This is a genomic window from Chryseobacterium gallinarum (assembly GCF_001021975.1).
GTDB classification, from domain to species: domain Bacteria; phylum Bacteroidota; class Bacteroidia; order Flavobacteriales; family Weeksellaceae; genus Chryseobacterium; species Chryseobacterium gallinarum.
Map to the genome: position 1 here is coordinate 2,590,687 of NZ_CP009928.1, position 115,343 is coordinate 2,706,029.

The following is a 115,343-nucleotide window of genomic DNA, read 5'->3' on the forward strand; positions in this document are numbered from 1 at the left end:
CATTTTATTATAGGTTGGACAAATATAAGAAAAAGGCATACTTATAGGCATACTTTAATTATTAATAAGTTAGTAATTAATCTGTATTGTGAATTTAATCAGTTGGTTAGAGCACCTGACTCATAATCAGGTGGGTCCCTGGTTCGAGCCCAGGTGGGACCACGGTTTTGAAGATAGATAATTCTTCGAAAATTTTAAAAAACCCTATTTTTAGGGGTTTTTTATGTTTTTAAGTTATTATTTGTAGACAAAAATAGTCATCGTTCCCAAGATGACTTTCCCCTATCGTTTCCCCCTCAGATTAAACAGCAGTAGTTTCAAAAGATACTATTACCTGATTCTGGTATAATATGACCTACAGTCAATTTAGGCTGAAAATAAAAGTAAAAACATAAAATATTGATTATTAGCAAATTAAATTTTAATATTTGAAATATTATACCTAATTAGCTGATTTTTCTTCTTCAAAATCTCTATTATAGTTATTGAGAATATAAACAAACAAATATTTTCGTTATGAATAACTATTCAATCAAAATTGTCAGAAGAATTAAAAGTATTACACCAAATGTTTTTTTCGAGGAATTGTTGCCTCAGATGAAGAAGGAAAAACAATCAAAGTTTAAAAAAGAATACAGAGACTTTTATAATGATTATGAGCGAAAATTCAGACATGGTTTCAAGGAAGAATTTCGAGCTAAATTAGACGAGAAAATTGAGTCATTACTCAGAAGCTCTTAGTATAAAGAGTAATATAATACCTAAATTAAGTATAAATATATATAGGGTAAGGGTATAAGGAAGCAAGGAAAATTTCTTGTTTAATTAAATAAAATAATATTAGACTGTCGTGTAAAGAATAAGATAGAGAATTTGCAATAGCTCATTAAGCGGTTTGCTTTACAAGCTGTGTTAAAATTAATAAACACGAGGAGGTTAATTAATAAGGCAAATTTCGATGTTCTTTTTCCGGTAATATATTTTCCTATTATTATGCTTAAAAGAGAATTTTTACCCTTTAAATATTGATGATAAAATTTGCTAAATGCCCATTAAGCATTAAAATAAAAAAAGTAATATTATTAAATTTCATAAATATACATTCTGTATTATAAATAAGTAAGGGAATGCTTGCACATTCCCTTTACCAATCATTACTTTTTAGGGCAACTTTTGGGTTTACTTCTGTAAAAGTATTTTCTTCCATCTTTCGTAGGTTGATGAACTTTTACAAATTTGTTTGGTTTACTATTCGTAGCCATTTCAAATTGTATTTTTGATTAAACAATATGACAACTTTAGCTGTGTCATCTCTCAGCCATTTCAGATGTCTGATGATAACATGATTAATAAACCATTGCAATTATACAACTTATATTGTAAATTATGGTAAAAACAAATATAATTATAGAAAATAAATACCCACTGATTTAAAAGATTGTATATATTTGTCAAAATGAGTACGAGAGTAGAAAATATTAACAGCGAGATAATTGAATGGGCTATTATGAGAAATGGTAATAGCTTAGATGAATTTTTCATAAAAAATCCGGAAGTCAGAATGTGGATCGAAGGAGAGAAATATCCTACTGTTAAACAACTCGAAAAATTTACTCATAAAGTGCATGTTCCTTTTGGTTATATGTTTTTACCTAATCCTCCTGAAGAAACAGTTCCATTACCTTTTTTTAGGACACTAAATGAAGGAGGTGATAATACTATAAGTTTAAATGTTTTTCATACTGTTCAAATAATCCAAGAAAGGCAAAATTGGCTAACAGAATATTTAGATGATTTAGAGCTTCCTGATTTAGATTTTGTTGGCAAATTTAATGTACATGATGATTATAGAGAAATTGTTCATGACATAAAAAGTACTTTAGGACTAGCTGATGATTGGGCATCGTATCATAAGAACTGGGAAGATTGTTTAGAATTTCTAACAAATAAAATCGAAGAGTTAGGAATTATCGTAACATTTAATGGTATTGTTGGTTTAAATACTCATAGACCTCTTGCTGTAAAAGAATGTAGAGGTTTCGTTTTGGTAGATAGAAAAGCACCGTTTTTATTCATTAATTCTGCTGACGCAAAATCGGCACAGATGTTTACTTTGATACATGAATTAGCTCATGTTTGGTTGGGAGAAAGTGCTGGATTTGATAATCAAAACCTTCTACCTGCTGATCATCCACTAGAGATTTTGTGTGATAAAATTGCAGCAGAATTTTTAGTCCCAGAAACTATTTTTAAAGTATTTTGGCATAAGAATAAAGATTTAAGATCTTTAAGTAATAGATTTAAAGTTAGTCAAATAGTTATTGCTAGGAGGGCATTGGATTTAAAGCTAATTTCAAGAAAAGATTTTTTAGATTTCTATAATATACAAATGCAGGAGTTTAGAAATTACAGAGAAAAATTAAAAGATTCAGATGGAGGAAACTTTTATGCTACTGCTAAAAAAAGAGTGAGTTTGAGATTTGCTTCGTTTGTAGAATATGCTTTGAAGCAGAATAAACTCTTATATAGAGATGCATATAAATTGACTAGTTTGAAAGGGGATACCTATAATAGATTTGTAAACGAATATTTGTATAAGTGAAAAAATATTTATTAGATAGTAACATTTTAATTCAGGCTCATCGAATGCATTATCCATTTGATGTGTTTCCATCATTTTGGAGTAAACTAATAAATTTATCTGAAAACAATTTTATTCTAAGTATTGATAAAGTAAAGAAGGAGATATGTGAAATTTCAAATCCAGATAATTTATCAAATTGGTGTATGAATGATATTCATGATACATTTTTTGTTGATACGAGTTCTTGTGTTGATGCATATTCTCAAATAGCTATTTGGGCTAACGCAAATACACAATATACCCAAAATGCGAAAGATGAGTTTTTACAAACTGATTTAGCTGATCCATGGCTAATAGCTTATGCATTGAAGAATAATTGTAAAATTGTTACTTATGAGAATAGTGATCCATACGCTAAAAGAAAAATAAAAATTCCAGAGCCTTGTAATCATTTTGGAGTTGAGTTTACAACTCCAATTCAAATGATGAGAGAATTAGGTGATACATTTTAATTAATCTAATGTTATTTAATATACAACATTAGTAAAGATGTAGCGTTTATAGTTTTCCATAGTTTTAATATAGGTATTCATTAAAGTTTAAATTTATTATTTACATGGTTTAAAGAAAATATTTCCCCTATAATTTCCCCTTTGTAAATACAATTGCTTGAAATATCAATAAATAAAGGGAAAAATAAAAAATATTCGGGCCCAGGTGGGACCACTACAAAAACTCGACAAGCCCCTATGTATGGGGCTTTTTTATTTCCAAAAATCACAACGCTGAAATATACGCTTAAACTTCTCCGCAAAAGCTTTGCTGGATTGACTGAACCTTCAAAACAATTCCGCTAACATTTATGATGATTTTTATATTACTCTTGAAGGCTTCACAGGATAAAAACAATACTTCAATTACTTTACGTTTAGTTGATGTAGATTGCTCAGAGAGGGGACAGTCTTTTGGGAAAAATCATTAAAGCAGTTCCTGGATGGTGATATTTTAAATTCTCTGATAATACAAAGTTAGAAAGTTACAGGAAATTGTAGAAATACAAAATTGGATTTTGGTTCTGATGCAAAAGTTGTAAGCCCTTGGGAATAGAGAAAACAGAAAAGTCTAAAGCTAAATTCTGATAATTCAACATAAAAAATCCCTTAATGGTGATTAATTTTCTATATTTGACTTAGATTTATTAAAATAATCATCAACAATAAATATGGCAATTGATCTGTATAAGGCAACAACTAAATCTTTAGTAGGAAATAAAGCATTTAATTTAATGAAAGTCGCTAAGGCGGGAATTGCTGTTCCACCAGGATTTGTCGTTAATAGTGCTGAAAATCTTTCAGATAAAAAACTTATAAAATTGTATGATAAATTTATATCTCATGGAAAAGCTTCAGTTAGGTCAAGCTCTGATAAAGAAGATGGAGAAAAGAAATCAGCAGCAGGTATTTATAAAACATTGCTAGATGTTTCTTCTGCTGAAATAGGGATATCTCTTCAGGCAGTAAGAGAATATTCTAGAAAAAGTAAAAATATCCCCGTGATTGTACAAAAGCAGATTGATCCAAAGATGTCTGGAGTGGCTTTTTCAATAAATCCAGTTAATGGAGACAATGATATTTACATTGAATATAACAAAGGACGATGCGAGAATATAGTGTCTGGAAGCATCATCCCCAAAACGGTTTCCTTAAAAAAGAAATCTTACGAAGATAATGGAGACATCCCTTTAACATTGTATGAATACATAATTCGTCTTGAGATGATTTTTAAAGAGCCAGTGGATATTGAGTGGTGTATAGACCATGACGAAAAAGTATGGATATTACAGTGCAGAGCTATAACTGTGATCCCATCTGATTCTTTTCGATATGCATGGTCAACACACGAACCACTTTGGGCAATGGAGCAGGCTTTTAAAACAAGATGTGAAGATGAGGAAAATGAGAGTAGTGAACTTTATCTTCATAGGGAAATTATTTATAGCAGAGATTCAAGCGGAGCGTTTGATTGCTACATTGGGTTGAATGACCACATTTCAGCATTAAAATATTCAATGAAAGTACTTTCTAAACAATATGATGATATTGATCCCATTGAATGTATTGAACGTCCAAAATCATTTTCAAAAGATACTGCTATTGATTATTTCAAACTGCTATCATCACATTACTGCAAATATATCCGGTATTATATGCGTTCAGAACCTATTGTAACTGATATCATTGAAAGGAAGTTGTTATTAAGGTGGTCTCATAATGAAATTGCAGAACTGTTATCAGCTGGTAACGATGACTTAATGTTTCGTGAGCAAGAAGACTTTTCATCTTTAAATGACAATAGTGATTGCAGTATACTTAACCACATAAATAAATACCCTTACCTTGCTATTAACTACAAAACTAAAAAAGAAATGATAGAAGGAGTGAGAGGACAGTATAAAATAAAGGATAAGAATAAGAATAAGAATAAGAAGGATAATTTTCAATTGAATCTGGATAGTGATTTAATTTTTTTAAAAAAATTGTCAATTGAAAGAATGAATGTAAAGAAAGGTTGGGCTGGAGTTTATTTTTACATGTTGGAACTAATGGAGTGGATTTATGAAAACTACAATGTATCTCAGAGTGATTTATATCAATATTACCTTACTGATGACATCGTGGCATTAATCAAAAACAATATTAAGCTGTCACAGGCAGAGAAAAATAAAAGGAACCTCGGTGTGTTAATGAAAAGAAAGAAAAATAAACAAATGACACCGCGCATTTACTTTGGTAAATCATTTGAGAGTAACTATTCACCCACACCATTATTAAACAGCATCCTTTTTGGAATACCATCTCTAAACAGAAATGTTCATGGTATTGTGAAGGTAATTAATTATAAATCAATAGTGGATCCTCAGGATTACATTGATAAAATAATTGTCACGGAAATGACGCAACCTAATATGGTAGCCCTGTTCAGAAAATGCAAAGGGATCATTACAGATGAAGGAGGGATATTGTCACACGTTTGTATACTATCAAGAGAATATAATATTCCTTGTATTGTCGGAACATCAAATTCGACTAAGATTCTCCAAGATGGGGATGAAATTATCATGTGGGCGGATGGCCATATTTCTTATGAATAGACCCCTGAATTCATAGAGTCAGAGCAGCGATTGAAAAAATGGGTAATGCTTGTAAGACGGAACCCTATCCAATTCAATATGGCATAGAAGCAGATAAAGTAAAGCCATTATTTATATTTTGTGAAACTATTTCTAATTACTTATCAAAAGATATTTATATTTTTTGTGAAGTGACAAATAATTATTCTCTATTTTATAATTCAAATAGTAATGTTTGAAAACAGAGATAATGAACTAAAAAGAAATGCTGCAATTTGAACATCAAGAGTATTTATTGGATTTAGGGTGAAGACTGATCAGTAAAAATAAAGCTACTATCTTTTTTGAGACAAGAAGCGTATACTTCTTTATTATATCACTTTAATATTTCACAAAGCAGAGGTCTAAAAAGGCACTTTCTTTGGCTTTCGGTGTATTAGCAAGTCCACAAGGCATTTTTGAAATATACTTATTCAGTATTTCCGTAACTTTGTTATACAGTTGATATTTAAGAATTTTAAATCCATAAAAAACAATACGATGTCTATCACCAACGAATCTGAATTAGCCGGAATGCAAAAAATAAGTGAAGCAGTTGCTTATACTTTGAGGGAAATGACTCAATATGCCCGTCCGGGTATGACAACGAAAGAGCTTGACGAATATGGTGGAAAAATACTCGCTGATTTCGGAGCGAAATCAGCACCCTATCTGACCTATGGATTTCCCGGGTGGACCTGCATTAGTGTAGATAACGAATTCTGTCATGGTATTCCTACGGATAACAGGATTCTGAAAGAAGGAGATCTGATCAATATAGATGTATCAGCCGAGCTCGATGGATATTGGGCAGACAATGGAGGTTCTTTTGTAATTGGAAAAGACATCAATCAACACCAAAAACTGGTAGATGCTTCAAAGGAAATCCTGGAAAAAGCAATCAGTAACATCAGAGGTGGTGTAAAAATAGCGGATATCGGTTTCTTAATGGAAAATGAGGCAAAAAAAAGAGGCTATAAAGTGATTAAGAATCTTGGTGGCCATGGAGTAGGAAGAAGTCTGCACGAAGAACCTGATGAGTTGCTGAATTATAAAAACCGCTTTGATACAAGACGCTTTAAAAAGAATTCCGTTGTAGCCATTGAAACATTTATTTCAACATCCTCAAATCTGGCAGTAGAGCTTAAAGACGGCTGGACTATGGTAGGAAATAAAGGTGGCTACATGGCCCAGCACGAACATACCATTGTTGTAACAGACGGAAAACCTGTTATCTTAACAGAAATGAATGGTATATTGAATTGATAATATATTGTGTCGGCTTAACAATCTACAATTGACAAAAACATTTACATTTTTGTAAGTGTTTTTTTATTTACATTAATTGTATTAAATTTAAAAAGCTAACCTCAAAAAACACATTTATGAAAACTTTTGATGAAGATTTTAATGACTTCAGACAAACCTGTACATTTGAAAAATTATTTCTTAAAGAAACATTTTCACCGAGAAAAAAAGATCAGCTATTATTAATTCCCTTCGTTTTTGCTATAGCAGGCTGTATTTTACTGTATTTTAATTGCTGGATATGGGGAATTCTGTTGGCAATACCCGGCTTTTTAATCTTATTTTATTATATCATCCTTGTACAAACCAAACAAGCTAAGAGAGAATTAAAGAAGAATAATTTACCTTTCTCTACGTCATTTTATAAATGGAAAGTTCCTGTGCATGATGGAATGAGAATCAGGGAAGTGGCCAAACTTTATAAGGATACCAGCGATGATGTTATTGTAAAAAGAATCAATATGGCGAAGGAAAAAATCAAAACTGACAAAAGTGAAATATTTATAGACATTCAAAACATTATAAGCTTTTTTGGAAAAAATTTCATAACCCTTTTTCTAGGTTTTTTCATGGGATTGTATAGTAAATCTGACCTTTCTGATGAAAATTTTGAAGCGTTAATGTCAGCCGTTAAGTTATTGTTTTTCTACGGCTTAATAGTAGCTCTGATGTGGGTGTTTTTTATTAAAAAGAACTTCACGGATATGAATAAGAATAAGAATGAGCAGTATTCCGATTATATTTTCGTATTGGAAAATGTATTGCTGCTGAGAATGTAAGGATGTATCAGATTCTTCATTTGAAGGTATTGAACACCCGATTAATGGCCATGTCTTATTTTCAATTTTGTAGCAAAGAGCTCCTGTGTAATGCTGCTGCTATTTTTTATTTGTATTATTTTGATGTTTATAGATAGTGATACTACCAAGGTTCTATTTAATGAAACAGATCCGGGCTTTTCCTATTACACAAAAAATAGAAGGGCTTTGAGAGCGAAATTTATTGAAGGAATTGCGTACTTCAGGCCGGATTTGAAAATAGACCCTTTTGTATTTGAAGAACTCTCTATACATCCGGAAAAGTTTACATTGGATGTGAAAAGGTATATGAAACATATCCTCCAATATGCGGTTATGGCGGGCATCTTCTTATTCGTATGCTTGATGCTCATGTTGGCTATAGTAAAAACCTGATAAAAATAAACTGTAAATATCTTCGCTTTCCTGAGATAAAGAAGAATATTTCTCAAAAAATTTTTAATTTGGTTTAAAATTAATTGAAAAAACAGATGGTGGAAAACTTTATTTATTACCTGGGATTGGTTCTGGTCATTATTGGGGCTATTATGCTGGCCAATCGTTTAAAAGTAGCGTATCCTATTATATTGGTTATTGCAGGGCTGCTGATCAGTTTTATCCCCGGACTGCCGGTTATTAAAATTGACCCCGAGCTGATATTCATTATTTTTCTGCCTCCGCTTTTATATGAAGCTGCCTTTGCCGTATCCTGGAAGGAAATATGGAAGCTAAGGAGAATCATTACCAGTTTTGCTTTCATTGTGGTATTTCTTACGGCAATATCGGTAGCATTTGTTGCCAATTCATACATTCCCGGATTTTCACTTGCATTAGGCTTTGTATTAGGAGGAATAGTATCACCACCGGATGCAGTAAGTGCAGGAGCTATTTTAAAATTCGTAAAAGTTCCTAAAAATGTTTCTACTGTCTTGGAGGGGGAAAGTTTATTCAATGATGCTTCCTCACTGATTATTTTCAGATTTGCAATGGTGGCCGTAGCTACAGGGCAGTTTGTATGGCAGGAAGCAGCTTTGAGCTTTGGCTGGATGGTATTCGGCGGGCTGGGAATAGGCGTGATGTTGGCTTATATTTTCCTGAAAATTGAAAAAATATTTCCTACAGATGTCAATATGGATGCCATTCTCAGTCTGGTAGCGCCTTATGTTATGTATATTGCGGCAGAAGAAGTTCATGCTTCCGGAGTGCTGGCAGTTGTAAGCGGAGGTTTATTTCTTTCCGTAAGGAGACATGAAATTTTCCGCACCTCAGAATCGAGGTTAAGAGGCTCTAATGTCTGGGAAAGCTTTGTATTTCTGATCAATGGAATTGTATTTTTGCTGATCGGATTAGATCTGCCGGAAATTATGATAGGATTGGATAAAGAGGGAATCGGCTTATCTGAAGCGGTAGGCTATGGGTTGTTGGTAACCGCAGTGCTGGTCATAGTCCGTTTCCTGGCTTCCTTCGGAGCTGTTCTTATCACTCTGATTATGCGGAATTTTATTAACGTGGCAGACAGGGATCCGGGGATGAAAGCACCGGTACTGATGAGTTGGACCGGAATGCGTGGGGTGGTTTCCTTAGCTGCAGCATTATCCATTCCTGTTGTGATGGAAAACGGACAGCCATTCCCACATCGGGATTTTATTCTCTTTATCACTTTTATTGTGATTCTTGCTACTCTGATTATTCAGGGACTCACATTACCGGCACTGATCAGGAAACTCAATCTATCCGATACCAATGGAGGATATATGTCTGAAGAAGAATCGGAATATTTTCTGCGGAAGGAAATGCGCCGCATAGCCTTGAAATACCTGAATGAAAATTACAAAGATAGGCGAAATGAAAATGAATATTTCAACAGGCTGATGGACCGGTGGGAACAGGAAGATAAAGAAAACTCTGTGCACAAGCTTTCAGATGAGGCTAAAGAAATCTATTTCGAAACCCTTGAACAACAACGGATCTGGCTCCGGGAAGAAAACAGACGCAACCCGAATATTGATGAAGAATACATAAGACATTATTTAACAAGACTGGACCTTGAAGAAGAAAGGCTCAGAATGTAAAAATAAATGGAATGAAAAATTTAAAAAAACAGTTCGGGCAGTTTCCCGATGAAAAAAGAAAAGAATATTTTAATACACTTCCCAATTATCTGAACGGGAGATTTCAGAATATATTGACAACACCTCCTCTATTGGAAGGAGAAAGTATGACAAAAGTACTGCTTCATACCCTGTGTAAGGTGGAAAATACATCACCTAAAAAGGCACTTCCGTTTGTAATAACAGATCTGAAAAACCTTCAGCCTGACGAAAATGTTTTGGTTTGGTTCGGGCACAGCTCGTATTTTATACAGGCAGATGGCAAAAAATTCCTGATAGATCCCGTTTTCAGTGGGAACGCTTCCCCGATGCCGGGTTCCGTAAAAGCTTTCCAGGGAGCCGATTACTATAAGCCGGAACATATGCCGGATATAGATTTTCTGCTTATTTCACATGACCACTGGGATCATCTTGATTATAAAACCGTTCAGGAAATAAAAGATAAGGTCGGTAAAGTTATCTGTGGCTTAGGTACCGGCCAGCATTTTGAATACTGGGGTTGGGATTTTGACAAAATCATTGAAAAAAACTGGTGGGAAAGTATAGATCTTGCAGAGGATTTCAGAATCACCCTTACACCGGCACGGCATTTTTCCGGCAGATTGCTGAACCGTAACATCTCACTCTGGACTTCCTTTGTTTTAAAAACTCCCACAAAAAACCTGTTTTTAGGAGGTGACAGCGGATATGGAAACCATTTTGTAGAAATTGGAAACAAGTACGGTCCTTTTGATCTTGCTGTTATGGAAAACGGACAGTATAATGAAAAGTGGCCTTATATTCATACTTTACCGGAACAGCTTATGACAGAATTACAGGAGCTTAAGGCCAAAAACTTTATTCCGGTACATCATTCAAAATTCAAACTTGCGCAGCATGTATGGTATGAGCCCCTGGAACTGGCTGCCAGATATGCCGGAGAAAACAATATTAAAATCACACTTCCAAAAATCGGAGAGAAAGTTGATCTGAACCGCCTGGACGATACTACATGGTTAAATTGGTGGGAAGAATATAGGTAAGAAAATAGTAGGCTCCGGTGTTGTATAAAAATAAAACCCGCCCATCAGGACAGGTTTCTCCTTATTATCAAAAAATTAGATTACTGAGGCTCCTTATGGTTTACCTTAGTATGAATGATGTCGTAAAATACAGCAGGATTGCTAGCATCAGGTGTAATTCTGTAAGTGAATGTCGTTTCGTTAAGCACCAGAATATCCACTACACGGGTGAAAGTTGCTGTTGTAATGGTTCTCTTTTTTCCGTCCGGCGATATGGACCATGTTCCTTCAGATCTCAAAACATCGTTCAGTCCGAAAATTTTGAAGGTTCCGTTAGCCTTAAAATAAGAATATCCTACATAACCAGCCACACTATTATTATCTAGCGCTACGTTGTTCCCGTCTTTATCTTTAGCCCCTGTAGTTTCCCATGGGGTAGAAGCCAAAGTAAGCTGTCCGTTGCTTGGCTCAGCGTGAGAAGTTCTTGTATGGATGATATCATAATAGATAGTCTGATCATTGGCATTAGGACGAATTCTGTAGGTGAATTCATTTTTATTTAAAACCAGAATCTCAACATCGCGGGTAAAGATAGTCGTTCCGTCCGGGTTTAATGACGCAATGGTTCTTGTTTTTCCCTGGGCATCTACAGACCATGTTCCCATTGATCTCAAAACATCATTCAGGTTGTAGATGGCAAAATTTCCGTTTGTCCTGAAGTAAGCAAAACCAACATATCCGGCAACACTGGCATCCGTTAACGCCACATTATTTCCATTTTTATCTTTAGCTCCCGTAGTTTCCCATGGAGTAGAAGACAAAACCTGTGAAGGAGTTTGCTGTTCTACAGTAATCTCGTCATCATGATCAGAACATGCTACGAAAGATGCAGACAGAAATGCCGCTGCCAATAAATAAGATAATTTTTTCAGTGTATTCATACATGGATTTTTAAGTCTTTGCAAACTTATCCTTAATAAATAGTATAACGTTGTATAAAATATCTCTTTTGTTGTCGAAAATATAACAAATAGGAAATGACACCGTTAAAATAATATTGACATCCGGTTACCCAAAGTCTCTTCCAGCTTTTGTACCTTTTCCAAAAACTCTATTTTTGGATATGAATAACAGAAACCGTGGAAAAAATACAGGAGATGACACTTTATTTGCTTCCGAAAAGCAAATCAGTAAACTAAAATCTGCTGTTCAGGATATGCAATACCTGCTCACGAGAGGGTATCCTGAAAAAGCTTCAGCTGAGCTGGCAGGAAACCGGTATAGATTTAAATCGCGCCAGATACAGGCTTTAAGAGGAGCTTCAGCATCAGAAATGCAGATTAAGAACCGGAAACTAAAACGGTTAGAAGCTGCAGACCTGAAAGAAAAGAACGTGTATCTTGATGGGTTCAATGTTTTGATTTTGCTGGAAAGCTTATTTTCCGGAGCTTATATTTTCGAAGGAGCAGACGGCTGTTTCCGTGATTTGTCCGGCGTTCATGGAACATATAAAAGAGTAAACCAGACAATGAGTGCAATGGATGCTGTGGCCTTATTTTTCAGAAAAAATCAGCTTAAGAAGCTGGTGTGGATCTTTGACCAGCCGGTTTCCAACAGTGGAAGAATCAAACAGCTCATTCTTGATTTTGCGGTAGAAAATAATCTTAACTGGGAAGCAGAATTACAATATAATCCGGATAAATTCCTGGCAGAAAGCTCTGAAATAATCATTTCCTCCGATGCCTGGATTCTGGATCATTGTAAAAAATGGTTTAACCTCATCGGATACCTGATCGAAGAGGAAAACCTTTCTGTGAATCTAATCAGAATGCTGTAAAATGAATGAGATTGAAAAATATATTCCTCTGATTTCAGATTCCTGGAAAGAAAAATACCAGGCTATCCTGAATAATGAATATCTAAAAAACATAGAACAGAATATCCGTAAATTTCAGGTAAACACCCTGGAATGGAATCTGCCTTATTTTAATGAAGAATTAAGAGTAAACAGAAAAGAAAGCTTTGAAAAATTCATTACTGTATTGGAAACCAACACTACTGATGAGGTAAAAGCCCAACTTTTAGAAGAAATTCCTTTTGAAGACTGGCTTATAGCACTGGGACAAAGACTGACTTCAGCAAGCATCCGGGATGAACGTGCAGTTCCGCCGCTTAAAAATATATTGGTTAAAGCCTGTGAGGAACCTTTCAATAATGAAATCACTATTGCCCAGAGAGCCTGGGAAAAACACACCGGAAGAATGGATGATGGTTTCTGGGGAGAAATCAAAGGAAATAATCAGCAGAAACAGCAAAATGTAATGGCAAAGGTTCATTATATCCTGGCTCATACAACCTGGTGGAATGTATTTTTCCATTACAAACACGGACTTGTTTTTGAAGTAAGGGAAAAAGAAGGTCATGGAATACGTTGGGGACACGGAGGTACAAAGCTGATAGGATTTCTGGAGCCATTTATTAATGAATAAAGTATATCCACATCTCTTTCTTAACTGTGCAAAAAGATTGCGTACTATGAATCTAATTTTGATGCCCGCAAAACATTAACAAATGAATACATACATTGATATTGGCATTAATCTGACCAATAAACAGTTCCATAAAGAACATGACGAAATTATCAACCGTGCCCTGGGTCATGGTGTTGAACAGATGATTCTCACAGGAACAAGTGTGAAAGGAAGTAAAGAAGCTGCCGGAATAGCAGAAGAATATCCTGATATTCTATTTTCAACAGCAGGAATTCATCCTCATGATGCTAAATCTTTTAATCAGGAGAGCATCAGTGAACTCAAAAAATTACTGAGACAGGATCAGGTAATTTCAGTAGGAGAGTGCGGGCTGGATTTCGATCGTGATTTCTCACCAAGGCCTGTACAGGAAAAATGCTATAAAGCTCAGCTGGAACTGGCAATAGAAGTTAATAAACCTCTTTTTCTCCACGAAAGATCGGCATTCAGAAGATTTAATGAGATAACGGATACGTATCTTTCAGAGTTGCCTGAGGCTGTAGTACATTGTTTTACCGGGACATTGGGAGAAGCAAAAATTTATCTGGATAAAGGATATTATTTAGGATTTACCGGAGCAATCAGTGATGAAAAGAGATTTAAACACCTGGAAGAGGTGATACGGTATGTCCTTTTGGATAGAATAATGATTGAAACAGATGCTCCATTCTTGCTACCGAAAAATATGCCCAGAATTCAGAACAGACGCAATGAACCCTCTTTTTTACCTTATGTAGCACAGACCATTGCACATCTGAAAAAAATCAGCATTTCCGAAGTAGCAGATGAAACCACAGAAACCGCCAGAAATTTTTTCAGGCTATAAAAAAGAGCTCTACCTAAATAAGTACAGCTCTTTTTTATTACAATACTGCAATGTTTTTTTTATAAACTTTTAATTGCCGATTCCAAAGCCAGTTTCATCATAGGATTCAAGGCTGTTTCTCTTTCATCAGCAGAAATTTTTTCATGTGTCGGGATAATGTCTGTAACCGTAAGAATGGTTGCAGCATTTTTTCCTAAGTGCTGTGCATTTGCAAACAATCCAAAAGCTTCCATTTCTACTGCCGGGCAGTTGTATTGGGTAGCAATAGCTGGAATAGCAGGATCTTTTCTGTAGAAAATATCACTACTATGAATATTAATCGCTTTAGCATTCAATGATAATTCTTTAGAGGTCTCATTGATGGTATTAAAGATATTCCCCTGGTGGGAAATAATTTCATCTTCAATTCCCCATGCATATTTAGCATAGGTACTTTCGCTCGCTGCATTCTCAATATTTAAAATATCAAAAAGTTTAAGATCAGTGTTATAGGCACCACAGGTTCCGATCCTGATGATGGTATCTACCTCATATTCTGTAAATAGCTCAAAAGAATAGATCCCAATACTTGGGAAACCCATTCCACTGGCTCCTACAGTGATTTCTTTACCCTTGTAAAGACCTGTATAATAAAATATACCTCTGGTCTTGCTTACCAGTTTCGCATTTTCTAAATAGTTTTCTGCAATATACTGTGCTCGAAGCGGATCCCCCGGCTGTAATACTACTTTGGCAATTTCTCCTTTTTTTGCACTGATGTGAATACTCATAATGTTATTTTGAATGGACAAAGATAATAACTTTTAGATTGTCTTTATCATTAGAGGAAGTAAAGCTACGGGTGATTTCAAATTGGCATAATGCATAAAATGGTATCAATAAGTATCTTAAATGGGATAGCAACGTATGTATTTTGAAAATACCATATTTTGTTTGCTGAAATTGCAGAATGTAAATAGAGAACAATAATCGAATAATACTGAGCAAGTATAGTGATGAAGAGCCGCTTATTTTTGCAGCATTCAATCCATTAAAAATATAAAATGAGAATAGAACATATTGCTATCTGGGTTAAAGACCTTGAAAAAATCAGAGCATTTTATGAGAAGTATTTTGGAGCTGTCTCCAATGAAAAATATCATAATCCTGTCAAAAATTTTCAATCCTATTTCTTACGTTTTGATAATGGGTGCCGGCTTGAAATCATGACCAGGCCGGATATTAAAGAAAACGAAAACACTTACGGGTCACAGCAGTTTGGATTCATCCATCTGGCATTTTCTGCTGAAAGTAAGGAGAAAGTGGATGAACTTACGGAAACTTTAAGAAAAGATGGCTACACTATAGCCGGTGAACCGCGTATTACAGGAGATGGTTACTACGAAAGTGTGATCCTGGACCCGGAAAGCAACATCATTGAAATCGTTGCCTGAAAACTCTTATCATGCTCAAACTATCATAATAAAAACGCCAAAATCGCGTATTGTAGCCTTATATACATTCATCAATTTTATCTGCGACAAAAATCCTGGCGTATTAAAACATGCTGAAGTAAAGACTCGTGCCTTTGCGGTTTTCAATTTTAACGAAGCCTTCTCATATAAATTAACGCATTCACAGCCTTACAAATCAAATTTTTACACCCACAGTATAATTTAACATCAATCTCCTCCTAAAAATTTTATTCTCAACGAAATAATTTTATTTTTGTTAGATGATGAAATCCGGATCACCATTTTTAGACACCATTTTTTTGCTCAGAAAGAATGAATGTATTACCCTTTTCTCAAGCTTGCAGGAGATTTCTGAAAAAGAGGAAATGGAAGCGGAAGAATATTTCGAAGCAGAATTTGAAAAAGAAAGGCTGGAATTTTTGTCTGACCGGATAACCTGTGATCCAAAAACAGCGGTCTGGGCAGCAAAGATTGTATATCATAGTGCCCAGCTCTATCTGATCCGGGACAATACTGAAAAGAATCTTGAAAAACTTATTCCGGAATTTAAAGGAACAAGAGGAGTTACTTCCATCATATCCGCAGACTTATCCTTAAGGTTTTTACCTCAGATTATACTGGCTTTGAATGCAATAGATCCGGAAGATAGTTTAATTAAAATGCTGGAAGATATTCTGACAGTCTTTCATTATTCCGGAGTCGGGTATGATCTTGATTTAAAATATGTAAATTGGGAAAAAGAACTGGAAGATAAAACATACCGGAAGTTATATCTGGAAAGAATCGTTGAAAAAAAAGATTACAAACTGGCGGAAATCCCGTTCATTAATAAATTGCTTATTGCAGAATTCGGAATGCATAAAGAAGCATTCTGGAGAGAATTAAAAATAACAACTGAAGACCACCAATGACTCAGAATATCATTAAACTTAATGCAGCCCTTAGCTACGTAAAAGATACTTTCGTAGGTAAAAATGATGTAGTAGACCTGCTGGGAATCTGTCTTTTGGCAAGAGAAAATGCTTTTTTATACGGACCACCGGGAACTGCAAAATCGGCTATTGTAAGAACCCTGTCAAAGACCATTAAAGACGGTAAAAACTTTGAATATTTATTGACCCGTTTCACCGAGCCCAATGAAATTTTCGGTCCTTTCGATATCCGGAAACTTAAAGAAGGAGAGCTTTTAACCAATACGGAAGGAATGATGCCCGAAGCTTCCCTGGTGTTTCTGGATGAAATCTTTAACGCCAATTCTGCCATTCTGAACTCACTTCTGATGGCTCTTAATGAGAAAATTTTTAAAAGAGGAAAAGAAACAAAACATCTGCCGGCATTAATGTTCGTAGGAGCAAGTAACGTTCTTCCCGAAGATGAAGCATTGAACGCTTTGTTTGACCGTTTTCTGATTAGAATCAATGTAGACTATGTGAATCCCGAGCTTCTGCAGCAGGTACTTTTAGCCGGAAGAAAGCTGGAAAATGAAGAACCAACCGAAGTTCCGGAAATTCATGCCAATGAGATTAAAGAGCTTCAGACTATATGCAAAACAATTGATCTCAGACCAATTTACGAAGTCTATCTCAATACGATTATGAACCTGAGAAACACGGGAATCAGTATCTCAGACCGTAGAGCGGTGAAACTGCAGAATTTAATTGCTGCAAGTGCATTGATCTGTGGAAGAAATGAAGCCGTTCTCTCTGACCTTTGGGTGTTGAAGCATATCTGGGATACCGAAGAACAAATTGAAATTCTGGAAGGAATCATCAACAGGACTATAGAAAAAGATGACCATCCTCAATCCCATCCACAAGCCATGCAAAACAAAACACCCAATCCTGAGGAAGTAATGAAAGATGTAAAGATTCTCGCGGATAAATGGAACGAAGGGACGCTGAGTTTTGAGGAACAAAATGTAATTAAAGATAAATTGAGATACCTTCAGACCCGTTGCGACTGGATCAGAAACCCGGAACAGAAACAATATATTCAGCAGGAAATTGAAAATTTATGGCAGAAAATCCTTCAAAGCATATAAAAGAATTCTGGGCCGAAATTCCTCGTACTGATGAAGAATTTTTGGGCTCAATAAGAGATTGGAAAAATATCCTCCTTGCGGTGGATGAGGATACTCTTTGGCTTAAAGGATTTACAGATGAGCAGACTGAGGCTCCGGAGATGCATCAGTTGCCCGGTTTTTTACTGTACGAGCTTCGCAATGGGCTCTTATTCAGGAAAGGCGCATTGGTTCCCAGTAAAAAAATGAGAACAGCATTGCTGTGGACGCCGATAGACAAGGCATTGCAGCTGACTTTCCCTGCTTCCAATCAAAACTATTTCGGAATCAGTGAAAAGATCACGGTTAATATAAAACAAAGTGCGGAAGAACAACCGGTAATTGCATTGCTAAGCAGCATTGTCGGAATTAAAGAAAATATGGCTGCAGTACCGGGGTTCAAATTTGAAAACATACAATGGGCCGTTGTTGGTGATAAAGCTTTGTTTATAGGGACACCATTATTAAGCTTCCCGGGAAAAGCATACTGGATGAAAGACGGACATCTCCTGCCCGCCGGCTTTGATTTTGAATTTAAGAATCTGAGCCTATTCTTGCAGCAGAAATTTAACAAAGAATCAAACGGATGGCTTTTATGGAATGAGGAAGGAGAATTTCTTTCAATAAAGAATACTGATCTCCGTCCATTGTCCTTAAGCTCTTTCCGCCTTACGGAAAAATCAAAAGAATGGAACTAAAGACGTATTTTCAAGCCTACGAAAATTACTTCTGGGAATGGAAAACCGATGAAGACGTTCCCGGAGATTCCGGATACCATGAGAATAACCTCCTATCCATACCGGGAGTAGGAGCTATTGCCTACAGACCCTATGTGATGGAGGTCCTGAAGGAGCTTCAGCCACAGGGATGGCCTCCGTTTGGTGCACTGCTGATGGTTTTATATGCAATGCAGGAAGGGTATACGGACTTTGCCGGTCCCCTGAGGAAAACTTCTGATTTATATACCATTGGAAATTTTGAGTTTAATGCTGAAAAAGAAATTGAATTTCTTGAAAAAATAAAACAGCTTCCCCCGGTCTATAAACAAAAGCAAAACAGGATTATCCTGTTGCAGACGCTTTTTAAAAATGTGCACAACAGACTATCTTCGGTCAATGCTGAAAATTATTTGAGAATTTATTATAAAAGACCACAGGAACTGGCTGTTTGTGCGGAAAAGCAACATGCCGGCCCCACTATACTAAACAGAGACCTGAATGCGTTGGATCTTAACGAAAAATTTCCTACAGTTCAATCTATTATCGATGCGATGAAAGGTCTTGTTGAAGAACCTGAACTGAACGATGAGCTGATACAGGAAGAAACAACAGCAAATCCAGACCAGGATTTTATCAGGGAACTGACAGAAGAGCCTAAAACATTTCAGGTAGGAAGTCTTATCAAGAGAATCTGGAGCGGACTTAAAATTCCCATGCGTCACCTTTCTCCGGGAGAACAGCCCATTGGTGGAATTTCGGATATGACTAACAAAGGCGATTTTAACAGGATGCTGCTCTCCGAGTTTGCCAATGAAGATGAGGTATTCATAAATCGTGTGGCTAATAATGAGGCCCTTTATATCCAAAGGGAAATCCCGCCGGAAGAGAACCTATTTGAAAGAATTATTCTGATTGATACGTCCCTTAGGAACTGGGGTACACCGAAAGTGTTGGCTTTCGCCTCTGCTATAGCAGTTATTAAACACCCAAAAGCCCATTCTGAATGTAAAGTATTTGCATTGGGACAAGCAGCCCTTCCGGTTTCTCTCAACAGGGTACAAGAGGTTATTGAAAATCTCAACCAGGTGAGTCCCGTGCTTGAGGTTTCCGAAGCTCTGGAAAAATTTTTTAATGAAGACCATCCTGAAAAAGATCTGGAAATCTTCTTTATCACCCATCAGGAAAATATTGTTGATGAGAAGGTTCAAAAAGTCATTCATCAGAACCGGGACCGGCTTAAATTTCTGGTAACCACCACATCAGATGGGGAAATTAATTTCTATAAACATCATAAAGGAGCAAGAAAACATATCCAGAAAATCAAATTACCCCTTCAGGAATTATGGGCAAATCCGCCGAAACAAAAGCTGAAGCCGGAGATTTATAACGGAAAGAAAACAGATCTTCCACAAAATTATCCGATTTTGTTCCCGGTTCCCGTTAATAAAATAGACCAGTTTCTGTACGAAGGAGAGTTTTTTATTTTGAGTTCAAAAAAACAGCTCCTAAAAACCTATCTCTCAGATAATTATTACGACCGGCATTCTTACGATTATTATAAAACCTATCATGGATGTGAAGTGTTATTTGAAGAGATCTCAATAAAGCCAAAAGGACGGTTTGCCCTGGCAAAAAACAGGCAGCAGCATTTTATTGTGTGCCAGTATCAGCCTGATAAGAAACTCATTTCAAAACTGAACATCAATACAAAAGAGTATTTTGAACAAAATGTTACAGGACTGAATATTCCGGCTTCTTATGATTTGATTTATTTTGGAAAAAGCTTTTATCTGCATGACCCCGAAAATCCTATATTGTACAAAATTAATATAGAAGGAAACATCGCTGTAGAAACAATAGCCGATAAAGATCCGGAAATTGAAAAAAATAATGCCAAGGCTGAAGCGGAAGTAGCCAAACTGCATAAAAGTGGGCTGAAGATAATCAATAATTTTAATAAAATCGGGATTAATGAGAATCATAACCTGGTCATTTCCGGAAACGAATTGAGCAATATATATGAAAATGCCCTTAATTTTTACAAAAACAGAGCCGGGATGAAAATCTTTGCAGAACAGAACAAAAATAAATTTACCTTCCCTGATGGAAGCGAAATTATTACAGATTCAAGGGGAATGCTGACATTCAGGAGTAGTAACAAAAGCATAGAAGAATTTTATATCCCTTCTACAGCCTATGGATTCCTTTGCTTGTCTACTTCCACAGAATTTGGCGGTTCAGAATATTATCTTCCTGAACATACCTTATTGAAAGTGAAAACCATGGATGAGATGTATTCACGGTTTTTAAAAGCATTTATCGGGCAGATTTTGGATTATGGAGCTTAGAATACAACCTTTTCCTAAAAATAATTATCCTAAAAAAGCGCTTTTGATTAAAGGCTCTTCACCCCTTGTATGGCTTCAGGAAATGGAAACCCTTGGAATTGATTTACACCAGGTAAAATCATACGCTGTTCCTGCCAATATCCCCAATATACTCTATGGATGCTTTCTTATTTTTAATGATCATGCACCGCAGGAAATAGGGCGGAATGCTTATTTTCAATGTATAGACAACCGGCTTTTCATTCCTGAAAATACAATATTTTATCCTAAAATTAATGCCGAAGACTGGTATCAGCTTGATGTGCCTTTTCTGGTCATGCATCCTGAATTTGGATTGGTGAAATTATCTGAGCAGGTAGATTGGCTATCACTTATCAAAGATCCCGGAAACATCAATGAAACAGTAAGAAAACCATTGAACGGAGTCAGGATCCCCAGAAAGATAGAAAGCTATACAGTTGAAATGGATGATGAGAAAATTCTGGAAGCACTACAGAAGAGGCAGACCGAAGAAGAATGGATGAAAAACCTGCCGTTTGACCTGAAAAAAGTAATGGCAGGGAATAAAAAAGAAATTGAGAAATATTTAAAATATATTGAAAAATATCCTGAGAGGGCGATTGAACTGGGCGTTCCGCTGGATATTATGGGGACATCAAGAGGAGATGGATTTGGCAAATTTACCTGGTTAGAGGGACTGTTTGGGAAAAATCCTGACGGCAAACCGGAGAGCAAAGAATCCAGGAATTTCCGCAGGGTTTTCTGGGCTGTGATTGTAGTGGCTATTCTTTTAAGAATTGTATTACCATCAGAAAAAAATAAACCTGTAGAAGAAACGGGAGCCTCTTCTGGTACTATTGTAGATAATGCTGTGAAAGCCCCGTCAGATATGATCGCTTTTCAATCCGGAATCTCTGAAATTGACCAGAAAATAGACTCAATGTATTTTGATAGGCGAAAAGCTTTATCCAATGAACTTCTGAAGGCGGGAATGGTGGAAGCCAGAGATAGCAATGAAAAAGAAAAATATAAGAAATCCGGAGGCCGGAGTGTGAATGAGATAGGTCGCGATATTGAAAAACTCAGCAGCAAAGAACAGCAAACCCGCGATTCTCTTAAAACAATTTATACCAAAAGAATTAAAAAGCATGTTGAAGGAAAAACAGAAAGTTTAAAACGAAGAATCTCCGATTCCCTGAAGCAATATACCAAAGGAAAACCTGTCAACGGGGAAGTGGTAAAATATCTTTTAAAGAAGAAAAAGGCTCTTATGGAGGATTCTTTGGGAAGACTTTATGGAACAATAGATTTTTCTGACCTTTCCCGGTCACAGGCCAGAAACTCAAAAGTGAAAGGAATTGATGCAGGAAATGGGCTGCAGGAAAAAGAGGCTCCTCTATCAGATGTTCTATACCTTGTTATACTCATGATAGCCGGAGTGGGACTTTATTCTTTTATTTTTAAACGAAAACCCCTTAATCTGGGAGGTGATAATGTTCCGGTCTGGATAAAACTGCTTTTGACCGGGATCCTTGTAGCTATGCTGGTATATTTATTTTATCCGCTGGTAAAAATGTTTGGCTACAATTGGTTTGTGTGGGTGCTTGTTATTAGTGTCATGCTGCTTCTATACCGCCTGTTCAGGGAAGATAAAACTATTTTAAATTCCGAAGATGATGAATAAACAGAAATTTATAGACAAATTCATGGCAGCCTTTGTATTGCTGGCTATGTTTAAAATCATCGGGATTGTTGCACAGCTTTTTCATGAGAGTTTCTGGAGTGTTGTAGGCACATTGGTCCTTTTCTTAATCATTGCTTTCATTATTCTTATGGTGATTGCTTCTTTAAAAGATAAAGAACAAAACGAACGGAATGCGAAAAGAAAGGCTGCTTCAGGAGGGAATTTTTATCTTGAAACTTCTTTATTTGACAGAATCCGGAGCAAATATGAAGAACTTGCCGAAAAATATATTGCTGAAAAGGATTATAAAAAAGCGGCCAGGGTATATATAAACCTGTTACAGGATTATTACAGGGGAGCAAAAACACTTGAAGAAGGAGGATTTTATAATGAAGCTGCTGTCATTTATCTTAAAAAACTTAAAAATAAATCTGATGCTGCGGTCTGTTATGAAAAAGCTAAACAATATAAAAAAGCGATAGAACTTTATAAGGAAATGGAACAAAAAGAAAAGGTGGGAGATCTTTATAAAGAAATCAATGACCTTACTAATGCCCATACCTATTATCAGATGGTAGCCAACGATTATATCAGCAATTACCAGATGGTGAAGGCTTCCCTGGTTTACCGTAAAAAAATGGAGAAAGCGGATGAAGCCCAGAAGGTATTACTTAAGGGATGGCAGGAAGATAGAGATGCATTTAATTGTCTGAACAACTACTTCGCCAACATCTTTGAAATTGAAAAGCTGGAAGCTGAAATCCGTAATTTGTACAAAGAAACGCCTTCATATAAAAAAATGATCTATCTGGATGCAATGAAATATGAATTTAAAAGAGATCCGAAACTACAATCAACTACCCGCAGCATTGCCTATGAAATCATTGCAGAAAAAGTAGGGACGCGTTCAGAAATTGTAAATGAACTCAAACATTTTAACCCCGATGATGAGGTAATCCTGAAAGATATTTCCAGGTTTAAAACCAGCCGGAATAAAATGTTTAGAAATTAAAATGGCAACATAAACATAACAAAATAACAACGGTTAAAAAGCAAAGAAACTATTTTCCATACCGGTTCCAGACATCAATATATTACCCTGTCCCGTGAAAACTGTTAATTAATCACAAAAAAAGATTTATATTTGCGCCAGAAAATTATGACAATACAAAGAGCACATATCAATGCAGAGCTATGCGAAAGCCCTTCAACAAAGGGATTATTCGGGTATGATGAGCTGATATGGAATGAGGTGAAATGTGCTGACTTTGGAAATTATTTACTGTAAACTTGTAAAAATTAATCAAAATACTGCAAAAACGCCTCGAAAAATCGAGGCGTTTTTTGTTTTTTAGGGCAGAAATTATTTAGAATGAAAAAAAATAACCATAAACATGAAAAATTTTTAATAAACAATGAAACTTTAATACAATAAAATAGAGTGATAAGCAACCCGATGAGAGACAGTCATTTAGGTATTTGAAACATCTGCAATATATTGCGGACGGTAATCTCTTATTTTAAAAATAGCTTTTAAAATATTGGTTATCAAATACTTATGTTTAAAATTTATTTGCATATTCCAAAAATTCATATTTACTTTGCAACCGAAAATTGAAAGCAACAGTTTTCAGGACTTCAAAAAATAATTTAAAAACAAACAAAAATAAAATGAAACAATTACATCACATATTCAATCAATATTCAAGACTATCCGGACAGAAGCCGGCAGGGAGTCTGTGTATTTTTGATCGTGAAATTGTGGATAAAAGGTGCTTATATACGTGGGTCAGCTAATGATCTCTTACGTTAATTAATAATAAAGCGCCTCCCGAAAAGAGGCGTTTTTTTTATGGTATTTCTAGCTTATCTGGTAAAGCATCGGTCTGTGGAACCGAAGAACAGGGTTCGATCCCCGGAGATACCCAATATATAAAAATCTCATAGCTCAAGAGGTTAGAGCACCGGTCTTTTAAACCGGGGGTTGAAAGTTCGAATCTTTCTGGGATTACAATCGGTTCCATAGCTCAACCGGATAGAGCATGGGTTTTCTAAACCCAGGGTTAGGGGCTCAAGTCCTCTCGGAATTACAAAGGTCTATTGAGGTAATGGCTAACCTGCCCGACTGTCTCTTGGGCACTGCGGGTTCGATTCTCGCATAGACCGCAAAGGTTCACGGAAAATTTCGATTCCGGCTGTCTCCCGGAAAAGAAACTGGAAGTGAACCTGAACCTGGAAAGATAACGGTGGTTGTTTACCCGCCTTGGACGCGGGAGGTCGCAAGTTCGAATCTTGCTTTCCAGACAGAAGATTTCGTAGCTCAATGATAGAATACCGGGCTGTTAAACGGGAAGTTGAAAGTCCGGATCTTTTCGGAATCGCAGATAAAATGTTAATTGTTAAGAAGAAAAAGAAAAAGTTTGCCGGGAGCAGAAGATCTTTACGCCAAACACAGAAATACAGGCAAACTTTTCTTTCTCCCAGGCAGGTTAAAGAAGAACACAACCTGATGGTTCGCCGAAGCAGAAGAGTCGGGACGGTCTGCAAAACCGTTGCGTAAGCTGAGTGGGTTTGAATCCCATAACCATCTCCACAATAGAGATTGATACCGGAAATAGGATCACTCTGATAAATATCCTTTATGAAAGAAAAAGTCTGTCGAGCGCAGAAGATCTTTAGTTAAACAAATAAGACAGGCCTTTTTCTTTTTAAAACTGGAAATGAGAAAACCAACTCAATGGTTTTCATTAAAAAAAAACGGAAGTATACCGAAGTTGAGGAATCGGGGCAAACCCAAGGAACGAATTGAATTCCTTAAAAAAATGAAAAGATACGGGATTAAAAATCTGTGCTGGCAGTTGAGCAGGTTCGAATCCTGCTACTTCCACCCAACCACTGATAATGTAATGGCAGCATGCAGGAAATGTACTCTTGTCGTTCAGGTTCGATTCCTGGTCAGTGGGTATATTGCTCTATTCGTCTAATGGTGAGGACGCCTGCATTTCGGGCAGAAAATAAGGGTTCGATTCCCTTATAGAGTACGGATGTGAATGAACCGGTCAGCTTTGAATTAAATAATACCATGAAAGTTAAGATTGAGAATGGCCGGTTACCATTTACAAAATAAGAAAAGAGAAAAGTTTGTCAAGCGCAGAAGATCTTTACAAATACTGGCAGACATCGTTTATAATAGTATAGGCAAACTTTCTCCGATCTTGACTTCTTCAGTGATGAGCACATATAATCATACAAACGGGAAATTACACTTCCTGTGGCTCATCATTTAAAACAATCTGCGGGAATGGTGGAATGGCAGACACACTTGATTTAGGATCAGGCTTTTGGGGGTTCAAGTCCCTCTTTCCGTACTAAAATGTATAAAACCCCGGAAGAGTGGTGTAGCAGGTCTGCACGTTAGTCTGAAAAACTAAAGGTATAGGTTCGATTCCTGTCTGTTCCGCAAAACAGAGATAATAAGTAATGGGGTAATCGCCCATCATTGATCATCTGTCAATTATAATTTGATTCATAGTGTAATGGGAAGCACACAAGACTTTGGCTCTTGTAGTTTAGGTTCGGATCCTAATGAATCAACAATAGAAATTAGAAATGGGAAGCCGGAAACAACTACTGGCAGATCATTTATCACCCATCATTTTATCAATTATCAATTAAAGTATGTAGAAAAAATGGAAACGCAACAACAAACATGGCAGAATATGAATGGAAAAATTTTCCAGCATTCTATCACCCAGCTGGTAGAAGAAGCCATCATCCGCGAGCAGGCCAACGGACATCGTCTGAAAGTATGTGTAGGATCAGATTCTCACGTATATGGAAATGCCATCAATTATGCTACGGCAGTAGTATTCATTCGTGAGGGAAAAGGAGCGTTTACCTTTATCAGAAAAGAAAGAGAGATACAGAATATCAGTATCAAAGAGCGAATGTTAAATGAGGTAAACAAATCTGTGGAAATTGCCTATGCGATCTGCTCTGTGCTGGATGCTTATGGAGTAGAAATGGAGGTCCACGCAGACATTAATACCGACCCGGATTTCAAATCCAATGTAGCTTTGAAAGATGCAATGGGTTATATCTTGGGTATGGGATACGTGTTCAAAGCAAAGCCTTATGCTTTCGCAAGCTCTAACTGTGCTGATATGATGGTTTAATCTAAAAATATAAAATAATAACCTTTAAAAGAAATAGTATGAGACGTGAAGTATTGCAAAGATTCCTTACGAACACTGATGAAACCGGAAGATTCATTTCGTAGAACCCCTTTACCAGGGAAAAACAGCGATCTGGGGAGATCTCAATCCTGCCACTAAACAGCTGGAAGGAAATTACGGGAGTAAAAACACCGGTGCTGTGAAAGAAAGAGATTCTTTATTGAAAGAGGAAAATGGATTTGCCAATATTGGTTACTTCAAAGGAAGTCCCTTCGGGGAAATTGACAGACGAGATAAAGAACATGAGTTGAAAATGAAAGAACAGGCTCTTTCCAATTAAATATCAATAGTCAGGGTACGACTGTGCCAGATGATTGGTAAAATATTGTATGGATAATCACTTAGACTTACCACAATTTTACTGTCATTCCATGAATCCTGTGGGAAAGGAAAATATAATGAGCCTTTTAAAAAACTTTAAACAATTGTAATAGACATCATGTATTTGTCCGGAAAATAATTATTAAAAGTAAAGAAATGATTTTTAAAACATATAACTCTATAGAAAACGCTTATCAGACCAGGGTGATTGATCAGATCAAACTGCAAGGGTTTGGGGATGAGATTTTCATTGTACAGGAAAAAGTTCACGGAGCCAATTTCTCTTTCTTTACCAATGGAAAGGAAATTAAGATTGCAAAAAGAACTGCCTTCATTACAAAAGATGAAAAATTTTTCAATGCCCATCAGATATTGGAGCGCTACAGGAAAAATGTGCTTGAAGTCTTCCGTAAAGTGAAAGCTATATATCCGGACGCTGAAACAGTTGTAATCTACGGGGAATTATTCGGTGGAGGTTACAAGCATAAGGAAGTAGATCCGGTGGAAGGGGCAATAAGAGTACAGAAAGGAATTGAATATGCTCCCTACAACGAATTTTATGCTTTCGACATTAAGTTGAATGGAATCACTTATCTGGATACGGAGATCATCAATCCTATTTTTGAGGAAACCGGATTTTTCTATGCAAAAACCCTGTTTCAGGGTACTCTGGAAGAAGCTTTGAGATATCCCAATGTCTTCAATTCCAAGATTCCGGTCTGGCTGGGACTGCCTGAAATGAACAATATGTGCGAAGGGACTATTATCAAAACTTTGAAAACCAGATATTTTGGAAACGGTGCAAGAGTTATTCTAAAAAATAAGAATGAAAAATGGATCGAAAAATCCAAAATGGTTAAAAAGCAAGAAAGAATCACTCAGAAACAAGTTCAGTTTAGCGGAGCTGCTCAACAAATCTGGGAGGAAATCCAAAGATATGTGACTGTAAACCGGCTGAATAATGTTGTGAGTAAAACCGGTGAATTTGCACCTGAAATGATAGGAAAGATAACAGGTCTTTTTGCCAAGGATATTCTGGAAGATTTTGAAAAAGATTTTCCGGCCGTGCTTACAACCATTGAAAAAGAAGAACAGAAAAGGATCAATAAGAAATTAAATTCTTTAGTAATTAATTGTATAAAAGAAGAGTTGACAACTTTCAAAGACTAGTTTCGGCAAATACTGCCGAAACTTTTTATATAAAATAACGAAACCGCAAAAGAAGATCAAACTTAAGTTTGGGAAATCTTTTAATGTATTCCAGACGCTCCATTACGGAAAAAACGGAATTCACGGTGGTAAATAAAAATCAAAAAAAGTGAAAACAACAGAAAATATATTAATCGTAGACCTTGAAGCAACGTGTTGGGAAAACAGGCCGCCCAGAGGTCAGGAAAGTGAGATCATAGAAATAGGAGTTTGTATTATGAATGCAAAAACCGGGAGAGTCTCTAAAAATGAAGGAATTTTAATAAAACCACAATTTTCAAAAGTAAGTCCGTTCTGTACGGAACTCACAACTCTTACCCAAAATATGCTGGATAATGAAGGAGTTCTGCTGGATGATGCATTCGATATTCTCAGGGCAGAATACGATTCGGAAGAGCTGACATGGGCCAGCTATGGAAATTATGACCTGAATATGCTTGAAAGCCAGGCCCGGAGATTTTACGTGGATTATCCTATGAGTGATGATCATATCAATGTAAAAACCTTATTCGGACAGTTACATCCTGCCATAAGGAAAAGCGTAGGAATGAACAGGGCTCTGGGAGAACTGGGCTTGACTTTAGAAGGTACCCATCACAGAGGTGTGGATGATGCCAGGAATATTGCAAAAATTCTGCATTGGTGTCTGAATAACTGTTAAAATAAGGCTTCATCAACAATACTTAATATAACTCTCTTGGAAAAGGGAGTTTTTATTATGAATATGGAATTAACTTCTTTATATAATTTTTTTTGATTCCATATAATTTCTTGTAATGGTAATTACTGTATTATTGTATAAATCTACAATATGAGAATTATAAATAGTCTACAAAATTAGTGGTGATAAAGCTTTTAATACTTAATTTTTTGTTAAAAAACTCACTTTTAAGGGATAATTTATTAACTGTCAGTCAATTTTTGTTATTTTAGCTGACAAGAACCAAAGTAATTGATCAATAAAGAGTTTAAGACCTGTATTTAAACGATAAAATCAAAGAGGTTTCTTTTTTGAGTTGTCTCTGGCAAAAATGACTGCTTTTACTAATGTAGAGGAGAACAAAATAACCTGAAAAAATTATTCACCAAATTAAAAAACAAATGAAAGAAAGGCTTTATGAGATCTTTAATGAGGAAAAAACACATGAGATAATCCCTTTTTTGAAGCAGCTTACTGCTGAAGAAAGAAAAGCACTAGTCCCTACAATAAAAAAGCTGGACCGTGAGATCAGCAGGATTGTGATGACAAAGAAGTCTTATCACACTGCCGGTTCTGCAGAACAACACTCCATTATTGACATTGCTTCATTTGTATGCATGGACCAAAAAAATTTCGGTAAAAAGTACTGGAATGTTTTTCGCGATGTAAACCGGACAGAGCAAATTTTGGAATGGGGGTGCCCAAGTTGGTTTTCAGATTTTATCAATGAATCTGTAGAAACAGAATTGCTGGCTTTTAACTATCGGGATATTTTAGGGTGGACGGAAAAAGGCTATGTACAGCCATCTCCCCGGCTATTGGGACATCATTTGAGCAACTATCCCTCAGAGCTGGAGAAGCATCCTGAAACATTGCAGACTCATTTCTGGTACCTATGCGAGTATCCTTCAAGATCACTGCCTTTTTATAAAGAATGGCTTCCGTTGATTCAAAAGCTTGTAAGAGAACAAAAAGTCAGCAGAAAAAGGTTTCTTAAAGAGTGCCTTCTGGCTTCTAACCGGAATTTTAACAAAAATGTAACCAACTGGTTTATGGATGCATTTGTTGCATTAAAACCGGCCGATGAAGAAATAATAGAACTTCAGGATGAGTTATTGGCGGGTTTAACCTCTGTTCAGTCAAAAGCCATAAATACAATACTCATCTACCTAAAGAAAATAGTACATGATCCTGCTTTCAGGAGCGATGAATTTACGCACTACCTGCCCAATCTTTTGAGTTCAGAGATTAAAACTATAGTGGTTTCAACCCTGGGTTTAATAGAAAAGATATTGCAGAAGAAAAAGTTTGATCAGGAAATATTAGGAGTAGCATTAAGTACAGCCTTTGTAAACAAAGATGACGGGATTCAGTCAAAAGCAGCCAAAATGATTCTGAAATATGTTCCCGCTTCTGAAAATGTGAAAGAGGCAATCTCCCTATATTCGGATAATATACTGACTAATATACGGCCTCTTTTAGCAAAATATATTGAAGAAAAACAACACAAACTGGAAGATATAGCCATTGAAAAACCTGCTCTGATCAAGGTTGAAAATAAGGTGAAAGAACCTGGGAATTTTGAGGATTTAATGTTTTTTCTTCCTTTAGCGATAGAAAACCCGGAAACCTGTCATTATGATATTGCTCTGGCGGGACTCATCCGTTTTTCTGAGGATGCAGATGCTGAATCAGTGCAATTAATAGAACCTGTATTTCAAAAAGCCTGTAAAACTATTGCAAAATGGGAAGTTCCCTATTTTAATGTACTCTTATGCAATCTGATTATTAATTATGGCTTGAATTTGCAGAAACGGTTTCCGGCTCAATTGAAAAATCTTGGAAAAATATATCAGAAAACTACTGAGGAAGAAGCTGTAAGAGAAACCTATCTGAATTATCATAAAAAAATAGGTCCGATAGAAAAAATAGGGGTAGAAAATCCTGCCATGAAAGGATGTAAGGAAATTGCCGTTACTGTCTATCGTAAAATGCAATCCGGAGATACAACTCCTTTGTTGTCAACTGTGACGCATGCCCCGTGCTGGATTGCTCCTGAAACTCTTGTGGAAAGATTTGAAATCTACCAGAATAAACAGATAGAACCCAATCATCTGGATGTTCAGCTGGCATTGCAGCGTTGTGCACTGGATGATCCTTCTGAAGCGATACAGCTGGCGGAAAAAAAATTAAAAGGAGAGTATAAAGCGCTTATATTTTTCTTGTTAGGGAAAAATACCAGACCAGAAGGCAATATTGAGCATCCTGCCTGGTGGATAACAGCCGGAATTACACGTTCACCGGAAACGGATTTTAAAGAATTCAATGGTTTGGGGTATGATCATATCCCTAAAGAATTTTTTTCAGGAATTTATCAGTGGAAAACCATTGACAGTAAAAAAAATTCATACTATCCCGTTGAACTTAGTATAACAATTCCCAAATACCACCTTGAAAAAGGAAAAGATAAATTATTCCTGGAATACTTTGTTGCTGAGCAGAAAAGTTTTCCTGAAGTTCCTGTTTTTATGTGGAGTTTTCCCAATACACCGGCTAATGTTCTGGCCAAAATTATAAAAACATGTTTATTCTACTCCGGAATTGCAGAAGTGTACGAAAGGAGCATGGTACTGAAAACAATACAGGCTCTTTATCAGATCAAAAAGCCTCTGGATGAAATGGGCTACCTTTTTTTAGCAACAGTTTTTCTGGATAGTGACAAAACCATCCGGGGTATCGCTGCTGAAATCTGGCTGGAACATGTATCCCATCAAATGATGGATAATACAATATTAGGAACAATTATCGGGCAGCACGAAAATCCGGAATGGGCTCCTGTTAAAAGGTTGACAGATCTGATACAGCACCATATCCTTAACGTCAGCAAAAATCATAATCTGGCATTAGAAGAATTAATATCTACCATAATACTTCAGATGGAAAATCCTGTGACCAATCTGAAAAGGTTACTGGAGATTTACCATGAAGTATTGGCTTTAAACCAGTCGAAAACCTGTGAAAAAATAAAAGAAAAACTCAGCAACTGGAAAGAAAATTCAAGCCTGAAAAAAATATGCACTCTTCTTCTAAAGAAATAAATTATGGAAGATACGCTTACTTACAGTTACGCAGGATCATCATCTCTGTTAAAAAGAGGAGCCCTGGAGGAACTGTTCCTCTCCAAATACAGTGAGGTCCAAAAAAATACAGGTGCCCCTTGTTTTTTCTGGGGAAGTGTAAGTCAGCCTTTTATTTTGGCCAGATGCCTTATTACACTCTCTAATATTGTGAAAGCCGGTTTTAACCTTCCCCCGTTTCAGATGGCGCTTATTAAAGATCCGATTGTTACTGTGGGAGATGAAAGATTACGCTTTGAAGGGTTTTCACATTGTGCAGGAGTATATGCACGGATAGATGTGTTACCGGGCGGATTAGATGGCGCGTTTTTAGAAAACGGGACTATTAACGTAGATTTTAACCAATCTATGATTACGGCTTTGGGGAGTATCCGTCCCTACGAAAAAATTATACTTTCCATAGGAGAAAAAGAAGTCGGGTTATATACTGAAAAAAAGAAAATCATAGAACGAAAGGTCCCTTTGCCTGAAAAATGGATTAAAGGCCTGGGAACAGTACAGGTTTATCTATCCGAATCGGAAGAACTGTATACATTCAATAAAATACAGGCGCAGCAGCTGTTCAGGGGAATGCCGAAAGGAGTGGTGAAATGTGATTATTTTCTGATAGTAAGAGGAAATAAGCCCACATTTTCTCCCGTACAATCAGCGGACGGTGTTTGTATCGGAGGCCTTCACAGGCTTCGTCTGCTGGAATCTCTGCTACCATATACAGACTATATGAAAGTTTTTGGCCATCCTAAGAGACAATCTGTAACGTGGCAGTTGTACATGGGAAATATTACATTCAGTTTTTCTCTGTCAAGGGAGATCTGGCGTGGATTTTCCAGCGAAGGTGCCGTATTGGAGGGGCTTATTAATGATGTGCCTGATGAGTGGATTGATGCGCTGGATAAATATGCATATGCCAACCAGTCTTTCAATAAAATAATGATGGCTGTGGAAGGGAATATCAATATAGAAAAGGCTGAAAATCTTACTGCAAGACTGGCAGCGATGGGACTTCTGGGATATGATGTAGACACCCGGGAGTTTTTCTATCGCAGGCTCCCTTTTAAATTGAGCCGGGTTTTGGAACTGAATCCCCGTATGAAAAATGCAGAAAAACTGATTGAAGAAGGAAAAGTAGAATTTGTAAGCATAAAAAATGAAAGAATAGAAGCCAGGGTAGAAGGTACTGATGTGCAGCATACAATTATTCTAGAAGAAGGAAAGGAACGTTGCACCTGTGAGTGGTTCATCAAATATCAGGGTGAGAGAGGGCCTTGTAAGCATGTTCTGGCAGTGAAGAAACTTGCCGGTACTTGAATGAAAACTTTTTCGAAGTCTAAACTTTACCTGCTGGCATACCTGGAAGATCAAGGAGAAGCTTTCTTATGATCTGATTTCTGCCTACATCAATAGATGCGGGCTTTAGCCCGCATAACTTTAGCCCAAACCTAAAAAGTCATAATTATTTTTATGCATAAATACATTAATCACGATCTGTTAAATCCGGGAATTGACTAACAATATTTCTTACGATATGCCTGGCTGTATCAATAGGCCCGGACTTCAAAAAGAAACCTATTATTTACCGGCTTTCTTTGTTGCAATTTCAAGCTCATCCTCAAACATACTTTTCCATTTGGAAAGTGTGGTTCTGCTGATTTTATATTTTCTGGACATGTAACTGGTAGAATAGCCATGCTTCTTTTGGTATTGGAGAAGTTTAAGCATGGTTTTCTTATCGTAGGTTTTGAGCTTTTGATTTTCTTTAGACTGTTTGAAAAGTTTCTCATTGAATTTAAGAACATCTTCGCTGGTGTGAAGCCGCTCAAGAAGCTCTCTGATTTTTGGATCCTTTAATTTTTCAGGATATTCAAGCCTGAGCATATCCTGGTAAATTTTTTTATAATTAGGACGCATGTACTGTTTGTTTATCCGTTTGTATTATCACCTTTCTGAAGCCATCTGTGGAGAGTGCTTTTAGGAATAGAATATTCTTTAATCACTTCACTTTGGGTCATTTCACCGGACAAGATTCTTTTCATAATAAAATCTTTGATTTCCTGGGTATAAATGTTTTTTCTGAAATAAGGAATTTTTTCAGATTTCTGTTGATTTTTGTTGACTGCAGCAGGCGGAGCATATAAAATGAGATGCGAGCTGTAAAGCCTGAAAAAGTCATATTCCAATAATTTGCTCCATCTTAGAAGAAGATCAGAATCTATAGATTTACTGTTGTACATGGTTTCGACAGTCTCTTCATCTTTGCCTAAAAACTTACATATCCTCTCCATTGTTATTTCATTTTCATCAACCTTCTCCTTAATAAATTTTCCAATGTGGATTTCTTTATATAACATTTCTTATTGAATATAATTTCTTATTTAAACTCCTTCACATAACACCAGAATAGAGACTATATACCATTGACGGGAAATAATAAGGGCTGTACTGAAATGAAACGATAAGCACCCTGAAATATTCAATCAGGTCATGTGGGACTAAAAAAATGTTTAAGAAAAATATAAGATCTTAAAAAAAGTATTCATTGCCACTTAATTTACCGTAGGATATAATTTCCTTGTTTTCACTTGGTTCATTAATTCTCCATCTGCTCCAGCCTTCTTTTTCTACCATTTGTGTAAAGTATATATGCCTACTAAAACTTTTTCATGCAATTCTATTTTATTCTAATGACGGTTGCTATTGGTATTTTGATGGCCAGTTGTCTATATGATTTACAGGATAAAAATAACAGATAATCCGTCTAATGACTTTCAAATTTAAACAAAAATTAGAATTCAGGATGCTGATAAATATAAAAAATGACTTTATGAGCAAACTTTAATTAAAATTAACATATTATATAAACTAAACTGTGAATTATTGTAATAGGGACGGAAATTCTTAAAAGCGTAAAAGAAAATTGTATACCATTGAGCAAGTATATACCTTTGCCATCAATGAAAAATACTATAAGCTTATTCGATTTTTCGAAAAAAATAAATTATAAAAATGAATTGCTCGCAGGCTTTACCGTAGCTATGACCATGATTCCGGAATCACTTTCGTTTGCGATTCTGGCTGGGCTGTCACCACTTACAGGACTTTACGCAGCCGGATTGATGGGGTTGGTGACTGCTATACTGGGTGGCCGGCCGGGAATGGTGTCCGGAGGAGCCGGAGCCACCATTGTCGTACTGATAGCCCTGATACAATCGCATGGTGTGGAATACCTTTTTGCTACCGTTGCCCTTGCAGGAATTATTCAAATACTCGTGGGAATCTTTAAATTGGGAAAATTTGTGAGACTCATTCCGCAGCCGGTAATGTATGGGTTTCTGAATGGTCTCGCCATTATTATTTTTTTAGCACAGATCGAACAGTTTAAAATAACCGGTAGTAACGGTGAGGCTGGCTGGCTTCAGGGAACACCTCTCTATATAATGGCAGGACTTACTGCCTTAACTATTGCCGTAGTGTATTTCTTTCCGAAACTCACAAAAGCAATTCCGGCTTCCTTGGCTGCTATTATTGTTGTTTTTGCAGTGGTGTTAGGATTTAATATCCATACAAAAACGGTGGCAGATATTGCACATATCAGTGGAAATCTTCCGGTTTTTCATATTCCACAGGTTCCTTTTTCCCTGGAAACATTGCGGATTATTTTTCCATATGCATTAATTATGGCTGGCGTAGGCCTTATAGAATCTCTTCTGACATTATCAATGGTCGATGAAATTACCAATTCCAAAGGCAATGCAAATAAAGAATCCGTTGCGCAGGGAATTGCTAACATGACCAATGGTTTTTTTGGCGGAATGGGGGGCTGTGCCATGGTTGCCCAAACGCTTGTTAATCTCAATGCCGGTTCAAGAGCCAGGTTATCCGGCATTATTGCAGCCGTTATGATTCTGTCGATCATTCTTTTTGGAGCTCCTGTTATTGAAAAAATTCCTATGGCCGCTTTGGTAGGGGTTATGATGATGGTGGCAATAAGTACCTTTCAATGGGTTTCTATCAGGATTGTGAACAAAATGCCTAAATCAGATATATTCGTTGGAATAACCGTTGCTTTAATTACGGTAGTTCTTCATAATCTTGCCCTGGCCGTTTTAGTGGGAGTGATCATATCAGCACTGGTATTTGCCTGGGATAATGCCAAAAGAATCCGTGCCAGAAAACATACGGATGTAAACGGTATCAAGCATTATGAGATATATGGCCCTTTATTTTTCGGTTCTGTAACCGCATTTATAGAAAAGTTTGATCCCGCGGAAGACCCTGATGAAGTAGTGGTGGATTTCAAAGAAAGCCGTATTGTTGATATGAGTGCTATAGACGCTTTAGATAAAATCTCAAAACGGTATAAACAAAACGGGAAAACATTATACCTTCGCCATCTGAGTGAAGACTGCCGCAAAATGTTGAAAAATGCGGAAGCTATCATTGAAGTGAATATTCAGGAAGATCCTACGTATAAAGTGATGCCGGAAAAATAGAATGTGTGGAACCTGTTTGAAGAACCAGGAACATTAAACATATACTCTCAAAAGTAAATTTGTTTTTAAACAGATCATCATTCTATAGCTTTTCTGAAAACTCTATAATATTGTAATGTAAAATAAAACGTCCTATTCACAACACTATTTTCTTTATTATTTTCCCATTTTTCAAATTGATTTTATTTCAGTAATGAGTAACAACTACTAACCAGCAACTTTAAAACATAAGTAAAAATAACCGCAATTAGTAATTTTTATTTTACCTTCCCTCAAATCATAAAATATCTTAAAACAGGGAAGTATAGTGATACATTTATGATAAAAATTTTATCTTTGGAAAGAATAGAAAATTAAACACTTGTTGATGATTGAAAATTTTTAAATCTTTTTCAAGGAGCTAAATAAAACTTTTAACTTAAAACTATTGAAAACAGATATCAACATTCAAAACCACTGTCATTTTTCTTTTGATTTGTGGCTTACTTTAATCAAATCTCACCCTGAATTTAAAACAAAAAGAGTTGAGCTGTTCTCCTCATTTTTCAATGTAGACAAACCTATTGAAGAGGTTGCAAAGACCGTAAAATATTATGATGACCTTTGTAATTCTATCAATGAGATAACAGGCGGGAATATAGATACTTTTGAGATTTACCTGATGATCCTTGGTTCGCTGAATGTAGATATTGCATCTGTGAATAAAGAAAAACTCAATGATTTTTATTTGAAAAGTGAAGAATTATTTTTAGAATACAAACCAGTTGTTATTTTTGAAAATATTCATGATTTTTTTGAGAATATCAAAAATCAGGGAAAGACCATTAATATTCTGAGCAATACAGGATTTATCAAAGGAAAGACCATGCGGAAGTTCCTGATTCATGAAAACCTGGATCAGTACATAGATTTCCACATTTATTCAGATGAAATCAATTGTTCCAAACCGAATCCGCTTATTTTTCAGGAAGTGAAAAATAAGATCAGGAATCAGGATCTGCCATTGCATCAGATTCTTCATATCGGTGATAATCCGGTAGCAGATTATCAGGGAGCAAAAAGCTTCGGTTTCAGTGCCCATTTGCTTAAACACTAATATAACATGAATAAGAGATACAGCTTACACCACATTCATTCAGCGGATGAGTTCACTTTCTCACCGGCAGAATACAGCTATTTCAAATATGGCGATAAGTCGTATGCAGAAAAATTTGCAAAAGAATTATTTGACGGATTTATTTCCGGATACAATACACTTCTGGACACGGATAAAGAAATTGTGGTTCTCCCCAGCCCTTATATGGCGATTCCCACAGCATCCAATTTTTTATGCTTCTTTTTTAAAAAGCATTTGGACTTTTATCTGTTTCAAAAAGGAAAGAAATCAAGTATCATTTCTAAAATTAATCGTAACCATACTTATATTACTGATTATGGCAACCTTAGTTTTGAAGATCGCAAGAATCTGATTGCCAATGATACTTATTACATAGATAAAGATTTTTTAAGAGGAAAACTTTGTATTTTTATAGACGATATAAAAATTACAGGAAGTCATGAATATACAGTAACCAGGATTTTAGATCAATATAATGTGGACGCTGATTTTATGTTTCTGTATTATGCGGAGCTTATGAATCTTGATATTGATCCCAAAATTGAAAATTATTTTAATTATTATGCAGTGAAAAATATACAACACATTGCAGAAGTAATGGGAAAGCCCAGTTTTGAGTTTAATACGAGAATCGTCAAATATATTTTAGGGCTGGATTCAAGTAATTTTGATTATCTTACGTCTAAAGTAAAAAGAGAACAGATGGACCTGCTTCTGGAGCTGGCCATCAGTAACAATTATCATTTAATAAAAGAATACGAAAACAACATCAATACTTTAATACAAACGGAATTATATTATGGCTATTAACTTACAAAAAGGACAAAGAGAAAATATCAACGCCCCTAAATTTACTGTAGGTTTGGGATGGGATATCAATAATACTTCTACAGGAACAGCATTTGACCTTGATGCTTCTTTATTTTTATTGGGTGACGACAAAAAATTAATTTCAGATAATCATTTTATTTTTTATAATAATCTGGAGTCTCCGGATAAATCTGTTATCCACACAGGAGATAATCTTACAGGAGAAGGATCAGGGGATGATGAGCAGATCAAAATAGACCTTACTAAAATAGATGCTGCCATTAAAGAAATTACAGTGGTAGTAACAATCCACGAAGCAGAATCCAGAAAGCAAAATTTTGGGCAGGTAAGAAATTCTTTTATCAGAATTTTTAATACAGATACGAATGAAGAGATCTTAAAATATGAATTAGACGAAGATTTCTCAATCGAAACTGCAGTAGAATTCGGAAGAATCTACAACAGAAACGGAGAATGGAAATTTGAGGCCGTAGGAGCAGGACAGCGGGACGGCCTTGAAAAATTTGTATCAATTTATCAAAAGTAATTATGGACAATCAGGAAAATCAGCCGATAGATCCGCTAGGATCGATAGAACCTCTTAAAACCTTTGAACCCACTCCAATGGTTCCGCCTACGCCAGCCCAGCCCGCTCAAAATGCAGCACCAGGGGTTCTGGTAGACAGGGAAGGAAATGTAAATCTTACTCAATTAAAGTCAGAGGAACGTCAGAAATATGAAGTTCTTGCCAACTCTATTGACGAGGCTAATCCCGGATCTATTGTAAACTTTGGTGCGGAGCTTCAGAAAACATTAACGAATCAGAGTGACAGCTTCTTAGGAAATGTAAGAAGATCAAACTCAGGAGAAGTAGGGGGCCTTATCAATGATCTTTTAGTAGAGCTTAATTATGTAGACGTAGATGAGCTTAACGGAAACAAGGTAAAAAGTTTCCTGAGTAAGCTGCCGTTTATGAAAAAAGTGATGACACAGGTAGAAAATCTGTTTGCAAAATATGATAAAATCATCAATAATATTGAGCAGATTTCTTATAAAGTAAATGCGGGAATTATTACTTCTACAAAAGATAATGCCGTTCTGCAGACCATTTTTGAAAGTAATGTAAACTCTATCAAGCAGATCGAAGACCTGGTGATTGCCGGAAATATAAGAATGGAAAGAGCAGCTGCCGAGCTTGCGCATATGGAAGCCAATCCTCAGAATTTTCAGGATTATCAGATTGCAGACAAGAGGGATTTCATCGCAAGATTAGACAGAAGAATGGCCGATCTTAAAGTAGTGCGTGTCATCATGATGCAGTCGCTTCCACAGATCAGATTGGTGCAGAATAATAACGTTTCTATCGCTGAAAAGGCGCAGACCATTCTTACAACCACACTGCCGGTGTGGAAAAATCAGCTCTCCCTTGCCGTTGCAATGTACAGACAGCAGCAGAATATTGAAATTCAACAGAAAGTTTCATCCACTACGGAAGAAATTTTAAGAAAAAATGCAGAACGTCTTGGGCAAAATTCGGTAAATGTAGCCAGAGCCAATGAGCAGACCATCGTTTCTGTAGAAACATTGAGAGAAACCACTTCAATGCTGATCAATACCCTGAATGAGGTGAAACAGATCCAAAAGCAGGGAGCAGACAGCAGAAGAAAGCTGGATCAGGATCTTCAGACATTGGAACATGAACTAAAAGCTAATGTAAGAGGTTAATTTATAGGATATCAAGGTGGGGGATGATGCAGCAACCATATTATCGCAAAGTAGAAGAAGGTTAACAAAACTTAAGCTTCTGGCGAATTTTTTTGAACATATCGATATAATATCCATTTTCATCAAAACCGATATTATTCACAATATGTTCCAGGAAAATACGGCTTTGGATTATAATAAGCTTGAACTTTTCCACCTTCAGTATACCGACAGCCTGATAGAGCTTCTGACCAAAATCAAAAGGCAGAAGGAAAATGATATGCTGGCTGTCATCAACGAAATTGATATCAATAAAAAATATATCTCAGGTTTTGAAGAAAGAAAAATAGATAGTTTTCAGACAGACCGGAAAATGTATAGCGGTATATTTTCCCAGCATCTGAAAAAGCTTTATAAAGACCTTACAGAAGCTATTTTTACTGTCAATTGGGATAATGTGCTCTATTTTCATAAAAAATATGCACAGGAATTTTACAGATCGGCGGTTGACGAATCTTTACTGACCTCCGGTTCCTTTCCTGCGTATCAGTACAAAGATTACTCCATTGAACGGAAATTATTGGGAAGGCTCAATATACATGGCTTTAAAGTTCGGTTTATTTGCGGATACATTATCGGTACCCATGAATATGAGCTTTTTAAGATCTTCCAGTCTGATGATTATTTTGTTTTTAGTATAGATGAGAAAAAATTATATCTTTTTGATAAAGATCTGAATAAACTCGATATTTCTGAAAACCAATCAAATCAAAGTGCCATCATCCATCAGCTGAAGCAAAAGAATGAGCTTCTTGAAAATAGTATGAATGAAAGAAAACGTACTTTACCGGCTGAAGTAGAAGAGGTCTTAAAAGATTATCTGAGAAATCTTGAAAATATAGATATCATGAGCAAAATATTTGATTTTGATGAAGAAACGAATATCCTGCGGGCAATGCTTAATTTGAACTTGAATAATAACTAAAAAAGCAGAAGGGTAAAAACAATAAAATCGCAAATTTGTCTTTTAACCCTTTGCTATAAAAGTAAATAACAACTAAACATAAAAAAATGGCTATCAACTTACAAAAAGGTCAGAGAATAAACCTTAAAAAAGAAAACGGAGCTGAGCTTTCCCAGGCTTGCGTAGGAATCAACTGGGGAGCTATTGAAAAAAAAGGATTTTTCGGAACTAAAAAAGAAGCAGTAGACTTAGACGGAAGCTGTATTTTATATGATTCAAATAAAAACGTTACCGAAGTAATTTACTTTGGAAATCTGAAATCTAAAAACGGATCCGTAAGACATAGTGGTGATGATCTTACCGGAGATGTAGACGGGGATGATGGGTTGGATAACGAAGTTATTACAGTGAATTTTAGTCAACTGGAACCTAATATTGAATATGTTGCTATGGTGCTGAACAGCTACAGAGGTCAGGATTTTGGAACCATTCCTTTTGCTTCCATTCGTATTTATGAAGGAACACCTACTCAGGTAAAAGAGGTTTTTGCAAAATACGATATTGCTAATGATGTTTCTTTCAAGGGACACGTTGCTATGGTAATGGGAGTGTTTTATAAAAGAAACGGAGAATGGAAATTCAACGCCATCGGGGATCCTACAGCAGACCGCAAGCTGGAGCAAACCATCCAGACCGTGAAGACGAATTATTTATAATCAATAATCAATTAAAGATCAATAAGAACAGCAATATTTGTACCTTGTACACTTATTGCTTTTATCATATAATAACACATTATTAATCAAGTGGAAAAACATCAGAGTATTTTAGAACTGCACCCGGGTCTGGTGTGGGGATTTGCGGTAACAGTTGTTATCATGCTGCTCCTGGATTTAGGAGTATTCAATAAAAAAAGCCATGAAGTGTCTTCCAAAGAAGCCACGATCTGGTCTGTTGTATGGATATCGCTTTCTATGGTATTTTCGGGCGTTGTGTATTGGGTTTTCAATACAGACGGAACACCGGAGAGCCATGCGCTGGCTATAGAAAAATTCACCCAATATCAGGCTGCCTACTGGATTGAAAAAGCCCTTTCTGTGGATAACTTATTCGTTTTTATCCTTGTTTTCGGGTTCTTTAAGGTACCTAAATACCTGCATCATAAAGTTCTTTTCTGGGGAATCATCGGAGCCTTGATTTTCAGGGCGATATTTATCTTCGCAGGAGTAGGGTTGATTAACCTGACGTACCTTCCTGAAATGAATATCTTCGGTACTGCAGTAAAGATCAATGTGGTAATGACCCTGTTTGGGCTATTCCTTGTATATGCGGGAATTAAATCCTGGGGAGATGGTGATGACGGCGATGATGAGGATTACAGCAATACGGCCGGAGCAAAATTGATTAAGAGCTTCTGGAAAGTTTCTGATAACTATGATGGAGATAAATTCTTCACCGTTCAGAACGGAATCAAAATGGCTACTCCGCTTTTAGTAGTGGTAGGGGTTATAGAATTTACAGATGTCCTTTTTGCTGTAGATTCCATTCCTGCGATCTTTGCCATCTCAAATGATCCGTTTATCCTTTATACATCCAATATTTTTGCCATTTTAGGGCTTAGATCATTGTATTTCCTGTTGGCGAACTTTATTTATATGTTCAGCAAACTACCGTATGGATTAGCTATCATCCTTTCATTTATTGGGGTAAAAATGTTAATCGCTCCATGGATTCATATCCCATCACCGATTTCATTGGGAATCGTAGGGGGAGTATTGGTAATCTCTGTTCTTCTGTCCGTTATCTTCCCTGATAAAGAAAAGAAAAAAGAACTGGAAGAAAAATAATCACCTTTAATGTAAGATATAAGAGCCTCAGGAATACGTTCATGAGGCTTTTTACATTATTGAGGATACCTTTGAGATCTAAATATTTCTGCTTTAAATTAAAATAGACAGATCAGTCTGTATATTATTTTTTTTCATATATTTGTTTACATAAAAAAGCAGTATGAAATCTCCAAGAGAAAGAATTGTAGAAACTACCTTTGGATTATTTGCCAGACAAGGTTATAATTCTACGGGAATCAACCAGATTATTTCAGAAGCCGGAGTTGCGAGGGCAAGTTTTTACCAGTATTTTAAATCAAAGGAAGACCTTTGTGTGGAGTTTCTGAAGGTGAGACACGAATATTGGTTCAGCGAACTCAATATCTTTTTGGCAGAAGAAAAAGACCTAAAATCCAAGATCATCAAGGCTTTTGATTTTCTGATATACATGAACGGAAAGGAGCACTTCAGGGGATGCAGTTTTCTGAACATTCTATCGGAAATCCCGATGGATAATACCAAAATACTGAAAATCATCCAGGCCCATAAAGCAGATCTAAGAAACTATTTTTCAAGCCTGTTGAAAGATCAGGCTCTATCAGATCATATTTATTTGCTCTTTGAAAGCAGTATAATTGAAAGCCAGCTTTTTAAGTCAAATGAACTGATTGAAAGATCAAAAAATATAGCCACTCATTTAATACAATAAATTATGGAACAAAAGCATCCGCTTCCGCCTTTCACTCTTGAAACGGCGAAAGAAAAAATTCAAATGGCAGAAGATGCCTGGAACAGCCAGGATCCTGAAAAGGTTTCCAAAGCATATACCATCGATAGTGAATGGAGAAACAGAGATATATTTGTAAATGGAAGAGTCGAGATTGTAGCATTTTTAAAGGAAAAATGGCAGAAAGAACTCAATTACAAACTTAAAAAAGAATATTGGGCACACACAGATAACCGTATCGCTGTCCGTTTTGAGTATGAATACCAGACGAAAGAAGGAAACTGGTTCAGAGCTTACGGAAATGAAAACTGGGAATTCGATGAAAACGGGTTAATGGCCAAAAGATATGCAAGCATCAATGATCTGCCGATAAAAGAAGAAGACCGGAAATTCAGATAATAAAAACTGTTACTACAGCAGTTTTCTTATTCATTTAGCCGCCTTTCCCATGCAATAGCTTATTGATTTTTCTCCTCGTCTGCACCGATACCCTATACGCCTCTTCACGTAGTTTTTGTATTTTTCCTACAGGCTGAAAAAAAATCTTACTTTCAAACGGGTTAAACGAAAGCAATTCATTTGTACAGCTGCGGGAATCCAAAAGTGAACCTTTATGTATTCTGACCTCACCAATGGTAATGAAAGGAGAGTTTTTCCATTCTACATTCAGTTTATTGATAGGCTGATCCTTCAGGTTATAGCAAATCTGTATCATTACATCTGCGGTGAAATCATGGGCTTGCAGATAATGCGTTAATGAATCTTTGACATTTTCCTTTATCCCGGTATGTCTGTCTACAGACTTAGGGTGTAATTTTATCTTAATAATATGGTCTCCTAAGCGGTAAGCACCTATGGAATAATAATCAAACGAAAGGATAAAATCATTTCTTTTTCCTATTAATTTTATAATGTTTCGGATCATATCACCTGTCAGTAAAGACGGAATCATTTTAGTTGCCTGAACAAACAGCGTAAACAGATTACTCCATTTTTTAATATAAAACTTATTGACAGCAGTAAAGAGTTTCAGAAAAGTAGAAACCGAATTAACAGGGAATAAAGGGAAATTCACCAAAGGATAATTGGCCAGTAAACCACCATTTTCATCCCTGATCTGTACAGCAAATCCATAAGCAGGTATGTCTTTTTTCGAATTTTGAATTGTAAGCTGGGCATTGGAAAACCGTATGGTCAGATCAAATTTTTCTTTATCTAAAAAAGGTTTCAGGAATTCCGGAATATCAGGTTGAATGCAAAATGTTCCCTTTGCTACCGCATAAGTTTTAGCATGGGCATTTCTGGTAGCATAATTGACGTCACTGATGGAAGAGGATTGTTCAACAAAATCCGCTATTGTTTTCTTATTGATGTCCAGAAGTTTTTTCTCCTCTTCATTCAGCTCATCAAACCTCTTATTATATTGTAATGGATTTGGCATTAGTTTTTAAATCCAATTATAACGCCAAGTTGTGGGATTTATGTTAACACAGTATTACAATTATTTGAATTTTGATGAAAATAAAAATTAAAAAAGGAGAAAACACTTGATGTATATGGTTTTTGCGTAATTTATTGATTATTAATATTTTTTCGTTAACCACAATTATTCCTAATTTTTATCCCGTTTCAACCTTACTCTCAACCTGAATCCAAAAAGCAGTATCTTTGTCAAAAAATTACAATATGGGAGTAGCAGATATGTTATTTAAACGTAAAAAAGAACTGGCAGAAAAAAACCTGAAAGAAGGTAAAGAATATATGGAAGAGTATGGTAAAAGAGAAAGTGTTGTTCAATTGCCAAGTGGTTTGCAATACGAAATCATTACCGAAGGAGACGGGGCAAAACCCGGACCTAAGTCTACTGTAAAATGCCATTATCACGGGACTACCATTGCAGGAAAGGTTTTTGATAGCTCTGTAAAAAGGGGAACCCCGGCATCTTTTCCTTTGAACAGGGTGATTGCTGGTTGGACAGAAGCACTTCAGCTAATGCCGGTAGGAAGTAAATGGAGATTGATTATCCCTCCACATCTGGCTTACGGGGACCAGCAGATCAGTAAAGAAATAGGACCCAACAGTACTCTTGTTTTTGAAGTGGAATTGCTGGATATAAAATAAACCAAACTTAAAAATAACTTAAAAATTTATCTGATTTCAGGTAAATTTTTTTATTTGTTTTATATTCGTATTGATAAATTGTAAACGGAAGGAATGACAGCCGGATGCAATTAATCACCTGCACAAAAAACGACTGAATGAAAAAACTTTTTTATTTTCTTATTGTTTTCGGTTTGCTGACTTCTTGCGTTTCCAGGAAGAATCAGCTTATTCAGCAGAATATACTTACCCTGAAAGACAGCTATTGTAAGGCTCCGTTTAAATACAATTACAGCAACAGAATACCATCTTACAACTCAGACTCTATTTTAGAAGCCAATAAAGAGCTGAAAGGAATGTTTTCCGATCAGAGTATTTTAATTTTAAATGCATTGGATAATCTGGATGAAGTTCATCAGATTATCGAACTTAAAAAAGATTCATCTCTGGCTTCACAGGTGAAAGTATTACAACTGAAAACCAAGATAAATAGTAAAATTACCATTGCACTCACCGAACTGGATGCTGTGGCAGCAGAATTTGACTGTGAAGGAGAAAGAGTTGCCCAGATCGGAAATTATGTGGATAACCTCAATTCATCCAGAAACAACAAACTGATTTTATATTCTATCGTTGCCGGGGCTGCTGCTTCCATAGCAGGCGGAATTGTGCATGATGAAGGCTGGAGTAATGCCATTGATATTGGTGGAGGGATATTGGGAGCAGGATTTGGATTGGCAACCCTTAATCCAAAAGGAAAAAAAGTAGAGTTTATTCATCAGCGAAACCTGCTTCGGGATATCTGGAAAGAAAAACTGGAATCTCCTAATTTTCCGCCCTTCATCTGGTATATGTATACAGAGAAAAAATTTTCCAACAGGGAAGAACGTTCCATTATCGGGAATATGAAAATGAGGTGGCTTCATTATCAGTTTGATGATAATAAAGAGGCTGCAGATCAATCTGTCATTTTCAGTGACGGAGGGTATTACAGGGCTGATGATCTTCACAACCGCGCTGCCATGCTTAATCAGATGCAGTCTGCAACAAGAACCATTAATCAGAACATCAATTATCTGCTGCTTGATTTGGATAAATTGATTCTTTAAAAAAAATAATTGTAATAAAATTTGTTACAATTAAAAAAATGTGTACCTTTGCTCTATAATTATAATGAACAATACAAGATTTGCTACGGCAGTACATATCATGACATTATTGGCGAAAAGTCCTCAGGAGTGGTTAACTTCTGATTGGATTGCAGGCAGTATTAATGTAAACCCGGTAATTGTCCGGAAGGAAATCAGCGTATTGAGAGAAGCAGGCCTTATTATCAGCAGGCAAGGTAAAGAAGGAGGAAGCCAACTGGCCATGTCTGCAGATTTGATCAGTATTTCTGAGATTTACAAAGCCGTAAAAAACACGGAGGTCTTAGGAAAGAAAAACCAAAACCCGAACCCGGCTTGTATTGTTGGAAAAGAAATCAATGCCCATTTAAATACATTATTTGAAGAAACAGATCAGCTGGTAGTCAATTTTTTAGGAAATAAATCATTACAGGAATTCGCAGATCATTTCGGGTAAAATTTTTTAACCATAAATGTAACAAAAATTATTACAATTTAATTTTAAAATAAACAATATGAAAAAAGTAGCAGTAATCGGTGCAACAGGATTTGTAGGAACACAAATAGTAAAAGAACTTGTAGACAGGGGTTATGCTGTTGAAGCTTTAGTAAGAGATGCTTCGAAGGTAAAAACACAGGAAAATGTAACGGCAAAAAGCATTGATGTAAACAATGTCAATGAATTAGCTGAAGCATTGAAAGGAAATGATGCGGTTATCAGTGCTTTTAATGCAGGCTGGACAAATCCTAATCTTTACAATGATTTCTTAAATGGATCTGAGAATATTGAAAAAGCCGTAGAGCAATCTGGGGTGAAGAGACTGATTGTAGTGGGTGGGGCAGGAAGCCTTTATACACCGGATAATGTACAGATTGTAGATACACCTGATTTTCCGGATGCTTACAAACCGGGAGCAACGGCAGCAAGAGATTACCTGAATAAAATTAAAGAAAACAATACGCTGGACTGGACATTTTTTAGCCCCGCAGTAGAAATGAATCAGGCCAATGTAGGAACACGGACAGGAAAATACAGGACATCATTGGAAACTCCGGTATTTGATGAAAACGGAAGAAGCCGCCTCTCAGTAGAAGATGTAGCTGTGGTTTTGGTAGATGAACTGGAACAAAATAACCATATTCGCGAACGTTTTACAGCAGCATATTAATTAAAACCACAAAAATGTTAAAAAAGAAATTATTATTATTGGCTGTCCTGTTAGGGGTTATAAACATTGTTTGGGCAGGAAATCTGAAAATAAAAGTGTATAACCCTGGCCCCAAGGCCATTTTTCCTATAACTTCCACCATTATCTATGGAGAGAAAGATGCCCTTCTTATTGATGCCCAGTTTCAGAAACAATATGCAGAACAACTGGTCAAAGAAATAAAAGCAACAGGGAAAAACCTGAAAACTATTTTTATTTCACATAGCGATCCTGATTTTTATTTCGGACTGGATGTGATCAGAAAAGCCTTTCCGGATGTAAAAATCATATCTACAGCACAAACGGCTTATCTTATATCAGCTTCAAAAGACGAAAAGATGGCTGTATGGAAACCACAGTTGAAAGCCGATGCACCTTCAGAGATTATCATTCCGGAAGCGGTTACCTCTATTCCTGAACTGGAAGGAAATACCATCGAAATCAAACAAAATCCGGAAGATCCGGCACACAGCTTTCTCTGGATTCCTTCTTTGAAAACAGTTGCAGGTGGTATCTCGGTTTCAGTAGACTCCCACCTGTGGATGGCCGATACTCAGAACGTGAAGGCAATTGAACAATGGATCGGACAAATTGATGCCATGAAGGTATTAAACCCTGAACAGGTTGTCCCTTCTCATTTTGCCAAACTGTCCCTGTCTCCCCGGTCCCTCGATTTTGTGAAGAATTATCTTGAAAACTATAAAAAAGCAGTTACAGAAAATCAAACGACTCCTGCAGCGGTAGATTTTATGGTAAAAAAATATCCAGACCTGCCAGGAAAAAATGAGCTGGAAATGGGAGTGAAAGTTTTTCACGGTGAAATGGATTGGGATCTGAAATCACCATATCCTGCCATCGGACGAAAAGTAGAAGTGGATTTTGGAACGGTAAAGTTTCTTCTTGATTTTAAAGATAATAAAACAATGACTTTCCGGGGGCTTTCGGGAAATTCAAAAGGAAGTACTGAAACAGTAGAGTATACGGCAGTAGAAGTGGCAAAAAATGTTTTTATGGTGTACTGGCACGAGCCTGAATCAGGATTCAATGTTACCCATGTACAGGATTATAATAAGCATATTTTGTATACAAATATTGCAGGAAAAGATGGTGGGTTTACTCATCTGAAAGGAACTCTTAAGATTATACAGTAAGAGATTGTGCCGATATCATCAGTTATGCAGATTCTTATCTGGATATAATAAAAAACGACTGTCAAAGCAGTCGTTTTTTAGTTTATATTCTTTAGGTCCATGGCGGCAATCTGATTTAACTTAGCTTATTGAAGTCATATGAAAAGGATTTTAAAATTTTATGCTGAAATACCCCCCCCGCAGTTTCAAAGATCGTGCAATTTTTGTGAAATCTGTGTAATTTGCTGAATCTGCGAGATCATTTATGTACGTTTTTATCACAGGAAAGAGCAATAAATATCAACAGAGTTTCGTTCAAATCTGTGTACTCATCTCTGGAGTTTAAAAAAAGCCGCCTCATTGTGAGGCAGCTTTTTTTTATAGATTCATAAACAGTTTCGGATTTACCGGAGTATTGTTTTTGTGTACTTCATAATGGAGATGAGGTCCGGTAGAACGGCCGGAATTTCCTGATTTAGCAATAACCTGGCCCACTTTTACTTTATCATTTACCTTAGAAACAAGCTGTGATAAATGCCCATAAAGAGTCGCTAATCCATTTCCGTGGGAAACGATAACACAATTTCCGTATCCTCCTTTTTGGCCGGAAAAAATTACCGTTCCGGCGGCAGCAGCCCTCACATCCGAGCCGTAAGCAACTGCGATATCCAGTCCTTTATGAAACTGCATCTGATCAGCTTCTGCAGGAGGATTGTTTCTTTCAACAGGAATATTTTTAGAAACTGTATTGCCGGCTACAGATTTTGTTGCCACAGCTGGTTCAGGTGCAGAAGGAGCCGCTTTGGGAGTTACCATTACTTTTACTTCCCTTTTATTCCCGTAACTGTCAGTAAGCTCTACGATTTTTTCAACGGGTTCAGCTTTTACTTCCGGTTTTGGAGCCACTGCAGGAATAGATCTGGTTTCTGTTGTCGCATGTGTTTTTACCGAAGCATAAACGGTTTTAAATGGTATAGGGTTTTTTCTCACTCCGAAATTGGAAGAAATATAACCATCAGTAGGCATTCCCAAAGGAACCTGCATCAGTTTTTGCTGCAGATCCATCAGGTATTGGCTGTACCGGTTGGCTTGTTTGGAAAGATAAATAGAATTTGAAATACTATCCTGGTTCAGCATCATCAGTTTTTCATTGGTAATATCCTTGGACTTAAGGAAAGAATTCAGCTGGCCTACAGTCTGATCTACCAATTTAAGATCAGTTTTCATTTTTAAATAATCAACACTGTCTTTTTCAGTGTTTATTTTTACAAGGTTTACTTCATATGTTTTGTCATCCCTTTCAGAAAATAACTTGGCAATAAAGACACCCTGAGCAAAAACTACTAGTAAAAGTCCTCCAAGGAGAATGTTTACGTTCTTTTTACTGTTTAGAAATTTTTTCATATTTCCTCTCTTAGTATGTTTAAAACGGTTTTGGATTGCAAATTTAATTAAAAATAATTTTTAAGACTTATCTTTAATTAAAATTCAGTTTTTTCTGTATTTAACGTTTAATTAAATGTTTAATTGTGTGGAAGTGTTAATTTTTTCAGAAAATGGCTTTTATCATGCTTCCGGGGGGCCTGTTAAATCTATGTTTTAATATATTTGCAGTTCACATTCGAATTATGGCTAAAAAGAAAATTATTTCAGAATCTTCAAATCCAAAAAAGAATAAAAGCGATGTTTCTGTAGGGGTGGTAGGAAGCGGAAGCTTTGCAACTGCTATCGTTAAAATGCTTGTTGAAAACTGTAAAGTGGTACACTGGTGTGTAAGAAGTGAATTTGTAAAAGGAGCTATTGAGCTTCGCGGACATAATCCGACCTATCTTACGGCAGCCCATTTTAATCTTAAAAGTTTAAAACTGACAACGGATATTAACGAACTGGTCTCGGCCTGTGATGTCATTGTTTTGGCGACTCCATCTATTTATCTTTCCGATACCCTGGATAAAATGACTTGTGATTATTCAGAGAAGATATTTGTTTCAGCAATCAAAGGGATTATTCCTAAAGTGAATGATGTAGTGGCGCACTATTTACGAGATGAATTTAAAATCGGCTTCAGAAACCAGGCCGTCATTGCAGGGCCTTGTCATGCTGAAGAAGTGGCGATGGAAAGACTTTCATACCTTACTATTGCAGCCGCAGAAGAAGCAACTGCTGAAAAACTGGAAAGAATTTTCAGTTCAGATTTTATCAAGGTACAAACGAGTAAGGATATCTTAGGAAATGAATACAGTGCCATTCTTAAAAATATTTTCGCGATCGGTGCCGGAATAGCAAGCGGACTGGGATATGGTGACAACTTTACAGCCGTATTTGTTTCCAATGCAATCCGTGAAATGGAAATTTTCCTCGAAGCCATTTATGAAGCACCCAGGGATGTGAATGAAAGTGCTTACCTGGGAGATCTTCTGGTAACTGCGTATTCCCTTTTCTCAAGAAACAGAAATCTGGGGAACCTGATCGGAAAAGGATATACCGTGAAATCTGCAATCCAGTCGATGAATATGGTGGCAGAAGGATATTATGCTGCAGATTCCATCTATAAAACGGCAAAGCAGAAAAATCTTAAACTACCAATTATTGATACCGTATATGCCATCCTGTATGAAGGTAAAAATGCAGAGAAGCAATTTAAAAAGCTGACGGCAAAATTGAATTAAAACAAAGGCTGATCTGTTATGATCAGCCTTTCTTATTTTCACTATAAGCTCATTTTTGTGATGACCAGAGTAAATGAAGATCTTACATTAAGGTTGCTGGCTGTAAATCCGTTTCCGGTATCAAATTCAAACTTTTGCCGGAGGGTAGTAGGGGCTGTAAGTGTCAAAAAATAACTCCCCTGAAAAAAAGTAAAAGAGCTCGATAGCTGGCATATTCTGTTAGTTTCCGTAATAGTAGCACTGGTGGCTGCATTAATCAGGTAGGATCTTGTGCACGTAAAATTTTGGGACAAATATTGAGTATTGGCCGTTCCGTTATTGTTATTGGCATTACTTGAATCTACAGAATACCGGATGATATAAGTGCCTGCCGGTAAGGTTATCGTAGAAGCATCTGTTCCCAGAGATGCACCGGTTATTTTGTTAGCCGCTACGGTGAAGTTGGTTAATGTATTATTGGTACTTCCGGTAGGAATAAGAACTCCAGGGTTGATGATCAGGGACATGGTCTGTGGCTCTGATCCTGAAAGAATGGCTCGTTGCCACTGATTTCTGATCCATACATAGTATCCCTTTGGGAAAGTAGACGCTCCGCCTTTATTATAAATCATAAGGCCGTCTGTTGGATTGGCTACCGGTGTTGAGGTACTGTTGAGTACTGTGAGATCATACTGCGGAAAAAGAACTCCTTTGTTGGAAGAGTTAATGTCAAGAACACTACTTGGATTAGGGGTGCTTGTATTGATGCCTACCTGAGCGTTTAAAGAAGAACTCAAGAGTACAGTTAATAGACAAACAATATAAATATAGGTTTTCATTGTAAACAGATTATTGGTTAAGGGCTGATCTTTGGATATCAACTTTTGCATTGGTGATAATGATTTCACCGTTATTAGGGGTAGTTCCTCCGGAACCGGACTGATAAGTTCCTCCCGCATCATGGGCGATCGCTGGAACTAAAGTTATAGGAGTTGCTGAAGTTGCCACAAAAGAAAAGCTAAGATTGAGGGTATGCGTTTTATTACTGGCTATAGATTGTGCATTAATGCTGATCGTTTTACCGTACTGAGTTCCGGTGACAGGATCTACCAGCTTTACCAGGTACTGGTGCAGGTGAACAGGAGTCCCTCCGATGCCTGCTGTAGTGCTTTCCAGGGCTGTTCTTATATTCAGGCATAGGTTAACGAGATAACCACTGTTTCCGGGAAGTGTAATTACTCCGGAAGCTGTATTATAAGAGGCTCCGATATCATTGGAAACTACAGTAAATGCCGCATCTGTAAAGTTCTTGAAAGTCCCGTTAGCGAAATTTCCCAGGATCGTGTAATCAGATGTCCGCTGAAGAATCATGTAACTTACAAGGTTATAAGTATCTGCAAGCTGAGTCCATCTGTTATTCTTCCATAGATATAGCCCCGGGCTGATGGAATTTCCTTTATTGTACACTACAAGTCCTTCAGCAGGGTTATTGACAGGTGATGTATTGCTTAATATATCTACAATATCCACCCTTGGAAGAAGAACTCCTTTATTGGTAGACTGGGATACATCCAGAACAGCAGAACTGTTAACTGTAGTTTTCCCGATTGCAACTTGTGCGCATAAGGTCTGTACTATAGTGAATAGTAGCAGGATATAACTTTTTTTCATTTTGAATGTTTCTTAAAGTTGGGATATTTTTATATAAGATCCGGTAGGAATAACGTTAACAAGATCGTAAAATGTACTGTTCTGCATTCTGCCTAAGTATAATCTAAGTCCTCCGATAATATTGCCATTGGCATTGGGAGGTACACTGTAATAATAAGACCAGGTAGCCAGGTGATTGGTATTGATCTTAGATACGATAGGCACTTCTTTCCGGGTATTGGATTCTGCGGTAAATGTATTGGTAGAATTATTATAGGTATCGTGGGTAAAATCAATAAAATACCCCATCAGATAATAACTGCTTCCCGAAAGAGGAGCCGTTCCCCCTTGACCTGCGGGATTTTCCTGAGGAGAATTGAGATTAAGATTAACTTCTACCAGATAATTTCCTTGGGGAAGAACCAGGGAATATCCTCCCGAAGAAGTATTTTGTACTACCTTAAAACCATTAATATTGGATACGCCGGAGATTGCGGGAGGGTTTACCACTAATAAAGCCCTGGCTCCTGCTACTGCGTTATCCAGTGCTGATAAATTCCCGGTGAAATCGAGATAAGCTACTTTAGGTGTATTTTCCGCGTCAATAGTACTTTGCCATTGATTCGTTGTACTATTGAACACATGCAGTGCTTTATTGTTGCTGTTGGCTCCTCCATTGAAGGCAATAAGTCCGTTGGCCGGTGATGCTACCGGTGAAGTTGTACTGTTCAGGCTTGAAATATTCAGACTAGGGAATAAAAGGCCCTTATTCCCTCCTGCCAAGGTAACTGTGGGGGCAGTAGTATAGCCACTTCCTCCATTGTTAATGATAATTCCTGTTACGCTCCCATTGGAAATAGTGGCTGTTGCGCGGGCTTTAGAGCCTCCGTTTATAATGGAGCCTCCACCATAAAAATTAACAGTAGGGGCAGAAGTATATCCGCTACCTCCATTGCTGATGGTAATACCGGTTACGGCACCTCCTGATATGGTAGCTGTGGCGGTAGCTGGTATTCCATTGAAATTTTCGATGTGCAGAATAGCACTCGGATCCGGGGTGGACGTGTTGATCCCTACATTTCCGCTTTGGGCCAAAGCCATTGTAGCGAAAAGTGTACTTAGAAAGTTAACAATTTTCATCTTTAGTATGTTTACGAAATAATTTTAATTTAATTACACAGGAATATGGTAATAAATCAATTCAAAGGTACGTATAAAAAATAATTATTTTATGATTTTAATCTAGATTTTTGTCTATAATATTAATGATTTATCAATTAATTGTGATTTTTTAAACTTAATTGATAATATTTATCAAAAACGAGTGATTAAATATTTAATGAAAATCATTATGGCTAAAGTATTTTAAATCGCGAACTTAAATGAACACAAAATTTTATGGGAAATTATTTTCCTGCCAGTGAATTATAACGGTCAAAATAAAGATAAAAGTTTAAATCCATAGGAATGGTCATTAATCATTTCAATGATGTTTTATTGATACTTTCCATGACTTTCTGTTGTATAATCAAGAAGTGCTTTTCTCTCAAAAAATAACGTGTTAAAATCTTGAAACAGGTTTTTCTTTTTAAAACTTTTCCCGAAATTTGAACTAAAATTTACAATTATGTCACAATCGCTTACAAGCAGAACTCCAAAACCTAAATATGACGTTGTACTGATAGGAGGCGGAATCATGAGCGCCACATTAGCGACTCTGCTTCATGAATTTGATCCGAACCTTGAAATTGCTATCTTTGAAAGACTTGGAAGATTTGCCAAAGAAAGTACAGCCGCCTGGAATAATGCAGGAACAGGACATTCCGCTTTTTGTGAGCTTAATTATACTCCCGAAAAACCTGACGGAACAATAGATATTACAAAAGCGGAAAGCATTGCAGAACAATTTGAAATTTCAAAACAATTCTGGGCTTATTTGCTGACTAAAGGATATATTCAGGAACCCAAAGATTTTATCAATTCTTGCCCGCACATGAGCCTTGTATTTGGTGAAAAAGACGCAGAATACCTTAAAAAACGTTATGATAAAATGAGTAAATCCGTTCTTTTTGAAGGAATGGAATTTTCCACAGATCATGAGAAACTGAGAGAATGGATTCCTCTGGTAATGAGCAAAAGAAATAAATCTGAGGTAATGGCTGCCACCAAAATGGATATGGGAACCGATGTTAATTTCGGGACATTGACCAGGAAAATGGGGAGACACTTGCTGGAAGATTCCAATGTAGAAGTATTTTTATACCACGAAGTGAAAGACATCGATCCGAGAGAAGACGGAAAATGGGAGATGAAAGTAAAAGACAGAATCCATAACCATAAACAGGAAGTCGTTGCAGACTTTGTCTTTATCGGAGCTGGAGGATATGCACTCCCGTTACTGGATAGTTCAGATATTAAGGAAAGTGAAGGATATGGTGGTTTCCCGGTTTCAGGACAATGGCTGGTAACCCACAACCAGGAATTGGTGGAAAAACACCAGGCTAAAGTTTATACGCAGGCTACAGTAGATGCTCCTCCTATGTCTGTTCCACACCTTGACCTTAGGATTATCGATGGTAAAAAGGCTCTTCTTTTCGGTCCTTTTGCAGGTTTTTCAACAAAATTCCTGAAAGAAGGAAGCTACCTTGACCTGCCGGAAAGTGTGAATACCAAAAACTTAAGATCCCTGTTTGGAGCATGGTGGCATAATATTCCATTAACAAAATATCTTATCCAGCAGGTAGCGATGACCAAATCTCAAAGGATACAACACCTGAGAGAGTTCATCAAAGATGCGAAGGAAGAAGATTGGGAATTGAAGGTAGCCGGACAAAGAGTACAGATCATCAAAAAAGATGAGAAAGAAGGAGGTAAGCTGGAATTCGGAACGGAAGTGGTTGTTAATCAAAAAGGAACAATAGCGTCACTATTGGGGGCTTCGCCGGGAGCTTCAACGGCAGTACATGCGATGCTGAACGTTATTGAGAAATGTTTTCCTGAAAAGCTTCATGGAGAATGGAAAAGCAAGCTTCTCGAAATGGTCCCGTCTTACGGTAAAAAATTAGCTGAACATCCGGAACTTACCAAAGAGTTGAGAGACTATACAAAAGAAAAATTAGAATTAAAATACTAACAGTAATAAGCAATGAGTAATAAGCACGATAGCATTACTCATTGCCTGTCACTTATTATCTATACAAAAGCGTGGAAGAAGTAGTTGTAAAACCGGTGATAGCTAAAGAGCTTCTGGAGTCTCTTCAGACAAAAACAGAAGAGGAGAAACAGGTTATTGTACATTGCTGTTTCCCGGCATCTCCATTTTTAGGCAATCTCATCAGGATCTGGCATTCAACTTATCTTTTTGATAATCAGTCTGATCACAGGAGTAAATTGATTCATGCTGAAAATATTTCAATTTCCCCATATTGGACGCCTGTTCCTTTTATGAAGGATTTTTGGTTTACCCTTATATTCTCCGGACTTCCCAAAGATTGTAAGAGTTTTGATTTAAAAGAAGTTATTCCGGAAGAAGGGGGCTTTTTCGTAGCATCCATTAAAAGAAATTCTTCTGATGTTTATCGTGTAAAAATATCAGAATCTTATTAACACTGGTATGATAACAAGAGAAGAAAAGCTTCAACAAATTATACAATGGTGTGAAAATAATCCGGATATCCGGGCTGCTTTACTTACCAGTTCATTAGTGAATCCTCATGCTCCTGTAGATGATTTCAGTGACCTGGATATAGAACTTGTTTTTCAGAACAGAAGTGTCTATGAAGCTGATCATACATGGCTTGATCTTTTCGGGGAACCCATTTCTATGATTGAAGAAGATGATACGGTTTTTGACGGAAAACATGCCATGAAGATGGTTTTATACAAAGACCATGTCAAGGTGGATTTTAAGCTGTATCAGGTAGCGGATTTTCTGAAAGATATTGATCTGGAGGTACTGCCTGATGATTGGGATCTTGGATATAGGGTTTTGATAGATAAGGATAACCTGACTGAAAATATAAAAGCTCCCACTTATCAGTCTATCATGATCCAAAAGCCAGATGAGCAAAAATTCAGACAACTGATAAATGATTTCTGGTGGGATACTACCTATGTAGCGAAATGCCTGAAACGTGGCGATATTTTCTATGCCAAATTTATGTCTGAAAATATTCTCAGAACAGATTATCTGGTTCCTTTGATAGAATGGTATATTGCAAATCTTCATAGCTGGCACAATATAACGACGAATAAACATGGCAGACTTTTTAAAAAATATCTTCCGGCAAACATATGGAAAGACATTGAGTCTACCTTTTCTGGAAGTGATATTGAAGAGAACTGGATCGCCTTATTCGCCTTTGCAGATCTGGTTCATAATCTGGCAACTGATCTGGCTCTAAAGCTTGGATTTGTTTATCCTGAGCAATTAGAAAATGATATCAGGAATTATCTTTCTGAAGTAAGGGCTTTACCATGATTTTATACAGAAAATTCATTTTTTCTGATCAGATTTTCTATACAATATTCAGCAATGGCAGTAATCGTCACGAACGGATTTACACCAATAGTTCCGGGAATTAATGATCCATCCAGGATGTACAGATTCTCGTGACCTTTTAATTTACCATATTCATCAGTAGATTCTCCTAATACACAGCCACCAAGCGGATGATAGCATATATCTGGCCCGAAGCCGTTGTGAAAGAGAAAGTGGCTCCTGGTTCCACCATTGGCCTGGTTCATCTTTCTTACAAAGTACCGGGCATTTTCTCTCATTTTTACTGTATTGCTTTTATCCCAGTTCAATTTAAGGGATTGATTGGTTGGGTCATAGTAAACTTCACCTTTTTTATCAACTCTATTGATCAATAAATATAGTGCCGTGGCAACATCCATTCCCATGGGTAAAGGAGCAATTTCTGTGAAAAAAGGATGTTCAGCATCATCCCAGTTATCAATGCCGCCAACGGGGATTGTAGATTGCTTGGCACCGGTTCCTCCCGATAATGGTTTTACCCAGTTTCTCCCGGTCATAAAGTTTCCGTTATTACCCCAGTTTTTTCCGATATGTTTATGAAGGGGAAGATCATGTATTGCATTGGAATGCAATAAAAGTTGCAGAGTTCCCATAGTACCGGCCGAAAGAACAAGCTTTTTACAGTTGAATATCTTGTGAGCAATGGTAGCCCCTGCTGTATCGGTCTGCTGAACCTGTAAAGTGTAACTTTTGTCGGTATTCATCCGGATGGTATCCACCCGATGAAGGTCAAGGATTTCAAGGTTGCCGGTTTCAAGTGCTTTTTTGAGATAGGTTTTATCCAGGCTGTTTTTACCGTAATTATTTCCGTAGATTACTTCTGTGTTAAGGGCAGATCTTGGAACTTCATTCCGGAATTCTTTTTCCATATACCTGAAATCATATACATTGGGAACCCTGATGGTTTTAAAACCTGCTTTATGTGCCTCTTTTTCACCTACTCTTGTAAATTTATAATAGGGACAATCCTTCAGAAATTGTTCACTGATAATATTTACTTTGAGTTCCTTATGCACTAATGGGAAATAATAATTGTAGAACTTTTCTGCATCAAGATCGGGGAAAACTTCCTTGAAGTAGTTTTCTTTTGGCGTTACTGCCATTCCTCCATTAACGAGTGAGCCCCCGCCAACTCCTCTTCCTACCCATATATTTATGTTTTCAAAATCCAGCCGGTCAAGCGTTCCGGTGAAAGGAGTTAAAGGAAAAATATTCATAAAAGGAGCAATGCTTTTCTTTTTCAGCCAGGCGGAGCTTTTCCCTGGTTTCAGAAGGTTTGAAAACGGAATTCCTGCTTTTTCCCAATTCAGGCCCATTTCAAGTAATATTACTTTTTTTCCGGCTTCACAGAGACGCAGGGCAGATACTGCACCTCCATATCCGCTGCCGATAATCACAATCGGAACATCAAAATTCTCTTTTATCTGAAAATTTTTCCTTTCTGCAGCCCGGAATAATTCAGAATGAAGGAAATACAAACCTGATATAGCTAATGCGCTTGTCCTGATGAATTCTTTTCTGTCCATGTGCTGTATTTTCCAAAAAGTATGCTAGATCAGCAAGTTCTTATTTATTTAAAACAGATTATATTTTTTATTACAATTTTAACTTTTTTGTTATGGAAATTCATAGCTTTACTCATAATTTTAAACCTATGAAAAAATATATAATACTCTTTTTGCTCCTTCCACTATGGGCTTTTTCTCAAAAGGCACTTTCAAAGGAAGAGAAAGAGGTCCGGAAATTTCAGAAAGAACTTAATGCTGAATATTTTAATCCAAAAGAGACTCCGTTAAGAGGAGACAACTTTAAAAACTTTAAAGGTCATCCTTTTTTTCCATTTGATCCTAAATACAGGATAAATGCAAAATTTATCAAATCAAAAGATACCCAACCTTTTGATCTTCCTACCTCTTCCGGAAAGACAAAATCTTATCAGGAATATGGTAAAGCAACATTTACATTGGATGGTAAACTTTATACCCTGACATTATATCAAAGCCTGGATCTAATCAAACAGAAGAAATATAAAAATTATCTTTTCCTTCCGTTCCGTGATGCGACCAATGAAAAAGAAACCTATGGCGGAGGAAAGTATATGGATCTGAGAATTCCGGAAGGGAATACCATTGTGCTGGATTTTAACCAGTCTTATCAGCCATATTGTGCATATAATGCTTATGACTACAATTGTCCTGTTGTTCCTGAGGAAAACAAACTTCCTGTGGAAATACGTGCCGGTGTAATGTATCAGGACATTTATCATCATTAATTATGGTAAGTCTGAAATTTTTTAATCCTGGTGATTTTTCCGGAATCAATTATGTTCTGGACGAAGATCAGCTGCGTTTTACAGCATCAGTAGAACAGGCGTTGGAAAATATAAAGGCTCGGAACGGGAAGGATGCCTTTCCCATCATCATATTGGAGGATGAAAATCCTGCAGGCTTTTTTGTACTTGATTTTGGAAAAGATAAATTGGATATGACAGACAATGAGCATGCAGTCCTGATACGGTCTTTATCCGTAAATCCTGCTATGCAGGGCAGGGGTATCGGAAAAGAAGCTATGATGAAGGTTGATGATTTTGTAAGAAAACATTTCGGAAACTGCAATGAAATTGTACTGGCTGTTAATCAGAAAAACCAATCTGCCTATCATCTTTATACCCGGACAGGATATTCCTATGATGGAAAAACCAGGGCCGGAAGAAGTGGCCTTCAGTATCTGATGTACAAAAAACTTTAATAAAATTTTAGATCTAAATTTTTTTACTGCTGATTTCTTTCTATAACTTTGAGTAACATCAAATTCAAAATATGGAAATATCACTTCACAATCAGGTTGCTTTAGTAACCGGGGCTTCCAGTGGAATCGGTTCAGGAATTGCAAAATCATTAGCTTCAGCAGGTGCTATAGTTATTGTCAATCATTCTTCAGAAAGGTCTCTGGAAGAAGCAAAAGCCGTTTTGAAAGAAATTACAGACTCAGGTGGGCAGGGAATTACCTATCAATGTGATGTTTCTAAAGAAGATCAGGTTGTCCGCATGTTTCAGGATGTAGTAGCAGAATTGGGAACAGTAGATATTCTCATTAATAATGCCGGAATCCAGAAAGATGCAAAATTTACGGAAATGACTTTAGAGCAGTGGAATGCTGTGATAGGAGTTAATCTGACAGGGCAGTTTCTTTGTGCAAGAGAGGCAATCAAAGAATTTTTACGCAGGGGAATAGTCCCTTCACGTTCTGTTGCTTGCGGAAAAATCATCCATATCAGTTCTGTACACGAAATTATTCCCTGGGCCGGACATGCGAATTATGCAGCAAGTAAAGGAGCTATTAGAATGTTGATGCAGACCCTGGCTCAGGAGTACGGAGCAGACAAAATCCGCGTTAATTCTATTTGTCCCGGAGCCATCCAGACCCCCATCAATACGAATGCCTGGAAGACTCCTGAAGCATTGAATTCCCTCCTTACCCTTATTCCTTATAACAGAATCGGACAACCGCAGGATATAGGGAATTTAGCTGCGTTTCTTGCCAGTGATCTTTCCGACTATATTACAGGAGCCAGCATCTTTGTTGATGGCGGAATGACCACGTTTGAGAGTTTTTCTACGGGAGGGTAGAAACGGCCTGCTTCTGATGTCGGTCATTGGAAGGACATTACCGAGGTCATTTATTATCAATACATTTTACAATTGTACAAACAGTTTATCATGTCAGAAAAACAGAGAGTTTCAGATATTTCATGGAAAAAATGGGGACCATACGTAAGTAACCGGGAATGGGGACTGGTGCGTGAAGATTATAGTGAAAACGGTGATGCCTGGAATTATACAACACATGATACAGCAGAGGCTAAAACCTACAGATGGGGCGAAGAAGGAATCTGCGGAATATGTGATGACCTTCAGCAGTTGGTTTTTTCCGTCGGATTTTGGAATAAAAAAGATCGCATGGTAAAAGAACGGTTCTTTGGTCTTACCAATGAACAGGGAAATCATGGCGAGGATGTGAAAGAATATTTTTATTATCTGGATTCTACTCCTACACATTCTTATATGAAGATGCTGTACAAGTACCCGCAAAATGCCTTTCCCTATGAAGAATTGATCAGTATTAATGCAGAAAGAAATAAAACCGAACCTGAATACGAGCTGATTGACACAGGAATTTTTGATACCAATGAATACTTTGATATCTTTATTGAATATGCCAAAGAAAGCCAGAATGATATTTTGGTAAAACTTACCATTATCAATAAATCTGAAAAGGCAGCACCCCTTACTGTATTGCCAACCCTGTGGTTCAGAAATACCTGGAATTGGGGATATGATGATTATAAACCGCAATTGTCAGGAGATAAGAATAATCATATTTATGTAAACCATCGGGCCCTTGATATCAAAAAAGTATATGCAAAAGAATCTTTACCAATTCTGTTTTGTGATAATGAAACGAATAATGAAAGACTTTATCATTCAGAGAATGTGACTCAATATTGTAAAGACGGGATTAATGGTTTTGTATTGACCGGAAATCCGCAGACAATTAATCCGAAAATGACCGGGACTAAAGCATCATTTTATATAGATGAAGTTTTTAAAGCTAAAGAGTCAAAGACGTTTGAGTTCCGGATTTCAGATAAGGACCTGGAAGAGCCGTTCCATGACTTTGATGAAATTTTTAAATTAAGAGTCCGGGAAGCAGATGAGTTTTATACTGATATTCAGAAAGACATCATTTCCGAAGACGAAAAGATGATACAAAGACAGGCATTTGCAGGAATGCTATGGAATAAAATGTTTTATCATTATAATGTGGAAAAATGGTTAAAAGGCGATCCGGCAGAATTACCCCCTCCAAAAACCCGTGATAAAATAAGAAATTATGACTGGAAGCATCTTAATAATGAGCATATTATTTCGATGCCTGATAAATGGGAGTATCCGTGGTATGCCACATGGGATCTGGCATTTCATACCATCAGTTTTTCGTTGATAGATCCTGATTTTGCCAAACACCAGCTGAAGCTTTTCCTGTTTGAATGGTACATGCATCCCAACGGGCAACTTCCGGCTTATGAATGGAATTTCAGTGATGTCAATCCTCCCGTACATGCCTGGGCAGTATTCAGGGTATTTAAAATTGATGAGTATCTCAAAGGGAAACCGGATCTGGAGTTTCTGGAGAGTGCTTTCCAGAAATTATTGATGAATTTTACCTGGTGGGTCAATAAGAAAGATGTCAACGGGAATAATATTTTTGAAGGAGGTTTTCTAGGGCTCGACAATATTGGTGTTTTTGATAGAAATTCTGTACTTCCCAATGGGGAACAGCTGGAACAATCAGACGGGACAAGCTGGATGGCAATGTTCGCCCTGAATATGATGAGAATAGCATTGGAGCTGGCTTTGTATAATAATGTATATGAAGAGATGGCTATGAAGTTTTTCGATCACTTCCTGTCTATTGCTAATTCACTGGATAATATGGGGGATGAAAATTTTAGCCTTTGGGATGATGAAGATGAGTTTTTTTATGATGCTATTGCCTCCAGTGACGGTACTCATATATATTTAAAATTAAGGACAATTGTAGGGCTTATCCCTATGTTTGCTGTAGAGGTGGTTGATGATGAAATGATTGAAAACCTGCCAAATTTTAAAAAGAGAATGAAATGGGTATTGGACAATAAACCCGAATTGGCTGCTTTGGTTTCCAGATGGGAAGTTAAAGGGCAGGATTCCAAACATTTATTATCTCTGCTTCGAGGCCACCGTCTGAAAAGATTGTTAAGCCGGATGCTTAATCCCAACGAATTCCTGAGTGAATATGGAGTGAGAGCATTATCTAAGGAATATGAACAAAATCCCTATACATTAAATTTCAACGATATTGAATATTCGGTGAAATATACACCTGCCGAAAGTGACAGCGGACTTTTCGGGGGAAATAGCAACTGGCGTGGGCCAGTATGGTTTCCCATTAATTTTTTAATTATCGAGAGTCTTCAGCGTTTTTTCTTTTATTATAGTCCTGATTTTCTGGTTGAATATCCTACCGGAAGCGGTAATTATTCTAATTTGGATGAAATTGCCGATTCTTTAAGCCGAAGGCTTGCAAAAATTTTCTTAAGGGACGAAAATGGTAAGCGGCCTGTGAACGGGCAATATGATAGATTCCAGACCGATCCTGATTTTAAGGATTACATTCTGTTTTATGAATATTTTCATGGCGATAGTGGGCGTGGGGTAGGAGCTTCTCATCAAACAGGATGGACAGGGCTTATTGCAAAGATTTTACAGCCAAGGTTCTCCAAAAAGGAAATCGCAGAATCTGAAACTGAAATGCCGGGAAATGTGAGCAGGGACAGCAAGGAATAAGAACATAAAAAAGGATTCAACAATCCAATTCTTGCTTATCACCCTTCTTACTATTCAAAAATCTGCTGGATCACTTCAAGTGAAGCCGGCACTTTAAAATCAGTTATGTGATAATGATAATACACTAACAAGCTGTCTAAGAAATCTTTTCGTGCGGCAGAATGTATTTTAATAGTATACATATTATCGGTACTGAGAGCTTGTTTCCAAATTAAGGAAATCTCTTCGTTGAAAAGCTGGTGAGTCATTCCTGCAGAGAAAGTCCCGGTTTCCGGATCCAGGAATTTCCCTTCACCAACTAATGGGGCCACTCCCTGAATTTTTAATAAACTAAGTAAAAAAAGTAGGTGGGACTGATAATTTTTACCCATTAATTCTTCAATGAACCTTTCAATACTGAAAAAAATACTAAGGTTTTTATTTTCATACTTAAGAACCTGATTCAAAAAATCTGAAATGAAAAAGATAACCGTATTGGCCTTTATATCAGTATAAACATCATTGTTCTTTATCAGTTCAAATTTTGAAACGGAGCATAAGCCCCCGCTTTTTACCGGATTTATAAAGAAATTTAATTTGTTTAACGGCTGCAAAAAAGCTTTCTTTTTATTTTTTTTGGAATAAATCCCTTTCAGAAAGTAAGTCTGAAAGCCTTCCTCTTCTGTAAAACAATGCAGAACAGCATCATTTTCCCCATATTTGATAAACGAAAGTAAAAAACCGTTTTGTGAATTCATTAATTGACTACTCCTATTTTGGCTGTCGCTTTATCAGAACCATCTTCATTAGTCATCAAAACAAAGTAAATCCCCGAGGCAACCCTGATCCCTTTTTGATTATTAAGGTCCCATTCATAATATCCTCCTCTCGCTACTGCCGAATGAACTACATTTCCTGCTGCATCTACAATCCTGATATTTGTTTTTTCCGCTAGACCTTTAATGGTAACTTTTCCTTTAAAATTGGAGTATACCACAGGATTTGGATAAACCACAACATTGCCGAAATTGGAGGTAACATCTGCAACATCTCCCTGGTAGGTTACAATTCCGCTATATGTTACGAAATATACTTTACCTGTTTTCTTATCTATTTTGATATCGGTAACACTATTGGTAGGAAGCGGTGAATTTTCCTTTGTAAAGTGTTTTATAGTTTGTTGCGCATCAGGAGACATGTAATATACGCCTCCGTCTTCTACGGAAATCCATTTATGGTTTCCTTCATCCACTTCTATTTTAAGAATCTGGGAATTCCTGAAAAGTTCTTCGCCAATACCGTTTTGCTCAATAACAATGGGCTCCAGTTTAGGATCCGGAGCTTTTATTTCTGTGGCTGCGTTTGATAATACTTTGATTCCGCTGTAGGTCCCAATCCAGGCGTCCCCGGATTTGTCGATAGCTACTGATAAAGTCCCCGTTGTAAGCCCGTTCGACTCTGTTAATAGAATATCGGTATCATCGGAGAGGTTAGTTGCATTTTTATAATCATATACCCAGAAATTATTAGACTTAGGTAAAGGGGTCCATAGCATATCCTTATAAAAGAAGGTGGTTTGGATGGCATCACTGGCAAGCACAATCTTTTTGATAATAAAATCATCTGCAGCTTTGTCATAAATTCCTATTGAAGGGCTTCCGTCATTAAAACCGAAAGAGATGAAAATATTATTCTGAGGATCGGTGGCAAAACCTACAGGACGCCGGTAAGATGGAATGCTCCCTAAATTATAATACTTCACCATCTCAAAATCCTTATTTGATGCATTATATTTCATTTTATAAACTCCCTGATCAGTAATGGTATAATTTGAAAAGAATACTTCATTATTATCAAGAGGATTTTTAATAGCATCCAGAACATTTATTCGGTAGGCATTATTATTGAAGTAGGAGGGGTAAATCCATTCTGTACCATTAAAATAATAAAAACCTGGTCTTTTGGGATTATTGATTGGAAAGTTATAATTGGCAATCCTTGCCCCGCTAGATACAAGCATTTGGTTATCATCATACAAATTGATTTTGTATGCATAATTAAAATAAGGACCCGAAGGCTTATAAGTATGGTTGCTTTCATCTTTTATCCCTGAAAGGATAGTTCCTCCCAATACTTTTCCGCCTGTCATTATTGCTGTATTACAGTCTTCACCAAGACTTACTGCTCCTAATGAAACTCCATTGTTTCCAAATGTGTATATCCGGTTGTCGGTTACCACAATATTATTAGCGGTCACTACCACATCACGGATATTTCCAAAATTGACAGGCAGTGGAGTCGGAGTACCATTATTGTACATAAATGCAGCTGTATCAGACGAAAATACCAACTCAGATTCCGAATCAATATGCTTGAATACTCCGGGAACTTCGGTTGTCCAAGTGGAATATACAGGGAAAGTGGTGTTCAATTCATGGCTTTTCAGGCCGGTATCTGTTACTGAATATACTTTATTTCCAAATATTGTGGCTTCGTTGCTTGCTGCATACACACCACCGGTAATGAAAAAGGAAGAATCTCCGAATTCTTTCTTCTTTAAATTAAATATGGATACCCCATAGCCTACAGAAATGACAGCCTGATCTCCTGTTATGGAAATGTGATTGATTTTCTTGGAACCATTATAACCAGTAGCAATAGGAATATCAACGATATATTTTATTTCTTGGGGTGTGATTACATCCATAGAACCATTTTCATAGCCAATAAGTCCTGTCTGGGTCTGTGGATTATAATCAAAGGCTGTTATCCCAATGTTATGCAGCCCGTTTGCTTTAGATAACTTTGTAATTTCTCCTGTTGATATCGTATAATAGAATATTCCGTTTTCTGTGGCGGCTATTATTTTTCCATTGTCTTCTTTCATTGCTAAGACATTGTTGTAGGAGAAAAGATCCGCCCATTTTTTTGATGAAATGACCTGTGCTTCTGTAAACTGCAAAGATGCTAAAATACCAAGAGAAATTAGAGAAAGTTTTTTCATATTATACTGTTATGCTGCTGTCTATTGTCTGGTTGTTCCAGGAAATATGCTGTATGTTTTTGTTGGAGTCAAAATAAAAATCTATTCTTCCTAAAAGAAGTCCTGCCCATCCTACCTGGTTCACCAGGACGTTTTTACCCTGCCTGTTGGTAAATGTTTGGGGTTCTGGCAAGAAAGTGTGGGTATGGCCGCCTAAGATAATATCAATATTTTCAGTACTGGCTGCCAGAATTTTATCGCTTATTTTATCCGGTTCATCCTTATAATCGTAACCAATATGGGAAAGACATATCACCAGGTCACATTTTTGATCATTTTTCAGGAAGTTGGAATAATGTTGAGCAACATCAATCGGACTAGAATAAACGGTTTCGCCGTATTGTTTTTTACCCACAAGACCATCCAGCTGAATTCCGACTCCAAATATTCCTACTTTGATTCCGTTTTTATCAAAAATCTTGTACGGAGAGGTCTTCCCATCCAGAACAGTATTTTTAAAATCATAGTTGGAGCAGATAAACGGGAATCTGGCGTTCGGAAGAACTTTCAGAAAGCCATCTAAGCCATTATCAAAGTCATGATTTCCCATAGTGGAAGCATCATACTTCATCATAGACATGAGCTTAAATTCAAGCTCTCCGCCAAAAAAATTAAAATATGGGGTTCCCTGGAAAATATCACCGGAATCAAGAAGCAGTACATTGCTTTCCTGGCTTCTGATTTGCTGGATCAGACTGGCTCTTCTTGCAAAACCTCCCTGGTTAGGATTTTTTACATAGCTTGCATCAAAAGGTTCTATTCTGCTATGCTGGTCATTGGTATGAAGAATAGTCAGTTTACGGGTGGTTTTTAAATCAGGAATTTTTAATTCTTCTGCCATCATCATGCCTGGAGCTAAAGCCATTGCCAAAGATCCACCGCCTATTGCCTTTAAAAAACTTTTTCTATCCATTACTTCTTACCAATAAAATTTAAACGAATATCCGTAGCAGGAATTACTTCCGGATTCTTTTTGAAACATTCAATATATAAATCCCTAAGTTTAACTCCTGTAGCTATTGATTCTCCTTTTGCAAAAAATTTCATATTGTCACCTCCCAACGCAAGATAGTCTGAAGTGGCAATATAATAGTCTCTCTCCGGATCTACTGCTTTTCCATTAATTAATGATTTAACTAATTGCCCGTTATTGGTTTCAATGTATAAGTGAGAGACTGGGTTATTTACCTGTGTTTTTGCATAGTATTCAAAAAGTCCGGACAGATCTGCTCCTTTCATTTTCACAATGATCAGTTCATTTTCGAAAGGCATGACTTCAAATACATTTTTCAGCATAATGTCGCCCTTCCCAATTGTAGTACGGATTCCTCCGATGTTGATGAGGGCAGCATCTACATTCTGTTTAAGATTTGCTTTAGTCCATTGATCTCCTCCTTCCCATGTGTAGTCTGCTAAAAGATTGCCTAAATTGCTATTATCCCCCTGTTTTGTAAGATCTGCATTGGTGTGAGAAATTTTCTGATTCATTTCTCTGTCCAGTCTTTGCTTATATGGTTCAATGATTTTTACAAACTCCTCATCATTCTTTAGCTCATTATTAATAGAAATGTTTTTCTGGGCCGTTACGTTTGCAATACGCAGCGTAGACGCCGTTTTGCAGGCAGTAAGTGATGCCAGAGCAATTCCTAGTAACAAGAATTTATTTTTCATAATATCTTTTAGTATATGCAAATATAACCATATGTATAATAAAACATTATTATTTATTATAAATTCTTAGCGTAAATCATTAAATTTGAAAAAAATAATTCGAACAGATGAGCATTTTAAAAGGAGTAGGTGTTGCCCTGGTGACGCCCTTTAATGAAGATTTATCCGTTGATTTCGACAGTTTGACCAAACTTGTTGAATATAATATCGGGAACGGAACCAATTATTTGGTAGTATTAGGAACGACGGCAGAAGCCGCAACGCTTTCTGATGAGGAAAAGAAACAGGTAATTGAGCATATCATTAAGGTAAATAATAAACGTCTTCCTTTAGTATTAGGAATTGGCGGTAACAATACTCTTGAAGTAAAGAAACAGATAGAAGAGGCAGATCTGTCTGCGTTTGAAGCCGTACTTTCTGTATCTCCATACTATAATAAACCTAATCAGGAAGGTCTTTATCAGCATTATAAGGCGCTGGCTTCCACAGGCAAAAATATTATTATCTATAATGTTCCTTCAAGAACCGGACAGAATGTTGAAGCAGATACAACTCTTCGCCTTGCAAAAGAATTTCCAAATTTATTTATGATTAAAGAGGCTGCACCTAATATCCTTCAGTACTTTGATATTTTAAGAAAGAAACCGGAACATTTCTCTCTTGTTTCAGGAGATGATGAATATACACTGCCGGTTACCCTAGCTGGAGGAAACGGAGTCATTTCTGTTATCGGACAAGGATACCCAAAAGAGTTTTCTACTATGGTACAACTGGCTTTTGAAGGTAAGGTGAAAGAAGCTTATGAAATCCACAACAAGTTGGTTGAAATCACTCGCCTGATATTTGCTGAGGGGAACCCTTGTGGGATTAAAGTAGTACTTGCTGAAAAAGGAATTATTAAAAATTATTTAAGACTGCCTTTGGTAGCTGCTTCAGAAGGACTTTCAGCAAAGATTAAAGATGAAATGACAAAAATTAAAGGATAATCATGATCTGGAATAAGATCTTTTACTTTAAGTAAAATTGATGATCATAACCTATAAACCAAAAGTGGAAAACTCAAGTTTTTCACTTTTTTTAATCATAATAAGAAAACTATGAAATTAATTAAAGCAACGGAAAAGGATATCCCCCTTATTCAGGATCTGGCAAGGAGATCCTGGAAAAGTGCTTATGCAGAAATACTTTCAGAAGAGCAAATGGAATATATGCTTTCCGGAATGTATTCGGATACTGAAATTACCGCCCATCTCAGAAGTCCCGATTATCATTATTATCTGATTCGGGATGAAGATAAGGATTCCTATGAGGGTTTTATAGGATATCAGCATAACTATGAAGAAAAGACTACCAAACTGCACCGTATTTATTTAGTTCCTGAAAGCAAAGGAAAAGGATTGGGGAAAGAGGCTCTTTTGTTTTTGAACCGGAAGGTAAGCGAAAGCGGGAATAAAAGAATTATTCTAAATGTGAATAAACATAATTCCGCCAGAAAGTTCTATGAGTCCCAAGGATACAGGGTTTATGACGAAGGAGTTTTTGATATCGGGAATGGTTTTGTAATGGATGATTACCTGATGGAATTCCTAATTCACAACTAATTGACTTTAAATTTTGTAAATTTATCATGTAATTCTATAACAAGTGATTTCTTTTTTTCATTCATCTTTGCTTCAGAACCAAATCACTTATAATAATACATTCATATGCTTGGTTTTGAGCTGTTTCAGCTTTTTATCAGTATATTTTTTTCATCCTTAGTGTTTAAATTCCTGTATTCTTGAATGCAGGAGTTTTTTGTATTATTATCATTTTATAAAAAAATATACGCTATTTCACATTCAATTGAAATAAATCATTATATTTACTAAAAAATTGGTTTACTTATATTAGGATGAAAATGTATGTAAAATTTGATTTCAATACCCTCTGTAAGAAGATATTGGATGAAAGACTTAAAGAGCATGGGCTGAAATATCGTGTGCTGAACTTTGGTGAAGTTGAGTTCTATGAACCACTCACACAGGAACAACATAATCTTTTTAAGAAAAATCTTGGAGATTACGGCATTGAGATTATAGAAAGCCAGAAGACCGCCTTGGTACAGAAAATAAAGGATACCATTGTAGAACTTGTTTTTTCTGATGAAATTATTCCTGTAAAAGCATCTATTTATATTTCTGAAAAATTGAATCACAGCTATGGTTATCTCTCCAATCTGTTTTCAGAAGTTGCTTTTACTTCCATAGAGAATTTTATTATTCTCCAAAAAATAGAACATGCAAAGGTTCTGATTATAAGAAATAAGCAAAGCCTGACGGAAATTGCCCATAAACTGAATTACTCAAGTGTTGCCCACTTAAGTACCCAGTTTAAAAATACAACCGGCATTACCCCATCCCATTTCCAAAAGATTGTGGGCAAAAGAAGGAAAGCTCAGAATATGGCCACTAATTCTAACATATAATATGAATAAAGAGTTTCTGAACGTAATAGTAGCAGATGACGATGAAAACACTTTAACTTTTTTTAAGAATATATTCAAAGAGCTTAAAATTTCGACAAAGGTCCAATGCTTTAATAACGGAAAAGATTTAATGAAGTATTTGCACAATGCGGATGCCTTCATTCCTGAAATCGTATTTATCAAATATGATTTTCCCGGGAAAGATAGTATGGAATGCATTGAGGAAATCAAATCGGATCTGAAATTTAACAATATGGTAACAGCTATATATGGTGATCAAATTTCGGAAACAGAAATTGAAGATATTTTTGTAAAAGGAGCCAACATTTGCATGAGGAAGCCTGATACCTATGAAGGGTTCAAAAAGATCCTGGCAGAAGTTATTGCCATTAATTGGCAGTATCATACTTCGGGCTTAAATAAAGAGAATTTTATTTTAAAGCTCTGATAAACAGTAAATTTTAATATTACATTTTTTTTAAAAAGTTAATATTTTACGCATAATATTCACTATAATGTGAAAATTTTATAACTAAATGTTAAAATAATATAAAAAAAATATCAATTAATATTCAGACTTTTGTAAATGTAAACATTGCAACACAAATTTGCCATATAATAGAAATGCGGATGAATGAAAAGTAATTGTTTCAACAATAACTAATTATATAATCACAATGTTATTAACAAAATGAATTATATTAATTTCCAACTAGAAAGCATAGAAGATCTTTAAATAAAACGGTACAATCATGAAAACTTGAACGTAGTTGGTGACATTTTTATTCGTTTCATTCCCTCGTCTCCAACATGAACACAGTTAGTTTTTATAATAAGCAAGTTGGAAAAATAATTCATTTTGTTTTTTTATAATTTATTTTAATAGTTAGGGCTTAAAATATTCAAATAGTAAATAAATATTTTCACACCACATCACAAAATATTAAGCCTGACTATTAAAATGAATTTTTAAAGCAAGCGCAAGTAATTTCTTCTAAATAACAGTTTTATAAGGGGACCGTAGGAAAATATTTCTGCGGTTTTTTTATGAAATCTTACTCCATTTGCTTTTTCCCTTATAGTATTTGAGGTAATAATTTTTAATAATCAGATTATCCGGTCTGGCCAGCAAGGGGTCTGCTTCTAAAATTCTTTCAACGGTATTTTTTGTAGTTTTAATGATAGCCGAATCATTTACAAGATCTAATCTCTTAAAATCTACCACACCACTTTGCTGGGTACCTAAAATATCTCCCGGCCCACGAAGCTGCATATCCACCTCCGAAATTTTAAATCCATCATTAGTTTCTGTCATGGTTTTGACACGGGTTCTGCTTTCCTTAGATAATTTATCTGAAGTCATCAGGATACAGTAGCTTTGTTCGGCTCCTCTTCCTACACGGCCCCTAAGCTGATGTAGCTGGGAAAGGCCAAACCGCTCAGCACTTTCAATGACCATTACGGAAGCGTTAGGAACATTCACTCCTACCTCAATTACCGTAGTTGCTACCATGATTTCAGCTTTACCTGAAGCAAAATATGCCATAGCCGCATCTTTTTCATCAGGTTTCATTTTTCCATGCAGCATTGTTACATTATAATCTGAAAAAAAATCCATGACATGTTCCAGGCCTTCTGCAAGATTTTTATAATCCAATGTTTCAGATTCTTCAATAAGAGGATATACAAAATAAACCTGTCTTCCTTTTTTGATTTCATCCTTACAGAAATTATAAACATACAGCCTGTCTTTTTCCCGTCTGTGGGCGGTGATGATAGGTTTTCTTCCCACCGGCATTTCATCAATGACCGAAACATCAAGATCTGAATAAAAACTCATCGCCAATGTTCTTGGAATAGGCGTTGCTGTCATAACCAGGATATGAGGAGGAATTTTGTTTTTTGCCCAAAGTTTGGCACGCTGGGCAACACCAAACCTGTGCTGTTCATCAATAATAGCCAGCCCAAGATTTTTGAACTTAACTTTGTCCTCCAGAACAGCATGAGTTCCTACAAGAATAGAAAGGCTGCCACTTTCAAGTTCTTCATGAATGATTTTTCTTTCCGAACTCCTGGTAGAGCCGGTCAAAAGCCGGACATTTATTCCGGTTTCCTGTAGTAATTCTTTAATGCCATTGTAATGCTGCTGCGCAAGAATTTCCGTAGGAGCCATCATACAACTCTGAAATCCATTGTCCATGGAAATAAGCATGGTAAGCAAAGCTACCATTGTTTTTCCTGAGCCCACATCACCCTGTAAAAGCCTGTTCATTTGAATGGGCCTTTTCATATCCTGGCGAATCTCTTTTAAAACTCTTTTCTGGGCACTGGTAAGCTCAAAAGGAAGATGGTTTTCATAAAAGGTATTAAAGTAATCCCCTATGACAGGGAATGGATTTCCGTAAGACTGTGTCTTGTGATGAAGCTTTTTTAAGCCATAACCCAACTGGAAAAAGAAAGATTCTTCAAATTTCAGCCGATAATCTGCTTTGTCGAAATGTGCCATATCTTTAGGAAAATGTACATTCAGAAAAGCATGCTGCCTCGACATGAATTTGAAAGTTTTCATCAGGTATTCCGGAAAATTTTCTTCAATAAGGCTGGGAATTTCTTTGCAGACATTTCTTAAAATATTCTGGAAGAATTTCTGCCCCAAGCCCCTTTTGGAAAGCTTTTCAGAACCAGGGTAAATAGGCCTCAGACGGGTGTCATTTTCTTTGCTTTCCTCAGCCTCTATTTCCGGATGGGGCATGGAAAACTGCCGGTTAAAGACATTAACCTTTCCAAAAATATATACTTCACGATTAACTGGGATTTGCTCTTTCAGCCATTTTGAATATTGAAACCATACAAGGTCCATACTGCCGGTATGGTCATTAAACCTGGCTGATAGCCTTTTGGTTTTTCCTGTTTGAATTTCCTGTACCTGAGTGATTTTTCCTTTCAGCTGAACATCCAGATTGCTTTCTTCAAGCTGGGATACAGTGTAAACCTTGCTTTTATCCAGATAGCGGATAGGGTAGAAGTTCAGAAGATCTTCCACGGTACTAAGCCCCAATATACTTTTGATAAGTTTGGCTCTGTCAGGACCTATTCCTTTTACGTATTCTATAGAGGTGTCTAAAGTCATTCGAAAAACGAGCCCTAATTTCGGTAAAATAGCTGGAATTTGAAATTTTTAACACCAGAAAATATCAGAAATGGAATAAAAAAAGCTTTCAGAATTGAAAGCTTTGTATCTAATCTTTGATTTTGGATTTGAATTTTTTCTGGTAGTCTTCCCATTGTTCCCTGCTGCGGATTTTTTTAAATAAATCTTTTGAGATCAGTTCCAGATAAGGCTCAAGTTCTTTAGCAGATAATTCTCCCTGCAAAATAGTAATGGGATCACCATGCTCATCCAGAAATACCGTACTTGGAACAGCCCCTACATTCATATATTGTGTAAATTCGTGTAAAGAATTTCTTCCCCTTTTCTGCTCTGTATTAGGATTGGAAAAGGTTCTTCCAAATATTTGAATGCTGTTTTTTTCTTCTGCATTAAATTTTACAGGATAATAATTTTCATTTAAATTCTGAGCAATGACAGGGTGTCCATATGTTTTTTTATCCATGATCTTACATGGGCCACACCAGTCAGCATAGAAATCAATAAGGATCTTTTTGGGATTTTCTTTTTGAGCTTTCAGAGCATCTTCAATCGTCATCCACTTTACCTGGGCAAAATTAAAATTTAATATAAGTAACAATAATATGCTTAAAATTTTCTTCATAATTTGATATTTATGTAAAAATAAGCATAATTACTTATTTTTTATTTTACATCTTGCATTAATTTTTTCACGTACGGAGATATCAAAATTAATACCACTCCGGCAATGATCGCATACAATCCCAATTGTTTATATCCATCAGTATAAGTGATCAATTCATCATAGTTAGTGGAACCTTCTTTGGCAGTAGCAAGACTGGCACCGATAATCCCTGCCACATATTGTCCATAAGCTGATGCCAGAAACCACATTCCCATCATCATTCCCTGAAGGTTTTTGGTAGAAAGTTTGGTCATAATAGAAAGCCCGATAGGAGAGAGGCAAAGTTCTCCGAGAGTAATGATCAATAATGCCAGTGTAAAGAAATTCAGTGAAGTGACTCCCTGAAGGTTGGCAAAAAATCGTGTAGCAAATAAAACATAATATCCTAATCCCAGGAAAATAAATCCTAATCCGAATTTAATAATGGTATTGGGTTCAATTTTTCTTTTGTTCAGCCATATCCAAAGCAACCCGATAACAGGGGCAAGGAAAATAATGAAGAACGCCCCTCCCGAATTATTGACACCGTTAGGATCCAATCCGAATAAGTCCTTATTCAGGTTTTTTGCTGCAAAAATACTTAATGAACCACCGCTTTGTTCATAAATTCCCCAGAAAATGATTGAGAATATAATGAAGACAAGTGCTGCCCAAAGCTTTTTACGTTCTGAAGCTGTTACTTTAGACATTTCATAGAACAAATAGATTAATGTTAAAGGACCTATTGTCCACATAAAATAATCTGTATATTCTGTTTTCGCAACCATAGTCATAATGATAGGAACGAAAACCAATGATAAAATATATACTCCATACTCTTTCCATTTAGGAATAGGAGCAGATTTCGTTTCTGCTAAAGGATGTCCGGGCTGTAAACCAATAGTTCCCAGCCTTCTCTGAGTAAAAACAAAGTTGATCAGACTTACAACCATTACAATGGCAGCCAGTCCGAAAGCAATATGCCACCTCATTTCTTCCGCAATAATATTACCCAGAAACTCTCCTTTCCCGATAGCAATACAAAGGTATCCGCCTAATAAGGCCCCAAGATTAATTCCTGCATAAAACAATGAAAAACCTGCATCAGCTCTTGAATCATTAGGTTTATAAAGCTGACCTACCATTGATGAAATATTAGGTTTAAAAAAACCTGTTCCCACTACCGTAAATGCAATTCCCAAGAAGAAGAATTGATGAGGATCAGTTGCCAGAATCAAACTTCCTACGATCATCAGAAGTCCGCCCCAAAAAAGAGATTTTCTGAATCCTAAAATTTTATCGGCAAAAAGCCCTCCGATAAAGGTAAAGGCATATACAAAAGCCTGAGTGGCTCCATACTGAAGGTTGGCTTCTTTTTCGTGGAAATTGAGCTGTGAGATCATAAAGAAAACCAGCATTCCACGCATTCCGTAGAAACAGAAACGTTCCCACATTTCAGAGAAAAACAGACTCCAGATTTGTCTGGGGTATTTTCCTTTGAAATTTTGTATTTCATCTAAAGTTAAGCTCATAACGCTATATGATTAAGTTTTAATTAAGGGTTTTTATTGTCCTGATCCAGTTCAAAACGGATTCTGTCCTGGTCTATGATTTGTTTGAGTTCTTCTTCTTTTGGGAGGTACAGCAGGTATTTGCTGGCAAATAAATTATTTTTATCATTCAGGACGGAATATTTTACAATAGTTTCATCCTTTTCCGAACACAGTAAAATTCCAATGGTAGGATTATCTCCTTCACCACGCTTCAGATCATCATACATTCTTACATACATATCGATCTGGCCAATATCCTGATGAGAAAGTTCTCCTGTCTTAAGATCAATGATAACAAAGCATTTTAAGATATAATTGTAAAATACCAGATCAATATAAAAGTCCGAAGTATCGGTGGAAATATGCTGCTGCCTTGCTACAAATGCAAACCCTTTCCCAAATTCCAGCAGAAATTTCTGAATGTGATCTATGATTGCCGTTTCAATCTCTTTTTCGGAAAATTGTTCATCGGCTTTTAAACCAAGAAATTCAAAAATATAAGGATCTTTCAGAACGCTCTGGATATTTTCAGCTGAAGATTTTTTATGTTCTAAAACTCTTTCATAGGCGAGCGAATTGATTTGTCTTTTTAAATCCCTTACATTCCAGTTGTTTTGTACGGCCTCATTGAGATAATAGTTTCTTTTGTGTTTATCATCCTGGCTTGAAAGAAGCCTGTAATGAGACCAGCTCAATTGTTGAGACAATGTGTCAACAATTGGAAAAGCAATATAAAACTTCCGCATATTGGAAAGATTGGTGTAATCAAACCCCTTTCCAAATTCTAATGTGAGTTTTTGGGAAAGATTTTTTAACGTGTATTTTCCATATTCAGCACGTTCTTTTCCTTGTTGTTCATCTTCCACAATCAGTTTTCCGATTTGCCAATAGGTAAGCAGTAAGGTAGAATTCGCTATTCGAAAAACTTTTTCGCGCGATTGCCTAATAATTTCCTTTACGGACTGGAATAAAGAATCTTCGGAAATTTCCATCGTACGAAAATAAAAAAAACCTCCGACTTAGCAGAGGTTTTATTCTATTTTGTTGATACAATTAGTTTACACCGTGCATCATTTTCTTTAAGATCGGTGAAATCAGACCTAAAATTACAGCTGCAATACCACAAAGTACTACAAATACCATGAAAAACTCAAATAAATTGTGGATTTCAAATCCTGCAAAGGTAGGATTGTGTAATGGTAGCTGGGCTTTTTCAAATGCCGCAATCTGATCTGCTGTCAGGGTCACTTTTTTGTCCAGAACATCCTGAAGGTTTACTCCGATTTCCTGGGCTTTTTTGAATTTATCCCCTGTTGCAGGGATAAGGGCTCCTAATGAACCGGCCAATGCATATCCTGCTGCATTGGAAATGAAGAAAACGCCATATAATAAAGAAGCGAATCTTTTTGGAGCCAGTTTTCCTACTAACGATAAACCGATCGGAGACAGGCAAAGCTCACCACAGGTTTGGATAAAGTATAATAACATCAGCCATTTGATAGCCAATAATCCTGAATTGCCAAGATCTTTTACATTGTGTGCAATGATAAAATAAGAAAGCGCGATCAGAGCAAGCCCCATAGCCTGTTTGAACGGAGATACCGGCTCTTTCCCTTTTGCTCTCAATTTATCCCAGATTAAACTGAACGGAACCGCTAAAATAACTACAAAGATTCCGTTAAAGATCTGAACCATTGAAGGAGGCATATTCCATCCTAAAATGTTTCTGTCTGTTTGGTTGTCTGCAATGAACGTTAGTGAAGAACCAGCCTGTTCGAAAGCTGCCCAGAAGAAAATAATAAAGAATGATACAATATAAATTACCCAGATCCTTTGTCTTTCAACTTTATTTTCAGCAGAAGTCATGATCAGGAAGGCTAATGCGATACCTGCCGCATAGATGAAAGGATAAATGATTCCCTTAATCAGCTGTCCCATTTCCACTGAATTGAACCCGAATTCTCCTACAAGCAAATATCTGAAAGCAAAGAAAAGAGCAATAAATATAACTCCCGTAATCGCTAAAAACTGGCTTGAGAACTTTGCTGTTTGAGATTCTCCTTCTTCAAAATCTGCGGTTGTATTATTTTTTGGTAACCCACCGATAGGCCTTCCTTCAGGAGTTACTACGTATTTGTTTTTAAGGATAAAGAAAGTTACAGTTCCGATTATCATAGCAATAGAAGCTGCAAGGAATCCCCATTTGAAGGCAAAAATGTCTCTTACCCCGGTTGTAGCATCTTTTACATCTCCCAGATACGGACAGATAAACTGCCCGAGGAACGCGCCAATGTTGATCCCCATATAGAAAATGGTGAAGGCAGAATCAAGTTTTGATTTTTCCTGCTTAGGATAAAGACTTCCCACCATTGATGAAATATTCGGTTTGAAGAATCCATTACCGAAGATAATAATAAACAGGGCCAGCCACATGATAAGTTTTGCACTTCCAATATCCGCAGAGAAAGTGGAGGCACTGATGAACAGTAAAAACTGACCGATAGCCATTAATGATCCACCAATGATGATAGCATATCTGTTTCCGATATATTTATCAGCAATAAATCCTCCTAAAAGAGGTGTTAAATAACATAAAGCGAGAAATCCACCATAGATGATCGCTGCATCAGCTTCTTTTATCAATAAGGAATTTACCATAAAGAGCGTTAAAAGTGCTCTCATTCCATAAAAGTTGAAACGCTCCCACATTTCTGTTCCGAAAAGAACCCATAACCCTTTCGGATGTCTGGAATTCTTATTCTCTACAAATTCATCCGGCTTCGGACTCAATGCTTCAATATTATCCATTTCTATTGTTAATTTTTGTTAAGACTGACAAATATAGTTTATTTTGGGTTTTTGGCAAGTTTTTAATTTTATTTTTAAATAAAAAAGCTGCGGAACTATTCCGCAGCTTGCTATTCTTTATAATATTAAGGATTAATGTCCTTTTTCCTTCATGATTTTATTTAATCTTTTTAACATGGAAAGTCCTAAAAGGGTAGCAAATATTAACAAAGCGAAATTTACAAGGAAATAATTCGTTTTATTTTCATAGTTATACCATGTACTTGCCAGGATTCCTGAAAGTTTATTCCCCACAGAATTGGCCAGAAAGAATCCTCCCATCATCAATGCCGTAATTCTTGCAGGTGAAAGCTTTGAAACAAAAGATAATCCCATGGGAGAAAGACATAGTTCTCCGATCGTGATCACTCCATAGCTGGCTACCAGCCACAACGGAGAAACTTTTACTGCTCCGTTATCTCCGGCGATTACCGCTAGAACCATCACTAAACAGGATAAACCTGAAATAAACAATCCCAAAACGATTTTGGTGGGAGTTAGAGGTTCTTTTCCCCTTCTTCTTAATAATGCCCAGAAGCCTACAATAACAGGAGTTAAAGCAATTACCCAGAATGGATTAATAGACTGGAACAATTCCGTATTATACAGATACACTTTATTTTCAGGATTTTTCTCTAAAGCAGCACGCTGCTCAGGTGAGATATTTTTAAAATAAACATCTTTCCCTATTTCCTTTTTAGTATCTCCGTTGTCATCTTTTTGAGACCTGAATTGGTTATCATATACAGGAACTTCTTTATCTTCAAAGCTTTTACCGTCTACCATATAAATCCCTTCCAATGGTTTTTCCAGAGCAGCAGGAACACTTCTGTCCGTATAATAGTTAGCCCATCTTGTCAGGGCAGTACCGTTTTGTTTGAAAACCGCCCAGAAAAACATACTGATCAAAAATACAGAAAGCAGGGCTCCGATTGATGATTTTTCCTCAGGCTTAGCTTTAAAGTATAATGAAGCATAAAAGTAAATAACAGGAACACAGGCAAAGATGAAAGCGTCCGTACTGTCACTTCCAAAGATATTGCCCGGGATAAACCAACCAATCGCGCCGGCGATGATGGCAGGAACAAATACTTTAATTAGAATTTCAGAAAGCTTCGTATCACCTTCCTGTACAGGTTTCATTTGTGCAGCATGGATGTAGTGCTTTCTACCGATTGTGAAAATAACCATACCAATCAGCATTCCGACCCCGGCAGTAATGAAGGCTTCCCCCCAACCAAATTTATTACGCATAAATGCCGCAATAATGTTACAGATGAATGCTCCGATATTGATTCCCATATAAAAAATATTGTATCCCGAATCTTTATTGGCTTTATAAGGTTCTTCAGAATAAAGATTTCCCAAAAGGGTAGATATGGTAGGTTTAAAGAAACCATTTCCGATGATGATCAGGGCCAGGGAAGTATAAAATAAAGGCAAATCTTTGAAAACTCCCATTCCAATGTATCCTGCAGCCATTAGAAAGCCACCGAGATAAATAGATTTGATATATCCTAAAACCCTGTCAGCCAGGAAACCTCCGATAAACGGAGTAAGGTAAGTCAGTGCAATATAAGTTCCGAAAATGTCATCAGCAGTTTTGTCCGGAAGTCCAAGCCCTCCTTTCATACCGGTCGGCTCAATTACATACAGAACAAAGATTCCAAGAATCAGGTAGTACCCGAAACGCTCCCACATTTCTGTAAAAAAGAGATAGGGCAGCCCTTTAGGATGTTTAGTCTTCATATATTCAAATTTCAAATTCCTCAAAAATAAGTTTTTAATTTCAATTGATAAAATAAATAATACAAGCCCGGATGATTAATGAAATAAATATAAATCCGGATTAAAATTCACTTTCTTATCCAAATGATCTTACAGAAAATTATATGAGACTAAAAAGGATAACATCTGTTGTACAAATTTTACAGATAATTGCAAAAAGAATTCATATGTATTTCTCTTACAGGAGATATTCATTTTATATCTTCAAAGTTGTCAATAATGACGCAAATGATATAAAAAAAACATTATGAAGAATTTAAAAAAACTTTTGAAAAATGATTTGAAAACTATTGAAGGAGGTTTCATAAAAGATGACGGATGTCGTTATAAATGTTGTTGGAATAATCAACCTGGTAATTGTAGTGAAACAATTACTGCTGCACCGGGACAAACTGTTAGTTGCGTAGAAGGAGCAAAGCTGGTATTAATAAATGGATAAACGAGATATGAGAACTGAATGCAGCTGATATTTACATCAGCTGTGTTTTATTTATTAATGATATGAAGAATATATTTTTAACTTTTATATTATTAGTTCAGGTAATATCTGCACAAAATAAGAGATTTATATATCAATATGATTTTATACCTGATTCTACAGCTAAAGACAAAATGGTAAAAGAGCTTATGCTTTTAGATATAACAAATGGTATTTCAAGATTTACCAGCCAAAGAAAATATATTTCAGATTCAACCATTATTTCTCCTGCTAATGTGGGGAAAATGGTAATGCCTCCGATGGATTTAAATATATTTTATACGATAGAGAAAAATAATGGAATAGTTTTTTTTAAAACTAATGACTACGGCCTAGGTAAAATCAAAGTTGAAGACAATAGGGATATAAAATGGAATATTTTTGAAGAAAAACAAACTTTTTTAACTTACACCATACAAAAAGCAAGTTGTAGTTTTGGTGGAAGAAAATGGATAGCTTGGTTTACACAGGATATTCCTCTTCAAGATGGTCCCTATAAATTCCACGGACTCCCAGGACTTATTGTTAAAATTGAAGATTTAACACGCAGTCATATCTTTAAACTTGTAGGGATTTCCAATTTACGCAATGATTATATATACCCATTCCGTAATAAAGAAATGGAAGAAAAAAAAATTGACTTAACAAGTTTTCAAAAATATTATTTACAATACAGAAATGATCCTGGGATAGAAATTAGACAACTTTATATGCAAGGAAAATTGCCTGACCAGACCGATACTTCAGGAAACTTCAGGACAGGGGCCGAAATAGTAAGAGAAGTTGAAGCATTGGCAAAAGAAAGAATTAAAAAAGACAATAATATTATTGAAATTGATTTGTTGAAATAAAATGTTTTTTCTATTCAACCATACTATTTATATACAACACGCCTGTAACTTATACCTTTTGTAATGATAATGTAATCAAAAAGTTTGATCTCACCGATCTAGCCTTATAGGTAAGCTCAAATTGCATACAAAAAACAAACATTCCATAAAACAGGCGGTAGCCCTAAACATTAATGGAATGGATTTAAATTTCAGTTCTGATATAAGATTTCCCTTCTAAGCGTATTTTCAAAGCATTCATACAATTTTTATAATTGTTGTACAAGCAAATTACACGAAATATACACATGTATTTCTCTTTTATGTGACATTTGTTTTCTAGTTTCGAAGGTGTCAATAGTGACATAAAATCATTTAAAAAAAACATTATGAAGAATTTAAAAAAAATTTCGAGAAATGAGTTAAAAATTATTGAGGGCGGTTTCGTAGGAGATGATAGTGAAGGAGGATATTATAAATGCTGTTCTAATAACAGTGATGCCTGTAGTGAATGTGTCTATATAAGATCCAGACCTAGATGTAGTAGTGGATCTTATCCTGTAGCTTGCTAAAAAATGAGGTTGTCTCAAAATATCATTTCAAACTTCAAATGGTTGGATGACAGTAATTTCTTCGCCCGAATGGCAAGGTCAAATTGCTTGACTTTTGAGACAACCTCTTATCACTAAAATTAATATATGTATAGTTGTAATTATATTTTAATTTTTGTTTTTTGTACTATTTCATTTGTTTCCGGCCAAAAGTATCGCTTTGTATATAGTTATATGTCTATTCCTGACACTCTTAATAAAAATAATATTATCAATGAAAATATGGTTTTAGAGATTGATAAGGATAAATCTGTTTTTATTAGTCAGAGAAAAATGATTTCGGACTCGGTTATGGCAGAAGATGCTAAAAAAGGGATTATGACAATGCCAGATGAAAATATTAATACCAGGTATATTATTGTAAAAAAGTATCCGGATTTTAAAACCAATTTAATAACAGATGAATTTTCGACTTCCTATAGATTTATTATTTCTGACGATAGATCGTTACATTGGGTTCTTCTTCCTGAAAAAAGAACTATTGGGAACTATGAATGTCAAAAGGCTGAATTAGATTTTGCCGGAAGAAAATGGATAGCCTGGTTTACTGAAGAGATTCCGTTTAATGATGGACCATATAAATTTAAAGGCTTACCAGGATTAATTATCGAAATTAAGGATTTATCAAACTCTCACGGCTTTCAACTTCAAGGAATGAAAAAAATAGAAGATAAATCTGTTCCGGTTATCATTGATGAAAAAAAGAAAATACGAAGTTTTACTTTCAAAGATTTTGTCACGTTTTATAAAGAGTATCGTAAAGATCCAGCTAAGGAATTCAGACAGAGGGTTTTGAGCGGAGATGTATATTATGAATCAGAAGAAAAAAGGCAGGAACATATGAAATTGATAGAAAGCCTCAGAAAAGAGAGGGTTAAAAAAGATAATAATATCATTGAACTTGATTTGTTAAAATAAGTTTATATTGTCTTTTAAAAACCAACGATGAAAAACATATTATTTATATTATTGGGAACTGTAATGATTTTTTCCCAGAACAACAGGTTCATTTATGAGGTGAAATACAAGAAAAGATTCAACCTCGAAAGATATTACCAGGGAAAATTATTATCTGGATATCACAAAAGAGGATATAGCCTATTATAACAGGCTGAATTATATTAGTGATTCAACGTTTGTTGTCACTGGACAACATGGGTTTAAAGGTAATAGGCTGACTTCCTTTCTTATCAAAAAGAATAATAGCAATATCTATCAAAACTATGAATATATCGGCGATGTAAACTTTTATAAAATATCCGAAGAAGCGAAGCAACAGTGGAATATTACAGACAGTATAAAAGTCTCAAATAATTTCCGGCTTCAAAAAGCCACTACACAATTCGGAGGACGAAACTGGATTGCATGGTTTACAAAAGATATTCCAATGCCTTACGGGCCTTATAAGTTTAACGGCTTGCCGGGATTGATTATGGAACTGTATGATACCAGAAAGGATTACTATTTTAATGTGATTAAAAGTGAAAAGATCCCGGATGATTATAAACGTCATTCATTAAATAATTATATCCCCAGAGCAATACCCGTTACGCAGAAAGATTTAAATAGGCTAAGGCTAGATCTCTATTCCAACCCTTTTAAATATGCATTCAATGGGGCATTGACAATACCGGAAGGAAAGAAACTGCTTTTGGATGACGGAACGGTGCTATCCAAAGAGCAATTAAAGCCGGCCGAAGCCAATGAAAGAAAAAAACTAAAATCTTTTAATAATCCTATTGAGCTGGATAAAGCGGTGAAATACCCTTAGTTAGATATGAATGTTTATAAAAGATCCCTTTCAGGAAGCCTGAAAGGGACTTTTTATAGTAGTTTTAATTGTAATGTTATAAATTATTCAGGATAAAATCTGTCATTTTCTGGTATAGCTGTGGTCTTGTCTGTCCACCGTAGATTCCATGATTTTTGTCCGGATAAGCCATGAAATCAAACTGCTTTTTGTTCTGAATCAAAGCTTCAGAAAATTCCATAGAATTCTGGAAATGTACATTGTCATCAGCGGTCCCATGAATCAGAAGAAACTTACCTTTCAATAAATTAGCATATTCCGTAGGAGAATTTTTATCGTATCCGTCAGGATTTTCCTGAGGCGTTCTCATAAATCTTTCCGTGTATACAGAATCGTAATATCTCCAGTTGGTTACCGGTGCTACGGCAATTCCCATTTTGAAAACATCAGCCCCTTTGGTCATTGCTAAGCTGGTCATATAGCCCCCAAAGCTCCATCCGAACATTCCGATTCTGTTTTTGTCAATATAAGATTGGTTTCCGAACCATTTTGCTGCTGTAATCTGGTCTTCAATCTCATATTTGCCTAAGTTCATGTAGGTTACCTTTTTATACTTGGCTCCTTTGTAGCCGGTTCCGCGTCCATCTACACAAGCGACGATATATCCTTTTTGTACAAGGTGGTTAAACCACATCGCATTTCCGTTATCCCATGAGTTGGCAACCTGTTGAGATCCCGGTCCGGAATATTGGAACATAAATAAAGGATACTTTTTATTCGGATCAAAATTTTTAGGTTTCATGATCCAGGCATTCATCTGGTCGCCTACTGCATTTGGAATAGTGATGAATTCCTTTTCAACAAAGTTATCCGCTTTTAATTTCTGTAATTGTTCATTGTTGTTTTGAAGCTCTTTTACCGTTTTACCGTTTCCGTCTTTTAAAACATAAGTGTGAGGTCTGGAAGCCGTAGAAGATGTTTCAATGAAATAATTGTAGTTTTTACTGAAATTAGCAGAATTATTACCTTCCGAATTAGAAATCAGCCGGGATTTTCCGTTTTCAATGTTTACCTTAGAAATAACCTTGTTGATACTGCCTTTCTCAGTAGTCTGAATATAAATTTCTTTTGATTTTGGATTGAATCCATAATAGTCTGTTACTTCCCAGTTTCCTTTAGTAACTTGTTTTTTAAGCTTTCCATCTTTATCATACCAATACAGGTGACGGTTTCCATCTCTTTCTGATCCCCAAAGGAAAGAATCATCTTCCAGGAATTCTAAAATAGGACTGTCTGTATCAATCCATTTGTCATCCGTTTCAGTAAATAATTTCTGAACCGCTCCTGTTTTGGTGTTTACTTTTAAAACGTCCGAAGCATTCTGAATTCTTTCAGAAGTAATCAAAACAATTTCATCCGGTTTTGCAGTCTGGAAAACATTAGGAATATAATAGTTTTTAAAAGATCCTAAATTCAACTGCATAGTCTTTCCGTTGTCAAGACGATACAACTGTGCAGAAACAATAGAATTTTTTTCTCCCGCCTTAGGGTATTTGTAACGCATTTCAGCCGGGTAGAGGTTTTTTCCGTAGATGGGAATGTAAATTTCCGGAACCTGGCTTTCGTCAGACTTTACAAATACGATAGCGTCAGAATTTTTAGACCATTCATATTGTCTGGCATGTCCGAACTCTTCTTCATATACCCAGTCTGCCAAACCGTTCAGAATAGAGTTTTTCTTACCATCCGTTGTAATCTGGGTGATTTTCCCTGAAGTAAGGTCCTGGTAGAACAGGTTGTTATCAGAAATGAAAGCTACTTTTGTAGCATCAGGTGAAAAAGTAGGCTCCTGAACTGCTTTTCCGTTATTTAAACTGATTGTTTTGCCGGACTTTAAATCTCTGACCTCAAATTTCCCCAGAAAAGAATGTCTGTAAATAGGCTGACTTTCTATTTGCAATAGAATTTTAGATTCGTCATCGGAAAAAATATAGCTCTCAAATTTTCCATCAACAATATTTCCTTCTTTCTGAGATGTTTTATAGGAATACTTTGCAATTCCTGTCGGCTCAATAACCAGGTAATTTTCACCGTTTTTCATAGAAGAAATTCCTGCAATACCTTTTCCGCGGTAGTATCCTGAATATATTTTATCTAAAGTGATTTCTTGTGCTGATACATTTTGGAATACAGCAGCTATAGTAAGAGTTAAGAGTATTTTTTTCATTTTTAACTTTAATGGAATTCAAAGATAATAATTTTATTAAAATGTGTAAAAAAGCTTTTCAAATAAGCTTTTTGGCAAAAAAATTGAATATCATTAAAGTATAATCAAACCCAATAATAATTATGGAAACGAATGCATACAACCAGAAACTGAACCGCTACGTATTGAATGACCGGATTGTTTATACAGGCTTTTCCAGTTTTAATGATGCACAGGAATGTGCCGACAAAAAAGGCGGAATATTAGTGGAAGTAGGATTTAAGGATGGAAATGATAATCCCGAAATCACGGATGAAGCCGGTTTAATAGAAAAAAAACTTCATTACTATGTGTATGCAGGCGATGAGTATAAATTTATCCATTCATCTGATCCAGGATTCAGGAAATATGCAGATGAGCTGCAGAAAATAAAAGCGAAACTGCAACAGTCTCCACCGGATGAAAGATATTTAGCCAATTTTGAAATCGAAAATGCAGAAGACCCGATTATTGTGATCAAAAATGATCATTTTCAATCGGTAACATCAAGAGAGCGTTCAAAGTATTTGAAACATGCCAGAGTTTATGAACTGGGGGTATCCCTGCCAAAACCTTAAAAAATCTAATCATGAGCAAGACTAAATATTCAGAAAAAGCTCAGGACAAAGTAGGAAAAGTAATGCACGAATTCAAGGAAGGAAAGCTGAAATCTTCTTCCGGAAAGAAAGTGACAAGCAGAAAACAGGCTGTAGCCATTGGTATTTCTGAAGCAAGAGAAAAAGGCTTAAAAGTGCCATCCAAGAAAAAAAGTAAATAATCCTTATAGCAATGCCCGGAAAACTTCCGGGCATTGCCATAGTATAGATAAGCAAAAGAAACGGCAAAATCAGCTTTCCTTTATTTTGCCTCGTTATATAGTATTTTATAATATTCATCTGCCATTCTGTCGCTATTGAACTGATCCTTAACATCATTCATCGCATTGTACTGAATCTTTCTCCACTGGTCAGGCCTGTCATAATAAGTAGGAAGAATTTCATTTTCAAGAATTTCATATAATTTATTGAGGTCGTAGTTGTCCTGTTCATAGATGCTCATGTTCAGGTAATCTGCCTTGGGTACCACAAAAGAATTTTCACCATGTTTTGCAAATTCAGGAATCCATCCGTCATCAGTCGATAAATTTACAGAGCCGTTCATTGCAGCGGTCATTCCTGAAGTTCCTGATGCTTCCCGTGGAACTCTTGGATTGTTAAGCCATAGGTCTGAACCCTGCTTCAATGCCTTACTTAATGAAAGCTCATATCCTGTCAGTACGGCCATGTTTTTGTGGTTTTTACTTTCCTCAACCAATGTATTGAAAGTAGAAATAGCAGAATAATCCATAGGGTAGGGCTTTCCAGCCCAGATAATTTGTACCGGGTATTTAGGGTTGTTCAGAAGTTTGTGGAACCTGTCTTTATTATGTAAAAGAAGATCAGCACGCTTATAACCCGCAAATCTTCTGGCCCAGACAATAGTAAAGATATCCGGATTGAACAGATTTCCGGTTTGGTCTGCGACGATGCTGAAGAGTTTTTTCTTCAAATGTTTTTTCCGGTAATCAAAAACCGTCTTATCATTTTCATCTTTGGCATTGTAAAGAGCCTTGTCTGCCCAATATTTGAATTCCTGAGCATTGGTAATAGACTTAATTTCACAGATGCCAGGGTATTTATTCCACATAGCCCGGGAAACTACACCGTGGAGCTGAGAAACACCATTAGCTATTCTGGCCATTTTCAGAGCACACAAGGAATGATTAAACCGGTCGTCATCGGCTCCTTCGATACTTTTAACCTCTTCTTTACTATAGCCGGAAAAATAGGACATATCATAACATAACTGCAGGTTATGTTTTTCGTTTCCTGCTTCTTCAGGAGTGTGGGTAGTGAAAACAAGTTTCTCTTTTACTTTATTCAGGTTTCCGTTGTATTTTTTTAATAAATAAAATGCTGCTGGAAGTCCATGAGCTTCGTTCAGGTGGTATACCTCTCTTTCGATGTTCATTTCATCCAATAACTTGGCACCTCCTTTTCCCAGTAAGATATACTGGGCAAGCTTCGTAGATTCATTAGCGTCATACAGCTTGTGACAGATTGTTTTTGAGACATGGTCATTTTCCGGAATATCTGTAGAAAGGAAAAACATTGGTGCTGTATTGAAGATTTCAGGATCAAGGTACCATACCTTCACCCAAACCGGAGCACTGTGGATCTCGATCTGAAATTTGATTCCCGTATCCTCCAGAAAGCTGTACATTTTTCTCGTCCATACCGGCTGTAGGGTTTGATCATGATTTCTTGCCTGGTCATAATAACCGAACTTCCACAAAATACCAATTCCGATAAGATCTTGTTTCAGGTTATAAGCACTTCTCATATGAGAACCGGCCAAAAAACCAAGCCCGCCCGAGTATATTTTCAGTACCTGTTCAAGGGCAAACTCCATTGAAAAATAAACTGTTTTTTTAGAATATTGGGGATTGATATTATAAGGTATTTTAAAATTCCTGAAATCCATAAATGCGGGTTTGTGTTAGAAGTGGCAAAGGTATTAATTATGAAAATAAACTTTACATTAATTATTTGATAAATTAATGCTAAAGATAGATATTGAATCGTTTTTTTACTTATCTTTAAGAGTGTAAATTTTTGATTATCAAAACTTTTAATGATGAAAGCCAATGGCTGCATGTGTTCTTTAATAACATAAAAAAATCACACATGAAAAAAACGTTTTCTGATGAAGATTTAATTAAAAATCTAAGTTTATATTACCTAAACAGGCATTTGAAAAAAAAGCCCATAGAAAGATATCACCGTACCATAGATGAATCTCCGCTTCATGATCGCGAAAAATACCGAAAGAAATCTGAGATACTGCTGCTCAATTCTTTTATGCACCATTTCCCGGAAGTAAAGTTTGAAGATCTGACTTGTGAAAGTCCTGACTTTATTGCCAAATTAAATGATAAAAAAATCGGAATAGAATTGACCGAAGTGATCAATCATCTGGAAATGAAAAAAGTAGAAAGTACTTTGAATAAGATGTTCCGCCAGGCAGAAATATTATTAGAACAAGAAGACACTACGAAATATCGTGGTGTTTATTTTTTGGAATTTCACCCTAATATAAAATTCGATAATCTGGAAGTACAACAGGAAAATATTATCAGTATCTATAAAAGTATAAAAAAAAATAAAGCTGTAGGCTGTGTGAAAAGCGTAAGGAAATCCTTTCACCGGAGAAACGTTTTTATTACCCATGAATACAGCATGAATCTTTTTGATGAACTTTGCTCAGAGAAAATTCTGGAGCTTATCGAGAAAAAAAATGAAAAGTTCCCTTACTATGATACTTCCGTAGACGAGTGCTGGCTTGTGATTGTTTCTGATATGAACTCTATTGCTTCAAGATATACGTTTATCCAGGATAAAGAGCATTTGAAGGAAGTGAAAAGCCCTTTTCATAAAATTTTTCACCTGGAAAATCTTTGCGGTAATATTACAAGCATAAAGTGAAACCGTATTGTTATTTATTTAATGATTTTCTATTTTGATTTAAATTAATTTAAAATTATTTGATTTTTTTTATTTGTAATTGAAATATTGGGTATATTTGGTATGGATGAGTATTATTTGATACAAAACCATTCAACCATGAAAACATATACCTATGAGAAAATTTTTACTGTTTCTTCTTGTGTGCATATCGCATACTTTTTATTCACAGGCAGATTGTTCTACGGCCTTATCCGTTTGTGGAAACTCCAGTATTACCTACAGTCCGGCAGGAATCGGAAATGTAGATGAATTTTTAGGAGATTGTCTGATACTGGGTGAGCATAATTCGATATGGTACAAAATAACCATTGCTACCAGTGGTACCCTTACCTTTGATTTAACCCCCAATGATCCGGATGCAGATTACGACTGGGCCATCTATGGTCCCAATGTTACCTGTGGGAATTTAGGAACACCCATACGCTGTAATGCTGCCACAGTTGTGGGGGTAAGTCCTATTACAGGGTTAAATATGACAAGTACCATTCTAAGCGCTCCCGGAGGATCAGCAACACCATATTGCCGGTATCTGGATGTTTTGGCAGGACAAACCTATTACCTGTATATTGATAATTGGGTGAGCGCAACAAGCAGTACCATGTCCCCTTTTTCTCTGACCTGGGGTGGAACAGCCACATTAGCTTCTCCATTCACCGATCCGGTACTGACACCTCATCCATTTATAGCTCCCGGAATTCCTGCAGCAAATCCGGCTGACCCTAAAGAAATAGTATTATGTTCCGGTACCATTTTATTTGATTTCTCTTCATTAACTGCAGGAATACTTAATGGAAATCAACATTTTAGTGTGACTTATCATCACAGTCAGAATGAGGCTTTGACAGGACAGAATCCTATTACAACCCCTATGACCGTCAATACAAGTACCGTTTTTTATTATAGTATCAGCTATACCGATCCTGTCAATCCCAATAATCCGCTTAATCAATGTAAACAGATCGGGAAGTTTAAGTTCAGGGATGCTTCTATTACAGCAAAAAATGCAACCCTGATCCAGTGCAATAATAACAATGCCGGTACTGCAGTGTTTGATTTAACAACAGCCGATGTCATTTCTGCTTCTAATGTGACCAAAAAATATTATAATTCCCTGGCGGATCTTAATGCGGGAACTAATGAAATTACAACGCCTTCAGCCTTTGTGTCTGCGGAAGGAACAGTTTATGTAAAAATAATTTCAACCTTTGGCTGTACCGCTATTGCGCAGATTACACTGAAATTTTATCCTGTAGTCGTTGTTAATGATACTACTTTAAGATCCTGTGCTTTGGAAACGGATCCGTCTGCTGCGGTATTCAATCTTACAGAAGCAAGTGTGACAACACAGCCGGTTGCCGGGAAAAAATATTATCCTTCGATGGCGGATGCAATCAATCAAACCAATGAAATCACTTCTGTAATCAATTATATTGCACCAAACGGAGTGGTATATGTAAGGGTTTCTAATGCGCAGGGATGCTATGCTGTCGCAAAAATTACTTTAGGCGTTATTCCACCGGTATATTCTGATGTCCTTAAAGATAAAACCATTTGTGCAGAGGCTAAAACATCACTGGATGCCGGTCCGGGATTCAAAACATATGAATGGAGTACAGGAGCTACTACCCAGGTTATTCATAATGTAGGAGTTGGCGCATACTGGGTAAAACTTACAACAGGTAACTGTACGGTTATCCAGCATGTGAAAGTTTACCCTTCGCAACAGCCGGTTGTTACGGCCATTGAAATTGTAAATAATACCATTACCGTGTTTGTAAAAGGAGGAAATCCGCCTTATAAGTTTTCTATAGATAACATTACCTGGCAGGAATCCAATGTGTTCAATAACCTTTCAAGAGGAGATCATAAGGTATTTGTCAGGGACACTTATGACTGTAATCCCATAGAAATTAACATTGTTGTTCCTAACCTGGTGAATGTGATTACCCCGAATGCCGATGGAGTCAATGATGTTATTGATTATTCCGCATTGGCAGGGAAGCAGAATCTGGTATTGAATATTTTTGACAGATATGGCAACAAAATTCACCAGGCAGACCGGTTTAACGGATACAAATGGGATGGTACCCTTGCAGGAAAAAAAGTCCCAACTGGTACTTACTGGTATTCTGTGACATGGAATGAAAATGATAAAATGAGTACACCTGTTAAATATTCAGGATGGGTATTGGTTAAAAACAGGGAATAACTTTAATTTTTATCATTGCAAAGTGATGCAGGAATGAAATTGAAACAATAAAAAGGAAGAACTTTTTTAAATTTTAGATACATCTGGCTGAGCACAAGTTCAGCCAGACCGCTCTGGTAAGGAAATCTCAATGATCTGAAATAAATTATATTATTTTCTCATCAATTAATAATATTGTTTATATTTGCCTGAAAACATAAATGAAAAAAAATTATGAGAAAAAAGTTACATTTACTGATCTCGACATTCCTTTTTGCCTTAACCGCATATAGCCAGGTGGGTATCAATACATTAACTCCTGAAGGCATTTTGCACATGCAAAACACAACTTCACCATTAGGAATGATCCTGCCGAGAGTAGATTCTGCACAGATTACCGTTGCCAGAAGCATGACAACCCCCTTAGAAGCCACAGCAGTGTATGATAACAAAGAGCACTGTATAAGACTGAAAACAAGTGATGCTGACCGGGCATGGTCAGATTGCTTATTGGACAAATCTTCTGTAATTAATATCATAGAGCAGGAAATAATATACAACGGAAAAGTTCCTGCAAGAGCAACCAAGATAGCGGCAGGTCATTATTATGCAGCCATATATACTGATGCCTCAAGAGGAAATGTTGTTTATGGTATGGGATATCAGAATAATAACCAAATAGGTACCGTTACCAATGGTACCAATAACTATCCGCGTGCCGTTTTTGACCGCACAAGTGCAGATATAGATATGGGGTATTATAACGGAGCCGCCGTAACAGCCAATGGAGAGCTTTGGGTATGGGGATATAATAACAACGGAAAAAATGGAACGGGTAATACCACTACAGTGAACGCACCCCGCAAAATTTCCCTGCCGGGAGGAATTTCAGCTTCAAAGGTAAGAACAGGATATTACAATACTCTTGTCTTAGGTACTGATAAAAAACTTTATGTGTCAGGATATGCCGGTTATGGAACATTGGGGAATGGAACAACATCAGGAGATGCTTTGAATTTCCAGAAAATTCCTTTTTTTGATAACCAGGAAGTAGTAGATATGGATGTATTTTACTATGGTGCAATAGCAGTAACCAGTAACGGGAATGTATACGTTTGGGGAACGAATAGTACTACTTCAAGAAGACTGGGATTACCTACGAATGTAAGCGTTGCTTCAACTCCTACCTTACTGAATCCCAACTTTACCCTTAATGCCGGAGAAAGCGTTGTGAAAGTTGTTTTGGATGATGGATCCTTTGATGGAGGTGGTTTTATAACGAATCAGGGAAGATATTTTGCATTCGGTTACCTTTATTACCATGGAGGAGGTGGTGTATATGCAGGTCCTACGAATATTACTGCTGCTTTACAAACAGGTGAAAGATTCAGTGATATCTCTATGTACTATGGAGTAGGGTTGCTTACCAATCAAAATAAAATCTATGTGGCAGGTTCTTCTACCAATGGTAAGCTAGGTACAGGGAGTACGGCATTTGTTGCCACTCTTACTTCAGTTACTCCGGCTACATCTCCTGTGGGCAATGTTTATACAGGTATCAGTTTAGGATATTATAATATGTATGTTACAACAAGTAGTGCCGGTGGAAAAAATAAAATTTATGGGGCCGGATATGGAGCTAATAATCAATTGGGAAGAACTAATGAATCAGGCAGTAACAGTCTGGTAGTAGTATTTGAATAAGAATAAGAAATGATTAATCCGGAAACCTGAGGGTAAAGGACAAAAATGGTTAACCCGGAGTAAAACAAAATTTTATTCCGGGTTTTATTTTACAGGCTTTAATTTGAAGTGGTTGAGTATCAATAGTGTATATCGTATGAAAGCTATAGGACTATAGCCGGATATTTATTTTCTACCTTATAATTTTATTTCTAATTTTACATGACTAATCAAAATTAGAAAAATGAAAGAACTGTTTATTAAACGATTTGAGTATTATAAATCACTCGGAGATAAAACCTTTACTCAGCTTTCCGAAGAACAGGTTTTCTGGCAATATAACGAAGAGAGTAATTCTATTGCCGTAATTGTAAAACATATCGCTGGGAACATGCTTTCGAGATGGACTGATTTTCTAACTGAAGATGGTGAAAAAAACTGGCGTGACAGGGATCAGGAGTTTGTGAATACTTTTAAAACAAAAGATGAAGTGATCAGCTATTGGGAAACAGGATGGAAGTGTCTTTTTGAAGCTTTAAACCAGATAAATGATGAGAACCTGTATTCCACGATTTACATAAGAGGAGAAGCACATTCTGTTATCGATGCTGTTTTCAGACAATTAGCCCATTATCCTTATCATATAGGACAGATTGTTTACATCGCTAAGATGGTTAAAAACGAAGACTGGAAAACACTTTCTATTGCCAGAAATAAATCTCAGGAATTTAATGCAGGAATGAAAAACAGGTTTTCAGGAGAAGAAGCTGATACCAATTCTTCCCCGGTGTGTTTTCAAAACAGCCCTGAAGTAAGGGATGAATACAAGTAATAGACTGAATCAATCTTGGATTCTTATTAAAATTACTATCTTTGCACCCATAAAATTCAGGAGTAACACATGTCTACTTTTCAAAGAACTGCCGCATATCATACCCTTGGCTGCAAATTAAACTTTGCGGAAACATCTACTATTGCCCGTCAATTAACAGATGCAGGATATGATAAGGTAGGTTTTGATGAAAAAGCAAATGTATATGTCATCAATACCTGCTCTGTAACTGAAAATGCTGACCGTGAATGTAAGCTTCACGTAAAAAGAGCAATGAAAGCCAATCCCGATGGATTGGTAGTTATTGTTGGATGCTATGCCCAGCTGAAGCCTGAAGAAATTTCGCAGATTGAAGGTGTGGATCTGGTATTGGGAGCCAAAGAAAAATTCAATATCCTGAGTTATCTTGATGATTTGGAAAAATCGGAAAATGAAGGAATTGTTCATTCATGTGAAATTGAAGAAACTGATTTCTTTATCGGAAGCTATTCGATAGGAGACCGTACAAGAGCCTTTTTAAAGGTACAGGACGGATGTGATTATAAATGTACATACTGTACCATCCCGTTGGCAAGAGGAATATCGCGTTCGGATACCATTGAGAATGTTTTGAGAAATGCTGCTGAGATTGCAGCAAGAGATATTAAAGAAATTGTTCTTACAGGAGTAAATATCGGTGATTATGGTAAAGGGGAGTTCGGTAATAAAAGACACGAACATACCTTTCTGGATCTGATCTCTGAACTCGATAAAGTAGAAGGAATTGAAAGAATCCGTATTTCTTCCATTGAGCCCAATCTGTTGAAAGATGAAAGCATTGAACTGGTTTCCAGAAGCAGAAGCTTTGTTCCGCATTTTCATATTCCCTTGCAGTCAGGAAGTGATGATTTATTGAAAAAAATGAAACGCCGGTACCTGACAAAACTGTATAGTGATAGAGTGAACAAAATCCGCGAGGTAATGCCTGATGCGGCTATCGGGGTGGATGTTATTGTCGGATTTCCGGGAGAAACAGAAGAGAAGTTTATGGAAACCTATAATTTTCTTAACGAACTGCCTATAACGTATCTTCATGTATTTACCTATTCTGAAAGAGAAAATACAGAAGCCGCAGCGATGGATGGAGTAGTTCCTGTTGCCGAGAGAAAAAAGCGTAATAAAATGTTGAGAATCCTTTCCGAAAAGAAAAAAATGGCATTTTATCAGACTCAGCTTGGGAAAACACTTCCTGTGCTGTGGGAGCACGAAAATAAAGACGGGAAAATGTTTGGCTTCACAGAAAATTATGTGAGAGTCCAGAAGGATTTTGACCCTGCTTCCGTCAACCAGATTGAATTTCTAAATTTAGAAAAAATACTGTCAGATGGCACAGTTTCTGTGCAATCTTCCTATCAAAATTTTTTAGCAAAAGCATAGTCTCTTTGCAAAATTTCCACTAAATTTATTTTTAAACTTTTAAATACTACATTCATGAGAGATAAGTTTTTATCTTGGGGAATTGTATTAGTAATTGCTACATGGATAGTGGCATTACTGATCAGAGCGCATTATTGGATACCCACGCTGTTGTCCGCTATTTATGCATTGGGAGTGTATAACGCATACCAATCAAAACATGCTATTTTAAGGAATTTTCCCGTATTGGGATATTTCAGGTACTTTTTTGAAAGTATTTCTCCGGAAATGCAGCAATACTTTATCGAAAGAGAAACAGACGGGAAGCCATTTCCAAGAAATCAGCGTTCTGCAGTATACAGACGGGCAAAAAATTTAAGTGATACGGTAGCTTTTGGTACACAGCTGGAAGTTAATCACAGGAAATACGAGGGTATCAAGCATTCTATTTATGCCAAATCGCCATCGGAAGAACTTCCGAGAGTCTGGGTTGGAGGAGAGCAGTGTACACAGCCTTATCATGCTTCTTTGTTCAATATTTCAGCAATGAGTTTCGGTGCATTAAGTGACAGGGCCCAGATTTCTTTAAACCGAGGGGCTAAAAAGGGTAATTTTTATCATAATACAGGGGAAGGAGGTATTTCTCCTTATCATTTGGAAGGAGGAGATTTATGCTGGCAGATCGGAACCGGGTATTTTGGATGCAGGGACGAAGAAGGAAAATTCAATCCTGAATTGTTTACGAAATATGCTACACTTCCTAATGTGAAAATGATTGAAATCAAACTATCACAGGGAGCTAAGCCTGGCCATGGAGGGGTGCTTCCGGGGGTGAAAAATACGCCGGAGATTGCTGCCATTCGTCACGTAACTCCGGGAATGACGGTAATTTCGCCACCTTCACATACAGCTTTTTCAGATGCAGCCGGATTGTTGAGGTTTGTGCAGGAATTAAGGGAGCTTTCAGGAGGTAAACCGGTTGGGTTTAAACTCTGCATCGGGGATACTAAGGAATTTGAAGATATCTGTGTGCAAATGAATGTTCTGAAAATTTATCCTGACTTTATTACAATAGACGGAGCAGAAGGAGGGACAGGAGCTGCACCACCGGAATTTTCTGATGGAGTAGGGATGCCTTTGGAACCGGCCCTGATATTTGTAAACAGAACCCTGAATAACTATAACGTAAGGAATAAATTAAGAGTAATTGCCAGTGGTAAGGTTCTAACCAGTCTGGATATCTTAAGGGCAATTGCAATGGGAGCAGATATGTGTAATAATGCAAGAGGATTTATGTTCTCTCTGGGATGTATCCAGGCACTAAGATGTAATTCCAATAACTGCCCTACAGGAGTTGCCACACAGGATAAAATGCTGATCAAAGGATTGGATGTGACAGATAAAAGCGAAAGAGTATATCATTTCCATAAAAATACCCTTCACACTTGTAATGAACTCATTGCAGCAGCAGGAAGAAGCTCTTATGAAGAGGTGGATGCAACAATGTTTATGAGAGGAGATGAATTTGATCATCTTGCAGATCTGTATTTCCCGGATATCTTAGGAAATGTAAAACAAAAAGCAAGATCTTAATCAGAAATAAAAAAAAATAAAGACCGCTTGAAAAAAAGCGGTCTTTATTTTTTTTATAGTATTTTTAATAAGGCCTGGCCTCTCTTCCATAAACCTGGAAATTGAAAACAAAACTTCTGTTTCTCAGGGAAATAGGAGATGCGTACCCTGCATAATTATAAGGGTAATGAGGATTTCTGGCAAAAGCAGCTCTTGAAGGAACAATAATTACCCCTTGTAAATTGTAGGGAGTAGAATTGGAAATATTATCGTACGCATTGAATTTTTGCAGAGCCTCATTGAATCCACTAATCACATAATAGCCTGGTTGCTTTGCGGCATCGGTAGTTGCATTTTTGATTAAGGGATTTTTCTTACCTTCTACATTGGAAATATAATAGAAGGTAGGATCAAGTACGGGAACTCCATTTCCATTGATCGTATTGATGAAAGTTGCTGATGCAGTAAAAGCTCCTTTGCCATCGCTGAGAGTAGCTAAATAAGAATTGGCCCTCACCATAATTCTCATACTATCATTGGGTTTAATAGTTAGATCCTTTGGAGGTGTTGATGTTGGCGGCTGGGCACCATCTCTTATGATATAAATAGTACCTGAAGGTAAAGTTTTATAATCAAGCTGAGATAATTTTTTCTCTTTATCATCAGCAGTATCAGTAGCACTGAAAGACTTTATATTTCCTTGGACATCCAGGTAATTCTCATCCATGAATTTCTTAATAGCCTGATCATCATAGCTGTTTTGGACATTAATGTCTTCGGGTTCCACATACGTGTTTACATCATCATCACTTTTCTTACATGCAGAAAAACACAAAGATCCCGCAAGGATATATAAAAATATTTTTTTCATTTCAAAAAACTTTAATTACTTTACAGATAATATAACGGCAAAAGTATAAAAAATTATGAGAATAGATAAATTTTTATGGAGCATTCGTTTTTATAAGACGAGAAGCATTGCGGCAGAAGAGATAAAAAAGAATAGAGTTTCTATTGGAACATCTGCCGTGAAGTCATCAAAAGAGGTAAAAGAAGGTGATGTTATTAAAATCCGTAAAAATCAGATTGATTATAAAATAAAAGTAATCCAGATACCGAAAAGCAGAATTGGGGCAAAGCTGGTTCCACTCCATATACAGGATGTGACAGATAAAGAACAATACGAATTGCTGAAGCTTCGTAAGATGTCTCAGGATTATTATAGAAATAAAGGGGAAGGAAGACCTACCAAAAAAGACAGAAGAGAGATGGATGAATATGTAGGAAATGACATTTCATCAGATTTTACTGATTGGGACGATTTTTTCGGAGAAACGGATGATGATTCTGAAGAAGAAGATTAAAACAGAAAAGGCTCTAGAGATAGAGCTTTTCTATTATTTCATTAACAATGTCGTCAGGCTCCCTGCCATCGGTTCCTACACTAAACTGAGCTTTACTGTAAAATTGATTTCTTTCAAACAGGTGTTTGGCAATAAATTCAGGAAGGTCCTTATCGGAAATATTGGCAATCAGGGGTCTTTTTTCTTTTTGTTTAGAAAGCCTTTCCACCAGCGTGCCTACAGATGTTCTCAAAAAAACACTTTTAGAATTATGATTGATAATTTCCATATTATTATAGTAAACCGGAGTACCACCACCAAGGCTTAAAACCAGATTTTCTTCGGAAGCCAGAATTTCTTCCAGGGTTTCTCTTTCAAGTTTTCTAAAATAGATTTCTCCCTTTTTTTCAAAAATTTCTGGAATGGTTAATTTATTTCTTTTGGAAATCTCTTTATCCAGGTCAATGAGTCTGAAATTTATTTTTTCGCTTAATATTTTGGAAATGTGAGATTTGCCACTTCCCATGTATCCGATCAGTGAAATTACCATGAATTTTTTTTGAACAAATTTGCAAAAAAGTTTTGAGATAACGAAAAAAGTCATATCTTTGCACCACTTAAAACAAGGGACATTACTTAAATGAAAACTTGATGAATAAGTGGCCGACTCGGTAGCTCAGCTGGTAGAGCAATACACTTTTAATGTATGGGTCCTGGGTTCGAATCCCAGCCGGGTCACGAGCAAGAGATTACTAAATGCTGTAATTTTATTGCCTGCGTGGTGAAATTGGTAGACACGCCATCTTGAGGGGGTGGTTTCCTAAGGATGTGCTGGTTCGAATCCAGTCGCAGGCACTGCAAGAAAATTAATAATTAAGATGGATGTTATTCATTTTAATTGTGGCCGACTCGGTAGCTCAGCTGGTAGAGCAATACACTTTTAATGTATGGGTCCTGGGTTCGAATCCCAGCCGGGTCACAAGTTTACTGAAAAGTAAATTTTTTTCATATTAATATTTTGTGATTTGGTGTTTCAAAGGCTTCCTTCAGGAGGCCTTTGATTTTTCTGTATGGAGTAAATTAATATAAAACTCTGACCATTACAATCAGAGTTTACTTTTATAAAACAATGTATCCTAATCCAAATGCATATTGTCAATCAATCTTACACCATCTACCACTACCACTATGAAAGCCCTGAAATTTCTGTCTTTGTAGAAAAAATCAGTTTCCTGGAGGGTTTTCTCATCTGCAATCAAAAAGTACTCCAGCTTCATCCCCTGCTGGTTATCGAAAATATCTCTTACCCTGTCTTTGATTTCGGGTATAGAGACTGTTCTGAACCAGTCATTTACTTTCTTCAATGTTTCAAAGATAACTTTTGAAGCTTCTTTTCGGTCTTCATGAAGCCTTTGATTCCTCGAGCTTAAGGCAAGCCCGTTTTCTGCCCTGTAAATAGGAACTCCTATGATTTTAACCGGAAGTTGTTTCTTTTCAACCATTTTTTTAATGATAGCCAGCTGTTGGAAATCTTTTTCTCCAAAATAGGCATGGTCAGGCTGTACTTGCCTGAAAAGCTCTTCCACAACCGTTCCTACACCATCAAAATGTCCCGGTCTTGACTTTCCTTCCATTTCATTTTCCAAACCATCAAAATCGTAGTGCTGGCTTTGTGTCTTCTCAGGATATATATCTGTTACTTCAGGGATGTAAACGGCGTCAACCAGGCCGGACTTTTCCAGGATCAAAATATCCCTGTTGATATCCCGCGGATATTTTTCAAGATCTTCCGGGTTATTGAACTGAGTCGGATTTACAAAAATTGAAGAAATAACAAGATCGTTTTCATTTTTTGCTTTTTCATACAGGGAAAGATGGCCTTGATGAAGTGCTCCCATGGTAGGGGCGAAACCAATCCGCTTTCCCATTTCCTTCTGTCTTTCAATGAAATCCTGAAGGACTTTCCTGTTTTTTATAACTTCCATAGTTTATTTTAATGCTAATTCAAAAATACTAAAAATATCGTATAATAATGTGTGTTTTTAATAATTTGAAAATAGGAAATTTCGTAAAAAAATGTTAATTAAAATAATGTTGGATGTTTTTTTGTAATTTTGCACATTAAAGCATTTTTACAAAAATTAGATAGAAAGTTTATGCCGAATCAAAAAATACTGTACATTACTACAGAGATGTATCCATATCAGGAAGATACAAATATGGCTGCTGTGGTAAACAAAATGGCACTTAAGATGCACAATGAAGGCAATGATGTAAGAGTTTTTATGCCAAGATTTGGACAAATAAGTGAAAGGAAATTCCAGCTTCATGAAGTGATCCGTCTTTCAGGAATGAATATTATTATCAATGACCTGGATCAGCCCTTAATTATTAAAGTAGCGTCTCTTCCGGGGGAAAGACTTCAGGTTTACTTTATTGATAACGAAGAATACTTCAAAAGAAAACAGTACTATTTCGACGATGAAGGAACTCCTTTCGATGATAATGACGAAAGAGCTATTTTCTTTGCCAGAGGGGTGATAGAAACCATCAAAAAGCTGAACTGGGTACCTGATGTAATTCATCTGAACGGATGGATGTCTTCTTTTGTTCCAATTTATCTTAAAACGTATTACGAATCCGATACTTATTTTAAGGACGCTAAAATTGTTCTTTCTCTTTACAATGAGAAGGATGCCGACCTGGATAAGAAAATTGATGAAAAATTGAAATTCGATAATATTTCAGGATTAAAAGCGTTAGATAACCCGACAATTAAAAGTTTTGTTATCGAAAGTATGAACTATGTAGATACTGTTGTAAAGGGAGATGAGTTCCTGGATGAAGACCTTGATCAGGCTTTCAATGCAACGACAACTCAGAAATCAGAGTATCTTGATATAGATTCTATCAACCAACTTTATTAAAAACACATTTTTAATGACTCATACTCTTAAAAGGACATTCGCCGTTCTGTTACTGGCGATTTTCGGAAGTACAATTCTTTATAACTGTGAACCGGATCCGGATTCTCTTGGAGAACAGCTCTTTAATCAGGATGCTGCACAGGGTAAAGAAACTCCCTATGAACTTATTGCTTATAATATCGATAATCATGACAGCATCAGAAGTGATGCTTCAAGACTTATCAATCTGTTGAATACCCAGGGTACCTCTACAAGTATCGGAGTGTTGGGAGCTTTTACAGAAAACAAATTTGGGATGCAGAAGGCTTCTTATCTTACACAGCTGAGAATGCCTACAGATAATTTTGATTTTAACGGACCTAACGCCAAGGTGGATTCTGTTGTTCTGGTGCTGAGAATGCCTGCTAATACAGCTGATGATACCTATTATCTTGCAGATTCATTAAAAGCACCGGGGGCCTATGACAATAATGACTTTCTGATTGGAAATGAAAAAGTGCCTGTTTCTATAGAAAAGAAAACCTATCCTGTTCGTAAATATGGTAAAATCGGAGGTTCATCCAATTCTATGAAGATAAATGTACATGAAATCACTACATTTATAGATCCTAGTTCCAAGACATTTATGCGCTCTAATGTGAGCGTAAGTACCGGAGCACTATTAGGTTCTGCTGTTTTTGATGGGAATGTAAGCAGTGTAACAGTGACCAAAAAGTCTGATAACTCTAATGTATTTACAGGCAATTTAGGATTCAGAATGCAATTGGATAAGGATTTTTTCCAGACTCGTATCATTGATAAAAAAGGCAAACCGGAGCTTCAGGATGCTGCTAACTTTATCAGATATTTTAAAGGGATAAAAATTTCTGCAGATGAAACAGATAAATATCTTTTCCAGTTTTCTGCTAATGACATGGAACTTATCATGTACTATAAATATGATAAAACGGATAATGGTGTTGTAACCAGACCGCAAACATCTCTTGCTTTCAATCTGGGGGCTGCCAACGCTCATATCGGGCAATATGAATACAACAGAACAGGATCAGAGGTTGCTGAGGCATTGAAAATAAGCAGTGCGGATAATGGTGATTCCAAGCTTTATGTGCAGGGAATGGGAGGTCCTTCCATAGGAATTAAAATTCCGGAATCGACTATAAATGCCCTTAAAGATTTGTATCAAAAAGATAAGGCGGGTATTGTAAGTGCTAAAATCAGGCTATATGTAGATCCTGAAACCTGGAGCAATAAACATTCCGTGGCCGGAGATCGTAAATTTACCATTCTTCCTGCAGATGATAAAAAAGGAGTTGATGGAGAATTAGTTTCCTCCGCCTTTACACCTGATCTTTTGGCAGGATTTACAATGTATTATTATAATAAGAGTCCGGAATATTATGATTTTGTAGTAACAAAGACCGTTAAAGATATTGTTGAAACAGCAGCAGCTAATAAGACCCTGCTTATCAATCCGGGTTCGTTTGTTAAAAATTCTTCAGGAAGTCTTTTGGGACCAAAATACACAACCAGGGCTTTTGATATGAACAGAACCATTTTTACAGGATCTCTTGATAAAACAAATGCAAATAGAGCTCAGTTAAGAGTTACTTACGCAACGAAGAAAAATTAAACACAATAAACACTAGACAAAATAAAATATGTGCGGAATAGTAGGATATACAGGTTTTCAGGATGCCTATGATATTGTTATCAATGGTCTTAGAAGATTAGAATACAGAGGATATGACAGTGCCGGTATTGTTTTGGAAAATGAAGATAAGAAACTGGAAGTTGAAAAAACAAAAGGTAAAGTAGATGATCTGGTGAGTATTTCAGAAGGGTTGAGAGGAAGAGCAAAGATTGGAATGGGGCATACCCGTTGGGCAACCCATGGGGTACCAAGTGACAGAAACTCACACCCGCATTTATCAAACAATGGGAAAATAGCAATTGTACACAATGGTATTATTGAAAATTATGATACCATTAAAACAATGCTTGTTGAAAAAGGATTTACTTTCAAATCGGAAACAGATACAGAAGTACTGGTTAATCTTATCCAGTATTTTATGGAATTGAATCCGGAAATAGATTTCCCGACTGCCGTGAGGTATGCATTGAATGAAGTGTATGGAGCGTATGCCATTACAGTTCTTCATGAGGATTATCCGGGTGTTTTGGTAGTAGGAAGATTAGGATCTCCTTTAGCAATAGGCATTGGGGATAAGGAATACTTTATTGCTTCCGATGCCTCCCCTTTTGTGGAATTCACAAAAGAAGCAATCTACCTGGAGGAAGGACATATGGCTACTATTTCCTTAGAAACAGGGGTAGACATCAGGACAATCAATGAAAACTCTAAAATCGAGCCGGAAATCCAACAGCTTAAACTGAGTCTGGAGCAGATTGAAAAAGGTGGCTATGAGCATTTTATGCTTAAAGAAATTTTTGAGCAACCTAAATCTATACATGATACCATGAGAGGGAGATTACTTGTAGGAGAAGGGATCATTAAAATGGCCGGAATCTGGGATCATATAGAAAAATTCAAAAACGCCAACAGAATTATCATCATCGCCTGCGGAACTTCCTGGCATGCCGGCCTTATCGGTGAATACCTTATCGAAGAATATGGAAGAATTCCTGTAGAAGTAGAATATGCTTCTGAGTTCAGATACAGAAACCCTATCATCACAGACAGAGACGTTGTAATTGCCATTTCTCAATCAGGAGAGACGGCTGATACTATGGCTGCTTTAAAACTGGCAAAAGAGAAGGGAGCATTTATATACGGGATCTGTAATGTGGTAGACTCTTCTATTGCCAGAATTACAGACGCCGGTTCTTATACTCATGCAGGTCCGGAGATTGGTGTTGCTTCTACAAAAGCATTTACAGCCCAGCTTACAATTCTTACTTTAATTGCATTTAAATTAGGGAAACATAACGGGAACCTAGGAAACGCAGATTTCATGAGTCTGATTGCTGAATTAGATGCTATTCCGAAGAAAGTGGAAGATGTATTGAGCTCTACACATGAACAGATCCAGGAGATAGCAAAAGATTTTGTAAATGCTACGAATTTCCTTTATCTGGGAAGAGGGTACAATTATCCTGCAGCATTGGAAGGAGCCTTAAAGTTAAAAGAAATTTCCTATATTCACGCAGAAGGATACCCTGCAGCAGAAATGAAGCATGGTCCTATTGCCCTGATTGATGAGAATATGCCGATTGTTATTATAGCTCCTAAGAAAGGACATTATGACAAAATTGTGAGTAACGTTCAGGAAATCAAGGCGAGAAAAGGAAAAATTATTGCCGTTGTTAACAAAGGTGATCGTCAGGTGAGCGAAATGGCAGACTATGTCATTGAAATTCCGGAAACATCAGAATGTTTCTCACCTATTGTGGCTTCAGTGCCTTTACAGCTGCTTGCTTACTATATTGCTGTATATAGAGGAGCCAACGTAGATCAACCGAGAAATCTGGCGAAATCTGTAACCGTGGAATAAAAAAAATGTTGTAAATAAAATAAATTTAGATTTCTTCCGTTATTTCAAAAAAAATCTTAAAAGTTTCTTAAAAAAATTATATATTTACGGCTTAATTATAAAAATTAACATGAAAAGGATATTTCTTTTATTATTGTCTGCGTCAGTAGCATCGGTATCTTGTTCAGGTGGTGGCAGCTCTTCTGTAGGGAAGCCAGGAACAAAAGGAGAATTGATACCAAGAGAAAAAACGAAATCATTTGTTGCGGAAAGACCATACGGAATGGTTGCAATTCCTGCAGGTTCATTTGTTGCTGGTTTAGCAGATCAGGATCCAACAAATACACCTGAAAAAGCATCATTGAAGACAGTTACTGTTTCTTCTTTCTTCATGGATGAAGCAGAGACTACTAATGCAGAATACAGGGTATTTATCAACTATGTAAGAGATTCTATCGCAAGAACCTTACTCGCTGAAGCTGCCGGAGAAGGTGGTGACGAAGGTGGGCGTAGAGGGGCAAGCATAGGAGATTATGCATACCTTGCTAAAAAAGAAGAAAACTTAACACCTTATCAAGAATATATGGAAGGCCAGGGTGGCCGGGAAGACGGAGGATATGATGCAAGCAAAAGATTAGACTGGAAGATTCCTTTACACTGGAGTACCTCAAAATATCCGGATGTAGAATATGCTGAAGTGCTGGAATCTATGTATCTTCCTGCTTCTTCAAGATTAGGAAACGAAAGAATTTTAGATGTAAGTAAGCTTAAATATACATACCGTTGGGGAGATATGGATGCTGCACTTGCTGATAACGAAAGAGGGGTTAATTATTTAAAGAGTGAAAGTATTGCAATTTATCCTGACACTACTGTGTGGGTAAAAGATTTTCACTTTGCTTATAACGAACCATTATTTGAACAATATTTCTGGCATAAAGCTTACAAAAACTACCCGGTAGTCGGAGTAACCTGGGACCAGGCAAGAGCTTATTGTAACTTCAGAACCAAATTAAAATCTGATTACAACGAAAGCTTAAAAAGAAAAAAACAAAAACCAATGATTTTCCGACTTCCTACGGAAATCGAATGGGAATATGCCGCAAAAGGAGGAATGCAAAATGCTACTTACCCTTGGGGAGGTCCATATTTAATGGATGACAGAGGTTGCTATCTGGCTAACTTCAAGCCTAAGCGAGGTAATTACATGGAAGACGAGAAAAAAGGTACTTATACATATACAGCTCCAGTTAAGAAATTTAAGAAAAATGGATATGGGTTATTTGATATGGCTGGAAACGTTTCTGAATGGACAGAATCTGCATACAACAATTCTTCATATGGATTCTCTTCTACATTAAATCCTTCTACAAAAGATAAAAAGGATACTAAAAAATCTGTAAGAGGTGGATCTTGGAAAGATATAGGATATGCATTGATGACAGGAGCGAGAGATTGGGAAAGAAAAGACTCAGCAAGAAGCTATATCGGATTTAGAACTGTACAGGATATTCCTGAAGCAGCTGTTAAACCAAGAAGAGTTAACAGATAATAAACCAGACAATTATTTTTCAATACAATTTTATTTAACACAAAAAAACTAACTCAATATGTTTAAGACTAAAGATGCTTGGATGAATTTCTTCTATTCATTCGGTGCTGCAATTGTAATTCTTGGAGCTTGGCTTAAAATTACTCACATTACCTTGGGACCCATTAACGGTAATATAGCTCTTACTGTAGGGCTTATTACAGAGGCGATTATCTTTATCATTTTTGCATTTGACCCTCCAAAAACTGAAGAGTCTTATGCATGGGAAAATGTTTATCCTGAATTATTAGATAAACATGCTAACCCAAATCCATTACACTCTAATGTAACAACCAAGAACGCAGGTGCTCAATTTGCTGAGTTAGAAAATTCCCTTTCCAATAAATTGGACAAAATGCTTGCTGATGCTAAATTGGACGTTCAATTATTTGAAAGATTAAGAACAGGAATTGATAAATTCTCAAACTCTGTAGATCAAATCAACCAAACAGTTGACGTATCTGCTTCTACTCATAAATATAATGACCAGTTAAACAAAGCTGCTCAACATATGGAAAGTATGAATGCTTTATATGCGATGCAGCTTGAGAACGGTAAAAAGCAATCTGAATTTGCTGCTAAATATGTGGCTGATATGCAGAAATCTGCAGAACAGTCTGAAAAATTCAATCAAGAGTTACAAGGTTTAACATCTAATCTGAACAGTCTAAATAGAGTTTATGGTGGTATGCTAACTGCTATGAAATCTTAATTCCTAACCATTTCTAAATTTAACTACTTAATCAAAAACAAAAACAGAGAATGGCACAAGGAAAACAGACCCCTCGTCAGAAGATGATCAACCTGATGTATCTGGTGTTCATCGCGATGATGGCCCTCAATATTGATGCAGAAATCATCAGGTCATACTATGACTCTACCAGAGCATTGAATGAAACAAGAACTTTAACAGAAAAAAAGAACGAAAAGATCTTTGAAAAAACACTTGAAGCTAAGGCGCAACAGGTACCAGATACATATGCACAACCCTGGGCACAGTATAAGGTATTGAAAGCTAAAATCGACGTGTTGGTGAAATCTGCTCAGGATGTTAAAGTTTTGTTAAAAAAACAATCTGAATTTCATGATAAAGATCCTAAAACAGGAAAAGATATTGATGTAAGTGAAAATTTTGCTGCATTAAACAATAACGAAGCAACTACTGAGTATTTCTTTACAGAAGGAGATGAAAATTCACCTTCAAAGAATGCATTGGATCTGAAAGCTAAAATTGATGATGTAAGAAATTATATCAATGCAACTTTTGGTAACAACCCTCAGCTTAGAGACCTGGTTGAAAGAGCAAACAAATCTCTTATTGCAGAATATCCTAAAGGAAAATCTCCTAACGATAAGACGTGGTTCCAGAATAAATTCTATCATCAGCCACTGATTGCTGCTATTTCTAACCTGGAGATTATCCAGAATGATGCCAGAAACGTTCAATCTGATGCATTAGCGTTATTACTACAGGAAAAAGTAGATGCAAGCATCAAGTTTACAAGCTACGAGCCAATCGTTTCAGGTCCGGTTGATATTCAGGCAGGTAAACAGGCAGAAGTGAAAGTAATGTTGGGAACTTATTCTAACAGCAATAAGATCAATATTTCCGGAGTAAGCAGAGTAGAAAATGGTAAAGGAATTATTCCAATCTCGGGTGCCGGAATCGGTGAACATAAGCTTGGAGGAACCATTACTTTGACAGACGCTTCAGGTAAACCACAATCTTTCCCTTGGACACATACCTATAACGTAATTGCAGGACCGAGAGAAGTAAAACTTGAAAAAGGATTACTATTATCTGCAGATAAGATGAATGTAATGTATAGAGGTTTGGAGAACCCTGTATCCGGTTCAATCTTAGGTGCTGATAACTCTAAACTTTCATTATCTGCTCCGGGTGCTTCTGTAAGAAATACAGGACCAGGTAAATGGGTGGTAAAACCTACAACAGGTACAACCGTTAAATTGACCCTGTCTGGAACAGATCCTTACGGAAAAACAGTTTCTCAGGTATTTGAGTACAGAATTAAAAATGTACCACCACCTCAGGGACAAATGAGAGGCCAGAATACATTGTCTATGCCGGCTACTTCTATACCGAATCAGACTGTACAGGCAGCTATTCCGGACTTTGACTTCCCGGTTTCATTTACTGTAACTCAATTTATGGTAAGAGTTCCTGGCAGAGCAGCATTGTTAATTCATGGTAACTCATTGAATGATGCCGCAGGATTAATCAAAAATTTAAGAAGTGGAGATGTGGTATCAATTTTTGATATTAAAGCAACAGCTCAAGGTTTGGAAGGTCAAACACTTAAAAACATTACTCCTATATTAATTAATGTTCAATAGGACTAAAATTGTAATTAATTATGAAAAAATATATTAGCACCCTTTTAGTATTAGTTTCGGGATTTGCATTTTCCCAGACTATTCTGAATGCTTCTTCTCCGGAAGAGTTCAGAAAGATGAGAGAGGAGAATAAACAAAAAGTTGGTGATACTATTATAGATAAAACAGTAAAGCCTCTTGAATATGGGTTCGTAGAAGATAAAGACATCCTTAAGAGTATGTTTGTTTGGGAGATTATCGATATGAACGATAAAATCAACCAGCCTTTTTATTATGACAATCCGGATGGCCTTCTTTCCACCCCTACAAGATCACTATATCAGCTGTTGCTGGATGCTGCGTTGAGTGGTAAGATTGAACAAGTTTATGATGATGAAAACTTCACCGTAAAACTTTCACCTGAAGGGATCCAAAAAAGATTGGAGAATGTTAGAATTAATGACGCTGCTATCGATATCCTGAACTCCGGAAGACAATTGACGGAGCAGGAGAAAAAAGAATATACCGATGTATTTAAGACAACCACAGATAAAGTAAAAGTTCTTAAAATAATGGGTATGTGGTTCATTGATAAGAGAGACGGACAGATGAAATACAGACCTCTTGGTATTGCAGCCATGGGCCCGGATCCTGCTGTGCAGGGAGTTATTGGTCCTGATGGAAAACCTATTGCAGGAAATGATGAACTTATCGATTTATTCTGGATTTTCTATCCGAATGCAAGGGATATTTTGGCAAACAATTATGTTTTCAACAGAAAAAATTCTTCAGCTGATTTATCTTTCGATGATATTATTAATGCCAGAAGATTTTCTTCTATAATCTATAAATCTTCAAGCGGTTTAGGAGACGGTATAATTAAGGATTATATCCCTAAAGATGCTGACGATCAGCTGGAAGAAAGTGAAAGAATCAAGAAGCAGATCCTTGAAATGGAAAATGATATGTGGAATTACTAAATTTCATTTGATATTTATACAAAACCTGAGTATTTTTACTCAGGTTTTTTTATTTATGAGAAATGTAGATTATATCATTGTGGGAGATGGGTACGCAGGACTTTTTTTTGCTCATCAGTTGATTAAGAACAATAAGTCTTTTGTTATGTACTCTGAAGGAAAGAAGAGTGCTTCTCAGGTATCAGCCGGAATTATTAACCCGGTTGTTTTAAAGAAATTTACAACATTCTGGAAGGCGCAGGAACAAATTGATTTTCTTAAGGAGACTCTGGATGAGATAAAATTATATACAGATAAAGATTTCCTGATCAATGCTCCGATTCATAGAATTTTCCATGATGAGAATGAACAACAACTCTGGCTTAAAAAATCCGGAAATACAGAATTGTCGGGTTTTCTTGACAAAAATTTCATTCATATAGATGTGGTAAAAAATGATTTTCTTACGGGAAAGGTAAATCAGTCTGCCAGGCTTGATGTTAATGGATTTTTCATGGGTTTACTCAGTTATTTTGAAAAAAATGATTATTTAATAAAAGAAAAATTCGATTATAGACAGTTGGATCCTTCCGGGTCCACATATAAAGATATCCATTTTAAAAATGTAATCTTTTGTGAAGGAATGGGAGTGAAAGATAATCCTTATTTTTCCCATATTGAAGTGAATCCTAATAAAGGACATCACATTAAAGTTAAACTTTCTGAGCCTATTCCGGAAAACAGGACGATTAAAAAGAAACATTTTTTATTTCCAACAGGAAACGGGCTGTATTTTTATGGAGGAACTTATGACAGGGATCAGCTTCACCATCATATCGATCAGTCAGCAGTGGATCAACTGATCAATGGTTTGTCTGAGTTTTATCCGTATGATTTTGAGATTGCTGAAGTACACTTTGGTTTCCGCCCCACTGTAAAGGACAGAAGGCCGATTATAGGCAGGCACAACGCATTCGGTAATTTATATGTTTTTAATGGATTGGGAGCCCGGGGTATTTTGAATGGATGCTATTTTTCAAGGGATTTATATCGTTTTATTGAAGAAGAAATCCCATTGCATACAGAAGTTTCATTAAACAGGTTCAGTAACAAGCCCTAAAGCATTATTATATGGATGAAAATGTATTAGGTATCATTGCAGGTGTTCTTACATCCGTTTCTATGATTCCACAACTTGTAAAAGTAATAAAGGAAAAAAATGTAGAAGATATTTCTTTACTTATGCTTTTGGTGCTTATTTCAGGGCTTTCACTCTGGGTATGGTATGGTTTTGTAAAAGACGAGCTTCCTATTATCCTGTCTAATTCATTTGCAGTTTTGGTGAACTTAAGTCTTTTGGCCTGCTATATTATGTACAATAAGAAAGAAGAAAAACATTAAAAAAGACGCCTTATCAGATAGGGCGTCTTTATATTTTAACTGCAGGATATAAAATTACTGAAGTACAAATTTAGCCAAAGGTGCCATTCTTGCTTTGTTTAAAGTAAGTGTATTTCCATTTACAGAATAATTGTCTGCGGCAAGAATTGCTTTTGTAAACTGGTTTTCGATATCAAGATCTTCACAAGCCATCATAGTAGACATTCCCTGGTTGAACTTGATTCTCATCACATCAGGTTTGATCTCAAATGTGCCCCCTAATCCATTACATCCTGCATGTCCTTCATATCTCATACCATTCATGTCAAGTTTAAAGTAAGGATTGTTTTTCGGATTTTTCAATTGAATAGGTTTTCCGTTTAGCTCGGTAAGCTTCCAGGTTTTTCCTGTAATATCTGTAGTTGTTTGTGCTGTGGTCGTTTTACAAGCGGTTATAGATACCATCAATAGAAGTGCGGATAAATAATAAAATAAATTTTTCATAGTTTAACTTTAAATGAATATTATTCACTATGCTAATACGATGCCATTTTTGCAGGACCTGTTTCTTTTTTGTCTTTTTTAAGGTGAAAAAGAACCATGTCTACATTCTTCTTTAAAAAAGTAATATTTCCTTTAATATCAGAATACTGGTATTCTTCATTGGAAGCCGTATATTCTGGAAGGGCATCACTCTTTTTAAGATCATAAGTTTTTCCGTCCAGGTGTATGGTAGCTGTATTTTTTGTAGCATTGATGGTGACTTCTATTTTTTCCCCGTAGCTGTCTGTATATACATTTTTAGTAATATTATCAGTGTTTTCGGGAGCTATAGAAGTAATTGTCTCAGCTTCTTTTCCGGGATGCTTACATGCTGTTGTTGAGAGGGCAACCCATCCTATAAGGATGGCTGTTAATAATTTTTTCATAATAATAAGTGATTTTAAAGTGTTTCATGAATATGGTGTTAATAGTATATAAAAATACGAATATTTTTAATAAATATATGTTAAATTTATTTAAAATAATAATGTTGTTTTAGTAGTGTCTTATAGACTCATCAAAACCTTTTCATGAAACGAAATGATAAAAAATCTTAAGATATTTAATAAGAAAGCAACATATGGTGTTTGCTTTTCTCAAAAAATAAAGCAGTCTTTTTTTTCATTTTCATTTGTTGTTTTAAATTTTTGGCAAAATTAATTTAAAAAACAGATAAAGTCAATAGGGAAATGCTAATAATTTGAAATCATGATAATATTCATTTGGTTTTGTTTATATTTTTCTGCAAAACAATCTGCTATTAAAACAAAATCTATAAATGATGCTTAGATTATAGACTATTGTAATCTTATTAAAAGATTTTAAAAAGTATATAAAATTTTCTGCAAGAGTAGGGCAGTTTTCAGTTTCTTATTCAGCTTTTTTAAAGGAGCGTTAAATTTTGTTAATCTATTATGATAATAACATAATCTAAGTGTACATTTGCCACTTCAAAATGAGAAACTTTGTAGTATATTTTTTAACCGGTCTATTTCTGCTTTTTATAGTAGAAAGCAGGCTTAATGTTAAAACACTTCGGAATGATTATTCCGGGCACGTTTCTCATCATATGCCTAAAAAAGCCAATCGTTTGAACCAAACCTATGAGAAATTATCGGTTCAGCAAATGGCAGACAATATTGATACTACCTCTTTAGAACTTACCGAAAACGACTTTCAGCTGTCTGACGTATTTCAGGCTATCGCAGTTTTTGCCAGCGTTTTTAGTCTGGTATATGTTTTTGGGTTAAAGAGCTATAAACAATTCAAACCTGATATCCACGGTTTTGTTTTTGGTCTCGCTACCAAAAAATTTCTACTGATCCGTTCCATTAGAATTTAAAATTTCAACTTTCCGATGATTTCTGCCTGTGTTTTCAGGTGGAATATGCTTGTGTGCTGCAGATGCCGGTAATCATCTCTTCACCATATTCTCTCTATTACCATGTATATCTATTCAAACATTAACGATTTATATTAAACTCTAGAATTATGATGAAAAGAGTTGTCTCAAGCATTGCATTAAGCATCCTGTTATTGGCTGTTGGATGTAACAAGAAAAAAGAGGAGAAAGAAGAAGCCTCGGTTTATCCCGTAACATCACCTGTAATAATGGACACAGTAATTCATAAAGAATTCGTGGCCCAAATCCAGTCGGTGAAGAATATTGAAGTCCGTGCCCAGGAAAAAGGATTCCTGGAAAAAATCTTTGTAGATGAAGGACAATATGTGACTGCAGGGCAGACCTTATTCCGGATTATGCCCAAGCTGTACCAGGCAGAGCTATTAAAAGCAAAAGCTGAAGTAGAGCAGGCTTCCATTGAACTGAAAAATGCAAGTACATTGGCCGGTAATAAT

106 protein-coding genes and 14 tRNA genes (1 of these 120 running past the window's edge) are annotated in these 115,343 nt (G+C 36.4%); 93 read left to right on the forward strand and 27 right to left on the reverse strand.

Translation table 11 applies throughout. From position 1 onward, the window contains the following. Window positions 1–97 precede the first annotated feature (97 nt). The 10 genes from OK18_RS21210 to OK18_RS11690 all read left to right on the forward strand — a co-directional run bounded on the left by OK18_RS21210 (window position 98) and on the right by OK18_RS11690 (window position 10,991). Window positions 98–162: transfer RNA gene (locus tag OK18_RS21210), tRNA-OTHER, on the forward strand. Between the two features lie 354 nt (window positions 163–516). Continuing rightward, window positions 517–741, forward strand: coding sequence for a hypothetical protein (locus OK18_RS11650; RefSeq protein WP_053328096.1), 225 nt, complete (start codon window positions 517–519; stop codon window positions 739–741). A gap of 715 nt (window positions 742–1,456) precedes the next feature. Next, entirely contained in the window at window positions 1,457–2,602 is a 1,146-nt protein-coding gene (locus OK18_RS11655; protein ID WP_053328097.1) for an ImmA/IrrE family metallo-endopeptidase, read from the forward strand. After that, window positions 2,599–3,096 (forward strand): DUF4411 family protein, encoded by a 498-nt coding sequence (locus tag OK18_RS11660; RefSeq protein WP_053328098.1) that lies wholly within the window; start codon window positions 2,599–2,601, stop codon window positions 3,094–3,096. The genes OK18_RS11655 and OK18_RS11660 overlap by 4 nt, the downstream gene beginning before the upstream one ends. A 710-nt stretch (window positions 3,097–3,806) precedes the next feature. Beyond that, on the forward strand, window positions 3,807–5,735 hold the full coding sequence (locus OK18_RS11665) for a PEP/pyruvate-binding domain-containing protein (RefSeq protein WP_053328099.1): 1,929 nt from the start codon (window positions 3,807–3,809) through the stop codon (window positions 5,733–5,735). 519 nt (window positions 5,736–6,254) lie between these two features. After that, window positions 6,255–7,019: a type I methionyl aminopeptidase gene (gene map / locus OK18_RS11670; protein ID WP_050022068.1), complete on the forward strand. Its 765-nt coding sequence runs from the start codon at window positions 6,255–6,257 to the stop codon at window positions 7,017–7,019. A gap of 119 nt (window positions 7,020–7,138) precedes the next feature. Beyond that, window positions 7,139–7,840, forward strand: a complete 702-nt coding sequence (locus OK18_RS11675; protein WP_053328100.1) for a hypothetical protein — start codon at window positions 7,139–7,141, stop codon at window positions 7,838–7,840. A 207-nt stretch (window positions 7,841–8,047) separates the two neighbouring features. After that, complete coding sequence (locus OK18_RS21215; RefSeq protein ID WP_156173273.1) at window positions 8,048–8,254, forward strand: hypothetical protein; 207 nt, start codon at window positions 8,048–8,050, stop codon at window positions 8,252–8,254. Between the two features lie 95 nt (window positions 8,255–8,349). Next, on the forward strand, window positions 8,350–9,930 hold the full coding sequence (locus tag OK18_RS11685) for a Na+/H+ antiporter (RefSeq protein ID WP_050022130.1): 1,581 nt from the start codon (window positions 8,350–8,352) through the stop codon (window positions 9,928–9,930). A gap of 11 nt (window positions 9,931–9,941) precedes the next feature. After that, window positions 9,942–10,991 (forward strand): MBL fold metallo-hydrolase, encoded by a 1,050-nt coding sequence (locus OK18_RS11690; protein ID WP_053328102.1) that lies wholly within the window; start codon window positions 9,942–9,944, stop codon window positions 10,989–10,991. A gap of 80 nt (window positions 10,992–11,071) precedes the next feature. Here OK18_RS11690 and OK18_RS20910 read toward each other — a convergent pair whose 3' ends face one another. After that, the gene (locus OK18_RS20910) at window positions 11,072–11,911 is read right to left on the reverse strand and encodes a DUF4822 domain-containing protein (protein ID WP_082129182.1); all 840 of its coding nucleotides are present in this window, start codon (window positions 11,909–11,911) and stop codon (window positions 11,072–11,074) included. 182 nt (window positions 11,912–12,093) lie between these two features. Between OK18_RS20910 and OK18_RS11700 the strand changes: the two genes are divergently transcribed. The 3 genes from OK18_RS11700 to OK18_RS11710 all read left to right on the forward strand — a co-directional run bounded on the left by OK18_RS11700 (window position 12,094) and on the right by OK18_RS11710 (window position 14,327). Then, on the forward strand, window positions 12,094–12,807 hold the full coding sequence (locus tag OK18_RS11700) for a DUF434 domain-containing protein (protein ID WP_053328103.1): 714 nt from the start codon (window positions 12,094–12,096) through the stop codon (window positions 12,805–12,807). Between the two features lies 1 nt (window position 12,808). Then, on the forward strand, window positions 12,809–13,459 hold the full coding sequence (locus tag OK18_RS11705; protein ID WP_050022074.1) for a hypothetical protein: 651 nt from the start codon (window positions 12,809–12,811) through the stop codon (window positions 13,457–13,459). A gap of 82 nt (window positions 13,460–13,541) precedes the next feature. Next, window positions 13,542–14,327, forward strand: coding sequence for a TatD family hydrolase (locus OK18_RS11710; RefSeq protein WP_053328104.1), 786 nt, complete (start codon window positions 13,542–13,544; stop codon window positions 14,325–14,327). A 59-nt stretch (window positions 14,328–14,386) separates the two neighbouring features. Here the strand turns inward: OK18_RS11710 and deoD are convergent, their stop codons facing one another. Continuing rightward, the gene (gene deoD / locus OK18_RS11715) at window positions 14,387–15,097 is read right to left on the reverse strand and encodes a purine-nucleoside phosphorylase (protein WP_053328105.1); all 711 of its coding nucleotides are present in this window, start codon (window positions 15,095–15,097) and stop codon (window positions 14,387–14,389) included. A 273-nt stretch (window positions 15,098–15,370) separates the two neighbouring features. Between deoD and OK18_RS11720 the strand changes: the two genes are divergently transcribed. The 24 genes from OK18_RS11720 (at window position 15,371) to OK18_RS11820 (ending at window position 33,501) form a co-directional block, all read left to right on the forward strand. Further along, the gene (locus OK18_RS11720) at window positions 15,371–15,760 is read left to right on the forward strand and encodes a VOC family protein (protein WP_050022076.1); all 390 of its coding nucleotides are present in this window, start codon (window positions 15,371–15,373) and stop codon (window positions 15,758–15,760) included. A 281-nt stretch (window positions 15,761–16,041) separates the two neighbouring features. Further along, entirely contained in the window at window positions 16,042–16,692 is a 651-nt protein-coding gene (locus OK18_RS11725; protein ID WP_228377595.1) for a hypothetical protein, read from the forward strand. After that, on the forward strand, window positions 16,689–17,822 hold the full coding sequence (locus OK18_RS11730; RefSeq protein ID WP_050022077.1) for an AAA family ATPase: 1,134 nt from the start codon (window positions 16,689–16,691) through the stop codon (window positions 17,820–17,822). Before OK18_RS11725 ends, OK18_RS11730 begins: the two co-directional genes overlap by 4 nt. After that, complete coding sequence (locus tag OK18_RS11735; protein WP_053328106.1) at window positions 17,795–18,538, forward strand: hypothetical protein; 744 nt, start codon at window positions 17,795–17,797, stop codon at window positions 18,536–18,538. Before OK18_RS11730 ends, OK18_RS11735 begins: the two co-directional genes overlap by 28 nt. Continuing rightward, window positions 18,529–20,907, forward strand: a complete 2,379-nt coding sequence (locus OK18_RS11740) for a hypothetical protein (RefSeq protein WP_053328107.1) — start codon at window positions 18,529–18,531, stop codon at window positions 20,905–20,907. Before OK18_RS11735 ends, OK18_RS11740 begins: the two co-directional genes overlap by 10 nt. Beyond that, window positions 20,897–22,591, forward strand: coding sequence for a hypothetical protein (locus OK18_RS11745; protein WP_053328108.1), 1,695 nt, complete (start codon window positions 20,897–20,899; stop codon window positions 22,589–22,591). Before OK18_RS11740 ends, OK18_RS11745 begins: the two co-directional genes overlap by 11 nt. After that, complete coding sequence (locus OK18_RS11750; protein WP_228377596.1) at window positions 22,581–23,603, forward strand: soluble NSF attachment family protein; 1,023 nt, start codon at window positions 22,581–22,583, stop codon at window positions 23,601–23,603. Before OK18_RS11745 ends, OK18_RS11750 begins: the two co-directional genes overlap by 11 nt. A 147-nt stretch (window positions 23,604–23,750) precedes the next feature. After that, window positions 23,751–23,879, forward strand: coding sequence for a hypothetical protein (locus OK18_RS11755; protein WP_050022083.1), 129 nt, complete (start codon window positions 23,751–23,753; stop codon window positions 23,877–23,879). Window positions 23,880–24,445: 566 nt separating this feature from the next. Then, a tRNA-His gene (locus OK18_RS11760) sits at window positions 24,446–24,518 on the forward strand. A gap of 10 nt (window positions 24,519–24,528) precedes the next feature. Then, window positions 24,529–24,602: transfer RNA gene (locus tag OK18_RS11765), tRNA-Lys, on the forward strand. A 5-nt stretch (window positions 24,603–24,607) separates the two neighbouring features. Next, window positions 24,608–24,681 (forward strand) — tRNA-Arg (locus OK18_RS11770). A 4-nt stretch (window positions 24,682–24,685) separates the two neighbouring features. Continuing rightward, window positions 24,686–24,757, forward strand: a tRNA-Asp gene (locus tag OK18_RS21220). Between the two features lie 66 nt (window positions 24,758–24,823). Beyond that, window positions 24,824–24,895, forward strand: a tRNA-Pro gene (locus tag OK18_RS21225). Window positions 24,896–25,099: 204 nt separating this feature from the next. Next, window positions 25,100–25,184 (forward strand) — tRNA-Cys (locus tag OK18_RS21230). A gap of 166 nt (window positions 25,185–25,350) precedes the next feature. Further along, window positions 25,351–25,478 (forward strand) — tRNA-Phe (locus OK18_RS21235). A gap of 82 nt (window positions 25,479–25,560) precedes the next feature. Then, window positions 25,561–25,632: transfer RNA gene (locus OK18_RS11780), tRNA-Glu, on the forward strand. Between the two features lie 254 nt (window positions 25,633–25,886). Then, a tRNA-Leu gene (locus OK18_RS11785) sits at window positions 25,887–25,959 on the forward strand. Between the two features lie 19 nt (window positions 25,960–25,978). Continuing rightward, a tRNA-Phe gene (locus tag OK18_RS11790) sits at window positions 25,979–26,051 on the forward strand. A 76-nt stretch (window positions 26,052–26,127) separates the two neighbouring features. Then, window positions 26,128–26,766, forward strand: coding sequence for a ribonuclease H-like YkuK family protein (locus OK18_RS11795; protein ID WP_228377597.1), 639 nt, complete (start codon window positions 26,128–26,130; stop codon window positions 26,764–26,766). A 199-nt stretch (window positions 26,767–26,965) separates the two neighbouring features. Further along, window positions 26,966–27,106, forward strand: a complete 141-nt coding sequence (locus OK18_RS21700; protein WP_228377598.1) for a hypothetical protein — start codon at window positions 26,966–26,968, stop codon at window positions 27,104–27,106. Between the two features lie 197 nt (window positions 27,107–27,303). After that, the gene (locus OK18_RS11805; protein WP_053328110.1) at window positions 27,304–28,317 is read left to right on the forward strand and encodes an RNA ligase, Rnl2 family; all 1,014 of its coding nucleotides are present in this window, start codon (window positions 27,304–27,306) and stop codon (window positions 28,315–28,317) included. Window positions 28,318–28,465: 148 nt separating this feature from the next. Further along, on the forward strand, window positions 28,466–29,017 hold the full coding sequence (locus OK18_RS11810) for a 3'-5' exonuclease (RefSeq protein ID WP_053328111.1): 552 nt from the start codon (window positions 28,466–28,468) through the stop codon (window positions 29,015–29,017). A 440-nt stretch (window positions 29,018–29,457) separates the two neighbouring features. After that, a complete protein-coding gene (locus tag OK18_RS11815) occupies window positions 29,458–32,154 on the forward strand; it encodes a DUF6493 family protein (protein ID WP_053328112.1) in 2,697 nt (898 codons plus the stop codon). 3 nt (window positions 32,155–32,157) lie between these two features. After that, a complete protein-coding gene (locus OK18_RS11820) occupies window positions 32,158–33,501 on the forward strand; it encodes an SWIM zinc finger family protein (protein WP_053328113.1) in 1,344 nt (447 codons plus the stop codon). 261 nt (window positions 33,502–33,762) lie between these two features. On the opposite strand, the gene OK18_RS11825 is transcribed toward OK18_RS11820, so the two are convergent. After that, entirely contained in the window at window positions 33,763–34,101 is a 339-nt protein-coding gene (locus OK18_RS11825) for a hypothetical protein (RefSeq protein ID WP_053328114.1), read from the reverse strand. Window positions 34,102–34,112: 11 nt separating this feature from the next. Next, window positions 34,113–34,541, reverse strand: coding sequence for a helix-turn-helix domain-containing protein (locus OK18_RS11830; RefSeq protein ID WP_050022091.1), 429 nt, complete (start codon window positions 34,539–34,541; stop codon window positions 34,113–34,115). Window positions 34,542–35,144: 603 nt separating this feature from the next. Here OK18_RS11830 and OK18_RS11835 point away from each other — a divergent pair. The 10 genes from OK18_RS11835 (at window position 35,145) to OK18_RS11880 (ending at window position 44,233) form a co-directional block, all read left to right on the forward strand. Further along, the gene (locus OK18_RS11835; protein ID WP_053328115.1) at window positions 35,145–36,683 is read left to right on the forward strand and encodes a SulP family inorganic anion transporter; all 1,539 of its coding nucleotides are present in this window, start codon (window positions 35,145–35,147) and stop codon (window positions 36,681–36,683) included. A gap of 427 nt (window positions 36,684–37,110) precedes the next feature. Then, window positions 37,111–37,779: an HAD family hydrolase gene (locus tag OK18_RS11840; protein WP_053328116.1), complete on the forward strand. Its 669-nt coding sequence runs from the start codon at window positions 37,111–37,113 to the stop codon at window positions 37,777–37,779. 6 nt (window positions 37,780–37,785) lie between these two features. Further along, window positions 37,786–38,610, forward strand: a complete 825-nt coding sequence (locus tag OK18_RS11845; protein ID WP_053328117.1) for a phosphoribosyltransferase family protein — start codon at window positions 37,786–37,788, stop codon at window positions 38,608–38,610. Then, a complete protein-coding gene (locus OK18_RS11850; RefSeq protein ID WP_053328118.1) occupies window positions 38,600–39,157 on the forward strand; it encodes a TerD family protein in 558 nt (185 codons plus the stop codon). The genes OK18_RS11845 and OK18_RS11850 overlap by 11 nt, the downstream gene beginning before the upstream one ends. Before the next feature lie 2 nt (window positions 39,158–39,159). Continuing rightward, entirely contained in the window at window positions 39,160–40,335 is a 1,176-nt protein-coding gene (locus OK18_RS11855) for a toxic anion resistance protein (protein WP_174441954.1), read from the forward strand. Between the two features lie 145 nt (window positions 40,336–40,480). Next, complete coding sequence (locus OK18_RS11860; RefSeq protein ID WP_156173274.1) at window positions 40,481–41,299, forward strand: hypothetical protein; 819 nt, start codon at window positions 40,481–40,483, stop codon at window positions 41,297–41,299. Window positions 41,300–41,385: 86 nt separating this feature from the next. Then, window positions 41,386–41,994 carry a TerD family protein gene (locus tag OK18_RS11865; RefSeq protein WP_050022095.1) on the forward strand — a complete coding sequence of 203 codons (609 nt, stop codon included), beginning with the start codon at window positions 41,386–41,388 and terminating at the stop codon, window positions 41,992–41,994. A 90-nt stretch (window positions 41,995–42,084) separates the two neighbouring features. Further along, a complete protein-coding gene (locus tag OK18_RS11870; protein WP_053328120.1) occupies window positions 42,085–43,125 on the forward strand; it encodes a TerC/Alx family metal homeostasis membrane protein in 1,041 nt (346 codons plus the stop codon). Between the two features lie 163 nt (window positions 43,126–43,288). Continuing rightward, window positions 43,289–43,816, forward strand: a complete 528-nt coding sequence (locus OK18_RS11875) for a TetR/AcrR family transcriptional regulator (RefSeq protein WP_053328121.1) — start codon at window positions 43,289–43,291, stop codon at window positions 43,814–43,816. Window positions 43,817–43,819: 3 nt separating this feature from the next. Next, window positions 43,820–44,233, forward strand: a complete 414-nt coding sequence (locus OK18_RS11880; RefSeq protein WP_174441955.1) for a nuclear transport factor 2 family protein — start codon at window positions 43,820–43,822, stop codon at window positions 44,231–44,233. A gap of 34 nt (window positions 44,234–44,267) precedes the next feature. Here the strand turns inward: OK18_RS11880 and OK18_RS11885 are convergent, their stop codons facing one another. Beyond that, window positions 44,268–45,275 (reverse strand): catalase family protein, encoded by a 1,008-nt coding sequence (locus OK18_RS11885; RefSeq protein WP_053328123.1) that lies wholly within the window; start codon window positions 45,273–45,275, stop codon window positions 44,268–44,270. A gap of 227 nt (window positions 45,276–45,502) precedes the next feature. Between OK18_RS11885 and OK18_RS11890 the strand changes: the two genes are divergently transcribed. From OK18_RS11890 to OK18_RS11910, 5 genes are all read left to right on the forward strand, one after another. Further along, window positions 45,503–45,955, forward strand: coding sequence for an FKBP-type peptidyl-prolyl cis-trans isomerase (locus OK18_RS11890; protein WP_228377599.1), 453 nt, complete (start codon window positions 45,503–45,505; stop codon window positions 45,953–45,955). Window positions 45,956–46,092: 137 nt separating this feature from the next. Then, a complete protein-coding gene (locus OK18_RS11895; protein WP_053328124.1) occupies window positions 46,093–47,043 on the forward strand; it encodes a hypothetical protein in 951 nt (316 codons plus the stop codon). Between the two features lie 64 nt (window positions 47,044–47,107). Continuing rightward, on the forward strand, window positions 47,108–47,518 hold the full coding sequence (locus OK18_RS11900) for an Rrf2 family transcriptional regulator (RefSeq protein WP_053328125.1): 411 nt from the start codon (window positions 47,108–47,110) through the stop codon (window positions 47,516–47,518). Window positions 47,519–47,567: 49 nt separating this feature from the next. Further along, window positions 47,568–48,230, forward strand: a complete 663-nt coding sequence (locus OK18_RS11905) for an NAD(P)-dependent oxidoreductase (protein WP_228377729.1) — start codon at window positions 47,568–47,570, stop codon at window positions 48,228–48,230. A 14-nt stretch (window positions 48,231–48,244) separates the two neighbouring features. Beyond that, window positions 48,245–49,420: an MBL fold metallo-hydrolase gene (locus OK18_RS11910; RefSeq protein WP_053328127.1), complete on the forward strand. Its 1,176-nt coding sequence runs from the start codon at window positions 48,245–48,247 to the stop codon at window positions 49,418–49,420. Between the two features lie 357 nt (window positions 49,421–49,777). Here the strand turns inward: OK18_RS11910 and OK18_RS11915 are convergent, their stop codons facing one another. Next, window positions 49,778–50,803: a M23 family metallopeptidase gene (locus tag OK18_RS11915; RefSeq protein WP_053328128.1), complete on the reverse strand. Its 1,026-nt coding sequence runs from the start codon at window positions 50,801–50,803 to the stop codon at window positions 49,778–49,780. A 224-nt stretch (window positions 50,804–51,027) separates the two neighbouring features. Between OK18_RS11915 and OK18_RS11920 the strand changes: the two genes are divergently transcribed. Further along, complete coding sequence (locus OK18_RS11920; protein WP_050022102.1) at window positions 51,028–52,068, forward strand: NAD(P)H-dependent glycerol-3-phosphate dehydrogenase; 1,041 nt, start codon at window positions 51,028–51,030, stop codon at window positions 52,066–52,068. Window positions 52,069–52,109: 41 nt separating this feature from the next. Here OK18_RS11920 and OK18_RS11925 read toward each other — a convergent pair whose 3' ends face one another. Genes OK18_RS11925 through OK18_RS11935 form a run of 3 tightly spaced genes read right to left on the reverse strand, consistent with a single transcriptional unit; the run spans window position 52,110 to window position 54,837 of the window. Next, complete coding sequence (locus tag OK18_RS11925) at window positions 52,110–52,886, reverse strand: hypothetical protein (protein ID WP_156173275.1); 777 nt, start codon at window positions 52,884–52,886, stop codon at window positions 52,110–52,112. A gap of 10 nt (window positions 52,887–52,896) precedes the next feature. Continuing rightward, window positions 52,897–53,718, reverse strand: a complete 822-nt coding sequence (locus OK18_RS11930) for a hypothetical protein (protein ID WP_053328130.1) — start codon at window positions 53,716–53,718, stop codon at window positions 52,897–52,899. Window positions 53,719–53,730: 12 nt separating this feature from the next. Then, window positions 53,731–54,837 (reverse strand): hypothetical protein, encoded by a 1,107-nt coding sequence (locus OK18_RS11935; protein WP_156173276.1) that lies wholly within the window; start codon window positions 54,835–54,837, stop codon window positions 53,731–53,733. Window positions 54,838–55,324: 487 nt separating this feature from the next. On the opposite strand from OK18_RS11935, the gene mqo reads away from it, so the two are divergent. The 3 genes from mqo (at window position 55,325) to OK18_RS11950 (ending at window position 58,177) form a co-directional block, all read left to right on the forward strand. After that, window positions 55,325–56,830: a malate dehydrogenase (quinone) gene (gene mqo / locus OK18_RS11940; protein WP_053328132.1), complete on the forward strand. Its 1,506-nt coding sequence runs from the start codon at window positions 55,325–55,327 to the stop codon at window positions 56,828–56,830. Window positions 56,831–56,901: 71 nt separating this feature from the next. Beyond that, complete coding sequence (locus OK18_RS11945; RefSeq protein ID WP_050022106.1) at window positions 56,902–57,303, forward strand: hypothetical protein; 402 nt, start codon at window positions 56,902–56,904, stop codon at window positions 57,301–57,303. Between the two features lie 7 nt (window positions 57,304–57,310). Continuing rightward, complete coding sequence (locus OK18_RS11950) at window positions 57,311–58,177, forward strand: AadS family aminoglycoside 6-adenylyltransferase (RefSeq protein WP_050022107.1); 867 nt, start codon at window positions 57,311–57,313, stop codon at window positions 58,175–58,177. A gap of 2 nt (window positions 58,178–58,179) precedes the next feature. Here the strand turns inward: OK18_RS11950 and OK18_RS11955 are convergent, their stop codons facing one another. Further along, a complete protein-coding gene (locus tag OK18_RS11955) occupies window positions 58,180–59,763 on the reverse strand; it encodes a GMC family oxidoreductase N-terminal domain-containing protein (RefSeq protein WP_053328133.1) in 1,584 nt (527 codons plus the stop codon). A 128-nt stretch (window positions 59,764–59,891) separates the two neighbouring features. Here OK18_RS11955 and OK18_RS11960 point away from each other — a divergent pair, with 128 nt between their 5' ends. The 4 genes from OK18_RS11960 to OK18_RS11975 all read left to right on the forward strand — a co-directional run bounded on the left by OK18_RS11960 (window position 59,892) and on the right by OK18_RS11975 (window position 64,626). Next, window positions 59,892–60,509 (forward strand): DUF1684 domain-containing protein, encoded by a 618-nt coding sequence (locus tag OK18_RS11960; protein ID WP_050022132.1) that lies wholly within the window; start codon window positions 59,892–59,894, stop codon window positions 60,507–60,509. Between the two features lie 2 nt (window positions 60,510–60,511). Next, window positions 60,512–60,985: a GNAT family N-acetyltransferase gene (locus tag OK18_RS11965; RefSeq protein ID WP_050022109.1), complete on the forward strand. Its 474-nt coding sequence runs from the start codon at window positions 60,512–60,514 to the stop codon at window positions 60,983–60,985. Between the two features lie 71 nt (window positions 60,986–61,056). After that, window positions 61,057–61,866: a glucose 1-dehydrogenase gene (locus tag OK18_RS11970; protein ID WP_053328134.1), complete on the forward strand. Its 810-nt coding sequence runs from the start codon at window positions 61,057–61,059 to the stop codon at window positions 61,864–61,866. A 90-nt stretch (window positions 61,867–61,956) separates the two neighbouring features. After that, entirely contained in the window at window positions 61,957–64,626 is a 2,670-nt protein-coding gene (locus tag OK18_RS11975) for an MGH1-like glycoside hydrolase domain-containing protein (protein ID WP_053328135.1), read from the forward strand. A 50-nt stretch (window positions 64,627–64,676) separates the two neighbouring features. Here OK18_RS11975 and recO read toward each other — a convergent pair whose 3' ends face one another. Genes recO through OK18_RS11995 form a run of 4 tightly spaced genes read right to left on the reverse strand, consistent with a single transcriptional unit; the run spans window position 64,677 to window position 69,319 of the window. Then, the gene (recO, locus tag OK18_RS11980; RefSeq protein ID WP_053328136.1) at window positions 64,677–65,363 is read right to left on the reverse strand and encodes a DNA repair protein RecO; all 687 of its coding nucleotides are present in this window, start codon (window positions 65,361–65,363) and stop codon (window positions 64,677–64,679) included. After that, window positions 65,363–67,609: a type IX secretion system anionic LPS delivery protein PorZ gene (gene porZ / locus OK18_RS11985; RefSeq protein ID WP_174441956.1), complete on the reverse strand. Its 2,247-nt coding sequence runs from the start codon at window positions 67,607–67,609 to the stop codon at window positions 65,363–65,365. Before porZ ends, recO begins: the two co-directional genes overlap by 1 nt. A 1-nt stretch (window position 67,610) precedes the next feature. Continuing rightward, window positions 67,611–68,561, reverse strand: a complete 951-nt coding sequence (locus OK18_RS11990) for a bifunctional metallophosphatase/5'-nucleotidase (protein ID WP_053328137.1) — start codon at window positions 68,559–68,561, stop codon at window positions 67,611–67,613. Continuing rightward, window positions 68,561–69,319 carry a 5'-nucleotidase C-terminal domain-containing protein gene (locus OK18_RS11995; RefSeq protein ID WP_053328138.1) on the reverse strand — a complete coding sequence of 253 codons (759 nt, stop codon included), beginning with the start codon at window positions 69,317–69,319 and terminating at the stop codon, window positions 68,561–68,563. The genes OK18_RS11990 and OK18_RS11995 overlap by 1 nt, the downstream gene beginning before the upstream one ends. Window positions 69,320–69,426: 107 nt before the next feature. Here OK18_RS11995 and dapA point away from each other — a divergent pair, with 107 nt between their 5' ends. From dapA to OK18_RS12015, 4 genes are all read left to right on the forward strand, one after another. Continuing rightward, entirely contained in the window at window positions 69,427–70,305 is an 879-nt protein-coding gene (dapA, locus tag OK18_RS12000; protein WP_050022111.1) for a 4-hydroxy-tetrahydrodipicolinate synthase, read from the forward strand. 111 nt (window positions 70,306–70,416) lie between these two features. Then, the gene (locus tag OK18_RS12005; protein WP_053328139.1) at window positions 70,417–70,920 is read left to right on the forward strand and encodes a GNAT family N-acetyltransferase; all 504 of its coding nucleotides are present in this window, start codon (window positions 70,417–70,419) and stop codon (window positions 70,918–70,920) included. A 293-nt stretch (window positions 70,921–71,213) separates the two neighbouring features. Beyond that, window positions 71,214–71,786, forward strand: a complete 573-nt coding sequence (locus OK18_RS12010; RefSeq protein ID WP_050022113.1) for a helix-turn-helix domain-containing protein — start codon at window positions 71,214–71,216, stop codon at window positions 71,784–71,786. Between the two features lies 1 nt (window position 71,787). Further along, a complete protein-coding gene (locus OK18_RS12015) occupies window positions 71,788–72,234 on the forward strand; it encodes a response regulator (RefSeq protein ID WP_053328140.1) in 447 nt (148 codons plus the stop codon). A 597-nt stretch (window positions 72,235–72,831) separates the two neighbouring features. Here the strand turns inward: OK18_RS12015 and recG are convergent. The 6 genes from recG to OK18_RS12045 form a co-directional block, all read right to left on the reverse strand. Continuing rightward, complete coding sequence (recG, locus tag OK18_RS12020) at window positions 72,832–74,916, reverse strand: ATP-dependent DNA helicase RecG (RefSeq protein ID WP_053328141.1); 2,085 nt, start codon at window positions 74,914–74,916, stop codon at window positions 72,832–72,834. A gap of 109 nt (window positions 74,917–75,025) precedes the next feature. Then, window positions 75,026–75,559: a thioredoxin family protein gene (locus tag OK18_RS12025; protein WP_050022116.1), complete on the reverse strand. Its 534-nt coding sequence runs from the start codon at window positions 75,557–75,559 to the stop codon at window positions 75,026–75,028. A 41-nt stretch (window positions 75,560–75,600) separates the two neighbouring features. Beyond that, a complete protein-coding gene (locus OK18_RS12030) occupies window positions 75,601–77,112 on the reverse strand; it encodes a peptide MFS transporter (protein WP_050022117.1) in 1,512 nt (503 codons plus the stop codon). 23 nt (window positions 77,113–77,135) lie between these two features. Further along, entirely contained in the window at window positions 77,136–78,125 is a 990-nt protein-coding gene (locus OK18_RS12035; protein WP_050022118.1) for a PDDEXK nuclease domain-containing protein, read from the reverse strand. A 61-nt stretch (window positions 78,126–78,186) separates the two neighbouring features. Further along, entirely contained in the window at window positions 78,187–79,941 is a 1,755-nt protein-coding gene (locus tag OK18_RS12040) for a peptide MFS transporter (protein ID WP_053328142.1), read from the reverse strand. A 132-nt stretch (window positions 79,942–80,073) separates the two neighbouring features. Beyond that, window positions 80,074–81,729, reverse strand: a complete 1,656-nt coding sequence (locus tag OK18_RS12045; RefSeq protein WP_050022119.1) for a peptide MFS transporter — start codon at window positions 81,727–81,729, stop codon at window positions 80,074–80,076. 286 nt (window positions 81,730–82,015) lie between these two features. On the opposite strand from OK18_RS12045, the gene OK18_RS12050 reads away from it, so the two are divergent. The 6 genes from OK18_RS12050 (at window position 82,016) to OK18_RS20915 (ending at window position 85,458) form a co-directional block, all read left to right on the forward strand. Continuing rightward, on the forward strand, window positions 82,016–82,207 hold the full coding sequence (locus tag OK18_RS12050) for a bacteriocin-like protein (RefSeq protein WP_053328143.1): 192 nt from the start codon (window positions 82,016–82,018) through the stop codon (window positions 82,205–82,207). A gap of 62 nt (window positions 82,208–82,269) precedes the next feature. Further along, window positions 82,270–83,097, forward strand: coding sequence for a GLPGLI family protein (locus OK18_RS12055; RefSeq protein ID WP_053328144.1), 828 nt, complete (start codon window positions 82,270–82,272; stop codon window positions 83,095–83,097). A 368-nt stretch (window positions 83,098–83,465) separates the two neighbouring features. Beyond that, complete coding sequence (locus OK18_RS21995) at window positions 83,466–83,648, forward strand: bacteriocin-like protein (RefSeq protein WP_431355465.1); 183 nt, start codon at window positions 83,466–83,468, stop codon at window positions 83,646–83,648. 126 nt (window positions 83,649–83,774) lie between these two features. Next, window positions 83,775–84,605 (forward strand): GLPGLI family protein, encoded by an 831-nt coding sequence (locus OK18_RS12060; RefSeq protein WP_082129184.1) that lies wholly within the window; start codon window positions 83,775–83,777, stop codon window positions 84,603–84,605. A gap of 27 nt (window positions 84,606–84,632) precedes the next feature. Then, on the forward strand, window positions 84,633–84,794 hold the full coding sequence (locus OK18_RS21240) for a hypothetical protein (RefSeq protein ID WP_156173277.1): 162 nt from the start codon (window positions 84,633–84,635) through the stop codon (window positions 84,792–84,794). Continuing rightward, window positions 84,766–85,458: a GLPGLI family protein gene (locus OK18_RS20915; RefSeq protein ID WP_262486635.1), complete on the forward strand. Its 693-nt coding sequence runs from the start codon at window positions 84,766–84,768 to the stop codon at window positions 85,456–85,458. The genes OK18_RS21240 and OK18_RS20915 overlap by 29 nt, the downstream gene beginning before the upstream one ends. A gap of 76 nt (window positions 85,459–85,534) precedes the next feature. On the opposite strand, the gene OK18_RS12070 is transcribed toward OK18_RS20915, so the two are convergent. After that, window positions 85,535–87,664 carry a S9 family peptidase gene (locus OK18_RS12070; RefSeq protein WP_053328147.1) on the reverse strand — a complete coding sequence of 710 codons (2,130 nt, stop codon included), beginning with the start codon at window positions 87,662–87,664 and terminating at the stop codon, window positions 85,535–85,537. Between the two features lie 122 nt (window positions 87,665–87,786). Here OK18_RS12070 and OK18_RS12075 point away from each other — a divergent pair, with 122 nt between their 5' ends. Next, window positions 87,787–88,260 (forward strand): hypothetical protein, encoded by a 474-nt coding sequence (locus OK18_RS12075; protein ID WP_053328148.1) that lies wholly within the window; start codon window positions 87,787–87,789, stop codon window positions 88,258–88,260. Window positions 88,261–88,271: 11 nt separating this feature from the next. After that, the gene (locus OK18_RS12080; RefSeq protein ID WP_002984739.1) at window positions 88,272–88,460 is read left to right on the forward strand and encodes a DUF6496 domain-containing protein; all 189 of its coding nucleotides are present in this window, start codon (window positions 88,272–88,274) and stop codon (window positions 88,458–88,460) included. An 80-nt stretch (window positions 88,461–88,540) separates the two neighbouring features. On the opposite strand, the gene glgP is transcribed toward OK18_RS12080, so the two are convergent. After that, window positions 88,541–90,205 carry an alpha-glucan family phosphorylase gene (gene glgP / locus OK18_RS12085; RefSeq protein ID WP_053328149.1) on the reverse strand — a complete coding sequence of 555 codons (1,665 nt, stop codon included), beginning with the start codon at window positions 90,203–90,205 and terminating at the stop codon, window positions 88,541–88,543. Between the two features lie 203 nt (window positions 90,206–90,408). On the opposite strand from glgP, the gene OK18_RS12090 reads away from it, so the two are divergent. The 6 genes from OK18_RS12090 (at window position 90,409) to OK18_RS12115 (ending at window position 98,939) form a co-directional block, all read left to right on the forward strand. Further along, window positions 90,409–91,206: a hypothetical protein gene (locus OK18_RS12090; RefSeq protein ID WP_053329358.1), complete on the forward strand. Its 798-nt coding sequence runs from the start codon at window positions 90,409–90,411 to the stop codon at window positions 91,204–91,206. A 154-nt stretch (window positions 91,207–91,360) separates the two neighbouring features. After that, the gene (locus OK18_RS12095) at window positions 91,361–93,457 is read left to right on the forward strand and encodes a T9SS type B sorting domain-containing protein (protein WP_053328150.1); all 2,097 of its coding nucleotides are present in this window, start codon (window positions 91,361–91,363) and stop codon (window positions 93,455–93,457) included. 213 nt (window positions 93,458–93,670) lie between these two features. After that, complete coding sequence (locus OK18_RS12100; protein ID WP_053328151.1) at window positions 93,671–95,140, forward strand: RCC1 domain-containing protein; 1,470 nt, start codon at window positions 93,671–93,673, stop codon at window positions 95,138–95,140. A gap of 223 nt (window positions 95,141–95,363) precedes the next feature. Further along, window positions 95,364–95,951, forward strand: a complete 588-nt coding sequence (locus tag OK18_RS12105; RefSeq protein ID WP_053328152.1) for a DUF1572 domain-containing protein — start codon at window positions 95,364–95,366, stop codon at window positions 95,949–95,951. Window positions 95,952–96,020: 69 nt separating this feature from the next. Beyond that, window positions 96,021–97,367: a tRNA (N(6)-L-threonylcarbamoyladenosine(37)-C(2))-methylthiotransferase MtaB gene (gene mtaB, locus OK18_RS12110; protein WP_053328153.1), complete on the forward strand. Its 1,347-nt coding sequence runs from the start codon at window positions 96,021–96,023 to the stop codon at window positions 97,365–97,367. Between the two features lie 54 nt (window positions 97,368–97,421). After that, window positions 97,422–98,939 carry an FMN-binding glutamate synthase family protein gene (locus OK18_RS12115; RefSeq protein WP_053328154.1) on the forward strand — a complete coding sequence of 506 codons (1,518 nt, stop codon included), beginning with the start codon at window positions 97,422–97,424 and terminating at the stop codon, window positions 98,937–98,939. Window positions 98,940–99,003: 64 nt separating this feature from the next. Here OK18_RS12115 and OK18_RS12120 read toward each other — a convergent pair whose 3' ends face one another. After that, window positions 99,004–99,789: a hypothetical protein gene (locus OK18_RS12120; RefSeq protein ID WP_053328155.1), complete on the reverse strand. Its 786-nt coding sequence runs from the start codon at window positions 99,787–99,789 to the stop codon at window positions 99,004–99,006. Window positions 99,790–99,844: 55 nt separating this feature from the next. Here OK18_RS12120 and OK18_RS12125 point away from each other — a divergent pair, with 55 nt between their 5' ends. Continuing rightward, entirely contained in the window at window positions 99,845–100,282 is a 438-nt protein-coding gene (locus tag OK18_RS12125) for an RNA-binding S4 domain-containing protein (protein ID WP_053328156.1), read from the forward strand. Window positions 100,283–100,295: 13 nt separating this feature from the next. Here the strand turns inward: OK18_RS12125 and OK18_RS12130 are convergent, their stop codons facing one another. Further along, entirely contained in the window at window positions 100,296–100,811 is a 516-nt protein-coding gene (locus OK18_RS12130) for a shikimate kinase (RefSeq protein ID WP_050022419.1), read from the reverse strand. Window positions 100,812–100,926: 115 nt separating this feature from the next. Between OK18_RS12130 and OK18_RS12135 the strand changes: the two genes are divergently transcribed. The 3 genes from OK18_RS12135 (at window position 100,927) to OK18_RS12145 (ending at window position 101,240) form a co-directional block, all read left to right on the forward strand. Continuing rightward, window positions 100,927–100,999, forward strand: a tRNA-Lys gene (locus tag OK18_RS12135). A gap of 34 nt (window positions 101,000–101,033) precedes the next feature. Beyond that, window positions 101,034–101,116: transfer RNA gene (locus OK18_RS12140), tRNA-Leu, on the forward strand. A gap of 51 nt (window positions 101,117–101,167) precedes the next feature. Next, window positions 101,168–101,240, forward strand: a tRNA-Lys gene (locus OK18_RS12145). Between the two features lie 157 nt (window positions 101,241–101,397). Here the strand turns inward: OK18_RS12145 and panC are convergent. Further along, window positions 101,398–102,246 (reverse strand): pantoate--beta-alanine ligase, encoded by an 849-nt coding sequence (gene panC, locus OK18_RS12150; protein ID WP_053328157.1) that lies wholly within the window; start codon window positions 102,244–102,246, stop codon window positions 101,398–101,400. Between the two features lie 171 nt (window positions 102,247–102,417). Between panC and OK18_RS12155 the strand changes: the two genes are divergently transcribed. The 9 genes from OK18_RS12155 to OK18_RS12195 all read left to right on the forward strand — a co-directional run bounded on the left by OK18_RS12155 (window position 102,418) and on the right by OK18_RS12195 (window position 112,964). Then, on the forward strand, window positions 102,418–103,188 hold the full coding sequence (locus OK18_RS12155; protein WP_053328158.1) for a glycogen/starch synthase: 771 nt from the start codon (window positions 102,418–102,420) through the stop codon (window positions 103,186–103,188). 13 nt (window positions 103,189–103,201) lie between these two features. Further along, on the forward strand, window positions 103,202–104,818 hold the full coding sequence (locus OK18_RS12160; protein WP_053328159.1) for a DUF4270 family protein: 1,617 nt from the start codon (window positions 103,202–103,204) through the stop codon (window positions 104,816–104,818). Window positions 104,819–104,846: 28 nt separating this feature from the next. Further along, on the forward strand, window positions 104,847–106,700 hold the full coding sequence (glmS, locus tag OK18_RS12165) for a glutamine--fructose-6-phosphate transaminase (isomerizing) (RefSeq protein WP_050022415.1): 1,854 nt from the start codon (window positions 104,847–104,849) through the stop codon (window positions 106,698–106,700). Window positions 106,701–106,809: 109 nt separating this feature from the next. Continuing rightward, window positions 106,810–108,231 carry a T9SS ring complex lipoprotein PorK/GldK gene (porK, locus tag OK18_RS12170; RefSeq protein ID WP_053328160.1) on the forward strand — a complete coding sequence of 474 codons (1,422 nt, stop codon included), beginning with the start codon at window positions 106,810–106,812 and terminating at the stop codon, window positions 108,229–108,231. 58 nt (window positions 108,232–108,289) lie between these two features. Beyond that, window positions 108,290–108,982: a type IX secretion system motor protein PorL/GldL gene (porL, locus tag OK18_RS12175; RefSeq protein ID WP_050022414.1), complete on the forward strand. Its 693-nt coding sequence runs from the start codon at window positions 108,290–108,292 to the stop codon at window positions 108,980–108,982. Between the two features lie 50 nt (window positions 108,983–109,032). Then, on the forward strand, window positions 109,033–110,625 hold the full coding sequence (gene porM, locus OK18_RS12180; RefSeq protein ID WP_053328161.1) for a type IX secretion system motor protein PorM/GldM: 1,593 nt from the start codon (window positions 109,033–109,035) through the stop codon (window positions 110,623–110,625). A gap of 20 nt (window positions 110,626–110,645) precedes the next feature. Then, window positions 110,646–111,584: a type IX secretion system ring subunit PorN/GldN gene (gene porN / locus OK18_RS12185; protein WP_053328162.1), complete on the forward strand. Its 939-nt coding sequence runs from the start codon at window positions 110,646–110,648 to the stop codon at window positions 111,582–111,584. A 55-nt stretch (window positions 111,585–111,639) separates the two neighbouring features. Then, complete coding sequence (locus tag OK18_RS12190; protein WP_053328163.1) at window positions 111,640–112,683, forward strand: NAD(P)/FAD-dependent oxidoreductase; 1,044 nt, start codon at window positions 111,640–111,642, stop codon at window positions 112,681–112,683. A gap of 11 nt (window positions 112,684–112,694) precedes the next feature. Next, window positions 112,695–112,964, forward strand: coding sequence for a SemiSWEET transporter (locus OK18_RS12195; RefSeq protein ID WP_053328164.1), 270 nt, complete (start codon window positions 112,695–112,697; stop codon window positions 112,962–112,964). 54 nt (window positions 112,965–113,018) lie between these two features. Here OK18_RS12195 and OK18_RS12200 read toward each other — a convergent pair whose 3' ends face one another. Together OK18_RS12200 and OK18_RS12205 are read right to left on the reverse strand one after the other, a co-directional pair. Then, window positions 113,019–113,447: an META domain-containing protein gene (locus OK18_RS12200; RefSeq protein ID WP_053328165.1), complete on the reverse strand. Its 429-nt coding sequence runs from the start codon at window positions 113,445–113,447 to the stop codon at window positions 113,019–113,021. Window positions 113,448–113,479: 32 nt separating this feature from the next. Next, entirely contained in the window at window positions 113,480–113,872 is a 393-nt protein-coding gene (locus tag OK18_RS12205; RefSeq protein ID WP_050022412.1) for a hypothetical protein, read from the reverse strand. Window positions 113,873–114,441: 569 nt separating this feature from the next. Between OK18_RS12205 and OK18_RS12210 the strand changes: the two genes are divergently transcribed. Then, the gene (locus OK18_RS12210) at window positions 114,442–114,828 is read left to right on the forward strand and encodes a hypothetical protein (RefSeq protein ID WP_050022411.1); all 387 of its coding nucleotides are present in this window, start codon (window positions 114,442–114,444) and stop codon (window positions 114,826–114,828) included. A 152-nt stretch (window positions 114,829–114,980) separates the two neighbouring features. After that, window positions 114,981–115,343 carry the 5' portion of an efflux RND transporter periplasmic adaptor subunit gene (locus OK18_RS12215; RefSeq protein ID WP_050022410.1) on the forward strand. 720 nt of this gene lie beyond the right edge of the window, so the window shows 363 of its 1,083 coding nt (coding positions 1–363); the start codon lies at window positions 114,981–114,983; its stop codon lies off the right edge, out of view.

What these genes read in the sequence shown, in the direction of transcription:
- OK18_RS11650 (WP_053328096.1), top strand. Translation starts at nt 517, where the DNA reads ATGAATAACTATTCAATCAAAATTGTCAGAAGAATTAAAAGTATTACA.
- OK18_RS11655 (WP_053328097.1), top strand. Translation starts at nt 1,457, where the DNA reads ATGAGTACGAGAGTAGAAAATATTAACAGCGAGATAATTGAATGGGCT.
- OK18_RS11665 (WP_053328099.1), top strand. Translation starts at nt 3,807, where the DNA reads ATGGCAATTGATCTGTATAAGGCAACAACTAAATCTTTAGTAGGAAAT.
- map (WP_050022068.1), top strand. Translation starts at nt 6,255, where the DNA reads ATGTCTATCACCAACGAATCTGAATTAGCCGGAATGCAAAAAATAAGT.
- OK18_RS11675 (WP_053328100.1), top strand. Translation starts at nt 7,139, where the DNA reads ATGAAAACTTTTGATGAAGATTTTAATGACTTCAGACAAACCTGTACA.
- OK18_RS11685 (WP_050022130.1), top strand. Translation starts at nt 8,350, where the DNA reads ATGGTGGAAAACTTTATTTATTACCTGGGATTGGTTCTGGTCATTATT.
- OK18_RS11690 (WP_053328102.1), top strand. Translation starts at nt 9,942, where the DNA reads ATGAAAAATTTAAAAAAACAGTTCGGGCAGTTTCCCGATGAAAAAAGA.
- OK18_RS20910 (WP_082129182.1), bottom strand. Translation starts at nt 11,911, where the DNA reads ATGAATACACTGAAAAAATTATCTTATTTATTGGCAGCGGCATTTCTG.
- OK18_RS11700 (WP_053328103.1), top strand. Translation starts at nt 12,094, where the DNA reads ATGAATAACAGAAACCGTGGAAAAAATACAGGAGATGACACTTTATTT.
- OK18_RS11705 (WP_050022074.1), top strand. Translation starts at nt 12,809, where the DNA reads ATGAATGAGATTGAAAAATATATTCCTCTGATTTCAGATTCCTGGAAA.
- OK18_RS11710 (WP_053328104.1), top strand. Translation starts at nt 13,542, where the DNA reads ATGAATACATACATTGATATTGGCATTAATCTGACCAATAAACAGTTC.
- deoD (WP_053328105.1), bottom strand. Translation starts at nt 15,097, where the DNA reads ATGAGTATTCACATCAGTGCAAAAAAAGGAGAAATTGCCAAAGTAGTA.
- OK18_RS11720 (WP_050022076.1), top strand. Translation starts at nt 15,371, where the DNA reads ATGAGAATAGAACATATTGCTATCTGGGTTAAAGACCTTGAAAAAATC.
- OK18_RS11725 (WP_228377595.1), top strand. Translation starts at nt 16,042, where the DNA reads ATGATGAAATCCGGATCACCATTTTTAGACACCATTTTTTTGCTCAGA.
- OK18_RS11730 (WP_050022077.1), top strand. Translation starts at nt 16,689, where the DNA reads ATGACTCAGAATATCATTAAACTTAATGCAGCCCTTAGCTACGTAAAA.
- OK18_RS11735 (WP_053328106.1), top strand. Translation starts at nt 17,795, where the DNA reads ATGGCAGAAAATCCTTCAAAGCATATAAAAGAATTCTGGGCCGAAATT.
- OK18_RS11740 (WP_053328107.1), top strand. Translation starts at nt 18,529, where the DNA reads ATGGAACTAAAGACGTATTTTCAAGCCTACGAAAATTACTTCTGGGAA.
- OK18_RS11745 (WP_053328108.1), top strand. Translation starts at nt 20,897, where the DNA reads ATGGAGCTTAGAATACAACCTTTTCCTAAAAATAATTATCCTAAAAAA.
- OK18_RS11750 (WP_228377596.1), top strand. Translation starts at nt 22,581, where the DNA reads ATGATGAATAAACAGAAATTTATAGACAAATTCATGGCAGCCTTTGTA.
- OK18_RS11755 (WP_050022083.1), top strand. Translation starts at nt 23,751, where the DNA reads ATGACAATACAAAGAGCACATATCAATGCAGAGCTATGCGAAAGCCCT.
- OK18_RS11795 (WP_228377597.1), top strand. Translation starts at nt 26,128, where the DNA reads ATGGGAAGCACACAAGACTTTGGCTCTTGTAGTTTAGGTTCGGATCCT.
- OK18_RS11805 (WP_053328110.1), top strand. Translation starts at nt 27,304, where the DNA reads ATGATTTTTAAAACATATAACTCTATAGAAAACGCTTATCAGACCAGG.
- OK18_RS11815 (WP_053328112.1), top strand. Translation starts at nt 29,458, where the DNA reads ATGAAAGAAAGGCTTTATGAGATCTTTAATGAGGAAAAAACACATGAG.
- OK18_RS11820 (WP_053328113.1), top strand. Translation starts at nt 32,158, where the DNA reads ATGGAAGATACGCTTACTTACAGTTACGCAGGATCATCATCTCTGTTA.
- OK18_RS11825 (WP_053328114.1), bottom strand. Translation starts at nt 34,101, where the DNA reads ATGCGTCCTAATTATAAAAAAATTTACCAGGATATGCTCAGGCTTGAA.
- OK18_RS11830 (WP_050022091.1), bottom strand. Translation starts at nt 34,541, where the DNA reads ATGTTATATAAAGAAATCCACATTGGAAAATTTATTAAGGAGAAGGTT.
- OK18_RS11835 (WP_053328115.1), top strand. Translation starts at nt 35,145, where the DNA reads ATGAAAAATACTATAAGCTTATTCGATTTTTCGAAAAAAATAAATTAT.
- OK18_RS11845 (WP_053328117.1), top strand. Translation starts at nt 37,786, where the DNA reads ATGAATAAGAGATACAGCTTACACCACATTCATTCAGCGGATGAGTTC.
- OK18_RS11850 (WP_053328118.1), top strand. Translation starts at nt 38,600, where the DNA reads ATGGCTATTAACTTACAAAAAGGACAAAGAGAAAATATCAACGCCCCT.
- OK18_RS11855 (WP_174441954.1), top strand. Translation starts at nt 39,160, where the DNA reads ATGGACAATCAGGAAAATCAGCCGATAGATCCGCTAGGATCGATAGAA.
- OK18_RS11860 (WP_156173274.1), top strand. Translation starts at nt 40,481, where the DNA reads ATGTTCCAGGAAAATACGGCTTTGGATTATAATAAGCTTGAACTTTTC.
- OK18_RS11865 (WP_050022095.1), top strand. Translation starts at nt 41,386, where the DNA reads ATGGCTATCAACTTACAAAAAGGTCAGAGAATAAACCTTAAAAAAGAA.
- OK18_RS11875 (WP_053328121.1), top strand. Translation starts at nt 43,289, where the DNA reads ATGAAATCTCCAAGAGAAAGAATTGTAGAAACTACCTTTGGATTATTT.
- OK18_RS11880 (WP_174441955.1), top strand. Translation starts at nt 43,820, where the DNA reads ATGGAACAAAAGCATCCGCTTCCGCCTTTCACTCTTGAAACGGCGAAA.
- OK18_RS11885 (WP_053328123.1), bottom strand. Translation starts at nt 45,275, where the DNA reads ATGCCAAATCCATTACAATATAATAAGAGGTTTGATGAGCTGAATGAA.
- OK18_RS11895 (WP_053328124.1), top strand. Translation starts at nt 46,093, where the DNA reads ATGAAAAAACTTTTTTATTTTCTTATTGTTTTCGGTTTGCTGACTTCT.
- OK18_RS11900 (WP_053328125.1), top strand. Translation starts at nt 47,108, where the DNA reads ATGAACAATACAAGATTTGCTACGGCAGTACATATCATGACATTATTG.
- OK18_RS11910 (WP_053328127.1), top strand. Translation starts at nt 48,245, where the DNA reads ATGTTAAAAAAGAAATTATTATTATTGGCTGTCCTGTTAGGGGTTATA.
- OK18_RS11915 (WP_053328128.1), bottom strand. Translation starts at nt 50,803, where the DNA reads ATGAAAAAATTTCTAAACAGTAAAAAGAACGTAAACATTCTCCTTGGA.
- OK18_RS11920 (WP_050022102.1), top strand. Translation starts at nt 51,028, where the DNA reads ATGGCTAAAAAGAAAATTATTTCAGAATCTTCAAATCCAAAAAAGAAT.
- OK18_RS11925 (WP_156173275.1), bottom strand. Translation starts at nt 52,886, where the DNA reads ATGAAAACCTATATTTATATTGTTTGTCTATTAACTGTACTCTTGAGT.
- OK18_RS11930 (WP_053328130.1), bottom strand. Translation starts at nt 53,718, where the DNA reads ATGAAAAAAAGTTATATCCTGCTACTATTCACTATAGTACAGACCTTA.
- OK18_RS11935 (WP_156173276.1), bottom strand. Translation starts at nt 54,837, where the DNA reads ATGAAAATTGTTAACTTTCTAAGTACACTTTTCGCTACAATGGCTTTG.
- mqo (WP_053328132.1), top strand. Translation starts at nt 55,325, where the DNA reads ATGTCACAATCGCTTACAAGCAGAACTCCAAAACCTAAATATGACGTT.
- OK18_RS11950 (WP_050022107.1), top strand. Translation starts at nt 57,311, where the DNA reads ATGATAACAAGAGAAGAAAAGCTTCAACAAATTATACAATGGTGTGAA.
- OK18_RS11955 (WP_053328133.1), bottom strand. Translation starts at nt 59,763, where the DNA reads ATGGACAGAAAAGAATTCATCAGGACAAGCGCATTAGCTATATCAGGT.
- OK18_RS11960 (WP_050022132.1), top strand. Translation starts at nt 59,892, where the DNA reads ATGAAAAAATATATAATACTCTTTTTGCTCCTTCCACTATGGGCTTTT.
- OK18_RS11965 (WP_050022109.1), top strand. Translation starts at nt 60,512, where the DNA reads ATGGTAAGTCTGAAATTTTTTAATCCTGGTGATTTTTCCGGAATCAAT.
- OK18_RS11970 (WP_053328134.1), top strand. Translation starts at nt 61,057, where the DNA reads ATGGAAATATCACTTCACAATCAGGTTGCTTTAGTAACCGGGGCTTCC.
- OK18_RS11975 (WP_053328135.1), top strand. Translation starts at nt 61,957, where the DNA reads ATGTCAGAAAAACAGAGAGTTTCAGATATTTCATGGAAAAAATGGGGA.
- recO (WP_053328136.1), bottom strand. Translation starts at nt 65,363, where the DNA reads ATGAATTCACAAAACGGTTTTTTACTTTCGTTTATCAAATATGGGGAA.
- porZ (WP_174441956.1), bottom strand. Translation starts at nt 67,609, where the DNA reads ATGAAAAAACTTTCTCTAATTTCTCTTGGTATTTTAGCATCTTTGCAG.
- OK18_RS11990 (WP_053328137.1), bottom strand. Translation starts at nt 68,561, where the DNA reads ATGGATAGAAAAAGTTTTTTAAAGGCAATAGGCGGTGGATCTTTGGCA.
- OK18_RS11995 (WP_053328138.1), bottom strand. Translation starts at nt 69,319, where the DNA reads ATGAAAAATAAATTCTTGTTACTAGGAATTGCTCTGGCATCACTTACT.
- dapA (WP_050022111.1), top strand. Translation starts at nt 69,427, where the DNA reads ATGAGCATTTTAAAAGGAGTAGGTGTTGCCCTGGTGACGCCCTTTAAT.
- OK18_RS12005 (WP_053328139.1), top strand. Translation starts at nt 70,417, where the DNA reads ATGAAATTAATTAAAGCAACGGAAAAGGATATCCCCCTTATTCAGGAT.
- OK18_RS12010 (WP_050022113.1), top strand. Translation starts at nt 71,214, where the DNA reads ATGAAAATGTATGTAAAATTTGATTTCAATACCCTCTGTAAGAAGATA.
- OK18_RS12015 (WP_053328140.1), top strand. Translation starts at nt 71,788, where the DNA reads ATGAATAAAGAGTTTCTGAACGTAATAGTAGCAGATGACGATGAAAAC.
- recG (WP_053328141.1), bottom strand. Translation starts at nt 74,916, where the DNA reads ATGACTTTAGACACCTCTATAGAATACGTAAAAGGAATAGGTCCTGAC.
- OK18_RS12025 (WP_050022116.1), bottom strand. Translation starts at nt 75,559, where the DNA reads ATGAAGAAAATTTTAAGCATATTATTGTTACTTATATTAAATTTTAAT.
- OK18_RS12030 (WP_050022117.1), bottom strand. Translation starts at nt 77,112, where the DNA reads ATGAGCTTAACTTTAGATGAAATACAAAATTTCAAAGGAAAATACCCC.
- OK18_RS12035 (WP_050022118.1), bottom strand. Translation starts at nt 78,125, where the DNA reads ATGGAAATTTCCGAAGATTCTTTATTCCAGTCCGTAAAGGAAATTATT.
- OK18_RS12040 (WP_053328142.1), bottom strand. Translation starts at nt 79,941, where the DNA reads ATGGATAATATTGAAGCATTGAGTCCGAAGCCGGATGAATTTGTAGAG.
- OK18_RS12045 (WP_050022119.1), bottom strand. Translation starts at nt 81,729, where the DNA reads ATGAAGACTAAACATCCTAAAGGGCTGCCCTATCTCTTTTTTACAGAA.
- OK18_RS12050 (WP_053328143.1), top strand. Translation starts at nt 82,016, where the DNA reads ATGAAGAATTTAAAAAAACTTTTGAAAAATGATTTGAAAACTATTGAA.
- OK18_RS12055 (WP_053328144.1), top strand. Translation starts at nt 82,270, where the DNA reads ATGAAGAATATATTTTTAACTTTTATATTATTAGTTCAGGTAATATCT.
- OK18_RS21995 (WP_431355465.1), top strand. Translation starts at nt 83,466, where the DNA reads ATGAAGAATTTAAAAAAAATTTCGAGAAATGAGTTAAAAATTATTGAG.
- OK18_RS12060 (WP_082129184.1), top strand. Translation starts at nt 83,775, where the DNA reads ATGTATAGTTGTAATTATATTTTAATTTTTGTTTTTTGTACTATTTCA.
- OK18_RS21240 (WP_156173277.1), top strand. Translation starts at nt 84,633, where the DNA reads ATGAAAAACATATTATTTATATTATTGGGAACTGTAATGATTTTTTCC.
- OK18_RS12070 (WP_053328147.1), bottom strand. Translation starts at nt 87,664, where the DNA reads ATGAAAAAAATACTCTTAACTCTTACTATAGCTGCTGTATTCCAAAAT.
- OK18_RS12075 (WP_053328148.1), top strand. Translation starts at nt 87,787, where the DNA reads ATGGAAACGAATGCATACAACCAGAAACTGAACCGCTACGTATTGAAT.
- OK18_RS12080 (WP_002984739.1), top strand. Translation starts at nt 88,272, where the DNA reads ATGAGCAAGACTAAATATTCAGAAAAAGCTCAGGACAAAGTAGGAAAA.
- glgP (WP_053328149.1), bottom strand. Translation starts at nt 90,205, where the DNA reads ATGGATTTCAGGAATTTTAAAATACCTTATAATATCAATCCCCAATAT.
- OK18_RS12090 (WP_053329358.1), top strand. Translation starts at nt 90,409, where the DNA reads ATGAAAAAAACGTTTTCTGATGAAGATTTAATTAAAAATCTAAGTTTA.
- OK18_RS12095 (WP_053328150.1), top strand. Translation starts at nt 91,361, where the DNA reads ATGAGAAAATTTTTACTGTTTCTTCTTGTGTGCATATCGCATACTTTT.
- OK18_RS12100 (WP_053328151.1), top strand. Translation starts at nt 93,671, where the DNA reads ATGAGAAAAAAGTTACATTTACTGATCTCGACATTCCTTTTTGCCTTA.
- OK18_RS12105 (WP_053328152.1), top strand. Translation starts at nt 95,364, where the DNA reads ATGAAAGAACTGTTTATTAAACGATTTGAGTATTATAAATCACTCGGA.
- mtaB (WP_053328153.1), top strand. Translation starts at nt 96,021, where the DNA reads ATGTCTACTTTTCAAAGAACTGCCGCATATCATACCCTTGGCTGCAAA.
- OK18_RS12115 (WP_053328154.1), top strand. Translation starts at nt 97,422, where the DNA reads ATGAGAGATAAGTTTTTATCTTGGGGAATTGTATTAGTAATTGCTACA.
- OK18_RS12120 (WP_053328155.1), bottom strand. Translation starts at nt 99,789, where the DNA reads ATGAAAAAAATATTTTTATATATCCTTGCGGGATCTTTGTGTTTTTCT.
- OK18_RS12125 (WP_053328156.1), top strand. Translation starts at nt 99,845, where the DNA reads ATGAGAATAGATAAATTTTTATGGAGCATTCGTTTTTATAAGACGAGA.
- OK18_RS12130 (WP_050022419.1), bottom strand. Translation starts at nt 100,811, where the DNA reads ATGGTAATTTCACTGATCGGATACATGGGAAGTGGCAAATCTCACATT.
- panC (WP_053328157.1), bottom strand. Translation starts at nt 102,246, where the DNA reads ATGGAAGTTATAAAAAACAGGAAAGTCCTTCAGGATTTCATTGAAAGA.
- OK18_RS12155 (WP_053328158.1), top strand. Translation starts at nt 102,418, where the DNA reads ATGCCGAATCAAAAAATACTGTACATTACTACAGAGATGTATCCATAT.
- OK18_RS12160 (WP_053328159.1), top strand. Translation starts at nt 103,202, where the DNA reads ATGACTCATACTCTTAAAAGGACATTCGCCGTTCTGTTACTGGCGATT.
- glmS (WP_050022415.1), top strand. Translation starts at nt 104,847, where the DNA reads ATGTGCGGAATAGTAGGATATACAGGTTTTCAGGATGCCTATGATATT.
- porK (WP_053328160.1), top strand. Translation starts at nt 106,810, where the DNA reads ATGAAAAGGATATTTCTTTTATTATTGTCTGCGTCAGTAGCATCGGTA.
- porL (WP_050022414.1), top strand. Translation starts at nt 108,290, where the DNA reads ATGTTTAAGACTAAAGATGCTTGGATGAATTTCTTCTATTCATTCGGT.
- porM (WP_053328161.1), top strand. Translation starts at nt 109,033, where the DNA reads ATGGCACAAGGAAAACAGACCCCTCGTCAGAAGATGATCAACCTGATG.
- porN (WP_053328162.1), top strand. Translation starts at nt 110,646, where the DNA reads ATGAAAAAATATATTAGCACCCTTTTAGTATTAGTTTCGGGATTTGCA.
- OK18_RS12190 (WP_053328163.1), top strand. Translation starts at nt 111,640, where the DNA reads ATGAGAAATGTAGATTATATCATTGTGGGAGATGGGTACGCAGGACTT.
- OK18_RS12195 (WP_053328164.1), top strand. Translation starts at nt 112,695, where the DNA reads ATGGATGAAAATGTATTAGGTATCATTGCAGGTGTTCTTACATCCGTT.
- OK18_RS12200 (WP_053328165.1), bottom strand. Translation starts at nt 113,447, where the DNA reads ATGAAAAATTTATTTTATTATTTATCCGCACTTCTATTGATGGTATCT.
- OK18_RS12205 (WP_050022412.1), bottom strand. Translation starts at nt 113,872, where the DNA reads ATGAAAAAATTATTAACAGCCATCCTTATAGGATGGGTTGCCCTCTCA.
- OK18_RS12210 (WP_050022411.1), top strand. Translation starts at nt 114,442, where the DNA reads ATGAGAAACTTTGTAGTATATTTTTTAACCGGTCTATTTCTGCTTTTT.